Origin of the sequence: Pseudomonas sp. 18058, from assembly GCF_902706155.1 — a bacterium.
Taxonomy (GTDB): domain Bacteria; phylum Pseudomonadota; class Gammaproteobacteria; order Pseudomonadales; family Pseudomonadaceae; genus Aquipseudomonas; species Aquipseudomonas rustica.
The window spans coordinates 1-113,794 of the sequence record NZ_CACSJY010000017.1 but is presented as its reverse complement, the minus strand read 5'-3'; the positions used below and the strand labels follow the sequence as shown (position 1 = coordinate 113,794).

The following is a 113,794-nucleotide window of genomic DNA, read 5'->3' as shown; positions in this document are numbered from 1 at the left end:
GTGGGGCGCGCCGCTAGAGAGTTACCCGGTCAAGGGCTGGGAAAAGGTCATGCAGCTCAACGTGACGTCGGTGTTCACCTGCATCCAGCAGTTTCTACCGTTGTTGCGCAAGGCAGGCTCAGCGGCGAATCCGGCGCGGATTATCAATATTGGTTCGGTGGCGGGGATTTCTTCGTTTGGGGAGCAGGCGTATGCCTACGGGCCGAGTAAGGCTGCCCTGCACCAATTGTCACGGATTCTTGCGCGGGAGCTGGTGAGCCAGCACATCAATGTCAATGTGATCGCACCGGGAAGGTTTCCGAGCAAGATGACTCAGCATATTGGCAACGATGAGAAGGCGCTGGCGGAGGACACGGCGGTGATCCCGATGAAGCGTTGGGGGCGTGAGGAAGAGATGGCGGCGTTGGCGATCAGCCTGGCGAGTACCGCCGGGGCCTATATGACCGGGAATATTATTCCGCTGGATGGTGGTTTCAGTCTGTAGATCGGCGGCGCGGCCTTCGCGAGCAAGCTCGCTCCCACATTGGATCTATGGCGTGCACAAGATCCCTGTGGGAGCGAGCTTGCTCGCGAATAGGCCAGCCCTGCCACCACCAGACTTGAGGTTGGACGGGTTATCATGCCCACCCTGCCCCGCTTCGAATGCAAACCATGACTTACAGCGTCTCCCCCATCGGCTTCGTGCGCTCCTGCTTCAAGGAGAAATTCGCCATCCCGCGCCAGCCGCAACTGGCCCCCGCCGCCCGTGGCGTGCTGGAACTGGTGGCGCCGTTCGATCAGGGTGACGCCGTGCAAGGCCTGGAACAGGTCAGTCACGTCTGGTTGCTGTTCCTGTTCCACCAAGCACTCGAAGAAAAACCACGCCTGAAAGTCCGCCCACCCCGCTTGGGCGGCAACAAGTCCATGGGCGTGTTCGCCACCCGCGCGACTCACCGACCCAACGGCATCGGCCAATCTGTGGTGAAACTGGACAAGGTCGAAGCCAATCGCCTGTTCATCTCGGGCATCGACTTGCTCGACGGCACGCCGGTTCTCGACGTCAAACCCTACGTGCCCTATGCCGATATCATCCCCGAAGCCTCCAACAGCATCGCCAGTGCAGCACCGCAGCTGATTGACGTGCAGTGGACGGACTCAGCACTGAAACAAGCGCACACACACGCTCAGCGCCTTGATGAGCCGTTGGTTGCGTTGATTGAACAGTGTCTGGCCCAGGATCCGCGTCCGGCGTACCAAACCCCGGTACCTGAGCGCGAATACGGCGCGCAGTTCTGGGATCTGGACGTGCGCTGGCATTACCCGACGCCTGAGCAGATTCGCGTGCTCGAAGTCATTCCTGCCGAAGCGTAACCCCCGGAAACGAAAAAGCCCGCGCTGCCTTCTCAGGCAACGCGGGCTTTTACTGTCACACCTAAATCTTTGTAGGAGCAAAGCTTGCTCGCGATCAGCGGTCTCACATTCGAAATCAATGTTGAATGTCAGACCTACTTCGCGAGCAAGCTCGGCTCCTACAGGTATTGCGTTTTACTTCTCGACGAACGCACGCTCGATCAGGTAATCACCCGGCTCGCGCATCCGCGCCGAGATCTTCAGGCCGAAGCTGTCGAGCACTTCGCTGGTCTCGTCGAGCATGCTCGGGCTGCCGCAGATCATTGCACGGTCGTCCTGCGGGTTGATCGGTGGCAGGCCGATGTCGCTGAACAGTTTACCGCTGCGCATCAGGTCAGTCAGACGGCCCTGATTCTCGAACGGCTCGCGGGTCACGGTCGGGTAATAGATCAGCTTGTCACGCAGCGCTTCGCCGAAGAACTCGTTCTGCGGCAGGTGCTCGGTGATGAATTCGCGGTAGGCGACTTCGTTGACGTAGCGTACGCCGTGAACCAGGATCACTTTTTCAAAGCGCTCGTAGGTTTCCGGATCCTGAATCACGCTCATGAACGGCGCCAGACCGGTGCCGGTGCTCAGCAGGTACAGGTGCTTGCCCGGGTTCAGGTCATCGAGAACCAGGGTGCCGGTAGGCTTCTTCGAGATGATGATCTCGTCGCCTTCCTTCAAATGCTGCAGCTGCGAGGTCAGCGGGCCGTCCTGCACCTTGATGCTGAAGAACTCCAGATGCTCTTCCCAGTTCGGGCTGGCGATCGAGTAAGCGCGCATAAGCGGGCGGCCGTTAGGCTGTTGCAGGCCGATCATCACGAACTGACCGTTCTCGAAGCGCAGGCCCGGATCGCGGGTGCACTTGAAGCTGAACAGAGTGTCGTTCCAGTGATGAACACTGAGGACACGCTCGTGGTTCATGTTGCTCATGTACGTTTGACTCCTGGAGATTGGGTCTGCGCTGGCTTTTGAAGGCGACGGTGCGCAATTGCATCGCATTCTAATAGCGACGACAATATCTGTTAACTGGATTATTAAGATAAGGGTTATCGGTTATATCGATATGCGATTTACTCTCCGTCAACTGCAAGTCTTCGTCGCCGTCGCCCAGCAGGAAAGCGTATCCCGTGCTGCGGGTCTGCTCAACCTCTCGCAATCGGCCGCCAGCACCTCGATCACCGAGCTTGAGCGCCAGTCCAGCTGCCAGCTGTTCGACCGTGCCGGCAAACGGCTGAGCCTCAACGCCCTCGGCAAACAGCTGCTGCCGCAGGCGGTGGCCCTGCTCGATCAGGCCAAGGAAATCGAAGACCTGCTCAACGGCAAATCCGGTTTCGGCTCGCTGTCGGTCGGCGCCACGCTGACCATCGGCAATTACCTGGCGACCCTGTTGATCGGCAGTTTCATGCAGCGCCACCCGGAAAGTCAGGTGAAGCTGCACGTGCAGAACACTGCCAATATCGTGCAACAAGTTGCCCACTACGAAATTGATCTGGGTCTAATCGAAGGCGATTGCAGCCACCCGGACATCGAAGTGCAGAGTTGGGTTGAGGATGAGCTGGTAGTGTTTTGCGCGCCGCAGCATCCTTTGGCCAAACGCGGCACCGCAACCATGGAAGAGCTGACGCACGAGGCGTGGATTCTTCGCGAACAGGGTTCCGGCACGCGGCTGACCTTCGATCAGGCCATGCGTCATCATCGCAGCGCGCTGAATATCCGTCTGGAGCTGGAACACACCGAAGCGATCAAACGCGCGGTGGAATCAGGGCTGGGGATTGGCTGCATCTCGCGACTGGCGCTGCGTGATGCGTTCCGGCGCGGCAGTCTGGTGCCGGTGGAAACGCCGGATCTGGATCTGGCGCGGCAGTTCTACTTCATCTGGCACAAACAGAAATACCAGACCTCGGCGATGCGCGAGTTTCTGGAACTGTGCCGCGCTTTCACCGCCGGGGTTCAGCGCAGCGACGAGATCGTCTTGCCGACGATCGCTTAAAGCAGAATCACCGCCCACACCAGACCGATCATGCTCAGCGCGACGAATTGCGCGGCGCTGCCCATGTCCTTGGCGTTCTTCGAAAGTGGGTGCAGTTCCAGCGAGATGCGGTCGATGGCCGCTTCGACCGCCGAATTCAGCAGCTCGACGATCAGCGCCAGCAGGCACACCGCGATCAACAGCGCCTGCTCGACACGGCTGACATTCAGAAAGAACGTCACCGGAATCAGGATCACATTAAGCAGCACCAGTTGGCGGAACGCCGCTTCACCGGTGAAAGCTGCGCGCAGACCGTCCAGCGAGTAACCGGAGGCATTAAGGATGCGTTTCAGGCCGGTCTGGCCCTTGAAAGGTGACATAACGTTGAGACCAACCAAAAAGGAGTGAGAAAGCTAGATCAACAAAAGTCAAAAAAGCGTGAAGGCGCCAGGCTTTATTGGCTCGGAATTGACTCAAGTTGTTGCAGAAGCAACGCAGCCTGCGTGCGGGTGCGCACATTCAGCTTGCGGAAGATCGCCGTGACGTGGGCCTTGATGGTCGCTTCCGACACACTCAACTCATAGGCAATCTGCTTGTTCAACAGGCCTTCGCAGACCATGGTCAGCACGCGGAACTGCTGCGGCGTCAGGCTGGCGAGGCCATCGCTGGCGGCTTTGGCTTCGTCGGACACGGCAACTGCTTCGAACGCTTGCGGCGGCCAGAACACATCGCCATCAAGCACTTTGCGCACGGCTTGCTGAATCACGCTGAGGTCGCTGGACTTGGGAATAAAGCCACTGGCGCCGAATTCACGGGACTTGACCACCACCGAGGCTTCTTCCTGAGCCGAAACCATCACCACCGGAATCTGCGGATACTGCCCGCGCAGCATGACCAACCCGGAAAACCCGAAAGCGCCGGGCATGTTCAGATCCAGCAGCACCAGATCCCAGTCAGATTTTTCGGTCAGGCGCGCTTCCAGTTCGGCGATGCTCGCCACCTCCACCAGTCGCACATCCGGGCCGAGGCCCAGCGTCACCGCTTGATGCAGGGCGCTACGAAACAGGGGGTGATCATCGGCAATCAGGATGTCGTATGTGGCCATTTTTCAAATGATCCTGTTTTTGATGGCAGACCCGATGCATTCGGGTCTGGCCAAAGCAACTCAAGATGCCGCTTGCAAGCGGTATCCACAGGGGCACGTTCAACGCCAATAACCAGCAAAGACGGCGTTTCAAACCTTGGCCGCACCCTAATCGGCGCCAAGCATGCCCAGCGAAGACTGGGTGGTCAAGCAGCAAGGCCGCCGGTAGCTACAGTATGGGCCACTATTGCGCCAACTCCGGCTGCGGCTTTCGTATATAGGGCAGCAACTCGGCGTGCGCAGGGGTGGATTCGTTCATGTCCAGTTGTTGCTTGGCGCCGAGGTAATGCTGGCTGAACACATCGAAATAGGCGTCCAGCGCCGAGGCGGCATCCGAGTCGCCGGCCAGCTCCAGGCACAGCGCCGCGACTTCGGCGGTGCACAGGTGCTCGCTGCGGGTGGAACGGCGCAGGCGATAGCGCGAGAGTTTGTCGGGCAGCAGGCTCAGGATCGGCAAGCGATCGAAATACGGGCTCTTGCGGAAAATCTTTCGCGCTTCCGTCCACGTCGCATCCAGCAGAATAAACAGCGGGCGCTTGCTGCTATCGGGCGCGACCGTGTTGGTCACCCGCGACGGCTCGACGTATTCGCCGGGAAACACCAGATACGGCTGCCATTGCGGGTCGTTGAGCAGCGCCAGCATCTGCGGATCGGGCTCGGTGCGCGACCAGATGAACGCATGGTTATCGCGCACCACGTCGGCAATCAGCCAACCGGTGTTGCTTGGTTTGAACACTTCCTTGCCGGTCATGATCAGGCACACGCCTGAACGCGTGTCGACGCTGGGTCGCCAGGCGCACAGGCAATGGCTGATGATCACCCGGCAATCGCGGCAACGCTCGGAGCGAAAGCCGCGGGCCTGAATCGGCTTGATGCCTTCATCTTCGCGCTGGTCGCGCAAACGGGCGACGGCATTGGGGGGATGGTTCATCGCGGGCAACGCCGGCAGACAGGGAAACTCGACACGAACAGCACTCGGCAGGGCAATAAAGGCCGGCAGTTTACCAGAGCAACGGGGACAAGCCTGTACCCTCCCGACCGGCTCCCCTATAATTCGGCGCCACTGAACGCACAGCCCCGAGGCTGGTCGAACCACCAGTCACCGAATCAGGAGAGTTTCATGCTGCGCCTTATCGTTCCCACCGCTGCCATTCTGCTGGCGTCGTCCTTCACCGCTCAGGCTGCATCCTTGAGTGAGCAGAATCTGAACCGCGAGCTGCGCAACGTCGCCGCCCAGAGCAGCGTCGGCACGCCACGCGCCATCAGTGAAGACATTCTTGATCAGGGTTTCACCGTTGAAGGCACCACGCTGATCAACCACCTGAGCGTGCAGGCCAGTCATGCGCAGAAAATGCGTGCTGATCCCAAGGCTGTGTACTTTCAACTGGGCGCTTCGGTGTGCAACAACCCGGCCTTTCGCAAGCTGATGGCCAAAGGCGCGGTCATGCGCTACGACTTCACCGAAGTGAAAACCAACAAGGCGATCGGCTCCGCCAGCTATCAGGATTCGGATTGCCCGAAAACTGCCCCGGCGAAGAAGAAGTAATCATCGCGAATTAGCGCGCCGCTGTTCATCCTCGGCGCGCAATTCGGCCAGCAAGGCCTGAAGATACTGCGACGGATGCTCGCCACCCGCCAAACGCCGGCAGCATTCCTCTTCGAGACTGACCTGATGGGTCTCGGCAGATGCTTTCAACATTCGATACAACTGTGCATCGATCTCCAGAACCACTCTGGTCATGTCCCGCCTCCTGGCTACCCGCAAATCCTTCAAAAACGTGCACCTTGCGTACGGTTATTGCCGCAACGCTGTCGTACGGCGCCTGTAAGTTAGTTAATCAGAGGGTTTACCGCGCGTAGCACGTTCAGACGAGCGGTGTGCCGATACCTGAATATCAACAAGCGGTTGCCAGCCAGAACATTGCGGCGCAATGATCGGGTCAGCGCAATTGCACGCAAGGGTCTAAATTCAAAGTATTCCCGGTCATCTGTTAACGGCAGAAATGGAACTGCCGATCGTGTGTGTTTTTGCAGCGCGGCCCCGACGCCGCTCGTCAGGGCCACCCGCTCTGTGCAGAAGGAGACGTTGAATGCCTTACCAACCGAATGACCTGTTGAGTCGTCATTTTCAGGAAAGCGGCCCCGACCTCATCAGCCAGGTCGAAGCACAACTCAGCCGTGTTTCCCCCAACAGCCCGAACCTTCCCATTTACCGCGACATGATCCTGACCGTGCTGCGCATGGCTCAGGAAGACCACAACCGCTGGAACGCCAAGATCACCCTGCAAGCCCTGCGCGAACTGGAGCAAGCGTTTCGCGTGCTGGAGCAATTCAAGGGCCGACGTAAAGTCACTGTGTTCGGCTCGGCACGCACACCGGTCGAACATCCGCTGTATGCGCTGGCCCGAGAACTCGGCGCGCAATTGGCACGCTCCGACATGATGGTCATCACTGGTGCCGGTGGCGGCATCATGGCCGCCGCCCACGAAGGTGCCGGCCTCGATCACAGCCTCGGCTTCAATATCACCCTGCCCTTCGAACAGCATGCGAACCCGACTGTCGACGGCACCGGCAATTTGCTGCCGTTCCACTTCTTCTTCACCCGTAAATTGTTCTTCGTCAAAGAGGCCGATGCGCTGGTGCTGTGTCCGGGCGGGTTCGGTACGCTGGATGAAGCACTGGAAGTGCTGACGTTGATTCAGACCGGGAAAAGTCCGCTGGTGCCGGTGGTGTTGCTGGATGTGCCGGGCGGCACGTTCTGGCAGGGCGCGATGGATTTCATTCGCCAGCAACTGGAGGAAAATCACTACATCCTGCCGACCGACATGAAACTGATGCGTCTGGTGTACACGGTCGAAGAGGCGGTGGAGCAGATCAACCAGTTCTACAGCAACTTCCACTCCAGCCGCTGGCTCAAGCGGCAGTTCGTAATTCGCATGAATCACAAGCTCAGCGAACAAGCGCTTGAGCATATGCAGGAGGCGTTTGCTGATTTGTGCCTCAGCGACCAATTCCATCAACACGCTTACAGCGGCGAGGAACATGATGACGCGCAATACAGCCATTTGGCGCGATTGGCCTTTGCCTTCAATGCGCGTAATCAAGGGCGTTTGAGGGAACTAATCGACTACATCAATCTGCCGGAAAACTGGGCGCCGTCCAAACCGCAAGCGGCGCAACGTACGCGTGAGCCGTCAAAGGCAATTTAAAGGCAAAAAAAACGGCCCGCTATTTCCATAGCGGGCCGTTTTTATTGAGGCGTCTTAATCGTCCATCCCTCGACCGCTGAACAAGCGGTTGATCATCTCCATCGAGAAACCCCGATACGCAAGGAATCGGCCTTGCTTGGCCCGCTCTTTCGCATCTATCGGCAAATGCCCGGAGAACTTGCGCCGCCACGTTTCCTGAAGTTGCTCGTGCCAACTGATACCGCTTTCGCGTAGGGCAAGTTCGATATCAGCGCGTTGCAAGCCGCGCTGGCTTAGTTCTTCTCGAATCCGCAATGGGCCATAGCCGGAGCGGGCACGGTAGGAAACAAAGCTTTCAAGGTAACGGGCTTCGGAAAGCAGGCCCTCTTCCGTCAAACGGTCGAGGGCTGTTTCGATCATCTCCGCCTCAGCGCCGCGCTGACGCAGTTTGCGCGTCAGCTCGACTCGACCGTGCTCGCGACGTGCGAGCAGATCCATGGCGGTTCGCCGCACCGCGACGAGGGTTTCGAGTACGACGGTGCTCATCGTTGCGATCAGATATCAGCGTCGGCCAGGTCGTCTTCGGTCTCTTTGACCGGCGAAGCCTTGGTGTCGGCCGCTGGGGTCAGCAGCTTGTCACGCAGTTGCTTCTCAAGCTTTTTCGCGATTTCCGGGTTGTCCGCCAGGAACTTGGCCGAGTTGGCCTTGCCCTGACCGATCTTGGTGCCTTCGTAGGCGTACCAGGCGCCGGACTTCTCGACGAAACCGTGCAGCACGCCCAGGTCGATCATCTCGCCGTTGAGGTAGATGCCCTTGCCGTAAAGAATCTGGAACTCGGCCTGACGGAACGGCGAAGCCACCTTGTTCTTCACAACCTTGACGCGGGTTTCGCTACCGACCACTTCGTCGCCTTCTTTCACCGCGCCGGTACGGCGGATGTCGAGACGAACCGACGCATAGAACTTCAGCGCGTTACCACCGGTGGTGGTTTCCGGGCTACCGAACATCACGCCGATCTTCATACGGATCTGGTTGATGAAGATCACCAGGCAGTTGGCGTTCTTGATGTTACCGGTGATTTTACGCAGCGCCTGGGACATCAGACGGGCTTGCAGGCCCACATGCATGTCACCCATTTCGCCTTCGATTTCAGCCTTCGGTACCAGGGCTGCCACGGAGTCGACGATGATCACGTCAACGGCGTTGGAGCGCACCAGCATGTCGGTGATTTCCAGTGCCTGTTCACCGGTGTCCGGCTGGGACACCAGCAGGTCGTCGACGTTGACGCCCAGTTTGCCGGCGTACTCAGGGTCGAGGGCGTGTTCGGCGTCGACGAATGCGCAGGTCGCGCCGGCTTTTTGCGCCTGGGCGATCACGGACAGAGTCAGTGTGGTTTTACCGGAGGATTCAGGACCGTAGATTTCAACGATACGGCCTTTTGGCAGACCGCCAATGCCGAGCGCGATGTCCAGACCCAGAGAGCCAGTGGAGATAGCCGGGATCGCCTGACGGTCCTGATCGCCCATACGCATTACGGCACCCTTGCCGAATTGACGTTCGATCTGACCCAGGGCCGCAGCCAAGGCTTTCTTCTTGTTGTCGTCCATTAAAGTCCTCACGTAATCAATAAGGCCTGACGGCCAACACCTGTATAAGTAGCCAGTATTATTCCACAGCGTTCGCGGATCGCCTACCCCTGATTTTCGATTTCTCGTGCCGCTAGTCGCAGGAGCCCCTCTAGCGCGGCCTTCACCGTTTGTCGGCGGACTTCATCGCGGTTACCTGGGAAGTGTTGAACCTCACTGGTCACCGTTTCGCCAACCCCCCAGGCCAGCCACACGGTGCCGACCGGTTTGTTTGGTGAACCACCGTCCGGCCCCGCCACACCGCTGACCGCCACGGCAAATCGCGCCAGACTTTTGTCCTGCGCGCCACGCACCATCGCCTCAACCACCTCGGCACTGACCGCGCCTACCGTCTCGAACAACCCGGTCGGCACATTCAGTTGCTGGGTTTTCTGCCGGTTGGAATACGTCACGTAACCCGCTTCAAACCAGGCCGAGCTGCCGGGAATCCGCGTGATCGCTTCGGCGATGCCGCCACCGGTACACGACTCGGCAGTGGTGACATGGGCATTGAGCACTTGCAGGCGTCGGCCCAGTTCAGCAGCCAATTGGGTGATCTCTTTCACGGCGCACTCCGGATCGTGTGGAATGCCTCCACCGTACACGAGCCGGTTGCGCTTTCAAGACACAGAGTCATTCAAAATGTTCGGGCGCGAGCGCTCTGACATAGGCCTGACACGCCTGCAAGGCAATCAGTCCGCGGTCGCCGGTGTCGGTGATGGCGATAATTCGTTGAGCATGCGCCGGGTCAAGTCGGGCGCGAACGGCTGCATGATCCACGCCGCCGGGGCCGGCGGTGGCTGGCACGTTGCAGCCGTGGACAACATCGCCTGCGTCGAGGAGGACTGACAGGCGCACATCAGCAGTGGCAAGGCGATCGCGCAGGCGATCCTGATCACGTTGGGCATCGCTCAGTGCTCGATAGTGAGTTTGTTCACTGGTCGCGAGCCGTTGCTCGAGCGCCAGGCGTTTATCCTGCTCGGCCTGTTGCGCCGAGGCGGCGGCGAGATTCTGTTGATTGAGGGTTTCTGTGTTTAAACGCGATTGCTCGGCGAGTTGGCGGCCGTAGCGCCAGTCTTGAAACTGCCAGGCTGCCACAAAAGCGCCGACGGCCAATAAGAGTAAGCCAATCATTCGCCAGGGGATTGGCATAGCACCGCCCTCGCCCGCGCCCAGATTTCCAGGCGATCCTGCAAGCCGTTCAACCCGCCGTTTATTCGCCGGGTGATGGTGTTGAACTGGTCGCGATCAGCCAGTTCGTTGAGGCCGTTCTGCTCCCAGAACCAAGCGGCAGATTCGGCCGCCCATTGCGGTTGTTCGAGCAGTTCTGGCAGCGACAGCAGGCGTTCATCGCCAAACAGACCGAGGCTGCACTGGCGATAGTTGCTGCGCCCGGTGATCTGGATAAGCCCACGCCCCCGATATTTTTGCCCGTCGCCGTCAGCTTCGGGCGTGTTACCCAAGCGCAAGGCCAGGGTGCCGGTGTCGTATTTACTCAGGTATTGGTTTTTGCCCAGTTCGCGTACGTACTGCAATTGCCCGGATTCGTGACCGACTTGCGCAAGAAACGCGGCGATGCGTTTGGGGGTATTGATACGAAAGCGCTCCATGGCAGCATTGAGCGCAGAAACAAAAACGCCCGCTTGGGTGCGGGCGTTGGGGAGGATGTTGACCAGTTGGTCTTGGGTAACGGACATTTCAATCCAACCACTCTTTAGAAGAACCTTCATCAGCAAGAAACCGCAGACTGGCGGGAGCGTCATGAACCGACGCTCCCGCGCTTACATCAGCAATCAATCAGGTTGCTGCGGCCAATCGATCGTGCGAGGAAAAGCGGCCTGGGTTTCTACTCTTGAAAGCAATACCCGGTACTTTCTCCAAAGATCCAGCTGCGCCTGAACCACTGGCACCTGAGCGAGCTCTTCATCTGTCGCCATTTCCAGGGCGATTGAGTCCTGCAACGTACTCAAGTCGCCCTGCAACTTTGTGATCGTCGACGATGCCAACGCTGAAAGGCCTGAGCATTTCATGCGCTGTGTATTTTTCAAAGTCTCGTCGCTGGGCTCGGCGATGTCGCCGTACTCCAGTGCCGTCGCCCGTTCAAACAGTTCACGGCCGTGCGATTCCGGATCTTTCGGAGAGGCCGTAAATGGCATTTCCCCCAATGTATCTTTGGACTCTTCGAAGGTGACCAACAGGTTCAACGAGGTGTGTTCGACGTCATTCCAGCGTGGCTGACGTGCACTCAATACTTTCATCATGTTCAAGAAACCCTCAGGCATACGGTGGTGGAATCGGGACTGGCGCCGTCCGCATTACGAATAGCGCCCATCAATCGCCAGGTACCGGCAGGTGCGCCGCCCCAGGCAGAGCCATCGGTGGCGGTGAAGCGGCAATTGACGCCTGCAGCGAGCGCCCCCGGCCCCGTCGCGCCACCACCACCGACCACCAGCAAGGCATACGAGCCGACCATCCCGGTTTCTGCCGTTGACTGTGCGTAAATCGCTTTGACATTGCCGATGCCGTCGGTCCAGATACTGCCCAGATCCGTGGCATCGACTTGCGCCCGCAATGACGTTCCGTCCGCCGCCCAACCGATCATGACCATATTGTTGGATTGAAAATTACCACCGCCCTGACGAACCGGCACAAACCCAAGTCGGGGCTGTAGCAGCAGAAGAGTGCTGTCGGAGGCGCGACGAAAATAAGGCTGGGACAGATCGTTACTGGCGAAACCTGCGTAGGTAATTCCGTCACTCAACACACGAGCATTGATCGCGCTGTTGGCTTCAGCGCGGGGCATCGCATCGGTAATGCCATAGCCACCCAAGGTCGTCGCGGTTCTGGCCAGCACGACAACTTCGTTGTTGTTCCTGTTTCGCATGTACGGCGCAGCGGAGTTGCCGCTGGCGAAACCCGCGATAGCACAGGCATCGCCGCTGATCTTGTTGTCGAGAAAACTGTCCGTCGCGGTCTTTGAATAAACATCGGCGACGTTGGCCTTGGTGCCCGGGTCAAAGTTGGCAGAGCACCACAGGTTGCCAAAACTGGTGGCGTCCACCTGGATCAAGATGTTTTTACCATCCCAGCCAATCGACACCGAGTTGCCCAGCTGTCCGGCGCCACCGCCCTGCTTCACGAACGCATTGTTCGCTGCCACTTTTGTGTAGGCATCAGTTATGCCATAGCCATCAAGCGTGGTCGGGTTGGAGCCAGCGGTTACTTGCCCGCGCGCGTTGACCATGACCTTGCGGTATTCGCCAGACGCCACACCGGTGTAGCCGGCAAACATTTCGAAGGTCAGACCGGTAGTGCCGACCTTGATCGGGCCCGGAGTGGTCAACTGCCAAATGCGAGATTTGTTCACCACACCCTCATCGGTCGCGATGATGAAACTACTGGTTACTTGATAGTCCTGCGTTGCATCCACCGCTCGCGACCAGGCCCCCGCAGCCACCACGTACACACCGTTTTGCGATGCATTGGGTTGATCCTTCACCAGCACTCGATCAGCTGCAGCGAGCTGCACACCGTCGATTTTTTGCAAGCCGCTCAGGGCAATCGAGCCTGTTGTCGCAACGCGGGCCGAGTTCTTGAAATCGTGGGCAGCGAAACTCTGGATAGCCTCCAGCAATTGCGTGGAAGCATCTTCTTTGGGGACTAACCCGGCTGCTTTAATCACATTCAGAATTTCTTGCGTGACGGCGTTGCCCCACGTTGCCGGAATCAAAGAACCCGGAGTTCCAGCCACCGGATTTTCGTCCGCAAACTGTCCGTTCACCAGGCCGACGCCGGGCGTATTTTTTGGGAAATCCATTTTCTAACCTCTAGTCATAATTGATGTACACACGGGTATGCGCCGGCGCACTGCGATGGATAAGGCATTCCAGAGCACTGCCCGGATTCACGCCGAAACGCTCGCCCCAGTAACTGGCGCCAAAACGGCGGCCGGTGAACTGCCGCCCACCGGTATTGAGTGTCCACATGAACTGCGCCCGCCAACTGCCGAAGTGCGCACTGCCGAAGCGTGAGCGCCCCATTCGGGGTGCATGCATCTCGGTGACGGTGGCGTTGGGATAGCCTTGGGTCTGGGCGATTTCTATGAAGTAACCGATGGTTTGGCTGCCTACCGCGAGCAGGCGCCGACGTACCGCCAGGCGACGATCGTCAAACAATGGCTTCTGACCAAGGCAGGGGTCGGGCAAGTTCATGACCCGCTCCCAATCCGGTACAAGTTCACTGACGCCAGCCGGATCCATCTCGTTTTGCAGGTCAACCGCACGCGCGTCCAGACGCGATAACTCCTGCGAAATGCCTTCGAGAACTGCCTCCAGTTCCGGCACTCGTTCAGGATCCCAGGCAGGACCGCTCGGTAGCAGAGTGCGGAGCTGGGATTGATATTGAGCAGGCGTCCTTATGCCACCCATACACACCCCCCGTAGGTGAGCAACTGGTTGTCCGCAGCTTCAACATCGCCGATTGGCTCAATCAGACTGTGGTCGTATTCACCGGCTGCACTGCTGATCGCTTCGCGGATGTGACTGAGCAGCAACGTATCGCCCATGCCTGCCTCTCGGTTGTGCAGGTCGCGCAATTGCTCTTCGACCGCAGCTCGTACCGCACTGGTATCAGGGTTCAAACGTAGTTTGTAGGTAATCGAAACTTGTTGCGGCGCCAGCACGTGCAACTCGGCTGTGACCGGACGCAGGGGTTCGATATAGGCCTGGATTTCTGCCAGCCGTTCTGCGTTGGGAATAGGCTGCAAATCGTCATCGCGCATGACGAACAAATAGACAATTCCATAGCCGACATCGCTTGCACGGCACCACGCCCGCGTCACACCCGGCACTTCCAGCGCCCAGGTTTCATAATCACTGGCCGAGCCACCGTGAGGGATCACGCGATAGGAACGAATCACTCGCGAACGCAGCGACTCCAGACTCTCCCGCGCGACACCACCGCTGAGTCCCGGCGCCTGCACCACAAAACTACTACCGACAATGCCGGCAACCGGCTGCACCGGCGTCAACACGAGGCCCGCGTCAGCATTGCCGAGGCTGCCGGCATCGAGCGCGGCGATGGTGGTGCTGTTGACACCGTTGGCCGTGACCCGCGCAGTGGTGACTTTGTAAGTACGGCCATCGTTGGTTTGCAGCAACGTATCGACGTCCAGAATCGCACCGGCCGTAGCGCTGAAGCTGACGCTGCCCGTGGCCACTTGCGCGGGTTTGCGCGGCTGGTTCAGACGCAGTGCGGCGATGCGTTCCAGGGTCGACTCATCGGCTTTGTCGGGGAGGATCTGCTCGGCAATCCAGTCGAGATAACCGTACAGACCAAACGCGGCGCCGCCGAGGGTGCGGGCCAGCACTTGCGCATCGGACTGGCGCAGCGAATCGCCGGCCAGGTCGCTTTGGGTGCGCTTGATCAGCACCGGCAGCGAAGGGGTTTCAAACGGCATAGATCACCTGCCAACTGTTATCGGGGTTAATGTCCAGACGTTCGCCGTCGGCCAGGGTCAGCACCGTGCGCAGATTCAGACGCTGGGCATCGAGGCGTTCGCTGAGGATGGCGATGGCGCTGCAGTGGCCGTCGTCGATCAGCCATTGCAAGGCTTCGCGGGCATAGAACTCGGCGTCCATCTGGGTTTGTCGGGTCAGCTTGACCCGGCGCAACAGCCACAGCCGCGAGCCGATGCGATCGTCAGCGACGGTGGGAAAGCTGTCGCCCCACCAGCCGAAACGTTCTTCATCGTCGAGGGCGTCGTCATCGGCGGCGCGACGCCAGGTGAACAGGCTGATAAGCACGGCGCGGGTCAGTGCGGCGTGGAGGTTCTGGCTGATAAACATCACTGGCCTCCTGCCGGCACACCGGTCTGGCCGCTGCCGGCTTGTACGCCGACGTGGACGTGTTTGATCTGGCTGATACCGCCAGCGAGCTGGTCACCGGTGGAGACGATTTTTCCGCTCTGATTGATCACCGGCGTGTCGAAATTCACCGCGCTGCTGGCGCGGATGTTCAGCGTGGCGGTTTCGATGTCGATGATCCGTCCGCGCTTGAAGTGGATCTTGTCGCCCTCGTCGGTGTAGATCGCCACTTCGCCGGCGGCCAGCGCTTGCAGGCGATAGCGGCGGTCGGCGATGACTAAAGCGATGGCGTGGGAACGGTCGCCGCCGATGAAGGTGACGACGCCTTCGGCACCGGCCAGTGGATGGCTGGTGAAGCCGTAGGGTTCGAAGTGTTCGAGGTCGTCGTTGACTTCACCGGCGGTGAGGCGCATTTGCAGCGATTGCAGCTTGGCGGCCGAATTGGCGAGCACGACAGTGCCGCGCGCCAGCAGGCGTGTCATCAGGCTCATGTTGAATTCCTATGAGGCCCTAAAAGATCGCAGCCTTCGGCAGCTCCTACATTGGATCGGTGTGCATTTGTAGGAGCTGCCGAAGGCTGCGATCTTTTAAGGAACAGTCAGGTTTTGGGGGGACTGGGGTTGGCGTCAAAGGTATGCGGCGGGGCCACTTGCAGGGTGGTCACCGAGCCTTGTGCCGACAGCGAATACGTCACTTTCGAAATGAGCATGTCGCCGTCAAAACCAAGCACCGGATCTTTCACTCGCACCAGCGTGTTGTGACGCCACAAATCGCCATTGGCCTGACGCCAGCCCTGCACCTGATACGTGGTGGTTTGCGCGCGGCCCAGGCGGGTGGCGCTTTCCCATTGGGCACGCTGCTGCGCCAACTCAAAGGTCAGTTGCGTGCCCTCGTTGATCACCGTGGTGCGCCGACGTTTGAAGGTCAGATCAGCCGCCGTCGATTCAACTTCGCTGACCGCCGCCCCGCTCTGGGTGTCCGAGCCTTTTTGCTGACCGATCACCCGGTATTCGGAGAACACCTGGCTCTGATCCATCGCCGCATTGGCCGACAAAATATTCTTACCCAGCTCCAGCGCATCACTGGCGCGGCCGCCGCTGCCGGGCTTGGCCAGCACCAGCCGGCCCTGCTCGTCATCCGTGGAAAAAACCCGCAGTAGCGAGAGCAAACGGTCGATCGACTGAAACACCGTTTCACCCGGCACGATCGTGTGTTTGGCCAGCCGCGACGTCTCGGGAATTTCGTTGACCACCTTCAGCGAATACTCACTCGCCAACGCCTCGACGATACTCAGCAAGGGTTGATCCTGCCATTGATTCGGCCGGTTGGCGGCTGCGCAATCGACCAGATCCTGTGTCTTGGAACTGCCTTCGATGCTCAGGCTGATCTGACGTTCGTCATAACTGATCGGCGCTTTGAACACATAACCGGTGAGCACCAGATCCCTGCCGATTTTCACTTCGCAGGGGTCGCCGGGTTTGATCCGCTGATCCACGGTCTGGCCTGGCCATTGCCAGGTGATTTCCAGTTTGAAGGTGCGAAACTGACGCTCCAGATCGGCGCTGATTTCGACGCTTTTCCAGCCGCCGTATTCCATGTCATTAACCGTCAGCGTGACGCGATTATCCATCTCGCTCATGGCTTACTCCCTGGAAACTTTCACGTCGTTGGGCGGCAGGTACAACGGATGAACAGTACCGTTGCGTTGGATCACTTCGGTAACGCGAGTGGCATCAGCAAACTGTTTATAGGCCACCACCAGCGCCGGCAAACTTTCCTGAAACGACTTGCTGACCTGCCGCACACCGGACGATGCCACCGCTTTGAGGTGATTGATCAACGCCTCTTTCACATCGTTGATCGCCTGAAAATGTGCGGCACCGGCCTTGTCCAGCATCGGATCAATCGCCGCGCTCACCGCTTCGCGCAGGGCCTGCATGTCATCACTGACGGGCACTTCCTGACGGCTCACCGGCGTGGTCGCCTGTTGGCCCACCGACGGTGTCGATTGCAGCTTCACCGGCGTGGTCGCCACCGGCATCGACGCCACCCATTGCGCGACTTTGACCAGCAGCGTGTCCTGCACCAGATCGGCCATGGCTTGCGCCGCCGCGTTGGTGTCCTTGCCGGTGGTGATCTTCGGCGCATCGGCTTTGCGAATTGCTTCGAGTTGTTGGGAGACGTCGGCAATCACGCCACGGTAGCCCTCCTTCGCGAACGCTTTCAGCTCCTTGATATCGCCGAGCAAGCCTTTGAATTCCGCTGCCACTTCCTTGGGCAATTCCTTGACCGCTTTCACCAGCTCAGTGATCTGCTTGTACTGCGCGATCAGCGGTTTCAGCTGCTCTTTGATCACCTCGTAAACCCCGGTGAGGCTGTTGCGCAGATTGGCGATGCCGATCCGCGCAGCCTTGATCAGCGTCATCGCCTGTTCGAAACGCGCCACCGCAGAACCGAGCAGCGAGTCGGCTTTCACCAACAAGACTTTCTGCGTGCTGACGGTCGCCGTCGGGAACGGCAGCGGCTGATCGGGATAGAACTTCAGCGTGAACGTGACCATGCCGCCGTCCTGGCGGGTGTGGGTCATGTCGCATTCGCCGACCTTGACTTGCAGGCGTCCGAGCCACGGATGCACCAGCTCACCGCTGCCCGCCTCCAACGCCTTGAGCAACTTGTCACGCTGCTCCAGGCAATCGGCGCCGATGATGAATGCGGTGATGTCGTGGGTCTTGGCTTGTTGGCCGAGGTCTTCGAAAAACGGCAGGTCGCGCTGCGGGTATTCGTGCAACTGCCCCTTGCGACCGACCGGGGTTTTCGCCTGATCGATCCAGAAACCGACACCACGAAAGGATGCCGGCAATAAACGGTCACGCCAGTTCATTGGAACCTCCTGCCGACAGCGAGCGATAACCGATGCGCGACGACAGCGCCAGGCCTGGTTGATTGGTTTGTGGTTGATCGGTGCGCAGCCCCGGCGGCGCGTTGACGAAGCTGACGGTCAGGCCACCTTCGAGTTGCGTGCGGTTGTTGATTGCGCTTTGTTGGATCAGGGCGCTGGAGGATTGTGGCAACGAGCTGTTGAGGCCCGACGCGCTCGCCGTGCCTGCATCGTTGTTGCCGAAAAACGGCGCTGGCAGAGCGCTTTCGCCATCCGCACCGGGTTTGCCGGTGATCTTCGCGACGAACCCGGACAAGTTACCGCTGAGCAGTTCCCTGATCGGCCCGACGAGACTTTGCAACTTCGTCCAGAGTCCGGCGAACCAACCGAGCAGCGGTTCCCAGGCTTGCTGGATCGACTCCAGCGGCGACTGACTGAACAGGTTATTGAAAGCGTCCGTCACCGGTTGTGCATCTGAAGTCAACGATGCCCACAAGCCGGAAAAGTAACCTTTCAGACCTTCCCAATTAGCAGTCACCGCCGCCAGCGGCGAAAGGTTGAACATGTTTTGCAGATAGTTTTTCAACGTTTCCGCGCCCGCCCGCAGAACATCCCACAGCGCAGAAAAAACCGGCGCCAGTGGCTGCCAGACGCTTTCGATCATGGCGCTCGGCGACCAGGAGAAAACCGACTTCAATTGCTCCCACGCAGCGAGCGCGGTGCGGGTCAGATTGCCGATGGCCGTAGCGACGACGTTCTGCGCCGCATTCCAGATGCCCGACAGATGCCCGCTCAGCGTGCTGTCGAACGTCGACTTGATCGACGTCCAGCCTGTCACGGCTTTATCGCGCATATCGGCAACGGCTGTGGAAACGACGTTTTGCGCAGCATTCCAAACGCCAGCCAGTTGCCCACTCAGCCTGCCGTCGAATGTCGATTTGATCGATGTCCAACCGCTCACGGCGCTGTCGCGCATTTCACCGATGGCGGTGGAAACGACGTTTTGCGCAGCATTCCAAACGCCAGCCAGTTGCCCACTCAGCCTGCCGTCGAATGTTGATTTGATCGACGTCCAGCCAGTCACGGCTCGGTCGCGCATATCTGTAAGCGCCGAGGAAACAGCGCTTTGCGCAGAGCCCCATACGTCAGCCAGTCTCGCCGTTAATGAGCCGTCGAAACTCGACTTGATCGAGTTCCAACCGGACATCGTCGCCGCCGACGCACGATTCCAGTAGCCGACGACAACTTCATCGGCGGATTGCCAAAGGGCAGACATTTTTTCCAATGGCGAGGTATAGAGTTTGGCTTTGAGTGAAGCCAGACCGGTCGCCGTATCGGCAGCCGCACGATCCCAAAAGCCAATGACGGCGTTGCTGGCCGAATCCCAGGTTTCGCCCATTGATGCACCAAACGCCCGCAGACCTGCGGACGCGCCTGCCGCCAGACCACTGACACCCGCAATGGCGTCGGCGGTCATTTCATCCCACTTGGCGAGTGCATCGGCGCGTATCGCGGCATAACTTTGCTTCGCGTCGGTGACCATTTCGTCCCAACCCTTACGCACAGCTTCGACGCCGCGCCCGGTTGCATCGCTGATCGACTGCCAGGTTTTGCTGAAAAATCCAGAGATCGAAGCCCAGTTGTCAGTGATCAGTCGGGCACCGATTACGATGAGGGCCACCGCCCCCGCGATGAGGGCAGCAATCAGACCAATCGGTGAGGCCAGAATGCCCAGCACACCGACCAGTCCCATCGCCCCGACAGTGACCACAGTGAAAGCCACCGCAGCCGCCGCCAGCCCTTCGACCAGATACGGATTATTCGCGACGAACTCGCCGATCGAGGTAATCACCGGCGTCAGCGCGGTGACAATACTGTTGACCGCCGGCAACAACGCCTGGCCGATGTTCAGTGAAATCTTGTCCAGAGCTTCGTTGAATTTTGCCAGGTTGGCCGAGGTTTCCCCCTGCACCACCTTGGGCACTTTCAGGCCTTTGTTCGCCAGCACCTTTTTCGCCAGCGCATCCTGCGCCTCGATGGCTTTCTTGATGCCATCCTGAAACGGCTTGAGCAAGCCGCCCTCGGAAATGAATCCGGCGATGTCCAGCGGCGCAAGGCCGCTGTCTTCCATGCTTTTCTTGAATGCTGCGACCTTGCCGCGCAGCCCTTTCATTTCGGTCTCGACCTTCTCGGCGCCCTTGAGCACCACGAGCATATTGACCGTAACGGGGAAGGACTGCGGGATCAGGCTTAATTGTGTATTAGCCATCACTGCACCTGCTGCATCGCATTGATCCGTTGCGCGTGCTCCAGCGATTCGCGGAGCACATCCAGTGGCCTGGCCATCATCTGTTCGGGGTCAACCTTCCAGAACCAGGCCAGGTCATAGGCGACTGCGATCAGGTCGGTGATGGCGCCGACGCCGCACTCATGAAAAAACTCGCAACGGCCCAGCTCAGCGCGTTGAGGTCGGCCAGATCCAGCTGGTTGACCGACGACGGCGGAATGCCGGCGCACACGGCGATGTATTTGGCCGCCACGTCCATGTCGAGGCTGACTTCTTCGCTCTTGTCGATCTTGTACGGCAGCGCCTTGATCGCTCGCACTTCCTGCACCGTCGGGCGGCGCAGAACGAGTTCGGTCAGGGGCTCGCCGTGAGCTTCGATCGCGACTTGAAGCTTCACGGCGCCGCTCATTGCCAGGTTCCTTTGATGCCTTCGAATTTCAGTTCGATAGCGGCGTCATCGCCTTTGGAGACTGGCTCTTCAACCAGATACGCACCGGCTAGCACGTAGACTTTGCCGTTGCTGAATTCACAGGTGACGGTCATGTCGACGCCTTCGATCAGTTGCTTGAGCGGGAAGTCCGGGGTGTGCAGCGCGGTCACTTTGAACGACGCTGCCACGTCGGTTTCCTTGTAAAAACCCGGCACGATGGTTTCGCGTTTGGTGGACATCAGCGGGGCTTCGCAGCCGCCGTTGATCGTCAGTTGTGCGCCGTCGACTTTGACGTAGCAGGTGCCTGCAATCAGTTGACCCATGGTGTTACTCCCTTGAATAAAAAAGCCCACGCGAGGTGGGCTGAATGCTTGCCGTCAACGCGCGGATCAAGCCGCGTCGTCGTACTGCAGACGGAATTGGTTGAGCAGTGCGAACACGCGCAGACCGTTGATGTAATCCGGCGGGAACAACACGTTCACGCGGCTCGGATCCTGCACGTCGCGCTCGACGATCAGGTGCTCGGCGAACAGCTCGGCGTTCTCCACGTGGCCTTCCAGTTCGAGTTTGGCGTACTGCGCAATCAGCTCTCCGCGAATGGTGCTCGGCGTGACGATCGGCTGGCCGGCGCCGAAACGGGTGCCGTCGGAGGCCAGTTTGTGCCGACCGTATTTGCTGGTGATCACGCTTTGCAGACGGCGCACGATGAACGCCGACTGGTGCATGGTTTCGCTGTCCAGATAGGAGTTGTCGGCCTGGCCGTAAGCGTTTTTCTGGTAGGTGGTGATCGAACGCTGGATGCGCACGTAGCCGCCTTCGTAGTACGCGGTGGCGATGCCGTAGTTGAGCAGCGACTGACGCTCGGTCAGGGTGAAACGCTCACTCGCCGGCGCAGGGTCGACACCCGGCAGACTGCCGCTTTGCGTCGGACGGCTGGCGTCGGCGGAAATGAAAACTGCGGTGCGTGCAGCCAATGCAGCGGCTTGTACCCAGAACGGTTGCGGAACGCCCGGCTCCAGCGCCTGAATGGTCATGTGCTGATCGTTGCGCGCCTGGCCGGCGGCAACCAGAGTGCCGACGGTGCCGCGCTTGGCGCTGTAGACGTGACCGAACAATTGCTTGGCCCACGACCAGCGACCGGTGCTGTCATCCATGACCGCTTGCCAGGTGTTGAGCGTCGACAGATCCGACCATGGTAGTGCGATGAATTCGAACGGTTCATCACCCAGTGCGGCGATGGCTTCGACCTGATCCGGCACACCGGCGCCGCCGGTCATGGCGGTGATTGCGGCGGTCAGACCGGCCGGAGTTTCTTCGCCGTTGCTCTTGCCCAGACGATTGAATTGCAGGCTGATGTCGTTGCCGCTGTCGCCCGTCCATTTGGCGTTCAGGGTGACCACACCTTCGGCAGCGGCAGCGCTCACCGGCAGATCGGCCGTGGCGTTGATTTTCTGCGCCAGCGCGGTGGCGGCCTGAGCGGCGGTAGCACCGTTGACCACGGTGGCTTGCACTCGCACACCGCCGACATACAGATTCAGCACGCCAGCCTGAGTGGCGGCGCCGGTCAGGGTCAGCACGCCTTTGGCGACCGCGCCTTCAGCGTTGTGCAGCGGCAGGCACCAGATCTCGCCGATCGGGTCAGCCTTGCGGAAGGTCTCGTACATCGCGGCGAGCATCGAGCCCTGACCGCCGATGCTTTTGGCCAGCGCAACGCTGGAGACCAACACCAGTTTGCCGACCTCGGTCGGCGCAATGTTGTCGTTGACCTGAGCGACGATCAAACGACGCAGGGTCGAGCTCGCGCTATTGGCGGCCGAATTGTCCATTTCGGCATAGAACAGCGGTACACGAATGTCCGCGGGGATGTTGCTGAATCCGATCGCCATTATTTGGCTCCCTTTTGTTTAGCGGTTGCGGTTTTGAGGGTGATATCGCCGTCGGCCAGACGTCGGCGCCACCAGGCGCTGTCCAGCACTTCACGGCCTTCCAGCGGCAGCAGATCGCCCGCCTCCGGGTCAGGTACGACGCGGCCGGCGGCCGGCAGTACGGTGATGCGATTGCTCATGGGGTTACGTCTCCAGAGAAAGTCATTTCCACGCGCCCATCGGGGCCCGGGCGTTTCAGATTGGGGTCGGCCGGGTCGATCGCATCGACCCGCACGGTGGCCCCGGTGAAGGACGACAAACCGTCCAGTTCGCGTTCGTGCCAACTCTCCGCAGGCTGACTCGGCAGATTGCGGCCGAGCTGGAACTCGGCAAAAAAACGCAGCCGGTAAAACGCCCGGCTGCTGTTGATCGACAGCAGTTCACCGCCGTCATAGACGATGGCGCTGTAGTCGGTATCGGGCTTGAAACCCACCAGCGCACGCCACAGTTCGGCGCGCAGGTCGTGCAACAGATCCAGCGCTTTTGTGGGGTCGCTGGCGTCGAGCGCCAGAACGATTTCAAAGCGGTCGCGGATCGGTTGGGTGGTGAGGTTTTGTGCGGTGCTGTTGCTGGCCAGATCGGCGAGCGGCAGCACGTGGGCCGAAGGTGTCGGCAGAGCGGAATTGCCCTGCAACAACGCCAGATCGACCCCCACCGAAATGTGATCGGCCAGGCTGGGGCATTGCGCACGCAATTGCGTGAGGATCGGGGTGATCTTCATGGGGGTGTTCCGGATTATGAAACTGACCACAGGTCGCTGTAGGAGTGAGCCTGCTCGCGATTGCGGTGGATCAGTTAGATGAAGTTCGACTGTGGCACTGCTATCGCGAGCAGGCTCACTCCTACAAGGGATTTGCGGCGTTTTCAGGTCAGTCTTAAGCAGCGACTTCAGGACTGAGGCGCTGTAGAAAATGCAGAATTACTGCGGATCGCGCGGCGGAATTTCGCAGACGCCAATCCGCTTGGCCGCCCAGCGTTCATAAAGACCAATCGCCACATCGGCCCCCGCCATTGCGGTCAGGCAACCAAAAGCGCCAGCCGCCCAGATCGACATGCCAGCGGCATACAGCAGCATGATCGCCGAGACACCGCAGATCATGCAGGCGCCGGAGCGCAGCGCCAGGCGGCGCATCAGCGACCAGCCACGGGCGCCCTCTTTGTCAGCGCGCCACATTTCGCCGGACACCCCGCCCACCACGGCAAGGAGGATGACCAGCCAGATCGGCATGTCTGCCAATGCTTGTTGCTCGTTTGTCATGTCACGCCTCCTTGAGGATTTGATGAGTGAAAAGTGTTTGATTTAAGAGAGCGCTGGACTGGATAGAGCACGCGCAAAAAAGCTCGTCAGTTAATTTACTTCGAGCTTTTCTAATCTACGTGTTAAGGACATTCGGTTGTCAGCGCCTCATTGCAGAGGCGGGGAATTCTTTTTGCTCAATCGATGACCTATAACGACAGGTAAATGCCGAAAGAGCAAATACGTCGACAGCACCATCACATTCAGTAAAAACATAACACCGCATGAGAACAGAATGTAGGCGATCGGATTGCGACCAAATAAAGACAGGGGTGCGCGAGCATGAGCCAGATCAGTTTCGCGCATATAAAGCATCCAAAAAACCAAAATCATCAGAAGCACCCAACCCGCCAACAAACACATCATCTTGAAAAGAGAGCTCTCCTCATACTCGGTATCCTCGAACAATGAGTTCTTCACAACCAGACAAGTAAACAAAACAGAAAAAAATGGAGACAACCATCCTATATAATTAACCACAGCACTGGACAGCGTATAAAATCTTGAAGAAATAAAACCAGCCCCTGTCAGCCAATAGCCGTCGACTATTGACCGGGACATTGAAAACATTCCACTGCGTGCATCGTCAGAAATAAAGAACGCAAAAACAAACAAAGGCGCCCAGGACAGCAAGAGCAAGACCACCGGAATTTTCATTTTAATGAAGCGTTTACCTGAAACCCTCACGACTCCCCCTTATTATTGACCAGTGCCCTCGGCGCGAAAACACCGAGGGCAAATTCCGGTCTAACAGACTTCGCTAGTCCGGCTTAATGCTATTTAAAAAAATAGCCATTGATTTCATCAACTTTCGCCGCATCAATGTACGCAGAGATTAATGCCATCAGCACTGCAACTGCTGGAATGGAAACGATAGCAGGGATACCAAAGAGCGCCAAAACCACGGCCAACAATGCTCCCGCTGCAGACGCGGCGGCAGTGCCGACCGCCATCGATTCGATTTCGAGACCCAACGGTTTCCAGTCACCGGTCTCATAACCAGAAACTGCTTTCTGTCGAATAGCTTCTCCCTGAACAATCTTCCCAACCACGCCGAAGGCTTTACCCAGTCGCGTCAAATTGGCTGCAAAAGTGGCTTTATCCAGTGCCTTCAGAGCATCGGCGACGGCTTTGGAATCCTGGCCACTGAGCTTTGCCCGCGGATTGCTGCGAACCGTTTCAAATGTCGCCATGGCATCGTTGTAGCTGCGGATTTTCTTCCCGGAAATATTGCTCTGAAGATCACGGGCAACCTTACTCATACGCTCGCCGTATTTAGTCAGAATCTCCTCATTGGTGTCTGCCAGAAAGCTCAGACCATCCTTCAAAGACTCTGCCTCCAGATAGGCTTGCGCGGTATTAAGCGCAGGCAGTCTGCCCTCCAGGCTGTTTATTTCCCGCGTGATGACGTCGGCACGATACGCCGTACTGATCAATGAAAGTTCGTGCTCGAAAGCAGCATCGGAAGGCAGTTTTCCGTCCCTTGCCCGCTCGAGGAAACCCTTCAGATCGCTATTTTTGAAATCCACGCCGGGATACTGCGACAGCGCGAAATTCAAAGCCTTCAAGGAATCGTACTTGCGCTGCGACAGCACATTGACGACAGCCAATGCACGGCTGACCCACTCACCAGCCGTTTGCTGCGGGAGAGGTCCTATCCTTGCGTTTTCGGCATCAAGTTCGGACTGCACTTTGGGTTCGACAGCCGCGACATCAGCGTTGTATTGATTAACGATGGGATTGCGTCGCGCAGTCAGCTTTTCGCCCCAGGCACGAATCTCTGCCCACATGGTGGCTTCTTTTACGGCAGCCTGGTTCTCCGTCAGTTGCAAAGCATCAAGAAAACGAAGAACAGACGTGTATTGGGTATTCAACGCCGTGACCGTATCGGCATGCAACTTTGCTGAATAGGCTGCACGATAGGAGCGCTCCCATGCCTTCAACGAGTCGGCATACTGAATCTTGCCTTTTTCAAAATTATTAAACGCCTTCAGTGCGATTTCATTTTGCGTTTTTGGTAACGGGTCACTGCCGAAGAAACTATTCGCCGTAGCGGCATCCGCCTGATAGGCCGCTGCCTTACGTGTGACAAGTGTCTGGCGGACGGACATCTCGCGTTTTACCGCTTCGACGGGAGGTAGACTATTAGTTCCAAATTCCAGTCGCGTCGCCGCCAGTTGAGTTTCAATGGATGCTGCCAACGCCTGCGAGTCCGCGGCATACTGATCTTGCACTGGCTTCAGAATCGCATTGGTAAATGCAACCGTGTAGGAGATGGAGGTGTTGAGCCGTCCCATCACCGTGCTCATTTGATGCGAAGTAAATACCGGCATACCGACATAATTACCAGGAATGAAGTTGTAACCACCGCCATTGCCCCAGTCTCGAACAGGGTCATATTTGTTATCAGGGTATACAAAACTTGTATCAAGCAGAATTGGACCAGCCATGACAATCTCCGAATATCTTGTGCAAACATGCACTTGATGAAGTCGAGCATGTATTACTCAACTTCCGCTCTCTGGCGCTGTTCGAGACTCATCGGTCTTCATGTTATTCAAGGTTCCACAGCGTGGACACTTGATTTGTATTTCGCTATACCGTCCCGCCCGGGCCAGAAGCTTGTTGCACTTTCCACATCTGCACTCTGTTAGCATGTGCAAGTCCTTTTGTTTGTGCATGGTGTCATGCCAATCGCACCTGCCACCTGCGACCCGCCATCTCTCATGCTGTCCCATAGATGGAATTTCAACAGTCCGACCGGCTTGCGAGAGATAGGCATTCCAAAAAGCCCGGCAGTCACCCGCCAGGCGTTTCAGTAATGCGCTCCTTCGCCTTCCTTCAATTCCTGTAACCCGGAAGGAAGCTGACTTTTCGGCGCTACTGGCGCGGTACGAGTCCATTCAGATTGTTTTTCCGACCGCGGTCCCTGCCCGCCGGATAACTGCTTCTGGTGCTTTACGCTGCACACCCGGGTCAGTTGCCAACCCTCTGAACCGTTGAGGCCGGTTCATCGCTGCCTGTTCTTGTCGAACTAAAGAGCTTGTCTTGCCAGCCGCTTTGTCGAGCGGCTTGGTGGCAAGAATATGCATGGATGCATATACAGTCAATGCATAAATGCATTTATTTATGCACTGGAAATGCACGAACGCATTAAAAGCCGCGTGGTTAAAGGCCTTGGTGGCTTTTTCGAGGCGAAAAAAAACCCGCCGAGGGGCGGGTTTTATCTGACGGTGATCTGCTTATCGGGCGTACATGCCCCACCAGAAGACGTGACCAATGATGACGATCTGCTCTTCCTGGATTTCCTGGAAGCTGTAGTCCTCGTCCGGATGTTCGTCGCGATTGAAGCTGCGCAAACGGATACCGGTGGGCAGGCGATAGAGTTGCTTCACCCGCAATTGACCGTTGTGGTTGATTGCATAAAGGTCGCCATCGATGATGTCGCCGATGCCGCATTTGCCGGCGTTGACACCGACGGTGGCGCCGTCTCGCAGCACCGGCAACATACTGTTGCCGCGCACGGTCACGCATTTGGCCTGGTCGAATTGCACACCGTTATGGCGCAAGCTGCGCTTGCCGAAGCGCAGACTAGAGCGCTCGCTTTCTTCCACGATGAATCTTCCTGATCCAGCCGCCAATTCAACCTCGCGAAGAAACGGTACCGACACCTCGTCGTCATCGACCGGTGTGTCGTCGTCCCACAGGCTTATGTCCTTGAGTTCCGCGTGCACATCGTTGTTGCGCGCGCCAGCGCTCGCCGGCGGCGCATCCGCGCGCCCGCGCAACAAGTCGGTGCTCACGGCGAAGTACTCGGCGATCTTCGAGATATGTTTATCCGAGGGATCGACGATCTTCCCGCTGAGAATTCGCGAGAGAGTGGATTGCGGCACGCCGGTGCGACGATGAAGCTCCGTGGGGGAGATCCCGTGCTGATCAAGCAGTGCTCTTAAGACGGTTGCTACGTTGCGTTTTTGCATAACGCGCATAGTGCTTGAAGTTTTACCTCAAGACAAATGCCGAATTGCATAAAAAACGCATAAATCAATATTTAACGCGTCGAGCCGCCGCGTTGGCGCGTTTGATCCGATCATTGCGCGCCTTTTTGTCGTAATCGTCTTTGGCGCCCATGATGCCACCGGCGGCGTGTACCCAATCGGTGGCGGTGCAGCCGGTGAGCAAAATGGCTGAGGTAAAGATTGAAGCGAAGATCACTGCGGTTTTCATTGGAAGGTTTCCTGATGTCATTGACACATACGTCGTTCACAACGGCGGCTGTCACTCATCCACAAGCCGCTGCAATTTTTCCTCGGCGCGTTCGAGCCTGGCTTCATGCTTCTTGATGACTTTCACATCGCCGTACTGACGCGCTGCTTTCAGATGGTTTTGTCGGCGCCGCACTTCGGCTTCGGCCTTGCGAATCGCTCTTGAATGATCATCCTCGGCAGAAGGCTCTCGGCAATAACGCTCGACATTGGCCAGCGCCTGCTCAAGTCCGGCCTGGCGATAAACGTTATCCGCCGCTTCTGCACGGTCTATTTGGCGAATAAGTTCAGCGCGGCGCTCGGCGCAACTTTGTCGCGAGTCGGCGAATGAGTTTTCAATGATAAATACGCCGCTGACTGCGAGGGACAGACTGCAGAAAAGACTCAGTTTCATGAGGCATACCCCAAGTAACTTCTCTCGCCATAATGCCCACCGAAATAACTGACGCGAGACCAGGCATCGCGACAATTCAAGTTTCTTTGTATCGCAGTTAATGCTGCCATGACCATGTCACGACAACGTGCCTTGCACATCGGAAAGTGTTCAACCATCCACGCCATCGGCACATAAACATGATCAAAACACAGCAATACCGGGATCCGTTCTGACAGTGTGGAAATACTTACCTCTTTTTCTTTCCCACCCACCGCCGCCGCAACAAACACAGTGCCTTGTCTGTTTATCGCAATTGATCGTTTCCAGACTGGAGCCTGAACGCCATATGCACTGCGCACACAAAACCAGAGCATGTATAAAACCCCTCAACACTCTAAACATCGTCACATTCTTCAAGGCAATAAAAACAGCCGAACTGCGCGGACTCTCCGGTGCCTTCGCAGAGGCTGTTGGCTTGAATCGCTTCCTTTGTAGGAGCTGCCGAAGGCTGCGATCTGTTGATCCTGATCTTCTTAAAGCAAGATCAACAGATCGCAGCCTTCGGCAGCTCCTACGGGGAATGACATTAACAATGCGGGGCTGTCGTGGCCTTACTGGCGTCTTACTCAGTCTTACTTAGTCGCGCCGGGGGCTGAGTCAGCGAGGGACGTGGCAGACACCATTGATCAGGTTGTTGATGTTGTAGTAGTACTCGGCATCGGAGAAATAATTGAACGTGACCATGCCGCCTTGAAAGCCTCGCTCCATAAACGGCAGTTCATCTCCAGCGGTATCTGCATCGAACTTCACAACAGAACGTGTTTTGAACAGGAACCTTGAAGTGTCCAGATGCGTCAGGGCAATGTCGAACTTTCGATCATAGGTATAGACTTTTCCCTCTGGCGTTTTCACTACGTAATACACATAGAGAGCGCCTTCCTTTGGATCAATCGTCATATCACCGACACCATGCCAGCGGTCTTTGTGATCATGGGTATGAACGAAGTCAATAGAAGCAAAACACGGTGCACGTGGAATATCACGATTGATCACGTAGAAATATCTGACCACCAGTCCACCGAAAACCAACACAGAGGCGATTGCCATCAATGCGATTATTTTTTTCCAACGAGCTGGTAATTCACGCATATGGCCTCCCCTTTACTTTCAGGCTTGACGCACTTGATCAATAACTGGGAGAGCGGCTTTCTTACATAATAATTAATGTCGGATAACACAATGGGCGGTTCAAACTCGCCGAGTGCTTTTACAATCTCGTCCTTGGACATCTTTTCACTTTCTTCCACATACAACTGCGCATCACCGTCTTGCCAGATGAGTTTCCACTCTTCCAGGTCGGCTGGTTTTTTAAACATCAGGTAGGCGTAAAACAAAGGAAGCGCGATAGCCGGCACAACCAATGCAGGCAGCAGAAAACGCCAGTAGCGGCGCCGCGGCTTCGTCACCGAGATGACCGCCGGCGCTGCCGGTACGGACTCAGGCACCTCTGCGCTGATCAAACGGATCTCACACAACAGCACCACGCCCCGGCGCGGCAACGTCTTGAGGCTGTCACGCGGCAAACCGACATCAGCAAAATGCGTGCGCAGCATGTGCAGCGTCTTGTAATAACTGCTGTCGGAAATCACCAGCCCGCGCTCACCCCAGACCCGCGAAATCAGCTGCTCCTTGTCCGTCACCCCGGCAATCAGCGCCAGCAACAGATCACTCTCATTACTGCCCAGAATGACCGACTGCTGCGCCCGAGTGAGGGTCATTTTTTCTGCATCGTAGTAACAATCGCTCGATGACGATCCCGAGCCGATGCCTTCAGACTGTTCCACGCCGCTTCCTCAACTGACCTTCAACCCACCAACTCCAATGATTCGATAGCTTTTCGGCACTATAGGACACAATGCCAACCCGAGCGGCGGCGCGTTGCTGCATCCACCTCAAAAAAACTTCATACTCCGCCCACTGAATCAACTCAGGGGCCTGCACCTCTGCCCCGACACATTTTCTCGGTATAGCTAAACCTCTGATGAATAAAGCAATTTCAGATCTGTCCTCCCACACTCCGATGATGCAGCAATACTGGCGGCTGAAGAATCAGCACCCGGATCAGCTGATGTTCTACCGCATGGGCGACTTCTACGAGATCTTCTACGAAGACGCGAAGAAGGCTGCCAAGTTGCTCGACATCACCCTGACCGCGCGCGGGCAGTCGGCGGGGCAGGCGATTCCGATGTGTGGAATTCCTTACCACGCGGCGGAAGGTTATCTGGCGAAACTGGTCAAGCTCGGCGAATCCGTGGTGATTTGTGAGCAGGTCGGCGACCCGGCGACCAGCAAGGGTCCGGTTGATCGTCAGGTCGTGCGGATTCTCACGCCGGGTACGGTCAGCGACGAGGCGCTGCTCGATGAGCGCCGCGACAACCTGATCGCCGCGCTGTTGGGGGACGAGCGTCTGTTTGGTCTGGCCGTGCTGGATATCACCAGCGGCAACTTCAGCGTGCTGGAAATCAAAGGTTGGGAAAACCTGCTGGCGGAACTGGAGCGCGTCAACCCGGTTGAGTTGTTGATCCCGGATGACTGGCCACGCGACCTGCCAGCGGAAAAACGCCGTGGCGTCAGCCGCCGTGCGCCGTGGGATTTTGAGCGTGATTCGGCGCTGAAAAGTCTCTGCCAACAGTTTTCCACTCAGGATCTGAAAGGCTTCGGTTGCGAGAGCCTGACCCTGGCCATCGGCGCTGCCGGTTGCCTGCTGGCTTACGCCAAAGAAACCCAGCGCACCGCCCTGCCCCATTTGCGCAGCCTGCGTCACGAACGTCTTGATGACACCGTGGTGCTCGACGGCGCGAGCCGTCGCAACCTCGAGCTCGACACTAACCTGGCCGGTGGCCGCGACAACACTTTGCAATCGGTCGTCGATCGTTGCCAGACCGCGATGGGCAGCCGTCTGCTGACGCGTTGGTTGAACCGTCCGTTGCGCGACCTGACCGTGTTGCTGGCGCGCCAGACCTCGATCACTTGCCTGCTCGATCGCTACCGTTTCGAAAAGCTGCAGCCACAGCTCAAGGAAATTGGCGACATCGAGCGGATTCTTGCGCGAATCGGCCTGCGCAATGCCCGTCCTCGTGACCTGGCCCGCCTGCGCGACGCCCTCGGCGCCCTGCCTGAACTGCAAGTGGCGATGACCGATCTGGAAGCGCCGCACCTGCAAGGTCTGGCGACCACCACCAGCACTTACCCGGAACTCGCGGCGCTGCTGGCCAAAGCCATCATCGACAACCCACCGGCGGTAATCCGTGACGGCGGCGTGTTGAAAACCGGTTACGACAGCGAACTCGACGAGCTGCAATCGCTGAGCGAAAACGCCGGCCAGTTCCTTATCGATCTGGAAGCCCGCGAGAAGGCCCGTACCGGCCTGAGCCACCTGAAAGTCGGCTACAACCGCATTCACGGCTACTTCATCGAATTGCCGAGCAAGCAGGCCGAGTCGGCGCCAGCGGATTACATTCGCCGGCAAACCCTGAAAGGCGCCGAGCGTTTCATCACGCCGGAGCTGAAAGAGTTTGAAGACAAGGCGCTGTCGGCCAAGAGCCGCGCCCTCGCCCGCGAGAAAATGCTCTACGAAGCGTTGCTGGAAGACTTGATCAGCCAATTGCCACCGTTGCAGGACACCGCTGCGGCGCTGGCCGAACTAGACGTGCTGAGCAACCTCGCCGAGCGTGCGCTGAACCTCGATCTGAACTGCCCGCGTTTCGTCAGCGAGCCGTGCATGCGCATTACTCAGGGTCGTCACCCGGTGGTCGAGCAAGTGCTGACCACGCCGTTCGTGGCCAACGACCTGAGCCTGGATGACAACACGCGCATGCTGGTGATCACCGGCCCGAACATGGGCGGTAAATCCACTTACATGCGGCAAACCGCGTTGATCGTACTGTTGGCGCACATCGGCAGCTTCGTGCCAGCGGCCAGTTGTGAACTGTCGCTGGTCGACCGCATCTTCACCCGGATCGGTTCCAGCGATGACCTCGCTGGTGGTCGTTCGACTTTCATGGTCGAAATGAGCGAAACCGCCAACATTCTGCACAACGCCACCGAACGCAGTCTGGTGCTGATGGACGAAGTCGGTCGCGGCACCAGCACCTTCGACGGGCTGTCGCTGGCATGGGCAGCGGCCGAGCGTCTGGCGCATCTACGCGCGTACACGCTGTTCGCCACTCACTACTTTGAACTGACCGTGCTGCCGGAAGCTGAGCCGTTGGTGGCCAACGTTCACCTCAACGCGACCGAGCACAACGAACGCATCGTCTTCCTGCACCACGTGCTGCCGGGGCCTGCCAGCCAGAGCTACGGCCTGGCGGTGGCGCAATTGGCCGGCGTGCCAAGCGAAGTGATCGTGCGTGCCCGCGAGCACCTGAGCCGACTGGAAGAAACCGCGTTGCCCCATGAAGCGCCGAAACCGGCGGCCAAGGGCAAACCGGCGACGCCGCAGCAAAGCGATATGTTTGCCAGCCTGCCGCACCCGGTTCTCGATGAGCTGGCTAAACTGGATCTGGACGACCTGACACCACGCCGTGCGCTCGAAATGCTCTATGCCCTGAAGAACCGGATATAAGCACTGAAGAAGCGGATATAACGCAAACGGCTTCAAGCTGTTAGAATCTCGCGCGGTTTGGGATGCTGCTGGCTAATAGCCTGGCCAGCAGGTATCGCTCCCGAACCTGGCGACCCCAACCGTGAAGGGGCAACGCTGCCGCCGCCTGAGGAGAAAATTAGAAATGACCTTCGTCGTCACCGACAACTGCATCAAGTGCAAGTACACCGACTGCGTAGAAGTCTGTCCGGTGGACTGCTTTTACGAAGGCCCGAACTTCCTGGTGATTCACCCGGATGAGTGCATCGACTGCGCCCTGTGCGAACCAGAATGCCCGGCCGTGGCCATTTTCTCCGAGGACGAAGTTCCGGAAGAGATGCAGGAATTCATCCAGCTCAACGTTGATCTGGCTGAAATCTGGCCAAACATCACCGAGAAGAAAGAATCGCTGCCGGATGCCGAAGAGTGGGATGGCGTCAAAGGCAAGATCAAAGACCTCGAACGCTGATCTGTCACGCGCTCGAATAAAAGGCCCCTTGCGGGCCTTTTTGTTTTTCCGGGTTTTACTTTTCTGCGGACAAAAAAAGGGGCGGTTTGACCCGCCCACATTTTTTCCCTAATCCCTGTATTCCTTTTCATCGTCCTGATGAATCGCATCCTGCGATGTCCATTCCCTTCTTCCTTGAAGGGCGTGTCTGTCCGTCGACACAACCTGAATACTAGAGGGTTCTGCGGCGGGGGCAATCGGCCTTCGGTGCTGAAAGCGTTTGTCATAATCGCTTCATATTTCAAAATAAGCTTACCAGTCAGTAGGTTACTGATTGTTGACTGACTGAATGGGCGTCTGCCGAAGTGTAAAAATAACGAACACCTACGAAAGAGTAAGCCAAGGCTTACAGCAGCAAACTACAAACCCTCCCCCTGTAGGAGCTGCCGAAGGCTGCGATCTTTTGACCTTGATTTTAAAAAGCAGAATCAAAAGATCGCAGCCTTCGGCAGCTCCTACAAAAGCAGCAGCAACAGCAACAACATCAAAGCTGCAGGCAACAAAAAGCCCCGAACCAGTCGGGGCTTTTTGCGGGCGGTCGTGTGAGGCGCTTACTGGAACAGCGACTCGCTCGACAGGCCATTCTTCTCAAGGATTTCGCGAAGGCGCTTAAGGCCCTCTACCTGGATCTGCCGCACCCGCTCGCGCGTCAGGCCGATCTCCAGGCCTACATCTTCCAGCGTACTGCTCTCGTGGCCGCGCAGGCCGAAGCGGCGAATCACCACCTCGCGCTGCTTGTCGGTCAGTTCCGAGAGCCATTGATCGATGCTCTGCGACAGGTCGTCATCCTGCAGCAGTTCACATGGATCGGTCGGACGATCATCCGTCAGGGTGTCCAGCAGGGTTTTATCCGAATCCGGACCCAGCGAGACGTCGACCGAAGAAACCCGTTCGTTGAGGCCGAGCATGCGCTTGACCTCGCCCACCGGTTTTTCCAGCAGGTTGGCGATTTCTTCGGGTGAAGGTTCGTGGTCGAGTTTTTGCGTCAGCTCGCGTGCAGCCCGCAGGTACACGTTGAGCTCCTTGACCACATGAATCGGCAACCGGATGGTCCGGGTCTGATTCATGATGGCGCGCTCGATGGTTTGACGAATCCACCAGGTGGCGTAGGTCGAGAAGCGGAAGCCGCGCTCGGGGTCGAACTTTTCCACCGCGCGGATCAGTCCGAGGTTGCCCTCTTCGATCAGATCCAGCAGCGACAGCCCCCGATTGACGTAACGCCGGGCGATTTTAACCACCAGCCGCAGGTTACTTTCGATCATGCGCTTGCGTCCGGCAGGGTCGCCACTTTGCGACAAGCGCGCAAAATGAACTTCTTCTTCCGGAGAGAGCAATGGGGAAAAGCCGATTTCGTTGAGATACAACTGCGTGGCATCGAGTGCCCGCGTGTAGTCGATGTACTTATGCTGTTTGAGTGTCGCAGATTGTCTGGATTTGGAACGAACGGAAGGCGGTGCAGCCCCTTCATCATTCGACATCGAAGAATCCGAATCGATGCCGGCCTCCATAAGGAGAACCTCATCGTCGATGTCAAACTCCGGCACTTCTTTACTGAGAGCCATTGTTATAGTCCTTTGGTGAGTTCGACCCCAAGCTCAAGCGACGCCTTTATCCTTGGCAACGCTGGAGCCTGTCCCCTCTACGCGACGGAACAGGCTGGATGACAAATCAACGTCGTGGCAGGAACTGCAGTGGATCTACAGGTTTACCTTGGCGGCGAATCTCAAAATGCAGTTTCACCCGGTCTGTACCCGTTGACCCCATTTCGGCAATTGTCTGTCCGACCTTGACCTGCTGACCCTCCCGAACCAACAGCCTGCGGTTGTGACCGTAAGCACTGACGTAGGTTTCGCTGTGTTTGATGATGACTAATTCGCCGTAGCCCCTTAAGCCACTCCCGGCGTAAACCACCGTCCCATCAGACGCAGCTAAAACAGGCTGTCCCAAATCCCCGGCGATATCAATTCCTTTATTCAAACTACCGTTTGAAGAGAATTTTCCAATGAGAATGCCATTAGATGGCCATCCCCAGCCGGTCGGGGCTGGACCTGCAGGAGGCATCGGAGCGGGGGTTTGCTTATTCGCGACGGACGGTGCAGCGCCCGTAGAACCGGTGGTTGTGGTGGTCGTCGTGCCATTCGCCTGGCGCCGGATTACCGTGGTTTTGCTCGATGAAGAAGGCGAAGAACTCGAGTTGCTTACCACCGCGCTCGACGTTGAACCAGTGCGTCCGTCAAAGCGAATTGTCTGACCCGGATGGATCGTATACGGCGTAGGAATATTGTTCCGGGCCGCGAGGGCTTTGTAGTCCCAGCCGTAGCGAAAAGCGATCGAAAACATCGTATCGCCCGGACGGACTACGTACTGCCCGGTCGTCACTGTCGGACGCTGGGCGACCGCCTTGTTGCGATCGACGACACTCACGTTGCTCGATTTGGTGCTGGAGCAACCGACCAGCAAGGTGCTCAAGACAAGGCCAGTCACCAGGCGCTGAAAGCTCGTGTTACCCATACGCTGCGCAATGACTGTGAGACTCACCCGCCGCTCCCTTTGTGGTGGCTGAAAAATTTGGAATGCCGGATTTCGGCATGAACTGTCGCAAGTATAACGGGCAGATTCGGCTTTACCCTTAATGAAGCGAAATCGCTTCACGCACACGTTTGCCAGCTGGCAATACGCTACGTTTAATCCGCTATCGCCGGTGTAAGACCGGAGCCGTTGAAAGGAATTCAACAGCGGCGAACAAATGCTCAGGCCAACGGCCCGTTGAGCAATGGAACGAAGCGCACCGCCCCCAGAACGTGACGGGAAAAACCGTTTTCTTCACGCACGATCAACAACAACTGCTGAACTTCGCCGGAGCCGACCGGAATCACCATGCGCCCGCCCGGGGCCAATTGATCCAGCAAGGCTTGCGGCACATCGGTGGCCACGGCGGTTACGATGATGCCGTTGTACGGCGCCAGCGCCGGCCAGCCTTCCCAGCCATCGCCCCAACGAAAAACCACGTTGCGCAGGTTCAGCTCGACCAGACGTTCCTTGGCCCGATCCTGCAAAACCTTGATCCGCTCAACCGAAAAAACTCGCTCGACCAGTTGCGACAACACCGCCGTCTGGTAACCGGAACCGGTGCCGATCTCCATCACTTTATCCAGCGGCCCGGCCTCGAGCAGCAGCTCGCTCATGCGCGCCACCATATAAGGCTGGGAAATGGTCTGGTTGTGGCCGATCGGCAGTGCCGTGTCTTCGTATGCGCGATGCGCCAGCGCTTCATCGACGAACAGATGGCGCGGCGTGCGGCGAATCACTTCGAGTACCTTGGCGTTCGACACGCCTTCTTCATACAGACGCTGGATCAGGCGCTCCCGCGTGCGCTGGGAGGTCATGCCGATGCCGCTGCGCAGTCTGTCGTCGTGTTCGCGAGCCATCAGCGCAGTCCCTCCAGCCAGCCGTCGAGACTTCTGAAGGCATCGTTGAAGGTGCGATCAAGCTGCAACGGGGTGATGGAAACGTAGCCCTGCATCACCGCATGGAAATCGGTGCCCGGGCCGCCGTCTTCAGCGTCGCCGGCGGCAGCAATCCAGTAACCGGCCTTGCCACGCGGATCGACCACTTTCATCGGCGCCGCCGCCCGGGCGCGATGGCCGAGACGGGTCAACTGAATGCCGCGAATATGGTCGATCGGCAGATTCGGAATGTTCACGTTGAGCACCGTGCGCGGCGGCAGATCGAGCCCTGCGTGGGCCTCGACCAGTTTGCGCGCGAAGTACGCCGCTGTCGGCAGATTGTCCACCTGACGCGAGACCAGCGAAAAAGCGAACGACGGACGTTCGAGGAAGCGCCCTTCGAGGGCCGCTGCCACGGTTCCGGAATACAGCACATCGTCGCCCAGATTGGCGCCGAGATTGATGCCCGACACGACCATGTCCGGCTGGCGTTCCAGCAAGCCATTGAGGCCCAGGTGCACGCAGTCGGTCGGGGTGCCGTTGAGGCTGATAAAGCCGTTGGCCAGGTATTGCGGGTGCAACGGACGGTCGAGCGTCAGCGAACTGCTGGCGCCGCTTTTGTCCTGCTCCGGGGCGATAACCACGCATTCGGTGTAATCCGCCAGCGCAGCATAAAGCGCGGCGAGACCGGGTGCGGTTACCCCATCGTCGTTAGAAATCAGAATACGCATGGGCTGTCCGTCTGCCCCACCGGCACCAGATCAACGAGCTCGCGCACCAATACGGTGGCAAAGCATCCGGCCGGGAGGACGAATTCCAGTTGCAGAATGTCAGGCTGGGGATAATGCCACGTCAACCCGCCAATGGGCAGCCGCAGGATGCGACGCTCGTGGCTCATGCCGGCGTGAATCAACCAATCGCGCAGCTCCGCTTCGCGCGCGGCAATCCCCTGCTCCAGTTCATGGACAACGCCTGCGGTCGGCGAGTCACCTTCGCCCCACTGCGGGCCGGTCGGATGCAGATCGAGAATCGCCAGACGCGGGTCGCTGCATTCAGCTTCACCGGCGGGGAAAAAGCTGCGACTGTCGGTGAACGCGAGCAGATCACCGACTTGCGCTTGCTGCCAGGTGCCATCGGCCACACGCGCCGCCAGCACCTTATTGAAGAGAAAACTGCGTGCCGTCGATAGCAGGCGCGAACGCACATTGCGCTGCTCCGGCAAGGCTTTGCGCGCCGCCCACGCACGCGCATCAACGACGTTGCCGCCGTCATGGCCGAAACGCTGGGCGCCGAAATAATTGGGAATGCCTTGCTTAGCGATCAGTTGCAGACGCTGTTCAATCGCGTCTTTGTCGCCAGCGAACTGGGTCAGGCGCAAGGTGAAACCATTGGCCGAGTGTGCGCCGCGTTGCAGCTTGCGCTTGTGGCGCGTGGTCTTGAGGATCTTCAGCGTGTCGTTTTCCGCCGCCGACAGATCCGGATCAGCCTTTCCCGGCAATTGCACGCTGAACCACTGACGGGTCAGCGCCTGCCGATCCTTGAGACCGGCATAGCTGACGGTGCGCAACGGCACGCCGGCAGCCTTGGCAATACGCCGTGCAGCTTCTTCAGTGTTGAGGCCACGCTTTTCGACCCAGATCCACAGGTGTTCACCGTCGCCGCTGAACGGGATGTCGAGGACTTCATCGACCTGAAAATCTTCAGCGATGGCTTTCAGTACCGCCGTGCCGAGGGGTTCGCCATAGGCACGCGGGCCGAGCAGTTGCAGTTCATTCATGCGCGCAGCAACAAGGCAACGGAGTGCACGGCGATGCCTTCTTCGCGACCGACAAAGCCAAGCTTTTCGGTGGTGGTAGCTTTCACGTTCACTTGATCCAACTCAACTTGAAGATCCGCCGCGATTAGCGCGCGCATCGATTCGATATGCGGGGCCATTTTCGGTGCCTGCGCAACGATGGTGTTGTCGACGTTGCCGACCTTCCAGCCTTTGGCGTGGATCAGCGCGACCACATGCCGCAGCAGCGCACGGCTGTCGGCGCCCTTGAATTGCGGGTCGGTGTCCGGGAAGTGTTTGCCGATATCACCCAGCGCCGCAGCACCGAGCAAGGCATCGCTCAAGGCGTGCAGCAGGACGTCACCGTCGGAATGAGCGAGCAGCCCGAAGCTGTGTGCAATGCGCACGCCGCCCAGAGTAATGAAATCGCCGTCAGCGAAACGATGCACATCATAGCCGTGGCCAATACGCATAAAAAAAACGCCCCGATTTTTGTCAGGGCGTGATTCTACCCGCATTAGCCCTTGAGGGCGCGTGCATGATGTTGCAAGTGGTCGTCAATGAAGCTGGCGATGAAGAAATAGCTGTGGTCGTAGCCCGGTTGCAGACGCAATGTCAGCGGATGGCCCGCTTGTTTTGCCGCTTGTTGCAGGGCTTCGGGTTTCAGCTGTTTTTCAAGGAAGTCGTCGCGATCACCTTGATCAACCAGCAGCGGCAATTGTTCATCCGCTTCAGCGATCAGTGCGCAGGCATCCCACTCTTTCCATTTCGAACGATCCTCGCCCAGATAACGCGAGAATGCTTTCTGCCCCCACGGGCAATCCATCGGGTTGTTGATCGGCGAAAAGGCTGACACCGATTGGTAACGTCCCGGGTTGCGCAACGCACAAATCAACGCACCGTGGCCGCCCATGGAGTGGCCGCTGATGCTGCGCTTGTCCGACGCGGGGAAATGCGCTTCAACCAGTGAAGGCAATTCCTGCACGACGTAGTCATGCATCCGATAGTGACGCGACCAAGGTTCCTGCGTGGCATTCAGATAGAAGCCGGCACCGAGACCGAAATCCCAGGCGCCATCCGGATCGCCCGGCACATCCGGGCCACGCGGACTGGTGTCGGGCGCGACGATGATCAAACCAAGTTCGGCGGCCATGCGCAGGGCGCCAGCCTTGTGCATAAAGTTCTCGTCGGTGCAGGTCAGGCCGGACAGCCAGTACAGCACCGGCAGTTTGCCGCCCTGCTCCGCTTGCGGCGGCAGGTACACGGCGAACACCATGTCGCAACCGAGCACATCGGAGCGATGGCGGTAACGCTTGTGCCAGCCGCCAAAACTTTTCTGACAGGAGATGTTTTCCAGGCTCATAGGGATTCTCCCAGCTGCAAGCAGCAAGCTCCGAGCTTCAAGAACAGGCAAAAGCGCAGTTACTTGCAGCTTGAAGCTTGTAACTTGCCGCTGCTTTTAGAAATGAATGACGGTACGGATGCTCTTGCCTTCGTGCATCAGGTCGAACGCTTTGTTGATGTCTTCCAGGCCCATGGTGTGGGTGATGAAAGTATCCAGCGGGATCTCGCCGCTTTGCGCCATGTCGACATAGCTTGGCAACTCGGTACGGCCGCGCACGCCGCCGAATGCCGAACCGCGCCAGACGCGACCGGTGACTAACTGGAATGGACGGGTGGCGATTTCCTGGCCGGCACCGGCCACGCCGATGATGACGGATTCGCCCCAACCTTTGTGGCAGCACTCAAGGGCTGCGCGCATCAATTGCACGTTGCCGATGCATTCGAAGGAGAAGTCGACGCCGCCATCGGTCATGTCGACGATCACTTCCTGAATCGGACGATCAAAATCTTTCGGGTTCACGCAATCGGTGGCACCGAGTTGCTTGGCAATCTCGAACTTGGCCGGGTTGATGTCGATGGCGATGATGCGCGCAGCCTTGGCTTTCACAGCGCCGATCACCGCAGACAGACCAATACCGCCCAGACCGAAGATGGCCACGGTGTCACCCGGTTTGACTTTGGCGGTGTTGAGCACTGCGCCAATGCCGGTGGTAACGCCGCAACCGAGCAGGCAAACCTTTTCCAGCGGTGCATCTTTAGAAATTTTTGCTACAGAGATTTCCGGCAGCACGGTGTATTCCGAGAATGTCGAAGTACCCATGTAGTGGAAAATCGTTTCGCCCTTGTAGGAAAAACGCGAGGTGCCGTCCGGCATCAGACCTTTGCCCTGAGTCGCGCGAATCGCCTGACACAGGTTGGTCTTGCCCGACTTACAGAATTTGCACTGGCCGCATTCCGGGGTGTACAGCGGAATCACGTGATCGCCAACGGCAACCGAGGTCACGCCTTCGCCGATGGCTTCAACGATGGCGCCACCTTCGTGGCCAAGGATCGACGGGAAGATGCCTTCCGGGTCAGCGCCGGACAAGGTGTAGGCGTCAGTGTGGCAAACGCCAGAAGCGACGACGCGCAGCAATACTTCACCGGCCTTGGGCATGGCGACATCGACTTCTACGATTTCCAGCGGCTTTTTGGCCTCGAAGGCAACGGCGGCGCGCGACTTGATCATGCTGACTCTCCAGTGAATCCAATGAATAAAAAAACCAGACAGCGAGTGTAGTTCAGCGCTGGCTGATGAATAATCCGGACAAATGCAAAATATTATTGCCGTACAGGGATAATCCAATGTCCGAAAACCGCTGGGAAGGCATCGACGAGTTCGTCGCCGTCGCCGAGTGCAGCCAATTCACCGCTGCGGCCGAACGCCTTGGGGTTTCTTCCTCCCACGTCAGTCGACAAATCGTACGACTGGAAGAGCGTTTGCAGACGCGTCTGCTCTATCGCAGTACCCGCCGGGTGACGCTGACCGAGGCCGGTCAGACTTTTCTCCAGCATTGCCAACGTTTGCAGGATGGTCGCGAGGAAGCATTGCGCGCGGTCGGCGACCTGACCAGCGAACCGAAAGGCATGCTGCGCATGACCTGCGCGGTGGCATACGGCGAACGCTTTATCGTGCCGCTGGTGACGCGGTTTATGGGGCTGTATCCGCAGTTGCGCATTGATATCGAGCTGAGCAACCGCCAACTTGATCTGGTGCATGAAGGGCTGGATCTGGCGATTCGGTTGGGTCGGTTACAGGACTCGCGATTGGTCGCAGCACGGCTGGCGCCACGGCGCATGTACCTGTGCGCATCACCGTCCTACCTGGCACGGTATGGGCGCCCACACAGTTTGTCGGAATTGAGTCGGCATAATTGCCTGATCGGCAGCTCGGACATTTGGCAACTGGAACAGAACGGGCGGGAATTTTCTCAGCGGGTGCAGGGAAACTGGCGCTGCAACAGTGGGCAAGCGGTGCTGGACGCGGCGTTGCAGGGCGTCGGGTTGTGTCAGTTGCCGGATTATTACGTGCTGGAACACCTGCACAGTGGCGCGTTGATTTCGCTGCTGGAGGCGCATCAGCCGCCGAATACGGCGGTGTGGGCGTTGTATCCGCAGCAGCGGCATTTGTCGCCGAAGGTGCGCAAGTTGGTGGATTTTTTGAAGGAGGGATTGGCTGAGCGGCCGGAGTATCGAGGTTGAAAGCAAAAGATCGCAGCCTTCGGCAGCTCCTACAAAAGCATGCGATCCATGTAGGAGCTGCCGAAGGCTGCGATCTTTTGATCTTTTAGCGGCGATTCGCCCAACGCTGCCGCAACCACTCTAGATCTTCCGGCCGCGTCACCTTGAGGTTATCCGCGCGCCCTTCGATCAGTCGCGGCTTCAGCCCCGCCCACTCCATCGCTGACGCTTCGTCAGTGATCACGGCATCCGCGACCAGGCTGTCCGCCAGCGCCCGATGCAACGCACCGAGGCGAAACATCTGCGGCGTATACGCTTGCCAAATCACGCTGCGATCGACGGTTTCAAGCACACGACCGTGCTTGTCGACCCGCTTCAACGTGTCGCGTGCCGGCACGGCGAGTAAACCGCCGACCGGGTCATCCATCAGTTCAGCAAGTAACTTGTCGAGATCATCGCGACTCAGATTCGGCCGCGCCGCATCGTGCACCAGCACCCAATCGTCATCATCGGCACCCTGCGCATGCAAGTGCAGCAAGGCATTGAGCACCGAAGCCGATCGCTCGGCCCCGCCGTCAACCCGCTGAATTCGCGAGTCGCTTGCGCACGCCAGGTTCGGCCAGTAAGGATCATCAACAGCAAGACTGACCACCAACCCTTGCAGGCTTGGGTGATCGAGGAAACAGCCGAGGCTGTGTTCGAGAATTGTGCGTCCGCCCAGTTGCAGGTATTGCTTGGGACGATCCGCGGCCATTCGGGCACCGACGCCCGCGGCAGGAATCACGGCCCAGAAGGCCGGCAGGGAATTGATCATTGGGCCAACTGGTAAAGGGTTTCGCCGTCCTTGACCATGCCCAACTCATGGCGAGCGCGTTCTTCAACGGTCTCCATGCCTTTCTTCAGCTCGCTGACTTCAGCGTCCATCACCCGATTGCGCTCCAGCAGGGCTTCGTTCTCGGCGTGTTGATCAGCAATCTGCTGATTCAGCTCGGCAACTTGCGCCAGACTGCCATTGCCCACCCACAGGCGGTACTGCAGACCGGCCAGCAGCAAGAGCAAAACGAGAAACAACCAGTAGGGACTGCGCATCGAATATCAGGTATCCAGTGAAAAAAGACAGCCATGCCAAAACTTTGAAGCATCTGATAGCACGAAGCCTGGAAGATCCAGGCTTGTGCATATAAGGCATCAGATTAGTGGCAAATCCATCGCTGTCACGACTTTTCCGACACAATCCGGTGTCTTTTTACCATCTACGGCTTAACCGCGAAACTCGGAGCGACCGTTGTACTTGGCTTTGCCATTCAACTGCTCTTCGATACGCAGCAGTTGGTTGTACTTGGAAACACGGTCGGAACGGCACAGCGAACCGGTTTTGATCTGGCCAGCCGAGGTGCCCACAGCCAGATCGGCGATGGTCGAATCTTCGGTTTCGCCCGAACGGTGCGAGATCACTGCAGTGTAACCGGCAGCCTTGGCCATCTGGATGGCTTCCAGCGTTTCGGTCAGAGTGCCGATCTGGTTGAACTTGATCAGGATCGAGTTGGCGATGTTTTTATCGATGCCCTCTTTCAGGATCTTGGTGTTGGTCACGAACAGGTCGTCGCCTACCAGTTGCACCTTCTCGCCGATCTTGTCGGTGAGGATTTTCCAGCCAGCCCAGTCGGACTCGTCCAGACCGTCTTCGATCGAGATGATCGGATAACGTTCGGTCAGACCTTTCAGGTAATCAGCGAAACCTTCAGCGGTGAACACCTGGCCTTCGCCGGACAGGTTGTACTTGCCGTCTTCATAGAATTCGCTCGCCGCGCAGTCCAGCGCCAGTGTCACGTCAGTGCCCAGCTTGTAACCGGCGTTGGCCACCGCTTCGGAGATCACTTTCAGCGCGTCTTCGTTCGAAGCCAGGTTCGGTGCGAAACCGCCTTCGTCGCCAACGGCAGTGCTCAGGCCACGGGCCTTCAGCACAGCTTTCAAGTGATGGAAAATCTCGGTGCCCATGCGCAGACCTTCCGAGAAAGACTTGGCGCCAACCGGCTGCACCATGAATTCCTGGATGTCGACGTTGTTATCGGCGTGCTCGCCACCGTTGATGATGTTCATCATCGGCACCGGCATCGAGTAAACACCCGGAGTGCCGTTGAGGTTGGCGATGTGTGCGTACAACGGCAGATCCTGATCCTGTGCAGCAGCCTTGGCCGCAGCCAGGGATACGGCGAGGATGGCGTTGGCGCCCAGGGTCGCTTTGTTTTCGGTACCGTCGAGCTTGATCATCGCGTGATCCAGCGCTTTCTGGTCGCTTGGGTCGGTGCCCAGCAGCAGATCGCGGATCGGGCCGTTGATGTTGGCGACTGCTTTCAGTACGCCTTTGCCCAGATAACGGCTCTTGTCGCCATCACGCAGCTCGAGCGCTTCACGCGAGCCAGTGGATGCACCGGACGGCGCGCAAGCGCTGCCGATGATGCCGTTGTCGAGAAGCACATCCGCTTCCACGGTGGGATTGCCACGGGAGTCGAGAACTTCACGACCTTTGATGTCGACGATTTTTGCCATTGTTGTAAACACTCCAAAGTTGACGAAAACGACGCAGCTAGAGGAAATCTTTTTACCGTCGGCAAGTGGTGTGCAGCGGGCAGCTTGCAGACGACAACGCACATGCCCGAGGGCATGTGCGACAAATCGTGCGGTACTTTACCGGAGAATTGAGTGTTACGCGGTTTCTACCGTCGGAAAACTCTTCACCAGTTCGTCCAAAGCTTTGAGCTGGGCCAGAAATGGCTCCAGTTTGTCCAGACGCAAGGCGCAAGGGCCGTCGCATTTGGCGTTGTCCGGATCCGGATGCGCTTCGAGGAACAGACCCGCCAGCGACTGGCTCATGCCCGCCTTGGCCAGATCCAGCACCTGCGCACGGCGACCGCCAGCGGAGTCGGAACGACCGCCAGGCATTTGCAGCGCGTGGGTCACGTCGAAGAAAACCGGGTACTCGAACTGCTTCATGATGCCGAAGCCGAGCATGTCGACCACGAGGTTGTTGTAGCCGAAGCTCGAACCACGCTCGCAGAGGATCAGTTGGTCGTTACCCGCTTCCACGCACTTGCTCAGGATGTGTTTCATTTCCTGAGGCGCGAGGAACTGGGCTTTCTTGATATTGATCACTGCTTTGGTCTTGGCCATCGCGACGACCAGATCGGTCTGGCGCGACAGGAAGGCCGGCAGTTGAATGATGTCGCAGACCTCAGCGACGACCGCAGCCTGATCAGGCTCGTGGACGTCGGTGATGATCGGTACGCCGAAGGCTTGTTTGATGTCCTGGAAGATGCGCATGCCCTCTTCCAGGCCAGGGCCACGATACGAATGCACAGAAGACCGGTTGGCCTTGTCGAAACTGGCCTTGAACACGTAAGGGATACCGAGTTTTTCGGTGACCTTTACGTACTCTTCGCAAACCTGCATGGCCATGTCACGGCTTTCCAGCACGTTCATGCCGCCGAACAGCACCATGGGTTTGTCGTTGGCAATCTCGATGTCGCCGACGCGGATGATCTTCTGTGCCATCGGGGTTACGCCTTCTTCTGGTGTTGAGCCAACGCTGCTTTGACGAAACCGCTGAACAGCGGGTGGCCATCGCGTGGTGTCGAGGTGAACTCTGGGTGGAACTGGCAAGCAACGAACCATGGGTGATCGGCCGCTTCTACCACTTCAACCAGCGCTGCGTCAGCCGAGCGACCGGAGATTTTCAGGCCGGCTTCGATCAGTTGTGGCAGCAGCTTGTTGTTCACTTCGTAACGGTGACGGTGACGCTCGACAATCACATCCTTGGCGTAGCAGTCGTGCACCTTGGAGCCGGCTTCGAGCAGGCATTCCTGAGCGCCGAGGCGCATGGTGCCGCCCAGATCGGACGTTTCGGTACGCACTTCAACGGCGCCGGTCGCGTCTTCCCATTCGGTGATCAGACCCACAACCGGGTGGCCGCTGGCGCGGTCGAACTCGGTGGAGTTGGCGTCTTTCCAGCCCATCACGTTACGGGCGAACTCGATGACCGCCACTTGCATGCCGAGGCAGATGCCTAGGTACGGAACCTTGTTCTCACGAGCGTACTGAACGGCGGTGATCTTGCCTTCCACGCCGCGCAGACCGAAGCCGCCCGGTACGAGGATCGCGTCGACACCTTCGAGCAGCGCGGTGCCCTGGTTTTCGATGTCTTCGGAATCGATGTAACGCAGATTGACCTTGGTGCGGTTACTGATGCCGGCATGACTCATCGCTTCGATCAGCGACTTGTAGGCGTCCAGCAGCTCCATGTACTTGCCGACCATGGCGATGGTCACTTCGTGTTCCGGGTTCAGCTTGGCGTCAACCACCGCTTCCCACTCGGACAGATCAGCGCTGCCGCACTGCAGACCGAAACGCTCAACGACGAAATCGTCCAGACCCTGCGAGTGCAGGATGCCAGGGATCTTGTAGATGGTATCGGCGTCTTCCAGCGCGATCACCGCACGTTCTTCAACGTTGGTGAACTGAGCGATCTTGCGACGCGACGAGATGTCGATCGGGTGATCGGAACGGCACACCAGTACGTCTGGCTGCAGGCCGATCGAACGCAGTTCTTTCACCGAGTGCTGGGTTGGCTTGGTTTTGGTCTCGCCGGCAGTGGCGATGTACGGCACCAAAGTCAGGTGCATCAGCATCGCGCGCTTGGCGCCGACTTCGAAACGCAGTTGGCGGATCGCTTCGAGGAACGGTTGCGACTCGATGTCACCGACAGTGCCACCGATTTCAACCATCGCCACGTCAGCGTCGCCAGCACCCTTGATGATGCGGCGCTTGATTTCGTCGGTGATGTGCGGAATCACCTGGATGGTTGCACCCAGGTAATCACCACGGCGCTCTTTGCGCAGCACGTGTTCGTAAACACGGCCAGTGGTGAAGTTGTTGTTCTGGGTCATGGTCGTGCGGATGAACCGCTCGTAGTGGCCCAGGTCCAGGTCGGTCTCGGCGCCGTCGTGGGTGACGAACACTTCGCCGTGCTGGAACGGGCTCATGGTGCCCGGGTCAACGTTGATGTACGGATCCAGCTTCAGCATGGTGACCTTAAGTCCCCGCGCCTCCAGGATGGCTGCCAATGAAGCCGATGCAATGCCTTTCCCCAAAGAAGAAACAACACCGCCCGTGACGAATATGTAGCGCGTCATGAAAAACCCTAGAAGTCTGCGTTAAAGCGGTCCGAGCCGCCGGGGGAAGCGAAGGAAGGCCGAAGCCCCCGATCACCTGCATTAATCACAGTGCACCTTTCAAAAAAACCGCCGCGTTGGGACAGACCGGCAGATGAAACACCGGTACGTTGCTCGCTACACATTTTTTGGAATCGCCCAGCAAAGACTGCTTGGTAATCGGCAACTCCTGCAATTCAGGCGAATCCACAGAAGTTGTATCAAGAAGGGAGCGTAGTCTACCGGAATGCTCCTTTCAGCTCAAACCCAGATCTTCGCCTGTTGGCTGCCAATGCAATTTCCAGCCGTCCTGCCCATTGCCATCAAGCCCCGGCAGGTTCGCCACCGCGAGCAATTCGTCACCGCGAAACAGCAGCGGCAATCTGCCACGCACAAAACCCGGCACCGCGCGCTCATTGAGCAGGCGTTTGAGATCGCGATGACCGCGATCCGCCAAATGCATCACTTCGCCGCCCTGACGATAGGCGATACGCAACGGGCCGCAAGGATTTTGCCCGTCGAACATGACACGACCATTATCGGCCAAGCGTAGCGGTGAAGACGGCACTTGCCAGTCGGCGCCGATCATCGGCGTGCGCAACCAGTGGCCGCTGAGCCACCACACACGTCCGGCGCTGCGATGCAGTTCGCCATTGGCCAGACGCCAGATAGGGGAAGCATCGGAAGCCGCTTCGCAGAGATCCGTCCAACCCGACCAATGGTCGCTATCCGGCAGTTGGGTGAAGGCTTCGAGCCAATGACTGATCGCGTTGCGTTGACGGGCGGCGGACAGTGCGGCGAGTGGCGCCAGTTCCAGCGACGGCAAACCCAGCCATTCGAAATCGTGCGGGGTGTTCGCCTGCGCCAGATCGATCTGCGCCAGTTCATCGAGCAGCCCCTGCGCCTCACGCAGATGCGCCGCGCTGCGGGCCATGCTCGCCTGCGCTTGCGGCCAGCGCCCGGTCAGCAGCGGCATGACCTGATGGCGCAGATAGTTGCGCGAGAATTGCCGATCCTGATTGGACGGGTCTTCGATCCAGGTTAATTGATGAGCCTGTGCGTACGTTCCCAGTTCGGCGCGGGAGATGTCCAGCAGCGGCCGAACCAGCGTGCCCTGCCCCACCGGCCGCTGCGCCGGCATCGCGGACAATCCGCGCGCACCGGCGCCGCGCAACAGGCGAAATAACAGCGTCTCCGCCTGATCATCGCGATGCTGCCCGGTCAGCAACAGATCATTGGTCTGCGTCAGCGAACTGAACACCGCGTAACGCGCATCCCGTGCTGCTCGCTCCAGACTCGCGCCCGGTTGCACCGTAACCCGCTCGATCAGCAACGAAACACCCAGCGCATCGCAAACGGCTTGGCAATGTTGCGGCCACGCATCAGCCGCAGCCTGAAGGCCGTGATGGATATGGACAGCGCTTAGCGGCGGGAGGGAATCGGATTTTGCCAGAGAGGCCAGCAGATGCAGCAGGACGGTGGAGTCGAGACCACCAGAGAAGGCGATACGCCAATGAGCGGCATTGCGCCAGGGCTCAAGGTTCAGCAGAAGCCGGGAAGGCAAATCACTCTTCGAAGAATTCATAGAGAGGGTCGCTTCTCAAGGATCCTGTAGGAGCTGCCGAAGGCTGCGATCTTTTGATCTTGAAAGATCGCAGCCTTCGGCAGCTCCTACAGGGGTATTGCGTTCGACTTAGAGGCCGTAGCTCATCAGTCGATCATAACGGCGCTTCAACAGCGCTTCGTTATCGAACTTCTTCAGCATCGCCAGTTGCGAACTCAGCTCGGCACGGATCGAAGCAGCGGCAGTCGCCGGATCACGGTGGGCGCCGCCCAGAGGCTCGCCAATCACCTTGTCGACAATGCCCAGGCCTTTCAGACGCTCAGCGGTGATGCCCATCGCTTCAGCAGCATCCGGCGCTTTTTCGGCGGTTTTCCACAGAATCGATGCACAACCTTCCGGCGAGATCACCGCGTAGGTCGAGTACTGCAGCATGTTCAACTGATCGCAAACGCCAATCGCCAGTGCACCGCCGGAACCACCTTCACCGATAACGGTGGCGATAATCGGGGTTTTCAGGCGCGACATCACACGCAGGTTCCAGGCGATCGCTTCGCTCTGGTTGCGCTCTTCAGCGTCGATCCCAGGGTAGGCACCCGGGGTGTCGATGAAGGTCAGGATCGGCATTTTGAAACGCTCGGCCATTTCCATCAGTCGGCACGCCTTGCGGTAGCCTTCCGGACGCGGCATGCCGAAGTTGCGGCGAACCTTCTCGCGCACTTCGCGGCCTTTCTGGTGACCGATGATCATCACCGGCTGGTCTTCCAGACGGGCGATACCGCCAACGATCGCAGCGTCGTCAGAGAAGTGACGGTCGCCGTGCAGCTCGTCGAACTCGGTGAAGATGTGCTCGATGTAATCGAGGGTGTACGGGCGTTTCGGGTGACGCGCCAGGCGTGCGATCTGCCAGCTGGTCAGCTTGCCGAAAATGTCTTCGGTCAGCGTTTTGCTCTTGTCCTGCAGGCGGGAGATCTCATCGCCGATATTCAGCGAATTGTCATTACCGACCAAGCGCAACTCTTCGATCTTGGCTTGCAGGTCGGCGATCGGCTGTTCGAAATCTAGAAAATTCGGGTTCATAGGCGTCCGTCTTGGGTCGAGTCCCAAATAAGCTTGGGCCGGCCGGTTGTCTATTCGCGCCCTACCTTAAGGGAGAGGCGCGCTGAGGTCGAGATTAAAAATTCAGGTTTCGGGCAAGTGCAATCATGGCACTCGCCGGTCAACGGTATTGGAGGAAGACGTTGTCTCGCCCGAACTGGTCACGCAGAGCCTGAATCAAGGCATCCGCCGGGTCGATCCGCCACGTCTCGCCAAACTGCAGCAAGGTCTTCGCATCGGGGCTGGTGTACTCCATGGTCACCGGGCACGCGCCGCGATGGCGCTTGAGCAAATCACCCAACCAGCGTAGCTGATCGCCTTTCAGATCCTGGGTTTGCAGCTTCAGGCGCAGGCTCTCGGCAAGGTTGGTGCGCGCATCTTCCATGCTCATCACACGCTTGACCCGCAGGCGCAGGCCACCGGAGAAGTCATCGTTGCTGACCTCGCCTTCAACCACCACCATCGCGTCGGTCTGCAACAGCGACTGCGCGGAGTGGAACGCATCGGCGAACAGCGACGCCTCGATCCGCCCGGAGCGGTCGTCGAGGGTGATAAAGCCCATCTTGTCGCCCTTTTTGTTCTTCATCACCCGCAGGGCAATGATCATTCCGGCCACGGTCTGCGTATCGCGGGCCGGTTTCAGGTCGATGATGCGCTGACGGGCAAAACGGCGGATCTCGCCTTCGTATTCGTCGATCGGGTGACCGGTCAGGTACAGGCCCAGGGTGTCTTTTTCACCCTTGAGGCGTTCTTTGAGGGTCAGTTCTTTGGCCTTGCGATGCACCGCGTAAACGTCGGCGTCTTCCTCGACGAACAAGCCGCCAAACAGGTCGGCGTGACCGCTGTCGTGGGTGCGCGCCGTCTGCTCGGCGGATTTGATCGCTTCTTCCATTGCCGCCAGCAGCACCGCGCGGTTGCGGTCGATGTTGGCCTGATAAGCCTTTTGCTCTTCATGGAAGAACGGGCCGAGACGATCCAGCGCCCCGCTGCGGATCAAACCGTCGAGGGTGCGCTTGTTGATGCGTTTGAGGTCGACGCGGGCGCAGAAATCGAACAGATCCTTGAACGGCCCGTCCGCGCGCGCCTCAGTGATCGCCTCGACCGGCCCCTCGCCCACACCCTTGATCGCGCCGAGGCCATAAATGATGCGGCCTTCGTCGTTCACCGTGAACTTGAATTCCGAAGTATTCACATCCGGCGCGTCGAGACGCAGCTTCATGGTGCGAATTTCTTCGATCAAGGTCACGACCTTGTCGGTGTTGTGCATGTCCGCCGACAGTACCGCGGCCATGAACGGCGCCGGGTAGTGGGTCTTCAGCCAGGCCGTCTGGTACGAAACCAGACCGTATGCAGCGGAGTGAGACTTGTTGAAGCCGTAACCGGCGAATTTTTCCACCAGGTCGAAAATGTTACCGGCAAGGTCGGCTTCGATATTGTTGGTCTTGCAACCTTCAATAAAACCGCCGCGCTGCTTGGCCATTTCTTCGGGCTTTTTCTTACCCATCGCCCGACGGAGCATGTCCGCACCGCCGAGGGTGTAACCGGCCATGACCTGGGCAATCTGCATCACCTGTTCTTGATACAGGATGATGCCGTACGTCGGCGCCAATACCGGCTTGAGGCCTTCGTATTGATAGTCGGAGTGCGGATACGCCAGCTCGGCGCGACCGTGCTTACGGTTGATAAAGTCATCAACCATGCCGGACTGCAGCGGGCCCGGACGGAACAGGGCCACCAGTGCGATCAAGTCTTCCAGGCAGTCGGGCTTGAGCTTTTTGATCAGCTCTTTCATGCCTCGCGACTCAAGCTGGAACACCGCGGTGGTTTCAGCTTTTTGCAACAGCGTGTAAGTCGGTTTATCGTCGAGCGGGATGAACGCGATGTCCAGCGGCGGCTCGTCGACCTTGGCGCGGTCGCGGTTGATGGTCTTCAGCGCCCAGTCGATGACCGTCAGCGTCCGCAGACCGAGGAAGTCGAACTTCACCAGACCGGCGGCTTCAACGTCGTCCTTGTCGAACTGGGTTACCAGACCGTCACCGGCCTCGTCGCAATAGATCGGCGAGAAGTCAGTCAGCTTGGTCGGCGCGATAACCACACCACCGGCGTGTTTACCGACGTTACGCACCACGCCTTCGAGCTTGCGCGCCATCTCCCAGATTTCGGCGGCCTCTTCATCGACCTTGATGAAGTCACGGAGGATTTCTTCCTGCTCGTAGGCTTTTTCCAGGGTCATGCCGACTTCAAAAGGAATCATCTTCGACAGACGATCCGCCAAACCGTAGGACTTGCCCTGCACCCGCGCCACGTCGCGCACCACAGCCTTGGCGGCCATGGAACCGAAAGTGATGATCTGGCTTACCGCGTTGCGCCCGTATTTCTCGGCCACATAGTCGATCACGCGGTCACGACCGTCCATGCAGAAGTCGACGTCGAAGTCGGGCATCGATACCCGTTCCGGGTTAAGGAAACGTTCGAACAGCAGGTCGTATTCCAGCGGGTCGAGGTCGGTGATCTTCTGCACGTAGGCCACCAGCGAACCGGCACCCGAACCACGGCCAGGGCCTACCGGCACGCCGTTGCTTTTGGCCCACTGGATAAAGTCCATAACGATCAGGAAGTAACCGGGGAAGCCCATCTGGATGATGATATCCAGCTCGAAATTCAAGCGATCGACATAGACCTGACGCTTGGCTTCGTAGTCTTCGGTGGTGTCCTTGGGCAGCAGCACCGCCAATCGCTCTTCGAGACCGTCGAAGGAGACTTTGCGGAAATATTCGTCGATGGTCATGCCATCGGGGATCGGGAAGTTGGGCAGGAAGTGCGTGCCCAGTTTCACGTCGATGTTGCAGCGCTTGGCGATCTCGACGGTGTTTTCAATCGCGTCGGGAATATCGCTGAACAGCTCGATCATCTCCTCGGCGCTTTTCAGGTATTGCTGATCGCTGTAATTCTTCGAACGACGCGGATCGTCGAGGGCGCGGCCCTCACCGATGCAGACGCGGGTTTCGTGGGCGGCGAAGTCTTCCTGTTTGATGAAGCGCACATCGTTGCTCGCCACCAGCGGCGCGCCGAGTTTGTCGGCCAGCGCCACGGCGCCGTGCAGTTGTTCTTCATCGTTGGGACGGTTGGTGCGCTGGATTTCCAGATAGAAGCGATCCGGGAACACCGTCATCCACTCGCGCGTCAGGGCCTCGGCTTCAGCCGGGTTGCCACTGATCAGGGCCATGCCGATCTCGCCTTCTTTGGCGGCGGACAACATGATCAGGCCTTCGTTGGCTTCAGCGACCCACTCACGCTCGATGATGATCATGCCGTTGCGCTGGCCTTCAATGAAGCCGCGCGAGATCAACTCGGTGAGGTTGCGATAGCCCTTGGCGTTCATCACCAACAGGCTGAGACGGCTCAGCGGAGCGTCCGGATCTTTGTTCGACAGCCACAGGTCGGCGCCGCAGATCGGCTTGATGCCGGCGCCCATGGTGTTTTTATAGAATTTGACCAGGGAGCACATGTTGTTCTGGTCGGTGACCGCGACCGCCGGCATGTTCATGGCGGTCAGCGCCTTGACCAGCGGCTTGATCCGCACCAGCCCGTCGACCAGCGAGTATTCAGTGTGCAGGCGTAGATGAACGAATGAAGCCGGCATAGTGATCCTGTCCAGTTACATAGAGACAACAAGGCCCGGATTGTACCGGGCCTCGAACAAAACATCAGCCTTGCGACTAAACCTGCGTCAGGCCTTCCAGCGCTTCGTAAGCCAGACGCACCGGGGCGAACGAGCGCCGGTGAATCGGTGTCGGGCCCAGACGTACCAAGGCTTCCAGATGAACGGGCGTCGGGTAGCCTTTATGGCCGCCGATGCCGTAACCCGGGTAGATCAATTCAAACGCAGCCATTTCACGGTCACGACTGACCTTGGCCAGAATCGACGCGGCAGCGATGGCTGGCACCTTACCGTCGCCCTGCACCACCGCTTCCGCGCGCATCGGCAAGTGTGGGCAGCGGTTGCCGTCGATCATCGCCAGTTTCGGCTGAATATGCAGGCCGGCGACCGCGCGCTGCATGGCGAGCATGGTCGCGTGAAGGATGTTCAGTTCGTCGATTTCTTCGACTTCTGCGCGGGCTATGCACCAGCTCAGGGATTTCTCGATGATCTCGTCGTAGAGCTTTTCACGCTTGGCTTCGGTGAGTTTCTTCGAGTCGTTGAGACCGAGGATCGGCCGGTTTGGGTCGAGAATCACCGCCGCCGTCACCACTGCACCGCACAACGGGCCGCGACCGACTTCATCGACACCGGCCACCAGTTCTTCGACTTCGGCGACCAGGGTGAAATCCAGGCCCATCTGCATGCTTGTCTTGCTCATTGTTTTTGACCGATCAGGTTAAGGACGGCGTCCGCCGCCTGATTGGAGGCATCCCGGCGCAGGGTGCGGTGGATCTCGTCGAAACCGCGCGTCTGTTCTTCACCGCCCTCGATCAGCGGCGACAGGGTCTGGGCCAGCGCTTCGACCGTCGCATCATCCTGCAACAATTCTGGCACCAGCAGACGCTGGGCGAGCAGGTTCGGCAAGGACACGTAAGGGCTCTTGACCATGCGCTTGAGAATCCAGAACGTCAGCGGTGCCAAGCGATAGGCGACCACCATCGGCCGCTTGTACAACAGCGCTTCAAGGGTCGCGGTACCGGAGGCGATCAACACGGCGTTGCACGCGGCCAGAGCCAGATGGGATTTGCCGTCGAGCAGGGTCACCGGCAGATCGCGGCCGGCGAGCAGCTCTTCAAGCTGCGCGCGGCGCTCGGCATTGGCGCAAGGAATGACGAAACGCACACCCGGGCGCATGCTGCGCAGGCGCTCGGCGGTATCGAGGAACAGCGCGCCGAGTCGCGACACTTCGCCACCACGGCTGCCGGGCATCAACGCCACCAGCGGGGCGTCAGGCAGGCCCAACTCGGCACGCGCGGCGGCACGATTAGCCTCCAACGGAATGGCATCGGCCAGCGTGTGGCCGACGAACCGCACCGGTACGCCCTTCTCTTCGTAGAATTTCGCTTCGAACGGCAACAACGTGAGCATCAAATCGCAGCCTTCGCGAATCTTCAACACGCGCTTCTGCCGCCACGCCCACACCGACGGGCTGACGTAATGCACGGTTTTGATCCCGGCCTGACGCAGCTTGAGTTCGATATTGAGGTTGAAATCCGGGGCATCGATGCCGATGAACACATCGGGTTTCTCGGCGATCAGCGTGGCGATCAGCTCCTTGCGGCGCTTGAGCAACTCACGCAGACGCCCGAGCACTTCTACCAGGCCCATGACCGACAAGCGTTCCATGGGAAAGTAGGAAGTCAGGCCTTCGGCCTGCATCAACGGGCCACCCACACCGATGAACTCGACCGCCGGATGCTGTGCCTTGAGGGCGCGCATCAGACCGGCGCCGAGAATGTCGCCGGAAGCCTCACCCGCCACCAGCGCAATACGCAGATTGGCCATGATCAGCGAGTGATGCCGCGAGTCGACGACTGGATCGAGTCGCGGAAAATCGCAACTTCCGGGAATTGCGCCGCCGGTTCTGCCAGCTCAGCCAGTGCCTGCTCGACCGTCAGGCCTTGGCGGTACACGGTTTTGTAGGCGCGACGCAGGGTGTGGATCGCGTCTTCGCTGAACCCACGACGGCGCATGCCTTCGAAGTTCATGCTGCGTGCTTCCGCCGGGTTGCCGAATACCGTCACGAACGCCGGAACGTCCTTGCCGATCGCCGTGCCCATGCCGGAAAAGCTGTGGGCGCCGATGTGGCAATACTGATGTACGAGGGTGAAACCGGAGAGGATCGCCCAGTCATCAACGTGTACATGGCCGGCCAACGCGGTGTTGTTGACCAGAATGCAGTTGTTGCCGATGACGCTGTCGTGACCGATGTGGGCATAGGCCATGATCAGGTTGTGGTCGCCCAGCGTCGTTTCCGAACGATCCTGAACGGTGCCACGGTGAATGGTCACGCCTTCGCGGATGACGTTATGGTCACCAATCACCAGACGGGTTTCTTCACCTTTGTATTTCAGATCGGGCGTGTCCTCGCCTACCGAGGAAAACTGATAGATGCGATTGTGCTTACCGATGCGGGTCGGGCCTTTAAGAATTACATGGGGCCCGATCACGGTACCCTCGCCGATTTCCACACCGGCGCCGACGATCGACCACGGGCCGACCTCGACACCGTCAGCCAGAACGGCCGACGGATCGATGATTGCGCGAGGGTCAATCAAACTCATAGCTTGCGTTCCGCGCAGATGATTTCAGCCGAGCAGACCGGCTTGCCATCGACCGAAGCCTGGCATTCGAATTTCCAGATCTGACGCTTGCAGCTGAGGAACTTGGCTTCAAGGATCAACTGGTCGCCTGGCAACACAGGCTGGCGGAAGCGCAGCTTGTCGGAACCGACGAAGTAGTAAAGCGTGCCGTCGGCAGGCTTCACATCAAGCATTTTGAAACCGAGGATCCCGGCAGCCTGAGCCATTGCTTCGATGATCAGTACGCCCGGCATGATTGGATGCGCAGGGAAGTGACCATTGAAGAACGGTTCATTGATGCTGACATTCTTGTAGGCGCGAATGCGCTTGCCTTCAGTGTCCAGTTCCACCACTCGGTCCACCAGCAGGAACGGGTAACGGTGAGGCAGGTATTCGCGAATCTCGTTGATGTCCATCATTTCGGGGGGAAGCCTATGTAAAGATTGGGAGCGCGACTGACGCGCACTCCTCTAGCAAATCAAGGAGGCAGTCTAGAGGCTGTGCACACTTGATATGGAAATGGTATCAGCCATCTGATGAAGCATTGCCGTCAGGGGTCACTTCCCCTACGCGCTTTTCCAGCTGTTTCAAACGTCGCGCGATGTCATCGAGCTGACGAATACGGGCCGCGCTTTTGCGCCATTCGGCCGCCGGTTGCATGGCTGTACCGGATGAGTAGGCGCCTGGCTCGGTAATCGAGTGGGTCACCATGGTCATCCCGGTGAGGAAAACGTTGTCGCAAATATCAATGTGCCCAACCAGACCGACACCGCCGGCGAGCATGCAATGCTTGCCGATCTTGGTGCTGCCGGAGATCCCGACACACGCGGCCATGGCGGTGTGATCACCGACCTGAACGTTGTGCGCGATCTGAATCTGGTTATCGAGTTTCACGCCATTGCCGATCACGGTATCGGCCAGTGCGCCGCGGTCGATAGCGGTATTCACGCCAATCTCTACGTCGTCGCCGATGGTCACGCCACCGATCTGGGCGATTTTCTGCCAGATGCCCTTCTCGTTGGCAAAGCCGAAGCCCTCACCACCGAGCACAGCACCGGACTGAATCACCACACGTTTGCCGATGCGCACGTCGTGATACAGGGTCACGCGGGGCGCGAGCCAGCCGCCTTCACCAATTTCACTGCGCGCACCGACAAAGCAGTGGGCGCCCAAGGTCACTTGAGCAGCGATACGCGCACCGGCTTCGATCACTACAAACGGGCCGATGCTGGCGGTTGGATCAACCACCGCGTCGTCCGCAATCACTGCCGACGGGTGGATACCCGCCGCAGCTTTTGGTTTGGGATCGAACAAGTGCGAGATACGTGCGTAGGCCAGATAAGGATCCGGCACCACCAGCGCATTTCCGGCAAAACCTTCGGCGTCAGCTTCTTTGAGCAACAGCGCTGCTGCCTGCGAGCCTGCCAGGAATTTGCGGTATTGAGGGTTTGCCAGAAAGCTCAACTGAGCTGGGCCAGCCTCTTGCAAAGTGGCTAGCCCAGTAATTTGCTTCTCCGGGTCGCCACGCAGGGTGGCGCCGAGGAACTCGGCCAACTGGCCGAGCTTGATGGTCACGGTCATGGGTTACTTCAGCTGATTCATGCGCTCGATAACCTGGCGCGTGATGTCGTACTGAGGTTTGACATCGATCACTGCGCCACGCTCGAACACCAGGTCAAAACCACCTTTCTTGATGACTTCTTCCACTGCGCCATCCAGCTTCGGCTTCAGTTGCTTGAGCATTTCGCGGTCAGCAACAGCTTTGGCTTCGTTCAGTTCTTTGGACTGGAACTGGAAGTCACGGGCCTTTTGCTTGAATTCAAGCTCCAGACGCTCGCGCTCGCCCTGCTGCATTTTGTCACCACCGGCCATCAGACGATCCTGAATGCCTTTGGCGCTGCTTTCCAGAGTCTTCAGTTTGGTCAGTTGCGGACCGAACTTCTTCTCGGCATCAACGGCGTACTTCTTGGCCGCGTCCGATTCCAGCAAAGCCATCTGATAGTTCAGAACAGCGATTTTCATGTCGGCGAAAGCCGGGCCTGCCACCAGTACGGAGGCCAGGAGAACCAATTGAGTCAACTTACGCACGATGCACTCCTACAAAATCCATTGTCGTTATCTTGGGTCAGACGCTTAGAACGTCTGGCCGAGGGAGAATTGGAACACTTGAGTTTCAGCGTCATCCGGTTTCTTGATCGGCATGGCCAACGCGAAGCTCAGAGGACCCAGTGCGGTGACCCAGGTCACGCCTACACCAACGGAACTCGCCATGTTGCTCAGGCTAATATCGTTGCACTGCGTGCTGGAAGAAGAACCAGCTGCAGCGTTGGAAGTCTTGTCGCACTTGGAGTCGAATACGTTACCGACGTCCCAGAATACCGAGGTACGCAGGGAGCGCTGATCTTTAACAAACGGCAGCGGGAACAGAACTTCAACACCACCCTGGATCAACACGTTACCACCGAACGGCAGCGGATCCTGATCCGGGTCACGGAGTGTGCCAGCGTTGCCTGTTTCATCAGCACCACGGCTCGGCGTACTGCGAGGCCCCAGAGTGCTGTCCTTGAAGCCACGAACCGAGTTGAAACCACCAGCATAGTAGTTTTCATAGAACGGCAAGCCGTCAGTCGAACCGTAACCGTCGCCATAACCCAATTCGGTGTGCAGACGCAGGGTGTAGTTTTCAGTGATCGGCTGGAACAACTGACCACGGTAATCAAGCTTGAAAAACGACAGGTCACTACCAGGAATCGTCGATTCCAGCGTCAGGCTCTGCGAACGACCACGGGTTGGCAAGACGCCTTTGTTCAAGGTCGATTCGGACCAACCGGCCGAAGCCTTGAAGTTCAGGTACTTGTCGCCTTCCTGGTTAACGAAGTCGAAAATCTCGTCAACGGTGTACTGACCGGTCTTGATCTCATCCTGTTGAACGGAGAGACCGAAGGTCAGACGCGAAGTCTCGCTGATCGGGTAGCCGACGTTTACGCCAGCACCCAGGCTGTCTACCGCATAGCTTGCAACGTCGACATCGAGGTCATCGTAGTCAGTGGTGCGATAGAACGCGTTGTAACCCAGGCTCACGCCATCGGCGGTCCAGTACGGGTCAACGTAGCCGAAGTTGTAGCGGCTCTGGTATTCGCTTCGGGTCAGGCCGACGCTGACGCGGTTACCGGTACCGAGGAAGTTGTTCTGGGTGATCGAACCACCGAGGATCAGACCGGCGCTCTGCGCGAAACCGACGCTGGCGGTGATCGAACCGGAAGCCTGCTCTTCAACGCTGTAGTTCACGTCAACCTGGTCGTCGACACCTGGCACAGCCGGGGTTTCAACGTTGACTTCTTTAAAGAAGCCCAGACGCTCAAGACGGGTCTTGGACTGGTCGATCAGGTAGGTCGAAGCCCAGCCGCCTTCCATCTGACGCATTTCACGACGCAGCACTTCGTCTTCCGACTTGGTGTTGCCACGGAAGTTGATACGGTTAACGTAAGCACGCTTGCCCGGATCGACAGCAAACAGGATGTCGACAGTGTGGTCGTCATCGTGTGGCTGCGGAACACCGTTGACGTTGGCGAAGGTGTAACCCTCGTTACCCAGACGACGGGTGATCAGTTCGGAGGTGGTGGTCATCAGCTTGCGCGAGAACACCTGGCCTTTCTGCACCAGCAACAGCGATTTGACCTGATCTTCAGGGACTTTCAGGTCACCGCTGAGTTTGACGTCACGAACGGTGTACTTCTCGCCTTCGGTGACGTTAACGGTGATGTAGACGTGTTTCTTGTCCGGGGTGATGGACACCTGGGTCGAAGCGATATCCATGTTGATATAGCCGCGGTCCAGGTAGTAGGAGCGCAGACGCTCCAGGTCACCGGAAAGCTTTTCACGGGCGTACTTGTCATCGTTCTTGAAGAACGACAGCCAGTTGGTGGTTTTCAGTTCGAAAAGGTCGGTCAGGTCATCCTCAGGGAAAACCGTGTTGCCAACGACGTTGATGTGCTGAATGGCCGCAACGGTGCCTTCGTTGATCTTCACTTTCAGACCAACACGGTTACGTGGCTGCGAGACCACTTCGGTATCAACGGTGGCGGAGTAGCGACCCTGAGCAACGTACTGACGCTGCAGTTCGTTACGCACACCTTCGAGGGTGGCACGCTGGAAGATCTCGCCTTCGGACAGACCGGATTGCTTTAGGCCTTTCATCAAGTCTTCGGTGGAGATCGCCTTGTTGCCTTCGATCTCGATACTGGCGACCGACGGACGTTCAACGACCGTGATTACCAGTACGTTGCCTTCGCGGCCCAGCTGGATATCTTGAAAGAAACCGGTTTTGAACAACGCACGAGTGGATTCCACCAGGCGACGATCATCCGCCTGCTCGCCGACGTTCAACGGCAAGGCACCAAAGACACTACCCGCGGAGACCCGCTGGAGGCCATTGACGCGAATATCAGAGATAGTGAAGGACTCGGCGTGAACTTCGGCGATCATCAATACGGTGAGAACCGCAGTTAGCAGCAGACGTTTCATGAAGTCCTTTCTTATTCCAACTGGCAATAAACAAACTGCCGCAAAATGCGGCAGATTCGCAATTCAGCGAAGCGTTACAGTCGACCCAGATCGTTGACCAGAGCTAACAACATCACTCCGACCACCAAACTGATACCGATCTGTATCCCCCAACCTTGCACCCGATCCGACAAGGGACGACCACGCGCCCACTCGATCAGATAAAACAACAAATGCCCCCCATCCAGTACAGGAATGGGCAGCAAATTCAGAACCCCCAGGCTAATACTCAGATAAGCAAGGAAATTCAGGAAATCAGCGACGCCCGACTGGGCAGAAGCGCCCGCCACTTTAGCAATGGTTATCGGTCCACTCAAGTTTTTTACCGAGAGCTCGCCGAACAGCATTTTCTTTAGCGAATCGAGGGTCAGAACGCTCATGGTCCAAGTGCGACGAGCGCCCTCGCCAATCGCGGCCAAAGGCCCGTAACTGACCTCGCGGATCATTTCCGGTGGCCAGTCGATCGCTTTGACGCCAGCGCCCAGATAACCGCTCGGCGCCTTGCTTTCGCCACGCGCCGCCAGCGTCACCGGGACGTCGATTTGAGCACCATCACGCTCGACACGCAGCATAATTTTGGTATCAGGACGCGTACGAACGGTATCGACTACTTGCTGCCAGTCGCTCAGCGCCACGCCGTCGAGCGAGACCAGACGGTCGCTGGTTTTCAGGCCAGCAGCTTGCGCCGGGCCTTTTGGATCAAGTTCTGCGAGCACCGGTGGCAATGCCGGACGCCATGGACGGATACCCAACGAGCGAATCGGATCCGGCTCATCAGCCCCTTTCAGCCAATGATCCAGCGCCAGCTCACGCGGCGAATCAGCCGTAGAGCCCTGCTCACGCACCAACAACTGCAGCGAACCGCTCTCACCCAGTCGACGTACCAACTGCAAATTGACCGCCGCCCAACCGGAAGTCGGCTCGCCATCAATTGCGACAATTTCCTGACCCGCCGTCAAACCAGCCTTGGCCGCGATACTGCCGGACTCGACACCACCGATGACCGGGCGTATTTGCTGACTGCCAAGCATCGCCAGCACCCAGAAAAACACCAGAGCCAGCAGGAAGTTGGCGATCGGGCCGGCAGCCACGATGGCAATACGCTGGCGTACAGATTTGCGATTGAACGACTGATCGAGCTGATCCAGCGGCACTTCGCCTTCACGCTCGTCGAGCATCTTGACGTAACCACCCAGCGGAATCGCGGCGATCACGAACTCGGTGCCTTTCTTGTCGTGCCAGCGCAGCAACGGCATACCAAAGCCTACGGAAAAACGCAGAACCTTGACGCCACAGCGACGCGCGACCCAGAAATGGCCGAATTCATGAAAGGTGACCAGTACACCCAAAGCGATCAGGGTGCCGGCAATCATATAGAGCGCGCTCATCTACTTTCTCCGCAATCCTGTTCAGTGCTGCGTAAAGCCATTGTGTTGCAAAACTTATCGGTCGTGACGTTTCAACCATTGTTCGGCCAAAACTCGTGCCTTGGCGTCGGCGGTAAACACCGCATCGAGATCATCCAGCGCAACCACGGACTCGAGATTCAAGACTTCCTCGATGATACTCGCGATTTCCAGGTAACGAACCCGCCCATCGAGAAACGCTGCCACAGCCACTTCATTGGCCGCGTTGAGCATCGCCGGTGCGCTGTCACCCGCCTCGGCCGCTTGGCGGGCCAGACGCAGGCACGGGAAACGTTCTTCATCAGGCGCTTCGAAATCCAGGCGCGCGATGGCAAACAGATCCAGCGGTGCCACACCGGAATCAATACGTTCTGGCCAAGCCAACGCATTGGCAATCGGCGTGCGCATGTCAGGGTTACCCAACTGCGCCAGCACCGAGCCGTCGACGTAATCGACCAGCGAGTGAATCACGCTTTGCGGATGGATCACCACCTCGACCTGCGACGGCTTGGCATCGAACAACCAGCAGGCTTCGATCAGCTCAAGGCCTTTGTTCATCATGCTGGCCGAATCCACGGAAATCTTGCGCCCCATGGACCAGTTCGGATGCGCACACGCTTGGTCAGGTGAAACATGCACCAGTTCAGCCATCGGTGTCTGTCGGAACGGGCCACCAGAGGCTGTCAGTAAAATCCTTCGCACGCCGACCGAGCTCAAACCACGAGCAAAATCCTGCGGCATGCACTGGAAAATCGCGTTGTGTTCGCTGTCGATCGGCAACAGCACCGAACCGCTTTTGCGCACGGCCTGCATGAACAAAGCACCGGACATCACCAGCGCTTCTTTATTAGCCAGGAGAATCTTTTTGCCAGCCTCGACGGCGGCCAATGTAGGACGCAAACCCGCAGCACCCACAATCGCCGCCATCACCGCATCGACTTCCGGCGCGGAGGCGACCTGACACAAGCCCTCCTCCCCCACCAGCACCCGCGTTGGCAAACCCGCGGCACGCAGATCATCCTGCAAGCCACGGGCAGCGGCGACTTCAGGCACCACGGCAAATTGCGGCACGTGACGCACACACAAGGCCAGCAGTTCGCTCAGACGAGTGAAACCGCTCAGGGCGAATACTTGATAACGCTCAGGGTGACGCGCGATGACATCCAGGGTGCTCAGGCCAATCGAACCGGTCGCCCCCAGGACGGTAATCTGTTGGGCTCGGCTCACGGTGCGGCCATCCACAACAGCACGGCAAACACCGGAATCGCTGCGGTCAGGCTGTCGATGCGGTCAAGCACACCGCCATGCCCGGGCAGCAGATTGCTGCTGTCCTTGATGCCGGATTGACGCTTGAACATGCTTTCGGTGAGGTCGCCGACCACCGAGATAAAGACGATCAGCGCAGCGCCGATCAAGCCCTTGAGCAGTTCGGCCACTGTCCAGTCGCGCACCAGACCAACGATGGCGGTGATCACCAGGCTCAATGCCAGACCACCGTAAACGCCTTCCCAGCTTTTGCCCGGGCTGACCTGCGGGGCCAGTTTGCGCTTGCCGAAAGCACGGCCGGAGAAGTAGGCGCCGATATCAGCGCCCCACACCAACACCATCACCGCCATGATCAGCCAGTTACCCAACGGGTACTGTTTGATCTGCACCAGACCTTGCCAGGCCGGCAACAGAATCAGCAGACCGATCACCAGTTTGGTTGCCGCACTGGACCAATGAGCACTGGAGGCCGGGTAAGTAAGCACCAGATAAGTCGCCACTGCCCACCACAACACCGAAGCACCGAGCACCCATGGCGCAAGGCCGGGCAAGATGTACATGATGAAGAGCATGAACGCGACCACGGCGGCAAAACCCACACGGAACGCTTGCCCGGTGAAACCTGCCAGACGCGCCCATTCCCAGGCGCCCAAAGTCACGACCAGACCGATGAACAAGGCAAACCCGGAACCTTCGAGCAGGAAAAACCCGCACAAGGCAATCGGCAGCAGGATCAGTGCAGTGATGATTCGTTGTTTAAGCATTAAACCCGGGCTCCAGCTTCGACCTGTTCGCTCGTTTTACCGAAGCGACGTTGACGTGAAGCGAAATCGGCCAGCGCAGTGCGCATGGCATCGTGTTTGAAGTCCGGCCAGAACAGGTCGGAGAAGTACAACTCGGCGTACGCCAGTTGCCACAGCAGGAAGTTGCTGATGCGGTGCTCACCACCGGTGCGGATGCACAAATCCGGCAACGGCAGATCGCCGGTGACCAGACAGGTTTGCAACAGATCCGGAGTGATGTCTTCCGGACGCAGATGCCCGGCCTGAACTTCGCGTGCCAGGCGCTGTGCAGCCTGCGCGATATCCCACTGACCGCCGTAGTTGGCGGCGATCTGCAGAACAAAACGGTTGGCACCGGCAGTCATTGCTTCGGCTTCGCGCATCGCCGCCTGAAGTTCAGGGTGGAAGCGCGTGCGATCGCCAATGATGCGCAGGCAGATGTTGTTGTCGTTGAGGCGCTTGGCCTCACGACGCAATGCCTTGAAGAACAGATCCATCAAGGCGCTGACTTCATCGGCCGGGCGCTGCCAGTTTTCACTGGAGAAGGCGAACAAGGTCAACACTTCGACCTTGGCCTCAGCGCACACCTCGATGACGGCTCGCACAGCATCCACGCCCGCTTTATGCCCGGCGACACCCGGCATAAAGCGTTTTTTAGCCCAGCGATTGTTACCATCCATGATGATCGCGACATGGCGCGGCACCGCGGACGGCGCAGTCTGCTTGGTCTTGTCCATTAAAAGCTCGACCCTTATACGGCCATCAGGTCTTTTTCTTTCTCTTCCGTGGCCTTGGTGATCATGGCTTCGGAATCCTTGGTCAGCTTATCGATATCGGCGATTGCACGACGCTCTTCGTCTTCGCTGATTTCTTTATCCTTGACCAGCTTCTTCAGCTCGCCCAACGCGTCACGACGGATGTTGCGCACGGCAACACGAGCGTCTTCAGCAGCGCTGCGCGCCTGCTTGGTGAAGCCCTTACGGGTTTCTTCAGTCAGGGCAGGCATGGAGATCAGCAACAACTCGCCGAGGTTGGTCGGGTTGAGGTTCAGGCCAGCGCTCTGGATTGCCTTGTCGACGGCGGCGAGCATGTTGCGCTCGAAGGCCACGACTTGCAGGGTGCGCGAGTCTTTAACAGTGATGTTGGCAACCTGGGTGATGGAGGTGTCAGCGCCGTAGTACGGCACCATCACGCTGCCCAGAATGCTTGGGTGAGCCTTACCGGTACGGATCTGGCCAAAGGCGTGAGCCAGAGAGTCCAGGGATTTTTGCATGCGCTCTTGAGCGTCTTTTTTGATTTCGTTGATCATTGTTGACCTTCCTCGATCAGGGTGCCTTCAGCGCCGCCATGGACGATGTTCAGCAGGGCACCAGGTTTGTTCATGTTGAATACGCGCAGCGGCATCTTGTGATCGCGGCACAGGCAGATAGCGGTCAGATCCATTACACCCAGCTTGCGATCCAGTACTTCATCATAAGTCAGATGATCGAACTTCTCGGCATGCGGGTCTTTGAACGGGTCTGCGGTGTAAACACCATCGACCTTGGTCGCTTTCAGCACGACGTCGGCATCGATTTCGATGGCACGCAGGCAGGCTGCCGAATCCGTGGTGAAGAACGGGTTGCCGGTACCGGCTGCGAAAATCACGACGTCCTTGGAGTTCAGGTGACGCATGGCTTTGCGGCGATCGTAGTGATCGGTTACGCCAACCATGGAAATCGCCGACATCACGATGGCCGAGATATTGGCACGTTCCAGCGCATCGCGCATGGCCAGGGCGTTCATCACAGTGGCCAGCATGCCCATGTGGTCGCCTGTGACCCGATCCATACCGGCTTTGCTCAGGGCTTCGCCACGAAACAGGTTACCGCCACCGATCACCAGACCGACCTGGACACCGATGCCGACCAGTTGGCCGACTTCCAGCGCCATGCGATCGAGTACTTTCGGATCGATCCCGAACTCTTCCGAGCCCATCAGGGCCTCGCCGCTAAGCTTGAGTAGAATGCGTTTATAGCGAGCCTGATAACCACTGCCCTGCTGAGCCATTGCGAATCTCTCCTGCGGCGTATTAAAAAATTCTGTGCGAGCTGTTTACAGCTGGCGTTCACTCTAGCTTGGCGCTGCTTCAGCGCCATCGGAACATGGCTTTGTAAGTCAGTTCCAAGTGGAAACCAATAAAAAATTGGCTACCCCATCTGAAAAGAGGCTGCGCGCGTAAGCGGGCAGCCTCTTTCGGGCGACAGTTGAAAACTGTCTTATTGCTTGGCGGCAGCCAGCTGGGCAGCAACTTCTTCAGCGAAGTTGTCGACCGGCTTCTCGATGCCTTCGCCTACTTTGAAGTAGGTGAAGGAAACGATTTCAGCACCGGCTTTCTTGGCCAGTTCGCCAACCTTGATTTCAGGGTTCTTGACGAACGCCTGCTCAACCAGGCTTGCTTCTGCCAGGAACTTGCTGATACGGCCTTTGACCATATTTTCAACAATGTTTTCTGGCTTGCCTTTGATCTTCTCTTCGTTCAGCTGCAGGAACACAGCTTTTTCGCGCTCGATCGCTTCAGCCGAAACTTCCGATGGCAGCAGGAACTCAGGGTTGCTGGCCGCTACGTGCATAGCGATGTCTTTGGCCAGTTCAACGTTGCCGCCTTTCAGAACAACTGCAACACCGATCTTGTTGCCGTGCAGGTAGCCACCAACAACGTCGCCTTCTACGCGAACCAGACGACGGATGTTGACGTTTTCGCCAACCTTGCCGACCAGTACCAGACGAGCAGCTTCTTGCGCTTCGATCAGCGGAGCAACATCGGTCAGCTTGTCAGCGAAGGCTTTTTCAATGCTTTCAGCAACGAATGCCTTGAAGTCGTCCTGCAGAGCCAGGAAGTCGGTCTGCGAGTTCACTTCCAGCAGAACAGCAGATTTGCCGTCTTCTTTCAGAGCGATCGCGCCTTCAGCAGCTACGTTGCCTGCTTTTTTGGCAGCCTTGATTGCGCCCGAAGCACGCATGTCATCAATGGCTTTTTCGATGTCGCCGTCAGCCTTTTCCAGGGCTTTCTTGCAATCCATCATGCCTTCGCCGGTACGCTCACGCAGTTCTTTAACCAACGCTGCAGTAATTGCTGCCATTTTCAAATTCCTCTTGGATAGGTTTTCAACCATTCCACCCGATCGAACGGGCGTTCAATTCTTCCCGAAGCCGTTTGTAGCCGCTGCACGTTACAGATGCTGTAGCTGCGCTGCCGACAAATGGTTTTCGAGGTGGCAAAAAGGGGGCCAAGCCCCCTTTTTGCTTACTGAGTCAACGCCAGGGCGTTAATTACTCAGCTGCAGCTGCCGGAGCTTCTTCAGCTGCGAATTCTACAGTGCCGCCGCCAACATTGTTGCGACCACGGATAACTGCGTCAGCCATCGAACCCATGTACAGCTGGATAGCGCGGATTGCGTCATCGTTGCCTGGGATGATGTAGTCAACGCCTTCCGGGCTGCTGTTGGTATCGACAACGCCGATAACCGGGATGCCCAGCTTGTTGGCTTCGGTGATTGCGATGCGCTCGTGGTCAACGTCGATCACGAACAGTGCGTCTGGCAGACCGCCCATGTCCTTGATGCCGCCCAGCGAACGATCCAGCTTCTCAAGATCACGAGTGCGCATCAGCGCTTCTTTCTTGGTCAGCTTGGCGAAAGTACCGTCTTCGGCTTGAACTTCAAGGTCACGCAGACGCTTGATGGAAGCACGAATGGTTTTGAAGTTGGTCAGCATGCCGCCCAACCAGCGGTGATCGACGTACGGCGAACCGCAACGTGCTGCTTCTTCAGCAACGATCTTGCCAGCGGAACGCTTGGTGCCGACGAACAGAATCTTGTTTTTGCCCTGGGCCAGACGCTCTACGAAAGTCAGAGCTTCGTTGAACATTGGCAGGGTTTTTTCAAGGTTGATGATGTGAATCTTGTTACGCGCGCCGAAAATGTACTTACCCATTTTCGGATTCCAGTAACGGGTTTGGTGACCGAAGTGCACACCGGCCTTCAGCATATCGCGCATATTGACTTGGGACATGATAGTTCCTTAATAAGTCGGGTTTGGCCTCCACGTATCCCAATGACCAACCAGTGGCATAAAGCCAAAAGCACCCAGGTCATCGTGTCGACACGTGTGTGGATTTAAGCTTTTCGGGGTATCCCCGGAAAGCGGCGCATTTTATACCACAGGGTGCGCAGAAACGGAACACGAAATCTGTATTCGCACCAAGGACATGGGCGCAGCCCCCTTGGAATCGGCTTCAGGGGCACCATTGTATAGAGAGAAGCGATGCACGCAGGCACTGAATTGCGCCGTGCGTCTGTTAGAATCGCGTTTTTCAGGGTCGCAAAACGCACACCTGCCACCCTATTCGTATCAGCAAGCGCCGCCGAGCGCAGAGAGAGCCTGTATGACCGTCAACCTCAAAACCCCCGAGGACATCGCTGGCATGCGTGTCGCCGGCAAACTGGCCGCCGATGTGCTGGAAATGATTGCCGAACATGTCAAACCGGGCGTCACCACCGACGAGCTGAACCAGATCTGCCACGATTACATCGTCAACGTGCAGCAAGCCATCCCTGCCCCGCTCAACTACAAGGGCTACCCGAAATCGATCTGCACCTCGATCAACCACGTGGTGTGCCACGGCATCCCGAACGACAAGCCGCTGAAAAACGGCGACACCCTGAACATCGACGTGACCGTGATCAAAGACGGCTACCACGGCGACACCAGCCGCATGTTCCACGTCGGCGAAGTGCCGGTCTGGGCCGAGCGTCTGTCGCAGATCACTCAGGAATGCATGTACAAGGCGATCGAAATCGTCAAACCCGGTTGCCGCCTCGGCGACATCGGTGAAGTGATTCAGAAGCACGCGGAAAAGAACGGTTTCTCCGTCGTTCGCGAGTTCTGCGGCCACGGCATCGGCAAGGTGTTCCACGAAGAGCCGCAGATTCTCCACTACGGCCGCGCCGGCACTGGTATGGAACTGAAGGCCGGCATGACCTTCACCATCGAACCGATGATCAACCAGGGCAAGGCCGACACCAAAGTATTGGGCGACGGCTGGACCGCGATCACCAAAGACCGCAAGCTGTCGGCACAGTGGGAACACACCCTGCTGGTCACCGACACCGGCTACGAGATCTTCACCCTGCGCGCCGACGACACCATCCCGCGCATCTCGGCCTGATCCAGCAAACGCTCCCAGCCTTATAGAAGGAAAGCCAATCAATGCCGCAGGTGGATCCCGAACTCTTCGACCGCGGCCAGTTCCAGGCTGAACTGGCCCTCAAAGCGAGTCCTATCGCGGCGTTCAAGAAGGCGATCCGCCAGGCTCGCGAGGTACTCGACACGCGTTTTCGCAATGGCCGCGACATCCGCCGCCTGATCGAAGACCGTGCCTGGTTCGTCGACAACATCCTGCAAAAGGCCTGGGAGCAGTTCAACTGGAGCGAAGACGCCGACATCGCGCTGGTCGCGGTCGGCGGCTATGGTCGTGGTGAGTTGCACCCGTATTCCGACATCGATTTGCTGATCCTGCTGGACAGCGCTGACCACGAAGTCTTCCGCGATTCCATCGAGCGTTTTCTCACTTTGCTGTGGGACATCGGCCTGGAAGTCGGTCAGAGCGTTCGCTCAGTCGACGAATGTGCCCAAGAGGCGCGCGCCGACCTGACCGTGGTCACCAACCTGATGGAAAGCCGCACCATTTGCGGCCCCGAGCGTCTGCGTCAGCGCATGCTCGACGTCACCAGCACCGCACACATGTGGCCGGCCAAGGAATTCTTCCTGGCCAAACGCGCCGAGCAAAAGGCCCGCCACCACAAATACAACGACACCGAGTACAACCTGGAACCCAACGTCAAAGGCTCGCCCGGCGGACTACGGGATATTCAGACGATTCTCTGGGTGGCCCGGCGTCAGTACGGCACCCTCAACCTGCGCGCCCTCGCCGGCGAGGGCTTTCTGGTCGAAAGCGAAAACGCCCTGCTCGCCTCCTCCCAGGAATTCCTCTGGAAAGTGCGTTACGCCCTGCACATGCTCGCCGGACGTTCCGAAGACCGCTTGCTGTTCGATCACCAGCGCACCATTGCCGGCCTGTTGGGTTTTGAAGGTGACGACGCCAAACAGGCCGTCGAAAACTTCATGCAACAGTATTTCCGCGTAGTGATGAGCATCGCCCAGCTCAGCGACCTGATCATCCAGCACTTCGAGGAAGTCATCCTCGCGCCGGAAGACGAAGCGCCGCCGCAACCGATCAACGCACGTTTCCAGTTGCATGACGGCTACATCGAAGCGCGTAACGACAACGTGTTCCGCCGTACGCCATTCGCCATGCTGGAAATCTTCGTGCTGATGGCCCAGCAGCCGGAAATCAAAGGCGTACGTGCCGATACCATTCGCTTGCTGCGTGAGCACCGTCACCTGATCGACGACAATTTCCGTAACGATATTCGCAACACCAGCCTGTTCATCGAGCTGTTCAAGTGCAAGATCGGCATCCACCGCAACCTGCGCCGGATGAACCGCTACGGCATTCTCGGGCGTTATCTGCCGGAGTTCGGTTTTATCGTCGGGCAGATGCAGCACGACCTGTTCCACATCTATACGGTCGACGCGCACACGCTGAACCTGATCAAGCACCTGCGCAAATTGCAGTACACCCAGGTGTCGGAAAAATTCCCGCTGGCCGCCAAGCTCATGGCGAAACTGCCCAAGCCCGAACTGATCTACATGGCCGGTCTGTACCACGACATCGGCAAGGGTCGGCATGGCGACCACTCGGAGATCGGCGCGGTCGATGCCGAGGCGTTCTGCCAGCGCCACCAGTTGCCGGTGTGGGACAGCCGTCTGATTGTCTGGCTGGTGCAGAACCATCTGGTGATGTCGACCACCGCGCAGCGCAAGGACTTGTCCGACCCACAGGTGATCCACGATTTCGCGCAGGCAGTCGGCGACGAAACCCGCCTCGACTACCTGTACGTGCTGACCGTGGCCGACATCAACGCGACCAACCCGACACTGTGGAATTCGTGGCGAGCGAGCCTGTTGCGTCAGCTCTACACCGAGACCAAACGCGCCTTGCGTCGCGGCCTGGAAAACCCGGTCGATCGCGAAGAGCAGATCCGCCAGACCCAGAGCGCTGCACTGGACATTCTGGTGCGCGGCGGCACCGATCCGGACGACGTCGAGCAGTTGTGGGCACAGTTAGGCGATGACTATTTCCTGCGCCACACCGCCGGCGACGTGGCCTGGCACAGCGATGCGATCCTGCAGCAACCGGTCGATGGCGGGCCGCTGGTGTTGATCAAGGAAACCACCCAGCGCGAGTTCGAGGGCGGCACGCAGATCTTCATTTATGCACCGGATCAGCACGACTTCTTCGCGGTGACCGTGGCGGCGATGGATCAGCTCAACCTGAACATTCATGACGCGCGGGTTATCACCTCGAGCAGTCAGTTCACCCTCGACACCTACATCGTGCTCGACAACGAAGGCGAATCGATCGGCGACAACCCGACGCGGGTCAAACAGATCCGCGAAGGCCTGACCGAAGCGCTGCGCAACCCGGATGACTACCCGACGATCATTCAGCGTCGGGTGCCGCGTCAGCTCAAGCATTTTGCCTTCGCGCCGCAGGTGACGATCCACAACGACGCCCAGCGCCCGGTGACCGTGCTGGAGTTGACCGCACCGGATCGGCCAGGGCTGCTGGCGCGTATTGGCGGAATTTTCCTTGAGTTCGACCTGTCGCTGCAGAACGCCAAGATTGCGACCTTGGGCGAGCGGGTGGAAGACGTGTTCTTTATCACCGACGCGCACAACCAGCCGCTGTCCGACCCGCTGCTGTGCAGCCGTTTGCAGGATGCGATTGTTGAGCAGTTGAGCGTCAATCAGGAACCGGATATCAAGCTTTCGCGTATCAGTATTTGAATCAATGAATTTCCCCTGTGGCGAGGGGATTTATCCCCGTTGGGCTGCGTAGCGGCCCTAAAACCATTCACTGCGATTTGACTGAAAGTCCGCGCGCACAGGTTTTACGACTGCTTCGCAGCCGAACGGGGATAAATCCCCTCGCCACAATGGCTCCCCTTTCACACTTAAAGAGGCCCCAATGAACAACGCTCTGAACCAGCTCCAGCCCTACCCGTTCGAAAAGCTCCGCGCCCTGCTCGGCACCGTCACGCCGAACCCGGACAAGCGTCCGATCGCCCTGTCGATCGGCGAGCCGAAACATCGCTCGCCAAGCTTTGTCGCCGAAGCGCTGGCGAACAGTCTGGATCAGATGGCGGTGTACCCGACCACCCTGGGCATCCCGGCCCTGCGCGAAGCCATCGCCGGCTGGTGCGAGCGTCGTTTCGGCGTGCCGAGCGGCTGGATCGATCCGGCGCGCAACGTGCTGCCGGTCAACGGCACCCGTGAAGCGCTGTTCGCCTTCACTCAGACCGTGGTCAATCGCGGCGACGATGCGCTGGTGGTCAGCCCGAACCCGTTTTATCAAATCTACGAAGGCGCCGCGTTCCTCGCCGGAGCCAAGCCGCACTACCTGCCGTGCCTCGACGAGAACGGCTTCAACCCGGATTTCGACGCGGTGTCGCCGGACATCTGGAAGCGTTGCCAGATCCTGTTTCTGTGCTCGCCGGGCAACCCGACCGGCGCACTGATCCCGGTCGATGTGTTGAAAAAACTCATCGCCCTGGCCGACGAATACGACTTCGTGATCGCCGCCGACGAGTGCTACAGCGAACTGTACTTCGACGAGCAAACACCGCCGTCGGGCCTGCTCACCGCTTGCGTCGAACTGGGTCGCAAGGATTTCAAACGTTGCGTGGTCTTCCACAGTCTGTCCAAGCGTTCCAATCTGCCGGGCCTGCGTTCCGGTTTCGTTGCTGGCAATGCCGACATCCTCAAGGGCTTCCTGCTCTATCGCACCTACCACGGCTGCGCGATGCCGGTGCAAACGCAACTGGCCAGCGTTGCCGCGTGGAACGACGAAGAACACGTGCGCGCCAACCGTGCGCTGTACCGCGAGAAGTTCGACGCAGTACTGGAAATCCTCAGCCCGGTGATGGACGTGCAGCGTCCGGATGGCAGCTTCTATCTGTGGCCGAATGTGAACGGTGATGACGCGGCGTTCTGCCGTGATTTGTTCGAACAAGAGCATGTCACTGTGGTACCGGGTTCTTATCTGTCCCGTGATGTCGATGGCGTTAATCCGGGTGCCGGCCGTGTGCGTATGGCGCTGGTTGCGCCGTTGGCTGAATGTGTTGAAGCGGCAGAACGTATTCGCGCGTTTATTACCCGTCAGAAATAAATAGCTGAATACCGTGCCAGGCAATCTGGCACGGTAACTTGCGCTTGCAAGTTACACTTCAAAACAACTAATCACTCCCTCTTTCGTCCCTCACGACTTACTCTTGATTCGCGAATTTCATCGCATAAAATTAAACATCAATTACAACTTCAGGGAAGAAGATAAATATGAATAATCTCCAGGATTGCAAACTCCTACAGTGGCCGGATGATCTCGCTGCTTATGAGATGGCCATTAAAGAGAATCCGGCGAACGCAACTTTCGCCAGCGGCGGTCGACGCAAACGCTCGCTGATCAACTATTCAAAACTGTGGGCCAATGGTCGAACGCTGACCATCGCCTTCATCGACGACGTCGATCCTGATCACAAACGCAAAATCATGGAGGCAGCTGTTCGCTGGATTCCATACGTTAATCTGAGTTTCGAGTTTGTCGATGACCTGCAAGGTGATATTCGCATCGCCACAAAGAATAATTACAACAGTTCCATGCTCGGCACAGACGCGCTGCTGATTCATCCGGATTGGCCAACGATGAACCTGGGCGTCAAACCCGATCATGAAGACTTTGAAACCATTGTCACCCACGAATTTGGCCATGCACTGGGCGCCATGCACGAACACCAGCACCCGCAGGCCGACATCCCTTGGGACAAACCGAAAGTGTACGACTATTACCAGAACCGCGAGATGGGGCCGCTGACCCCGGAGCAAGTGGACTTCAACCTGTTCACGCCATTCAACACCCTCGAAGCGATTTACACCGAGTACGACCGTAAATCGATCATGCATCATCCGGTATCTAACGATTTGACTTTAGGCGACTGGGAGAACCCGATCAATCGCGAGATCAGCAAGAAAGACATCAAGATGATGAGCTTGCTCTATCCCCAATAAGCAATCTCGCAAAAAACAAGGAAGTTAAACTATGTTATCCAATTCAACTTACGCCCCCGCCCTGTCCCAGCCAAATGCTTGTGGAGTGCATTACTGATGTGGGCTAAAAAAAATCCATCGAAACTGTGGACTCCCGGCCGCATTCTTCGTATCGCCTTCCTCAATGGCACCCAAGAGTTCAAAGACGCGACCATCGCGGCAGCCAGCAATTGGTTGCCGCACATCAACTTGAAGTTTGATTTCGTTGAGGGTGTCGAGGGGGATATCCGCATACTTAGCAACGATGGCGTTTTCTCGTCCAATATTGGCACTGACGCCTTACTCAATACCCATACAGCGACGATGCAGCTCTGGCCTCACCCGGCCATTCACGCGCGTTATTTCGCCGCGAATGTGATGCATGAGTTCGGCCATATGCTGGGTGCGGAACACGAACAGATCCACCCGGCAGCCGCAATTCCATGGAACGTGCCCGCCATCTACGAAAAACACGGCATTACCGATAATCCTGATGAGGATAACTACGAGGCGAACAGGAAGCGCCAATGGTTACACCGTGAGTATCTTGATCGGGCAGCCACCGAAGACAGCATTTGCTCGGACTACGACCGCAAGTCGATCATGCACTACGTCATCTACCAATCCTGGACCACAGGCGATTTTCAGAACTTTCTTAATCTGGAGCTCAGCGAAAAAGATAAAGCCTTCATGGCGAAGGCTTACCCCTGCCCGGTGTAAACCCGGGCTTGGTTATTTCACCTGTCCCAGATTTGCCTCGCTCAAATCGAGCTCTCCCAACACTTCACGTAATACGTCATCACCAATCTGGTGATGACGGCTAAGGCTATAGAGTTCCAGGCGCTGCGCTCGCAGCGCCTTCAAACGTAAACGCCGCTCAAGCAGATCCATCTGAAACGCCATCGCCTGCGCTTCGGCGGAGTCGTTGAACACGTCGAGTTGATGGCGATATTCAGACATGATCCGCGCCTTGAGCTCTGCCGCCAGCGCCGCTTGAGCGGCATCCTGCGGTGGGAGCTCCTCGGTTTCCAGTGAGTGAATCGCTGCTTCGGCGGTTTTGCGCCAGGCATCGCGTACTTCTTGGCGACGCTTGTCGTCCGGGCTCTTTTCGATGCCGCGCAGTAACAGCGGCAGCGCGATACACGCCGAAATCAGTGAGAGCAGAATCACCCCGGCGGCGATGAAGATCAGCAAGTCGCGCTCGGGAAATGCCTCAGAGCCCATCAGCATCGGCACCGACATCACACCTGCCAGCGTCACCGCCCCGCGCACGCCGCCGACGGTCAGCAACCAGCAGGAGCGCGCGGTCGGCACTTGAGTCAGCTCGCCTTTACCGCGCAAACGCCGCAGCAACACCGACAAACGCCAGATGCTCTGCACCCAGATAAATCGCAGCAGCACCAACGCGAGGAAAATCGCCACGACGTCGAGGCCGCGATACAGCAGGGTCGGCCACAACGTCGGTTCGTGGCTGACCACGGCTTTGATGATGTCCGGCAATTGCAGACCGAGCAGCAGGAAGATCAAGCCGTTGAAAGCAAATTCCAGCAGCGACCAGACGCTGCGGTTGAGCAAGCGGGTGCTGGTCTGCCGGGGCAACAGGTCGAGCCAGCTCTGCATCATCCCCGCCGCTACCGCCGACAGAATGCCCGACACGCCGAGGCGTTCAGCCAAGACATACGCGGCGAACGGCAGCAGCAACATAAATACAACGTGCGTCGCTGGATCATCCCAGCCGCGCGCGATCATCCACGAGCGCAGGCGCCCGACCAGCCAGCTCAGCGCCACGCCGACGGCCAGACCACCGAGCGCCACCACGACAAAGGTCAGGCTGGCGTTGGTCAGCGAGAACACGCCAGTGATGGCTGCGGCCAAGGCGAACTTGAACGTCACCAGGCCAGAGGCATCGTTCATCAGCGCCTCGCCCTGCAGGATGTGCATCAGCGGGGTCGGCAAGCGGTTCTGCGAAATAGCCGAGACGGCCACGGCGTCGGTCGGCGACAACACGGCCGCCAAGGCGAAAGCCACGGGCAACGGAATCGTCGGCAATAACCAGTGAATGAAGTAACCGGCGCCGACCACGGTGAACAGCACCAGCCCAACGGCCAGCGTCAGAATCGGCCCGCGCAAATGCCAGAATTCGCGTTTGGGCATGCGCCAGCCATCGGAAAACAGCAGCGGCGGCAGGAACAGAAACAGGAACAGTTCGGGATCGAGGGCCACGTGCAAACCGAGCGTCGGCAAGGCCAGCAAGGCACCGGCGGCGATTTGCACCAAAGGCAGCGGCAGCGGGATGACCCGTCCGACCAGACGCGAAACGCTGACCAGCATCAGCAGGATCAGGACGGTGTAAGCGGTTTGCATAAAGCGGAAATCTCAGACAATCGACAGCGTTGAACTGCCATATTAGCCGCTTAGGATGCGTCTGGCGTTTGCACCTATGTCGCACACGCCCCAAATGATGTCCGCACAACAATGTGTAGGAGCTGCGGCACGCTGCGATCTTTTGATCTTTAAAGACACAATCAAAAGATCGCAGCCTCGTTTCACTCGACAGCTCCTACAGGGTTTTGCGTATTCGCCGAAGGGTCATGGCATAATCCGTCACCATTTTTCTCCAGCACCTGTAAAGGGGGCAATTCCTTGACCGTTTCAAGTAAAACGTTGCACCTTTTCGGCATCAAAGCCTGCGACACCATGAAAAAGGCGCGCACCTGGCTTGATGAGCACGCTGTCAGCTACGACTTTCACGATTACAAAAGCGCCGGCATCGACCGTGAGCACCTGACCCAATGGTGTGACGAGCACGGCTGGCAAACGGTGTTGAACCGCGCAGGCACGACCTTTCGCAAACTCGACGACGAACGCAAAGCCGATCTCGACCAATCGAAAGCCATCGAACTGATGCTCGCTCAACCCTCGATGATCAAGCGCCCGGTGCTCGATCTCGGTGACCGAACCCTGATTGGCTTCAAGCCAGATATCTACGCGGCCGCTCTGAAGTAAGCAGCCCGTCACTCTTTGTAGAGGTGTATTTACATGTCCAATTCCCTGTTCAGCATCGCCTTTGGTGTCGGCACTCAGAACCGTCAAGGCGCGTGGCTGGAAGTGTTTTACGCCCAGCCATTGCTCAATCCTTCGGCCGAACTGGTCGCTGCCGTGGCGCCAATCCTCGGTTACACCGAAGGCAACCAGGCCATCACCTTCACCACCGCTCAGGCGGCGCAACTGGCTGAAGCCGTGAAAGGCATCGACGCCGTGCAAGGCAAACTGCTGACCCGTCTGGCCGAAAGCCACAAGCCGCTGGTCGCCACTCTGCTGGCCGAAGATGCACAGCTGACCTCGACCCCTGAGGCTTACCTGAAGCTGCACCTGCTGTCACACCGTCTGGTCAAGCCGCACGGCGTGAGCCTGGCCGGCATCTTCCCGCTGCTGCCGAACGTGGCCTGGACCAGCCAGGGCGCGATCGACCTGAGCGAACTGACCGAAATGCAACTGGAAGCCCGTCTGCGTGGCGAGCTGCTGGAAGTGTTCTCGGTGGACAAGTTCCCGAAAATGACCGACTACGTGGTTCCGGCCGGCGTGCGTATCGCTGACGCGGCACGTCTGCGTCTGGGCGCTTACGTCGGCGAAGGCACCACCGTGATGCACGAAGGTTTCATCAACTTCAACGCCGGCACCGAAGGCCCGGGCATGATCGAAGGCCGCGTTTCCGCTGGCGTCTTCGTCGGCAAGGGCTCCGATCTGGGCGGCGGTTGCTCGACCATGGGCACTCTGTCGGGCGGCGGCAACATCGTGATCAAGGTTGGCGAAGGCTGCCTGATCGGCGCCAACGCCGGTATCGGTATTCCATTGGGCGACCGCAACACTGTTGAGTCGGGCCTGTACGTGACCGCCGGCACCAAGGTTGCGCTGCTCGACGAAAACAACAACCTGGTTAAAGTTGTGAAGGCGCGCGAGCTGGCCGGTCAGGCTGACCTGCTGTTCCGTCGCAATTCGGAAACCGGTGCTGTGGAATGCAAAACCCACAAATCGGCGATCGAACTGAACGAAGCGCTGCACGCTCACAACTAAGTGCCGCTATGACCTTCTGTGGGAGCGGGCTTGCTCGCGAAGACGGTGTGTCAGTCACCCTTGATGTCGACTGACACGACGCTTTCGCGAGCAAGCCCGCTCCCACAAGGTTCGGTGTACATCCCGCCCAAGTTCACAGGGCTGAACAGATGATGATTCCCTCCCCCTGGCGTGCCGATTTCCCGGCCATCGCCGCGCTGCAACGGCAAGACCAGACCTATCTGGACAACGCCGCCACCACGCAAAAACCCCAGGCCCTGCTCGACGCTCTGACGCATTACTACGCCAACGGCGCGGCCAATGTGCACCGTGCGCAACACCTGCCCGGCGCTCACGCGACGCAGGCGTTCGAGGACAGTCGGCGCAAGGTTGCGCAATGGCTGAATGCCGGAGACAGCGGGCAGATCATCTTTACCCACGGCGCCACCAGTGCGCTGAACCTCCTGGCTTATGGCCTGGAACATCTTTTCCACCTGGGCGATGAAATTGTCATCAGCGCCCTGGAGCATCACGCCAATCTGCTGCCGTGGCAACAACTGGCGCAACGGCGCAACCTGAAACTGGTGATTCTGCCGCTGGATGCTGACGGTTTGATTGACCTCGCGGCTGCCGTGCATTTGATTGGCCCGCGTACACGCTTGCTGGCGGTCAGTCAGTTGTCCAACGTGCTCGGCGCCTGGCAGCCATTGCCAGCGCTATTGGGCATGGCCAAGGCGCAGAACGCGCTGACCGTGGTCGATGGCGCGCAAGGCGTAGTGCATGGCCGACATGACGTGCAGGCGCTGGGTTGCGACTTCTACGTGTTTTCCAGCCACAAGCTGTATGGGCCGGATGGTTTGGGCGTTCTGTTCGGGCGCAATGCTGCGCTTGAACAACTGAAGCCTTGGCAGTTTGGCGGCGAAATGGTGCTGGAAGCCAACTACCACGACGCGCGCTTCCGCCCTGCTCCGCTGGGTTTTGAAGCGGGCACACCGCCGATTGCCAGTGTGATCGGCCTAGGTGCGACGCTGGATTATCTGGCCGGGCTCGATCAGGACGCAGTGTCGGCCCACGAAGCGGCGCTGCATGACTATCTGCTGCGTGGCCTCGCTGCTCGTAATGGCATTCGTTTGTTGGGCAAGCCGCAATTGGCGCTGGCGAGTTTTGTCGTTGAAGGTGTGCATAACGCTGATTTGGCGCATTTGCTGACAGAACAAGGCATTGCCGTGCGCGCCGGACATCACTGCGCGATGCCGTTGCTGAAAAGCTTCGAGCTGGCCGGGGCGATTCGCGTGTCGCTGGCGTTGTACAACGATTCGGAGGATCTGGAACGGTTCTTTGAAGCGCTGGATCAGGCGCTGGAGATGTTGCGATGAGCTTGCCGGTCGAGGCTGCCGAGGCGCTGAAAACGTTTCAAAACGCGGCGGGTTGGGAACAGCGCGCGCGGTTGTTGATGCAGTTTGGTGATCGGTTGCCACCGCTAAGTGACGCCGACAAGTGCGAAGTCAATCGGGTGCATGGCTGTGAGAGTCAGGTGTGGCTGGTTGGGCAATTGCGTGACGGTCATTGGCAGTTCGCGGCGAGCAGCGATGCGCGGATGATTCGCGGGTTGGTGGCGTTGTTGCTGTTGCGAGTGAACGGACTGTCAGCGGCGGAGTTGCAGCAAATTGATCTGCCGGACTGGTTCAATCAGCTAGGCCTTTCGCGCCAGCTATCGCCCTCGCGCAGCAATGGCCTTAACGCCGTGCTCAAGCGAATGAATGAGTTGGCCGGTTAATCGCCTTCGCGAGCAAGCCCGCTCCCACAGGGGATTTGTGAACACCACAGATCCAATGTGGGAGCGGGCTTGCTCGCGAAGGGGCCAGCAGCCACAACATCAAGCCTGAGGTTTAACTCGCTCCGCCGGGCGCCGAACACCCGCGACAATCTTGTCCACAGCCTTGGTCGCCGCAACCATGCCAAACGTCGCCGTGACCATCATCACCGCGCCAAACCCACCCGCGCAGTCCAGCTTCACCCCATCGCCAACGAAACTCTTCTGCAAACAAATGCTGCCATCCGGCTTCGGATAGCGCAGTTGCTCGGTAGAAAACACACACGGCACGCTGTAATGCCGGGTCACGGTGCGCGAAAAGCCATAATCACGACGCAACGTGGAACGCACTTTCGAGGCCAACGGGTCGTTGAACGTACGGTTGAGATCGCACACCTGAATCAGCGTCGGATCAATCTGCCCGCCCGCGCCGCCGGTGGTGATGATCTGAATCTTGCGGCGTTTGCACCAGGCAATCAGCGCAGCTTTGGCGTTGACCGCGTCGATGCAGTCGATCACGCAATCGATGTTCGGCGTGATGTATTCGGCCATGGTCTCGCGGGTGACGAAATCAGCCACCGCGTGCACGGTGCAATCCGGGTTGATCCCGCGCAGACGCTCGGCCATCACTTCGACCTTGGGTTTGCCGACGGTGCTGTCCAGCGCGTGCAACTGGCGGTTGGCGTTGCTGACGCAGACGTCATCGAGGTCGAACAGCGAAATCTCGCCGACGCCACAGCGGGCCATGGCTTCCGCCGCCCAGGAACCGACGCCACCGACGCCGACGATCGCCACGTGGGCCGCGCGCAAACGCGCCAGACCTTCGATGCCATACAAACGGGCGATGCCTGCAAACCGCGGATCTTCTGTACTCATGACCATTACCCCAAAAACCGGCGCGCATTATAGGGCTACACAGCGACAAGTTTTAAGCTTCGAGCTACAAGTGTAAGAACTTAAGTCAAAGTCGGCTGCCCAATGTCGGGCATTTCCCTGTCAGATGTACGACTGGCGGACTGCCGGTGTAGGATGCGCGCCCTTTTGCAATAAGAAAGGCGCAACGCCAACCGACTCCTTCGTTCCACAGCCTTTGGAACCCGAAATAGCTATGTCATCGCGTAAATTTGGACTCAACCTGGTGGTGGTTCTGGCAATCGCTGCCCTGTTCACCGGTTTCTGGGCACTGATCAATCGCCCGGTTTCCGCGCCGAACTGGCCGGAGCAGATCTCCGGTTTCTCCTATTCGCCGTTCCAGCAGGGACAATATCCGCAGAAGGATCAGTATCCGTCTGACGAAGAAATGCGCCGCGACCTGGAGATCATGAGCAAGCTGACGGACAACATCCGCATCTACTCAGTCGACGGTTCGTTGCAAGACATCCCGAAACTGGCTGAAGAATTCGGCCTGCGCGTGACGCTGGGGATCTGGATCAGCCCCGATCAGGAACGCAACGAACGGGAAATCCAGCGCGCCATCGAACTGGCCAACACTTCGCGCAGCGTGGTTCGCGTGGTGGTCGGGAACGAAGCGATCTTCCGTAAGGAAATCACTGCGCAAGAGCTGAGCGTGTTGCTCGATCGGGTGCGCGCGGCGGTGAAAGTGCCGGTGACCACCTCCGAGCAATGGCACGTCTGGGAAGAACACCCGGAGCTGGCCAAGCACGTGGATCTGATCGCCGCCCACGTTCTGCCTTACTGGGAATTCATCCCTGTCGATAAGGCCGGGCAATTCGTTTTCGACCGTGCCCGCGACCTGAAAAAGATGTTCCCGAAAAAGCCATTGCTGCTGTCCGAAATCGGCTGGCCGAGCAACGGTCGCATGCGCGGTGGCGCCGATGCATCGCCGGCGGATCAAGCGATTTACCTGCGTACGCTGGTCAACAAGCTTAACCGCCAAGGCTTCAACTACTTCGTGATCGAAGCGTTTGACCAGCCGTGGAAAGCTAGCGACGAAGGTTCGGTCGGCGCGTACTGGGGCGTGTTCAACGCCGCGCGTCAGCAGAAATTCAACTTCGAAGGCCCGGTGGTCGCGATCCCGCAGTGGCGCGTGCTGGCGATCGGCTCGGTGGTGCTGGCGCTGTTGTCGCTGACTTTGCTGATGATCGACGGTTCGGCCCTGCGTCAGCGTGGGCGGATCTTCCTGACCTTTATCGCCTTCCTTTGCGGTTCGGTGCTGGTGTGGATCGGTTACGACTACAGCCTGCAATACAGCACGTGGTTCAGTTTGACGGTCGGCTTCCTCTTGGCACTCGGTGCGCTAGGGGTGTTTATCGTGCTGCTTACCGAGGCGCATGAACTGGCCGAAGCGGTGTGGATTCACAAACGCCGGCGCGAATTCCTGCCGGTCGAGGGCGACTCCAACTACCGCCCGAAAGTCTCGATTCATGTGCCTTGCTACAACGAGCCGCCGGAGATGGTCAAACAGACCCTCGACGCCCTCGCCGCGCTGGATTATCCGGACTATGAAGTCCTGATCATCGACAACAACACCAAGGATCCGGCGGTGTGGGAACCGGTGCGTGACTACTGCGCAACCCTCGGCCCGCGCTTCAAGTTCTTCCACGTTTCGCCCCTGGCCGGTTTCAAGGGCGGCGCGCTGAACTACCTGATTCCGCACACCGCAAAAGACGCCGAAGTGATCGCCGTGATCGACTCCGATTACTGCGTGCACCCGAAATGGCTGAAGCACATGGTGCCGCACTTCGCCGACCCGAAAATCGCCGTGGTGCAGTCGCCGCAGGATTATCGCGACCAGAACGAAAGCACCTTCAAGAAGCTCTGCTATGCGGAATACAAAGGCTTCTTCCACATCGGCATGGTCACCCGTAACGACCGTGACGCGATCATCCAGCACGGCACCATGACCATGACCCGTCGTTCGGTGCTGGAAGAGTTGGGTTGGGCCGACTGGTGCATCTGCGAAGACGCCGAACTCGGTCTGCGCGTGTTCGAAAAAGGCCTGTCGGCGGCGTATTACCACGACAGCTACGGCAAGGGTCTGATGCCGGATACGTTTATCGACTTCAAGAAACAGCGTTTCCGCTGGGCTTACGGTGCGATTCAGATCATCAAGCGCCACACCCGCAGCCTGCTGCGCGGCAAGGACACCGAACTGACGCGCGGCCAGCGTTACCACTTCCTCGCGGGCTGGTTGCCGTGGGTCGCGGACGGGATGAACATCTTCTTCACCGTCGGCGCGTTGTTGTGGTCGGCGGCGATGATCATCGTGCCGCAACGGGTCGATCCGCCGCTGCTGATCTTCGCAATCCCGCCGTTGGCGTTGTTCGTGTTCAAGGTCGGCAAGATCATCTTCCTCTACCGTCGCGCCGTCGGCGTGAACCTGAAAGATGCCTTCTGCGCGGCGCTGGCCGGGCTGGCGTTGTCGCACACCATCGCCAAAGCGGTGCTGTACGGCTTCTTCACCACCAGCATTCCGTTCTTCCGCACACCGAAAAACGCCGACAACCATGGTTTCTGGGTGGCGATTTCCGAAGCGCGGGAAGAGCTGTTCATCATGCTGCTGTTGTGGGGCGCGGCGCTGGGGATCTACCTCGTCAACGGCATCCCGAGCAACGACATGCGTTTCTGGGTGGTTATGTTGCTGGTGCAATCGCTGCCGTATCTGGCGGCGCTGATCATGGCGTTCCTGTCGTCGCTGCCGAAACCTGCGGCCAAGCCTGAGCCGGCGCCGGTCGTCTAAATCCTCATCGATGCACTAAACGGCGGCCAATGGTCGCCGTTTTGCTTTAAGATAACCGCCATTTTGCGGGGCTTGGCGCTAAGCCCTGTGGGAGCGGGCTTGCTCGCGAATGCGGTGTGTCATTAAACATTGATGTCGACTGACACACTGCTTTCGCGAGCAAGCCCGCTCCCACATTTAGTCCGTGCCCACATTCATGATCTCCGGAGTTTTCCATGACGGCCCACGCCGACCTTTCGCCGACCCTCCAACTCGCCATCGACCTGATCCGCCGTCCATCCGTGACGCCGGTCGACGCCGATTGCCAGAAGCAGATGATGCAGCGCCTGGGCGATGCCGGTTTTACCCTCGAGCCGATGCGCATCGAAGATGTGGATAACTTCTGGGCCACCCACGGCAACAACGACGGCCCGGTGCTGTGCTTCGCCGGTCACACCGACGTGGTGCCGACCGGCCCGGTCACCGCGTGGCAGATCGATCCGTTCAATGCGCTGATCGATGAACACGGCATGCTTTGCGGCCGTGGCGCGGCGGACATGAAAGGCAGCCTGGCGTCGATGACCGTGGCCGCCGAGCGTTTCGTCGCCGATTACCCGAACCACAAGGGCAAGGTCGCGTTTCTGATTACCAGCGACGAAGAAGGCCCGGCGCACCACGGCACTAAAGCGGTGGTCGAGCGTTTGTCCGCGCGTAACGAGCGTCTGGACTGGTGCATCGTCGGCGAACCGTCGAGCACCACGCTGGTGGGCGATGTGGTGAAAAACGGCCGTCGCGGCTCGCTGGGCGCCAAGCTCACCGTCAAAGGCATTCAGGGTCACGTCGCTTACCCGCATCTGGCGAAGAACCCGATCCACCTCGCCGCTCCGGCACTGGCCGAACTGGCCGCCGAGCATTGGGATCACGGCAACGATTTCTTCCCGCCGACCAGTTTCCAGATCTCCAACGTCAACTCCGGCACCGGCGCGACCAACGTGATTCCGGGCGATCTGGTGGCGGTGTTCAACTTCCGTTTCTCCACCGAATCGACCGTCGAAGGCCTGCAGAAACGCGTGGCCGATATTCTCGACAAACACGATCTGGACTGGCACATCGACTGGGCGCTGTCCGGTCTGCCGTTCCTCACCGAACCGGGCGCACTGCTCGACGCGGTGTCGGCGAGCATCAAGGACATCACCGGTCGCGAAACCAAGGCGTCGACCAGCGGCGGTACGTCCGATGGCCGCTTCATCGCGACCATGGGCACGCAAGTGGTTGAACTGGGCCCGGTCAACGCGACCATCCACCAGGTCAACGAACGCGTATTGGCGGCGGATCTCGACGTACTGACCGAGATCTACTACCAAACCATGATCAAGTTGCTCGCCTGATGCTCGCGTGTCCGATCTGCAGTGAGCCGCTGAATGCGGTGGATAACGGCGTGGTCTGCCCCGCCGGCCACCGCTTTGACCGTGCGCGCCAGGGTTATCTGAACCTGCTGCCGGTGCAGCACAAAAACAGCCGCGATCCTGGCGATAACCAGGCCATGGTCGAGGCGCGCCGCGACTTTTTGAATGCTGGCCATTACGCGCCGGTGGCCAAGCGTCTGGCCGAGCTGGCGGCGAGTTATGCGCCGGGGCGATGGGTCGACATCGGTTGTGGCGAGGGTTATTACACCGCGCAAATTGCCGAGGCCTTGCCGAACGCCGATGGCTACGCCCTGGACATCTCCCGCGAAGCGGTCAAACGCGCCTGCAAACGCAACCCGGCGATTAGCTGGTTGATCGCCAGCATGGCTCGCGTGCCGTTGGCGTCGGGCAGTTGCCAGTTTCTCGCCAGCGTGTTCAGTCCATTGGATTGGGAAGAAGCCAAGCGTCTACTCAGCGTTGGCGGCGGCCTGATGAAAGTCGGCCCGACCAGCGGCCACCTGATGGAACTGCGCGAACGCCTGTACGACGAAGTGCGCGAGTACACCGACGACAAGCATCTGGCCCTCGTGCCGCAAGGCATGGCGCTGGCGCACAGCGAAACCCTGGAATTCAAGCTGACGCTGGACAAGCCCGAGGATCGCGCCAACCTGTTGGCGATGACGCCCCACGGCTGGCGCGCCAGTGCCGAGCGTCGCGCGGCGGTGATCGAACAGGCCGAGCCGTTCGAGACCACCGTGTCGATGCGCTACGATTATTTCGTTCTTCTATAAACTTTTGGTCTCGGGCGAGTGCCCGGGGCCGGCTAAATCCGCGAGTGGATTTTTCAGACCGCAGTGAGGACATCCATGCGCCAACCGGATATCGAGATTTACCTGAAAGACGCCGACGTCGACCATAAGGCCATTTCCGCCTGGCTGGGCGCCGCGCTGGGCCCGTGCACCGACTGGGTTCAGAAAGGCCAGACCTACAAGTGCAAGGCCGGCAACGTGCCGGTCACCTGGCTGCCGAAAGCCGTGGGCAAGTGGAATAGCCTGTACCTGGAAAGCGACCAGACGCCGTGGGACGACGACATCGCCTGCGCCCGTGCAGCGTTTGCTGCGCTGAACGTCGAAGTGCGTTGCGCGCCGGGCACATGGGTCGAGGAAGAAGGTGAAGAGACGGCTGATCGCTGGATGCGCATCAGCGCAGACGGTGAAGAAGAGATCACCTGGAAAACCGCTTAACAACAGGCAACGCAGATCCAAATGTGGGAGCGGGCTTGCTCGCGAATGCGGTGTATCAGTCGATATGAATGTTGACTGATACACCGCATTCGCGAGCAAGCCCGCTCCCACATTGGTTTCGCGGCGTTTTGGAGGTTTGTATTACAGGCCTACAACGTCTTCCGCCTGCAAACCCTTCTCGCCAGTAATCACCGCGTACTCAACCTGCTGACCTTCAGCCAGCGATCGGTGCCCTTCGCCGCGGATCGCGCGGTAGTGCACGAACACGTCCACCCCGTCTTCGCGCTGGATAAAGCCGTAGCCTTTGGCGTCGTTGAACCACTTCACGTTGCCGGTTTCACGTGTTGCCATCTGTTCATACTCCTTTTTTATTATTGAACAGGCTTTTCGCAGGAAAGCCTTTGAGGAACGTCAGCCTGCATCCGACGTCCATAAAAGGGCCCCGGCGACAGACCGCCGAGTATATGACAGGCGCGAAAAGTCTCAACAGGAGATTACTTCGCCGCTTTTTTGCCGATTTTCGTCCAATACGGCACACTATCGACCGCCCGAGCAAACGCTCGGTTTTATTCACTCACGCAGAAGCCGTATGACCCGTTCCCCGTTCCGCCGTCTTGTGTTTGGCACCCTGCGCCGACTGTTGTATCTCTGGGTTCGCTCGGAGACGATCAACCAGTCGTCGTTCACCCTCAACCTCGACCGCAGTCGTCCGGTGTTCTACGTCCTGCAAAACCCTTCGCTGACCGATCTGGCCGTGCTCGACACCGAGTGCACCAAGGCCGGCCTGCCGCGTCCGGTACTGCCGGTGTCGGTGGGTTCGCTGATTGAACCGGCGGCGTTTTTCTACCTGACGCCGGATCCGGACTGGCTCGGTCGTCAGGACAAACGCGGTGCGCCGCCGACCCTGACCCGACTGGTCAGCGCGCTGACGCAGAACGCTGCTGAAGATGCGCAGATCATTCCGGTCAGCGTGTTCTGGGGCCAGTCGCCGGACAGCGAAAACAGTCCGTGGAAACTGTTGTTCGCCGACAGCTGGGCGGTCACCGGACGTCTGCGTCGCTTGCTGAGCATCATCGTCCTCGGCCGTAAAACCCGTGTGCAATTCTCCGCACCGATTCACCTGCGCGAGCTGATCGAGCACAACAAGGGTCACGAACGCACCGTGCGCATGGCCCAGCGAATCCTGCGCGTGCACTTCCGCAATCTGAAAGCAGCGGTGATCGGCCCGGACATTTCCCACCGTCGCAACCTGGTCAAAGGCCTGCTCAATCAGCCGCTGGTCAAGCAAGCGATCCTCGACGAAGCCGAGCGCGAAAACATCTCCCCGGAGAAAGCCAAGGCTCAGGCCCTGCGCTACGGCAACGAGATCGCCTCGGACTACACCTACACCGCGATCCGTTTCCTTGAAGTGGTGCTGAGCTGGTTCTGGAACAAGATTTACGACGGCATCAAGGTCAACCACATCGAAGGCGTGCAGAAGGTCGCGCAGGGTCACGAAGTGATCTACGTGCCGTGCCATCGCAGCCACATCGACTATCTGCTGCTCTCGTACTTACTGTTCCGCAACGGCCTGACCCCGCCGCACATCGCCGCCGGGATCAACCTCAACATGCCGGTGATCGGCAGCCTGCTGCGGCGTGGCGGCGCGTTCTTCATGCGCCGCACGTTCAAGGGTAATCCGCTGTACACCTCGGTGTTCAACGAATACCTGCACACGCTGTTCACCAAAGGTTTCCCGGTCGAGTACTTCGTCGAGGGCGGCCGCTCGCGCACCGGACGCATGCTGCAACCGAAAACCGGCATGCTCGCCATTACGATGCGCAGCTTCCTGCGTTCGTCGCGCATGCCGATCGTGTTTGTACCGGTGTACATCGGCTACGAGCGCGTGTTGGAGGGGCGTACCTACCTCGGCGAACTGCGTGGCGCGAGCAAGAAGAAAGAATCGATCTTCGACATCTTCAAAGTCATCGGTGCGCTCAAGCAGCGCTTCGGTCAGGTCGCCGTCAACTTCGGTGAGCCGATCAAACTCGCCGAATTCCTCGACGCCGAGCAACCGGACTGGCGCCAACAGGAACTCGGCCCACAGTTCAAACCGGCGTGGCTCAACGAGACCACTAATCGCCTCGGCGAGAAAGTCGCGCAGCATCTGAACGAAGCGGCGGCGATCAACCCGGTCAACCTGGTGGCGCTGGCGCTGCTGTCGACCACGCGGCTGGCGCTGGACGATCGCGCCATGGCTCGCGTGCTGGATCTGTATCTGGCGCTGCTGCGCAAAGTCCCGTACTCGCCGCACACCACGCTGCCGGAAGGCGATGGCCGTGCCTTGATCGAGCACGTGAAGGACATGGATCTGCTGTCCGAGCAGAACGATGCGCTGGGCAAGATTCTCTATCTCGACGAGCAGAACGCCGTCCTGATGACCTACTACCGCAACAACGTGTTGCACATCTTCGCCCTGCCGGCGCTGCTCGCGAGCTTCTTCCAGAGTGCTTCGCGCATGAGCCGCGAACAGATCCTGCGCTACACCCGCGCGCTGTATCCGTACCTGCAATCGGAGCTGTTCATCCGCTGGTCGCTGGACGAACTGGATGCCGTGGTCGATCAGTGGCTGGAAGCATTCGTCGAGCAAGGTCTGCTGCGTTTCGAGAAAGACGTCTACCTGCGTCCGGCGCCAAGTTCGCGGCATTTTGTGTTGCTGACATTGCTGTCGAAAAGCATCGCGCAGACCTTGCAGCGTTTCTACATGACCGTGTCCTTGCTGCTCAACAGCGGCCAGAACAGCATCAGCGCCGAAGAACTGGAAGACCTCTGCACCGTCATGGCCCAGCGCCTGTCGATCCTCCACGGCCTCAACGCCCCGGAGTTTTTCGACAAGAGCCTGTTCCGTCATTTCATCCAGACCTTGCTCGACCTCGACGTGCTGCGTCGCGACGAGGCCGGCAAGCTCAGCTACCACGAACTGCTCGGCGAATTGGCCGAAGGTGCGGCCAAGCGCGTACTGCCAGCGGACATTCGTTTGTCGATCCGCCAGGTTGCGCTGCATCGCAGTGAAGATGCGGCTGAAAGCGCGGTAACCGCCGAAGGCTGAAACTTGCCGATAACTAACGGAGAGCCCGCCGGGTTCTCCCGTTAGTTGATTCGTGGATAAATAGGCTCACTTTAAAAATCGCGATAAGGATATCGAGATGAGCCTGCTGCACGAACCAACTCCCATCGTCACCGTCGACTTCCGTCTGCCCCCAGACTTCCGCGCTCCTGAGGGCGGTGAGAATGAAACGGTGGTCAGCGTCAAAGTGGTTAACTCCACTTCGCCGATCAACATTAAAGACTGGCGGCACTCGTCAGTCTTTGATGTCGACTGGAAGTTCTCATTTCCGCATCAGTACAGCGATGTCGGCGTGAAGTATCAGATCAACGTTCAGATGTTCCATGACCAACAGCCCTTGCTGGTGGCGCTGGACTACTTCGTTATCGTCAACACAGCCCCGCACCGGCAGACGCTGCATCTAAGTCCGATCGGCTTTCTGTATGTGGAAGCTCAGGAGCCCAGTGTCGTTGCTGAACATGAAGCCGTGACGATCAGTCTGCACGATGCTGATGACCCGAATACCCAACTTACCCGCGTCACTCAAGATGAACGAAGCGCCGTTTCGTTTTATCTGCAATACGATCCAGACAGCGTCATACCCGGCAAGCGCTATGCGTTAAGCGGTGTGGAAAACCGCTATCACCAATCCATTGCAGTCACGCCGTGGCATGTCGAACTTGCGCCGGTTTCGCCTACGTTGAGTTCGCGGCTATCGCAGTGGATCTCGCAGTGGCTGGAGAAACCATTACGTTTGTTCACTGACGTTGATGGCAAAATCCGCTAGATTTCTCTTCGGCGCCGGGATTCTTCCGGCGCAAAAGTATTAGAGGTTCCGATGAAAAAACTCACCCTTCTCGCCGCCGCCACGCTGTTGAGCGCCTGCCAATCGACCACCCCCGCCGGCAAGGCCAGCCTCGATGGCGAAGTGTTCTACCTGCAACGCATCGCCCTGCCACCGAGCGCGACCCTGAGCGTGAGCCTGCAAGACGTTTCCCTCGCCGACGCCCCGGCGGTCGTGATCGACGAGCAGAAAGGCCCGATCAAAGGCCAGGTGCCGCTGCCGTTCCACTTGAGCTACGATCCGGCACAGGTCAAACCCGGCCACCGTTATTCGGTCAGCGCGCGTATCGAAGTCAACGGCGAGCTGATGTTCATCACCACCGAAAACCACGCCGTGCAACTCGACGGCAACGACCCGCAGCCGCTGAAAATCCGCGTCGACGCGATTCGTTAATTCATTCTCCGCCACTCATTTCCACAACAAGGAAGCCGCCATGCTCCGCCCTACCCTTCGCTTCGCCGGCCTGTGCGCCGGCCTGATGATCAGCGCCAACGCTCTGGCCCTGTCACTCAGCGACCTGTCGCAACAAGACGCCACCGGCGGCCTCAAGGATGCCCTGACCCAAGGCGCGCAAATCGCCGTCAAACAACTGGGCACCCCGGGCGGCTTCAGCAACAACCCCGAGGTGAAAATCGAACTTCCGGGCAAACTCGGCAAAGCCGCCAGCAAAATGAAAGCCTTCGGCATGGGCGCCCAGGTTGAAGAACTCGAAACCGCGATGAACAAAGCGGCGGAAAGTGCCGTGACCCAAGCCCAGCCAATCCTCGTCGACGCCGTGAAAAAAATGAGCGTCGCTGACGCCAAAGGCATCCTCAGCGGCGGCCAGGATTCAGCCACGCAATACCTCGACAAATCCAGCCGCGAACAAATCCGCGCCAAGTTCCTGCCGATCGTCAAACAGGCGACCGACAAAGTCGGCGTGGCGCAGAAGTACAACTCGTTCGCCGGCCAGGCTGCGGCGTTCGGTGTGGTCGATGCGAAAAGCGCGAATGTCGAAAACTACGTCACCGAACAAGCGCTGAATGGCTTGTTCGAAATGATCGGCAAACAAGAAGAAACCATCCGCCAAAACCCGGCCGCTGCGGCGACGAGTCTGGCGAAAAAAGTCTTCGGCACGCTGTAACGTCCCGTGTAGGAGCTGCCGAAGGCTGCGATCTTTTGATCTTGTCTTTGCTGTCGAGCATTGAGGATCAAAAGATCGCAGCCTTCGGCAGCTCCTACAGGGTTTTCTGTCAGGCTGCATGGGTCTTGTAGACCACGCTCTTGCGGTATACATCGGTGAACCGGCTTACCGCTCGCTGAATCACCGAACACTGAAACTCGATGAAGTACGTCAGATCCAGCTCATCCGCTTCGCTATGCAAATAAGAGCGCCCATACTTCACCGGCGCATTGCGCAACAGCAAACTGATCGCAATGTAACGAAACGCCGCAAACTCATGCTTGAACATGAACCAGTAAAACAACGCCCGCGCAACCCGCCCGTTACCGTCGCGAAAGGGATGCTCGTAACCCAAGGCAAAATGCAGCGTGATCGCCTTGATCAGCGGATGCACATAACCCTTCTCCTGAGGTGATCCCTCAGGGAAATTGATCCAGTCCGACAACCTCCCCAGCCGCGAAATCAATCCGGCAGCAGGCGGAGGACGATGCACTGTATTGCCCGCGCCGTCCTGAACAACCACCTCATCATTCGCCCGGAAAACGCCCGGAGAATAGTCCTCGTCAGCAATCCCCTCCACCCCCACCCGATGCATCGCTGCGATCAAATCCACACTCATGGGCTCATCGCGTTTTTCCCACGCGAAATTCATCATCCGGTAGTTGCCCATCACCATCCGCTCATCCGGCGTACGCGGCTGACGCCGGTGCCTGAGCATGTCCTTGGCCACACGAGTAGTCGTCGCCGCGCCCTCTAACTGACTACTGGCGATGGCCTCATCCTCGATCAAATCATTAAGCAAATAACTGCAATGCGCCTGCTCTCCAATTTGCCGAGTCATGTAATCCAGAGCGGCAAAAGTCGTCTGCCGATCCACCAACGACAACGTGATCTGCGCCAACGGCGTCAACACATACTTGCCCCACTGCACCGGCTCGCCCAACGGCAACAGATTGACGTACTGCGCCACCCGCGCCTTCTTGACCAACGCCCAACACACCTTCACATCCAACCCGGACGCCCAGCGATAACGCAACGCCTCGAAAGGCAGATAACGGCCCTGATCATCCAGCGGCTTGAGCAACGCCAGATAATCCGCCAGACGCTGCTTGTGTGGCGAGCGCAGCAGAAGATTGAACACGGGATCGGATCGGCCTTTGAAGACGGGTGGGTTTTTCATGAAAGGGTGAACTCGAGGCGGTTGAAAACAGACGCTGGAGTACAACACCCGAGTGGGGAAAGGCTCAATATCGGAGGTTTCTGAAAAAGATGTAGGAAGGAAATAGAGGCAACTCAGGCAGAGATTGCTCGGCTGGCAGGCCGCCTTCGCGAGCAAGCCCGCTCCCACAGTTGGATCGTGTTGAATCAGACAGAGCATGGTTGGCTGGCAGGCCGTTATCGCGAGCAGGCTCACTCCTACAATTGGATGGTGTTGAATCAGACAGAGCATGGTTGGCTGGCAGGCCGTTATCGCGAGCAGGCTCATTCCTTCAATTGGATCGTGTACATCCGGGCAGAAACAGGTCGGCTGTCAGGCCGCCTTCCCGAGCAAGCTCTGCTCCTACAAAAGCAGGATCAAAAGATCGCAGCCTTCGGCAGCTCCTACATGAAATCAAACCCGCGCCACCACTAGGCCGAGTGTCAGCTCGCCTGCTTTTGATTTTGATCTTAGAGCCCGTCGGGAGGCTGAGTGGAGGGATTCATACGGGGAAAGCATCGAGAGGAGGTGCAGCGAAGCAAACCGTAGGCGATGCCCCCGGATGAACCCGGAACGAAGGAACCCGAGCCTTAGCGAGGGCCGGACGTCAGGGCACAGACCTTTGGTTCCTTTGGGGCGTTTGCCAAAGGGACTCGCCGTAAGGGCGAAACCGCCAGCCGCAACCCCCGCAGAAACGGATATTCACCCAAAACCCCAAGAGCATGGTCGGCCCAAAGGCCGCCAAGCTCAAACGGCCTCCCGCCGAACCCTGAACCAAGCCGCATACAACGCCGGCAAAAACAACAGCGTCAAAGCCGTAGCCACAATCAACCCGCCCATAATCGCCACCGCCATCGGCCCAAAAAACACACTGCGCGACAACGGAATCATCGCCAACACCGCCGCCAGCGCCGTCAACACAATCGGCCGAAACCGCCGCACCGTCGCCTCGATAATCGCCTGCCAAGGCCCAAGCCCCGACTTGATATCCTGCTCAATCTGATCCACCAGAATCACCGAATTGCGCATGATCATCCCCGACAACGCAATCGTCCCCAACATCGCCACAAACCCGAACGGCTGACGGAACACCATCAAAAACAGCACCACCCCGATCAACCCCAACGGCGCCGTCAAAAACACCATCGCCGTGCGCGAAAAACTGCGCAACTGCACCATCAACAGCGTCAGCACCACCACGATAAACATCGGCACCCCGGCATTCACCGACTTCTGCCCACGCTCGGAATCCTCCACCGTGCCGCCGACATCCAGCAAATACCCATCCGGCAACTCCGCCCGAATCGGATCGAGCGTCGGCATGATCTGCTTGATCAACGTCGCCGGCTGCTCCTTGCCATAAATGTCCGCGCGCACCGTCACCGTCGGCAACCGATTGCGGTGCCAGATAATCCCTTCTTCAAAACCATATTCCAGCGTCGCGACCTGCGACAACGCGACACTGCGGCCGTTATCCGTCGGCACCGCCAGACTCGGCAACAACGACAACTCGGTGCGCTCATGCACCGTGCCGCGCAGCAGAATCTCGATCAACTCGTTGTCTTCGCGGTACTGACTGACACTCGCGCCGGTCAGCGAACTCTGCAGAAACTTCGCCAGATTGGCCGTGCTCACACCGAGCGCCCGGGCACGATCCTGATCGATGTTCAGGTACACGACTTTGCTCGGTTCCTCCCAATCCAGATGCACATTGACCACATACGGATTCTCGCGAACCTTGGTCGCGACTTTGCGCGCCAGCGCACGGACTTCTTCGATGTGTTCGCCGGTGACGCGGAACTGCACGGGGTAACCTACCGGCGGGCCATTCTCCAGACGCGTGACCCGCGAGCGCATCGCCGGGAATTGCTCGTTCAATGTGCTGATCAACCAGTTGCGCAGCGCCTCACGTTCCTCGATGGTTTTCGCCAACACCACAAACTGCGCGAAGCTCGCCGCCGGCAACTGCTGATCCAGCGGCAGATAGAAACGCGGCGAACCGGTGCCGATATACGCCACGTAATTATCGATGCCGGCGTGATCCTTGAGCATCGCCTCCAGGCGTTTGACCTCACCGGTGGTATTGGCCAGCGATGCGCCTTCGGCCAGTTTCAGATCGACCATCAATTCCAGTCGATTGGAGGCCGGGAAGAACTGCTGCGGAACGTAACGGAACAACATTACCGAAGCGATAAACAGCCCCACCGTCAGCACGATCACGGTTTTACGGTGCACCACACACCACTCGACCAGCCGCCGAACACGCTGATAAAACGGCGTGCCATACGGATCCGGCTGACCATCCCCCGTGCCGTGTTTGGCGGCGTGAATTTTCGCCAGATCCGGCAGGAGTTTTTCCCCCAGATACGGCACGAACATCACCGCCGCCACCCACGAAGCGAGCAGCGCGATGGTCACCACCTGAAAGATTGATCGGGTGTATTCGCCGGTGCCCGACTGCGCAGTGGCAATCGGCAGGAACCCGGCAGCGGTGATCAACGTACCGGTGAGCATCGGGAACGCGGTGCTGGTCCAGGCATAACTTGCCGCGCGGATGCGGTCGAAACCCTGCTCCATTTTGATCGCCATCATTTCCACGGCGATGATCGCGTCGTCCACCAACAGGCCCAGCGCCAATACCAACGCGCCGAGGGAAATCTTGTGCAGACCGATGTTCAGGTAATACATGCAGGCGAAGGTCATCGCCAACACCAGCGGAATGGTCAGCGCCACGACCATGCCGGTACGCACGCCGAGGGAGAAGAAGCTCACCAGCAAGACAATCGCCAGCGCTTCGACCAACACCTGGACGAACTCGCCGACCCCGGTTTTCACTGCCGCTGGCTGGTCGGAAACCTTGCGCAATTGCATGCCGGCCGGAAGGTTTTTCTGGATCCGCGAGAACTCGACTTCCAGCGCTTTACCGAGCACCAGAATGTCGCCGCCGTCCTTCATCGCCACGGCCAGACCGATCGCATCCTCGCCCATAAAGCGCATGCGCGGTGCCGGTGGATCGTTGAAACCACGGCGCACATCGGCGACATCGGAGATGCGGAACGTACGATCACCGACACGGATCGGGAAGTTTCTTATCTCATCGACTGTCTGAAAATTCCCCGACACCCGTAGCTGCAATCGCTCGCTGCCGGTTTCGAAGAACCCGGCGGTCGATACGGCGTTCTGCTCTTGCAGCGCCTGTTGCACCGCCGCCAACGGCAAACCGAGGGTCGCCAGTTTGACGTTGGATAACTCGACCCAGATTTTTTCGTCCTGCAAACCGAGCAAGTCGACCTTGCCGACATCCTTGACCCGTTGCAGCTGGATCTGGATGCGGTCGGCGTAATCCTTGAGCACCGCGTAGTCGAAACCGTCGCCGGTCAGCGCATAGATATTGCCGAACGTGGTGCCGAATTCATCGTTGAAAAACGGCCCCTGAATATCCGGCGGCAACGTGTGGCGGATGTCGGCGACCTTCTTGCGCACCTGATACCAGAGGTCGGGGATTTCCTTGGAATGCATCGAGTCGCGGGCGATAAACGTGACCTGCGATTCACCGGGGCGTGAGAACGAGACGATGCGCTCGTACTCACCGGTTTCCATCAGTTTCTTTTCAATGCGTTCGGTGACCTGGCGCGAGACCTCCTGCGCGGTCGCACCCGGCCAGCGGGTCTGAATGACCATGGCTTTGAAGGTGAACGGCGGGTCTTCACTCTGGCCGAGTTTGGTGTAGGACAACGCGCCGACGATGGCCAGCAAAAGCATCAGGAACAGTACGATCTGGCGATTACGCAGCGCCCATTCGGAAAGGTTGAAGCGCATCGGGACTTACTCCTTATCCGCCAGATTGACCACACGGTTGGAGCGATCCACCGGACGCACCTGCTGACCTTCCAAAAGCACATGTACGCCGGCCGCCACCACCCAGTCGTTGGCGTTCAAGCCTTCAAGCACCGGCACGGCTTTTTCGCCGAACGGGCCAACGCGCACCGGGGTTTTCTTCAACGTGTTGTTGCCGTTGACCACCCAGACGTAGGTCGCACCGTTTTCAGCGGTGAGTGCCGAGAGCGGCACCGCCAGCGACACGGCATCGGCCGATTGCACAAAGACGCGAGCGCTCTGGCCCAGCTCGGCCGGGACTTTGCCGGCGGTGAACGAAATGCGCGCGGCAAAGGTGCGCGAGCGTGGATCGGCGGCGGGCGACAGTTCGCGGATCTGCCCGGCGAAGCGCTGGTTCTGCTGCGTCCACAATTCGACGGACACTGGCTGACCGACCTTGAAGCGGCCGAAGCTCTGCTCGGGCAGGCTGATCAACACCTCACGCTCGCCATCGGTGGCGAGGGTGTACACGGTCTGTCCGGCGGCAACCACTTGCCCGACTTCCACCGAACGCTTGGCCACCACGCCGTCCTGCGGCGCACGCAGCACCGCGTAACTGGCCTGATTGGTCGAGACGTTGAATTCAGCTTTGATTTGTTTGAGACGGGCTTCACCTGAGCGGTAAAGGTTTTCGGCATTGTCGTAAGCCGAGCGGCTGACCATCTGCCGATCCATAAGGGTCTTGTAGCGATCGCGCTCGGCGCGCACCAGATTGAGATTGGCTTCGGCGGCAGCGACTTGCGCACGGGTGGCTTCCAGTTGCAGGCGCACGTCTTGCGGATCGAGCTCGGCGAGCGGTTGATCGGCCTTCACGCGCTGACCTTCATCGACCAGTCGTCGGCTGACTTTGCCACCAATGCGGAATGCCAGATCAGGTTCGTAGCGGGCGCGCACCTCGCCCGGATAACTTTCCATCGCCTGCGCCGAAGGCTCTGGCTGCACCACCATGGCCGGTCGCACGGTGACTTGCGTCACTTCTTCCTGACCGCACGCTGACAAAAGGAACGCCAGACTCGCTGGCAACGCACAGGACAACGCATGGCGGAACATGGTGACGGACCTTTCGCTAATGGTGCTTGGAATAATTATACTGGCGGGTATGTTATTAATAGCAAACTCACCAGTCCAGTATTAAAAGCGAAGAATGTCGAACAATCTTTCAGCTCCAAACGGCCCGGGCCGCCCCAAGGATCTGGCCAAACGCCAGGCGATCCTCGACGCGGCGAAAATTCTGTTTCTGAGTCATGGCTATGCCAACACCAGCATGGACGCGGTCGCCAGCGAGGCTGGCGTGTCGAAGCTGACGGTTTACAGCCATTTCAACGACAAGGAGACGCTGTTCTCCGCCGCCGTGATGGCCAAATGCGAGGAGCAATTACCCACACTGATCTTCGAATTGCCGGAAGGCATCGCCGTGGAAAATGTGTTGCTGAACATTGCCCGAGGCTTTCATCACCTGATCAACAGCGATGAATCGGTGAATTTGCACCGTTTAATCATGGCGCTGGGGGTGCAGGATCCGAAGCTTTCACTGATCTTCTTCGAAGCCGGCCCACAGCGCATGGTGCAAGGGATGGAGCGCTTGCTGACGCGCATCCATGAGACGGGCGCGCTGAACATTGATCTACCGCGCAATGCCGCCGAGCATTTCTTTTGCCTGATCAAAGGCGCCGGGAATTTCCGGCTGATGTTTGGTTGCGGGGAGCCGTTGAGCGAAGAGGCTGCGGAAAGCCATATTGAGGAAGTGGTGGGGTTGTTTATGCGCGCTTACAAACCTTAGCTTTTGCGGTGCTTGGATCGACGCCTTCGCGAGCAAGCCCGCTCCCACATTGGAATGCATTCCAATGTGGGAGCGGGCTTGCTCGCGAATGGCAGCAACTCGGTCTCAAGGCTTGAGCGCTTTCTTCGGGTAGATGTCGTATCGGCTCGATTTACCATCCAGCGCATGGCTCGGTTTCGGCCCGTCAATGCACGGCGCCTTGCGCGGTCGCTTGACCACCACCCGGTGCGTCGCCAGTGCCAGCGCAGCCTGCAACAGCGCCGGCGCATCCGGATCATCGCCCACCAGCGGCCGGAACAAACGCATTTCCTTCTTCACCAGCGCGGTCTTCTCGCGGTGCGGAAACATCGGGTCGAGATAAATCACCTGCGGCGCCTCGCCTTCCCAGTTCTGCATGACCTCGATGGAATTGCCCTTGAGCAATTTCATCCGCGCCACGATCGGCGCTACTTCGAAATCTTCCGCACCACGCGCCAGCCCATCCTCCAACAGCGCGCCGATCAGCGGCTGGCGCTCGATCAGGCTCATCTCGCAACCCAGACTGGCCAGCACAAACGCATCCTTGCCCAGCCCCGCCGTCGCATCCAGCACGCGCGGGCGCACGCCTTGAGCGACGCCGACAGCCTTGGCGATCATCTGCCCGCTGCCGCCACCGTATAAACGCCGATGCGCCGCGCCGCCCTCAACGAAGTCGACGCGCACCGGCCCCGGTGCGTCCGGGCCGAGCTGTTGCAGCTGCAACCCCTGCTCGCCGACCTGCAAGGCGAACTCGCCGTCAGCCACCTCGCGCGGCAGACCGAGACGCTCGGCCCACTGCGCAGCTTGCGCTTCAAACGTCGCGCCGAGGGCTTCGACATGGATGCGGCAGGCCGCGGGTTGCTCAATCATGGAAAACACGCTCAAAAATTCAAGGAGCGGCAAAAACCGCCGATAACTCATTCAACGCACATTTTGCCAGAGCTGAGCGTCAACCGAAAAAAATGTCAGGCATTCTTCCCACATCGATTGGCTACATTTCGCCCCATGGCGACTTTAGCCGTCAAAACACTCAAGCACTGAGCGGCGTCAGTCACCTGTGGCAGGATTTTTTTGCCCAGGCGCTGGCCGAGCAGACGAGTGATGTGGTGCCGGCCTGCGGCACGTTTCCACCGGTTGACCTGAGCAGCAGCGAAGAGCCGACCGTCGGCAGCGACCTGCACGCGCACATCGTCAGCCAGCGCGAATGCGATGTGGTGGAAACTCAAGTGCGTCCGCCGGAGCCGCTGTTCCTGCCGATTGCCGAATTCGAAACCGAGTTGCTCGACAAGCCGTTCCCACCGTTCCCGGCAGAAGAACTGAAAGCGCAGCAAGAGCAGCAGGATTTTGACAGCAGCTGGGTTCGCCCTGTGGTTATCAACAACGGCCAGCCAATGCCAGAACCGGGCCCGGCGCCGCAGAAAAAGCCGCTGTACCTGCCGATTGCCGAGTTCGACCTCGACCTGATGCAGAAGCCTTATCCGCCATTCCCGCCGGAAGAAATCGTCGAGCAACAGAAGGCGCTGGACTTCGATAACGGCTGGGCACGCCCGATCGTTCTGCAGAACCTGCGCCTCGCCGCGTAACCTCTAGCGACACACGCTCCAGCGCCCGACATCGACATGAAAGTGATTGCGATGGGCAGCGTTGTAATCCGGACTCAACACCACACTGAACGCTTCGCAGGCGCCGTCGCGCACCTGCCGTAGAAATTGCGCGTCCTGATTTTGCTTCGGCCAGTCCTTGAGCACGCTGATGCTGCGCCCGTCAGCCAGACGAAACCCGGCGATGTCCAGCGCATCGGCACTGGCATGACGACTGAGTGCGCCGCTCTCGCGGTTGTAGACATTGCGGCAAGCGAAACTGCCGAGGTGGTCGAGGCGCGTGACCTTCTGGCCATAGATCGATTGAGCTGCCGGTTGCAACGTGTGGTGTTCAAACATCGCGTAGGCGACCGCCAGCGGACAACTGGCGAGGAAACTGCTGCTCAGCGCCACCTCACCGCCCTGCACGCGCAAGGCGCCGATCAGCGGGCACTTGGCGTCGGGGCTGTCGGATTGCCGGGTGACGCGCAGATCTGAACTGCTCAATGCCTGTGCACAAAGTTCTGGATCACTGCGCAAGCGCATCAGCTTGTAACCGGTGAGCCAATTGGGCGCGGCTTTCACGTCCAGCGGCGCCCACGGATTCCACTGCGGCGGCACCGCCAGCCAGCCGCGCCAGACACTGAACGCGGCACCGCCGATCATCAACAGCACCAGGCAAAATATCCATCGCCCCATGTTCAGCCTTTGAAGAGCTGATTGGCTTTGGCATACGGCATCGATTGCGAGGTGAAGCCGAACGTGCCGGATTGCTGGATTTCTTCAGCGGCGCGGAAGAACTCGCCGAACGCCGCCAGCGCCAGTGCCGAACCGGTGCTGATGCGGCGTACGCCCATGTCCTGCAATTCCTGCACGGTCAGTTTCAAACCGCCGGACATCAACACGTTGACCGGTTTCGGCGCCACCGCACGTACCACCGCCAGCACTTCTTCGGCGTTGCGTAAACCCGGCGCGTACAGCACGTCGGCGCCAGCGTCGGCGAAGGCTTTCAAGCGGCGAATGGTGTCATCGAGGTCAGGATTGCCGTGCAGATAGTTCTCCGCACGCGCGGTGAGAATGAAAGGAAATGGCAGCGTGCGCACGGCAGCGACAGCGGCTTCGATGTGCGCCACGGCATGTTCGAAACAATAGATCGGCGCATCCGGGCGGCCCGTCGCGTCTTCGATCGAACCACCGACCGCGCCCGCTTCGGCGGCACGCAACAAGCTTTTCGCGGACTCGGTCGGGTCATCAGAAAAGCCGTTTTCCAGATCCACCGCCACCGGTAAATCGGTCGCAGCGACAATCGCGCGGACGTTGGCCAAGGTCTCATCAAGACTCAACGCACCATCGGCCTTGCCCTGGGAAAACGCATAACCGGCACTGGTCGTGGCCAAGGCCTGATAGCCGAGACTGGCGAGCATCTTCGCCGAGCCGGCATCCCACGGATTGGCAATGACGAAGACTTGCGCACGCTCATGCAGCGCTTTGAAAGCGTGGGCTTTACGGGTTTGTGCTTGAAGGTCTGAGGCGTCCATCGGCTGGCTCCCGGGCAGGAAAACGAATCCGCCTCAGAGCAGGCCAAGTTGCTCGGCGGCGGGTTCTCTGTATAGCTCAGGCAGCGGTGGCAGGCCAGGCAAACGTTGCATCAATTGTGCGTGAAAACGTTGCGCCAGCTTCGCCGCCAACAGGTTGTCGGCGGTGTGCAGGAAGATGTACGGCGTGCGCCCCTCTTCGATCCACTCGGCGATTTTCGCCACCCACGGCACGAGGAAGGTGTCGTTGGCCTCAAGCTCGGGATGGCCGATGAAGCGCACCTGCGGGAATTGCGTGAACGCCGCCGGGCGCGTCGGCACGCGGGGCTTTTTTGATTGCGCGTGGATCACCGAGGATTCGGTCGACAGGCAACTGAACAGCGCACGCGGATCAAGGCAGATGCGCTCGACGCCACGGTCGAGCAGCAAGCGATTGAGCAGGCGTTCGCTCTCACCCTTGGCGAAGAACTGTTCATGGCGCACTTCCACCGCCAGCGGGCAATCCAGCGCATCGATGAACGCCGCCAGTTCCGGCAGCCGATGCGGCGTGAAGCTTTTCGATAATTGCAGCCACAACGGCGAAACACGCTGACCGAGGGGTTTGAGTAATTGCAGGAAGGTTTCGGCGGCGGTCAGTTGCTCGCGCAAGTCGCCGCTGTGGCTGATGTCGCCGGGGAATTTAGCGGTAAATCGAAAGTGTTCGGGCATGACTTCGGCCCATCGCTGCACAGTGGCCGGCGACGGGCTGGCGTAGAAGGTCGTATTGCCTTCGACGGCGTTGAACACTTGAGAATAGAGACCGAGGAATTCAGAGGTTTTTGCGTCTACCGGGTAGAGATACTCGCGCCAGGCGTTTTCGCTCCAGGACGGGCAACCGAGGTAGTAAGGCAAATCCATCAGATGTACAGATCGAGGCCCAGCACGTCTGCATCCCAATCGACAAAACCGGCGGTGCTCAGGTAGCTGGCGAGGGCCATCGCTACGCTTTTGCTCATGGCGCGGTGGTAAATCATGTCTTGTTGGCGGGCGGGCAGATTGCTCAGGCGTTGCGCGGTGGCTTTGGCGGCAGCACGTGCGGCCAGTTGCTCTTCAGTCGGGAATTCCAGCTCGCCGTCGATATCGTCGACGGATTCATCCACCGTCACATTGCCTTTGCGAGGCTTGCGCTTGATGGGATAGGACTGAGAGGAGAGGCCGTCTATACGCATAAATTCATGCTCGGTATCGATGATGGCAATTTAGCGGCACCGGGCCGACTTAGCAAACTGCCGAGTGATAACTAGAACACATAAAGCGCAAAAGGTTTAAAGCGAGGGGGTGGAAACTGACGATTGGTGTTTTTAAAATCAAAAGATCGCAGCCTTCGGCAGCTCCTACAGTTGGAATCTGATCCCTGTAGGAGCTGCCGAAGGCTGCGATCTTTTAAAGGCTCAGCGGGCCTTGGGGGTGGCGACTTTGTCGCGCAGGTAAACCGGTTGCGCGTCATCTGCCGGGATCGACTCGCCGCGCTCAAAAGCGAAGCGCGCCAGCGTCAGCAAGTCTTCAGCGTGAGGCAGCATGCCCGCATCCGAGCCCGTCAGATTGACGGCGATGCGCTCGGCATAGCCCCAACCGGTGCCGGCACCAAACCAGTCGCCACTGGCATCCGCCGGCAGCGCGACCACTTCCGGCGGCAGCACCGCTTCGGCGCCGACCAGACGCATCTCCCCCGCCGTCTCGCGGTAGCAACCCCAATACACTTCATCCATGCGCGCATCAATGGCCGCCGCGACCTGGCTCACGCCATGTTCACGCAACGCCCGCTGCGCCAGCACCGCCAGATTGGACACCGGCAACACCGGGCGATCCAGCGCAAACGCCAGGCCCTGCACCACACCAATGGCAATCCGCACCCCGGTAAACGCGCCCGGCCCGCGACCGAAGGCAATCGCATCGACCGCTTGCAACGTGGTGCCGGCGTCGGCCAGCAGTTGCTGAATCATCGGCAGCAGCTTCTGCGCGTGCAGGCGCGGGATCACCTCGTAATGGCTCGTGACCTTGCCGTCATGCAGCAAGGCAACGGAGCAAGCTTCAGTCGCGGTGTCCAGGGCCAGCAAGGTGCTCATCGATGTTTCCAAAACAGGGGTGGGAAAAAGTGCGTCAGTATAAACAACTACGGCCCGCAAGCGGGCCGTGGATGATGCTGCGATTCAGACTTTTCAGCTCAGCGCTGCCAGCACCTTGGCGGTGATTGCATCAACCGAACCTACGCCTGGAATGTGGCTGTACTTCGGTTTGCCAGCATTTTTGGCGGACAGGTTCTGATAGAACTCCACCAGCGGCTTGGTCTGCGAGTGGTAAACCGACAGGCGATGACGCACGGTTTCTTCAGTGTCGTCCTTGCGCTGTACCAGCTCTTCGCCGGTGATGTCGTCTTTGCCAGCGATTTTCGGCGGGTTGTAGACGATGTGGTAAACGCGGCCGCTGGCTTCGTGAACACGACGACCGGCGATGCGTTGAACGATTTCCTCGTCTTCAACAGCGATTTCAACCACAGCGTCCAGCTCGACGCCGGCGGTAACCAGTGCTTCCGCCTGCGGAATGGTGCGCGGGAAGCCGTCGAACAGGAAGCCGTTGGCGCAATCAGGCTGAGCGATACGATCTTTGACCAGTGCGATGATCAGGTCATCCGACACCAGGCCGCCGGCATCCATGATGCTCTTGGCTTGCACGCCCAGCGGAGTACCGGCCTTGACCGCTGCACGCAGCATGTCACCGGTGGAAATTTGTGGAATGCCGAATTTTTCGGTGATGAACTTTGCCTGAGTACCTTTACCGGCCCCGGGAGCTCCCAGCAGAATGACGCGCATTAGATGTGCTCCTCAATTTTTTTATAAAAAGCTTTTACAAAACAAAGGATTCGCCTCTTGGGACGAATCCTGAAAATACGGGACGTGGCCGCAGAAACGGCCAAAGGCTGATCAAGATACACAGCAGGCTGCGCCCACACAAGACGCCAAAAGTCGGAGAAACCTTCGCCCGCCGAGACCCTGCGACGCGGTGACCCAAGTCGCAACCCCATCATTAACTGTCGCCTGGCGGCACTTTCACCCGTCAGGCAAAGCGCCAACCGGCGCCTGTTGCCGGTGCCGCATGCCACGCCAAAACTGTTAGCCGGTGTTGCGCAAACCGGCGGCGATCCCCGCCACAGACACCAGCAACGCCTGTTCCACCGGGCTGCCCTGCTCGACATTCTGCTGCCGTGAACGGGCCAGTAACTCGGCCTGCAATAGATGTAGCGGGTCGAGGTAAGTATTGCGCAGACGGATGAATTCGAGGGTGTCCGGGCTATGCGCCAGCAGCTGCGACTGACCGGTCAGACCAAGCACCACCGCGCACGCCTGCGACAATAGGTCGCGTAACTGCGCGCCCAACGGCAGCAAATCCGCCTCGACCAAGCGCTCGTCGTAGGACAACGCGATGTCCGCGTCGGCCTTGGCCAGCACCATTTCGAGCATGTCGATGCGCGTGCGGAAGAACGGCCATTGCTCGCGCATCTGCCCGAGCAACTCGCCTTCGCCGCGCTCCAGCGCTTTGCTCAACGCCGATTCCCATCCGAGCCACGCCGGCAGCATCAGCCGCGTTTGCGTCCAGCCGAAGATCCACGGGATCGCCCGCAGACTTTCGATGCCGCCCGCGCGGCGTTTCGCCGGACGACTGCCGAGCGGCAAGCGGCCCAACTCCTGCTCCGGTGTGGACTGACGGAAATACTCAACGAACTGCGGATTCTCTCGCACCACCTGACGGTAAGCACTGACGCCATCAGCCGCCAATTCGTCCATCAGATGGCGCCATTCCGGCGTCGGTGGCGGCGGTGGCAGCAACGTCGCTTCAAGCACCGCTGCCAGGTACAGATTGAGGTTTTGCTCGGCGATGTCCGGCAGGCCGAATTTGAATCGAATCATTTCCCCCTGCTCAGTGGTACGGAAACGCCCCGCCACCGACCCCGGTGGCTGCGACAGAATCGCCGCGTGCGCCGGGCCACCGCCACGGCCGACGGTGCCGCCGCGACCGTGGAACAGCAGCAATTCAACTTGCTGCTCACGGCAGATTTCCACCAAGCGTTCCTGCGCGCGATATTGCGCCCAGGCCGCTGCGGTGGTGCCGGCGTCCTTGGCCGAGTCGGAGTAACCGATCATGACTTCCTGCGGGCCTTGCAGCCGTGCGCGGTAGCCCGGCAACAGCAACAGTCGCTCCATCACCGGCCCGGCGTTGTCGAGGTCGGCGAGGGTTTCGAACAGCGGCACCACACGCATCGGCCGCAACACGCCGGACTCTTTGAGCAGCAGTTGCACGGCGAGCACATCGGAAGCGGCGCCAGCCATGGAGATCACGTAGGAACCGAGCGATGCACCCGGTGCGGCGGCGATTTCCTTGCAGGTGTTGAGCACTTCGGCGGTGTCGGCTGACGGTTTAAAGTGCGCCGGCAGCAATGGCCGGCGATTAGTCAGCTCTTGCGTGAGGAAGCGGATGCGCTGTTCTTCATCCCAATCTTCATAGCGACCGAGGCCGAGATAATCGGTGATTTCGGTCATCGCCGAGCTGTGCCGCGACGAGTCCTGACGAACATCAAGGCGCACGAGGAACAGGCCAAACGTCACCGCGCGACGCAGGCAATCGAGCAACGGGCCGTCGGCAATCACGCCCATGCCGCATTCGTGCAGCGAGTTGAAACACAGCTTCAACGGATCGAGCAGATCGCGATTGTTGCTCAGCACATCGGCTGGCGCAGGCGTTGGCGCGGTCAGTGCGGCGTGTGCCCAGTTGCGCGTGGCACGCAGGCGTTCGCGCAGTTGCTTAAGGACTGCGCGGTACGGTTCGGCGCTGTCGCCCGCCTTGGCTTTGAGCGCATCGCTGGCCTGCTGCATCGACAGTTCGGCCGCCAGATGATCGACATCGCGCAGGTACAAATCGGCGGCCATCCAGCGCGCCAGCAGCAACACTTCGCGGGTCACTGCGGCGGTGACGTTGGGGTTGCCGTCACGGTCGCCGCCCATCCACGACGCGAAGCGAATCGGCGCCGCCTCCAGCGGCAAACGCAGGCCGGTCGCTTCAAACAAGGCCTTGTCAGCCTTGCGCATATGGTTGGGAATCGCCTGCCACAGCGAATGTTCGATCACCGCAAAACCCCACTTGGCTTCGTCGACCGGCGTCGGTCGCGTGCGGCGAATTTCTTCAGTGTGCCAGGCTTCGGCGATCAGCCGTTGCAGGGTGTTTTGAATTTGCTCGCGTTCGGCGCTGGTCAGGTCGCGATGATCCTGCGCGGCGAGTTGCGCGGCGATTGCGTCGTACTTCTGGATCAGCGTGCGCCGCGCCACTTCGGTCGGGTGCGCGGTCAGCACCAGTTCGATTTCCAGTCGCGACAGCTGGCGGGCCAGCGATTCGGCGCTGTGGCCTTCGTTGCGCAAACGTGCGAGCAACTCGGGCAACACGCGGGATTCGAACGGCGCCGGCTGCGACTCTTCGCGCCGATGGATCAACTGATACTGCTCGGCGATGTTCGCCAGATTGAGAAACTGGTTGAACGCGCGCGCCACCGGGAGCAATTCGTCCTCGCTCAATTGATTGAGGCTGGCGCTCAGTTCAGCGTCCATCGAGCCTCGGCGGTCGGCCTTGGCGCCTTTGCGAATCTGCTCGATCTTGTCGAGGAAGGCCTCGCCGTACTGGTCTCGAATGGTATTGCCCAACAGCTCTCCGAGCAGGTGAACGTCTTCGCGCAAGCGTGCATCAATATCGGTCATCAGCAATTCCCCAGCAGTAATCCGGACGGCTTAGAAACGAGTGCATGACCTAGAGAGTGCCGCTCTGCGCCGCTTCTTACAAGCATCCGACCAAGGGACTTTAAACCTTGTGGCCGAAAGCTAGTCTCAACAGTAAGCCGTACAACGGCTTGCCGCCGGCCCCGGCGGACACTCAACCAGACCTGCCATGAGCAGGTGCGAAATGAGGTCATCATGAAAATTCGTGAACTCGCCCAGCATTGGGAAGAAAACGCCAAAGGTCGCCTGACCGACACTGGCTACACGATTCATCTGGACGTTGAGGCGGCTGCGCGACTGGCCGCGATTGCCGAGATGTACCCCAAACGGCATGCCGAAGAATTGCTCGGCGAACTGATTGGCGCAGCGCTTGAAGAGTTCGAAGCGAGCCTGCCGTATGTGAAAGGTTCGACGGTAGTGGCGACGGATGAGGAAGGTGATCCGCTGTACGAGGACGTCGGACCTACGCCGCGTTTTCTGGCGTTGTCGCGGCGGCATTTGCATGACCTCTCGGCTGTTGAAGGCAAGCAAAAACACTGACACAACACACATCAAACTGTAGGAGTGAGCCTGCTCGCGATAGCGGTGTATCAGTCAAAATTGATGGTGACTGGCACACCACTTTCGCGAGCAGGCTCACTCCTACAGGGTTCGTATTTCAATTTGAAAATCGTGCGTTACCTGACTTTTAAAACCCCGCGCGTACCGCTCTATCCCGCCAAAGTTCCCGCTTTAGAGCCTTGTCCATTCAGTCAAAAATTATTTTGGCGATTAGCCATCTTTTCTGAACTTTTGAAAAATCACTCCGGTCGGAACCTGTAACCACGCCTGGAACGAGCGTTTCAAAAACGCCTTTCACACGACGCTTTTCGGCTCCTCGACCAGGATGGATTTAGATGTTTTCAGGAGATGCCTAATGGAGTTGAAGACCATGAAAAACCAAACCTCGTTTACCCACCTGCGCGGTCTGAAACTGGCTGCTCTGGCGATCGGCACCAGCTTCGTTCTGGCCGGTTGCGCCGGTAATCCACCGACCGAGCAATACGCCGTGACGCAATCGGCCGTGAACAGCGCCGTCAGCGCTGGCGGTACCGAGTTCGCAGCAGTCGAGATGAAGCAAGCGCAGGACAAACTGAAACAAGCCGAAATCGCCATGCACGACAAGAAGTATGACGAGGCGCGCACCCTGTCCGAGCAAGCCGAGTGGGACGCTCGCGTAGCCGAACGCAAAGCTCAGGCAGCCAAGGCTGAACAAGCCGTGAAGGATTCCCAGAAAGGTGTTCAGGAACTGCGTCAGGAAAGTCAGCGCACCGTGCAATAAGCGCGCATCCCGACCGCAAAGCTGAAACTTTTATCGATAGAAAGGACGACAAATTATGCGTAAGCAACTGATGATCCCAGCTCTTCTGGCCGCAAGCGTTGCCCTGGCTGCCTGCTCCACTCCGCCTAACCCGAATCTGGAAAACGCGCGCACCAACTACGCCGGCCTGCAAGCCAACCCGCAGGCGAGCAAAGTCGCAGCGCTGGAAACCAAAGACGCCAGTGATTACCTGGACAAAGCCGACAAGGCTTATCTGGACAAGCAAGACGCGGCCAAGGTTGACCAACTGGCTTACCTGACCAATCAGCGCGTAGAAGTGGCCAAGCAGACCATCGCCCTGCGCACCGCTGAAAACAACCTGAAAAACGCCGCCGCCCAACGTGCTCAAGCGCGTCTGGATGCCCGTGATCAGCAGATCAAACAGCTGCAGGACAGCCTGAACGCCAAGCAGACCGATCGCGGTACGCTGGTGACTTTCGGTGACGTACTGTTCGCTACCGACCGTGCTGACCTGAAATCCAGCGGTCTGGTCAACATCAACAAACTGGCGCAGTTCCTTCAGGAAAACCCGGATCGCAAAGTGATCGTCGAGGGTTACACCGACAGCACCGGTACTGCCAGCCACAACCAGACCCTGTCTGAGCGTCGCGCCAACTCCGTGCGTACCGCACTGGTGAAAATGGGCGTTGATCCAGCGCGCATCGTCGCTCAGGGTTATGGCAAGGAATACCCGGTTGCCGAGAACAGCAACGCTTCGGGCCGTGCGCAAAACCGTCGTGTGGAAGTGACCATTTCCAACGACAACCAGCCGGTTGTGCCACGTTCGGCTGTTAGCTCGAACTAAGCTGTAGGCTGTAACGTAAAAGCCCCGCCTGAGTGATCAGGCGGGGCTTTTTTGTACGGGCTGAAATGGCGGCCCCTCACCCCAGCCCTCTCCCGAGGGAGAGGGAGCCGATTTGCGTCGCCTTCAGAATTTGTGTTCGACGCGATGGATCAGGTCGGCGTATAGCGAAAGAACGCATCGATCAGTCCCCTCTCCCTCTGGGAGAGGGTTAGGGTGGGTGAGGGCTGAACCTGCAGAATCACTCTTGCAGCTTCTGCGGGGTCTCTTCACCCATGCAGCGCACGGTTTTTTTCTGTGCGTTGATCAGCACACCGGTCAGGCCTTTCTGCTCGGTATCAAACAACACCAGCACGCCATCAATGCACTGCGCCACTTGCGCTGCCGGCTCCAGCGAGACTTTGTAGTCTTCACCGGGAACGGTCTTGAGCATGGTGAATTCGTTGAGCAGCAACGCATCCTCGGGCTTGGCGAAGTGCAGGTAACCGTAGTACCACAGCGCCCCGACGGTGCCGAGGATGCTGCAGATACCGGTGATGATCAGCGGGATGGCGTTGCGTTCTTCAGTCATTGCGGACTCTCATCTTCAGAATTCGGGGGTGTCGGGTAATTGGGGATTTCGCCGAGACGGCGCAGGCCGTTGAAATGTTCGGGATCGTCGAGGTAGCGCAGCATGACCTGACGCCACACCGGGTCGCCGAAGGTTTGCACATGGCCGCCGCGAGTCAGTTGCAGCACGCGCGGTGGCGGCGCAGCTTGATACAGACGGATGCCGTTGGAAAGCGGTACCAGCGGATCGTCGATGCTGTGGAAGATCAGCTTCGGCACGCCATTCAGCTGCGGCATCGAGTTGATCGCACTGTCGCCATCCGGCACCAGCCACGACAGCGGTACTTGGAATGGCCAGGTCAGCCACGACGTGCTCAGCGCGTATTGGCCGACGCTGCGGTAACTGGCGGGCACGCCATCGAGCACCAGCGCTTTCAGCTGCTTCTGCCGCTCCGGATGCTGCACCAGCCAATGCACGGCCATCGATCCGCCAAGGCTCTGGCCGAGCAGCACCAGCGGTTTGCCTTTGACCTCGGGTGCCTTGTCCAGCCAGGCGAACGCGGCGTCGATGTCCTGATAGATCGCCGGCAAACTCGGCTCGCCCTCGGACAAGCCATAACCGCGATAGTCGACCAGCAGCACTTGATAGCCGTTCTTCGGCAACCACCAACTGCCGCCCAAATGCATCGGCAAATTGCCGCCGTTGCCGTGCAGGTGCAGTACGGTGCCTTTGACCTCGACGCCGGGCTTGGCCGGTAGCCACCAGGCGTTGAGCTTCAAGCCATCGGCGGTGACCAGCGTGACGGTGCGGTATTCGAGCTTGGCTTTTTCCGGGGTGAAGATCTGGCCCGGTTCGGGGTAGAACAATAACGAGCTGCAACCGCTGAGGGTCAGGAGCAGGCAGAAAATGCCGAGGATTCTCATCCGGTGAAACCTCGCAAAATTAGGGAAACAAACACCAATTCAGATCGTTCCCACGCTCTGCGTGGGAATGCATCCCGTGACGCTCTGCGTCACAGTGGACGCGGAGCGTCCATGGTGGCATTCCCACGCGGAGCGTGGGAACGATCGGTCTGTAGTGGGTTAGAGGATGTTGGAGTAATCCGCTTCGATCCGGTCCAGGCTCAGGTGATTGAGGAAGTTGGAGAAGCACATCCACGCCGACAACGCGTTCAAATCGCGGAACTGATCCGGCAAGTATTTCGGCGCTACTACCAGCCCTTCATCCACCAACTGACGCAAGGTACGCATGTCTTCCAGCGTGGTCTTGCCGCAGAACAACAGCGGGATCTGCTCGAGCTTGCCCTTGCGCACGGCCAACTGAATGTAGTTGTAAACCATGATAAAGCCCTTGAGATAGGACAAGTCTTTGGTAAATGGCAGCCCCGTCGGCGTCGAGCCACGGAACACGCGACTGGCGTTGCCGTAGCTTTCCGCCATCTCGAAGCCCTGCTCGCGGAAGAACTCGAACACCTGCAAAAAGTCCGCGCCCTCCTCGACCATGTGAATCGCGCGGGTGCGGTTGGTCAGTTTGCGCAGGCGGCTCGGGTAGGAGGCGAAGGTGATGATCTCCATCAGGATCGCCAGGCCTTCCTGGGTGACCGTCGACGACGGCGGGCCTTTGGACAGGAACGTGCAAATCGGCTGATTCAAACCGTTGAGCGTGGTGCCGACATGCACCAGCCCTTCGTGAACTTCCAGCGCGCGCACGTCGCGACCGTTGAACATCGCGTCGGTGCGGATCTTGATGTAATCCGCGCCCGCCGCTGCGTCAGCGACGATGCCGTCGGACTCGAACACGCGAATGGTTTCCTCGGCCTCACCGAAGACTTTGTTCAGACGGGTCTGCAACAGGTGCACGGCGTCTTTGGCGGTGAGGGTTTTCGGCTCATCCTTCAGGTCGCCACGGCCGTCGATGTTGTTGAGGTAGTCGGACATCATCAGGCCAAGGTCGGCCAGGGTCGGGTCGCCGGCGTGGAACGCATCGGACGCGGCGCCATACAGCTCTTGCGAGATCAGACCGAAATCCTCGGTGCCGCGCGCTTCGAGCATGCGCACGACCATGCGGTATTCCTTGCACATGCGCCGCATGATCTGCCCGACCGGGTTGAACTGGCCGAGCTGACGGGTGATGTCGCGCTCGATGTTCTGGAATTCCAGTTTGACCTTGCTCGAATCGAAACTCAGTGGCCGATTGAGGTAGTAGTCGCGGTCGATCGCCGGCATTTCCTTGCCTTTGGCCTTGAGAAAACCCTTGCGGATGTTCTCGTCCCACTTGACCGCGTCGAGGACACGGATCGGCGTTTGCGCCAGCACAATGCGGTCGGACAACATGCGTATCGTCTGCTGGTAATCGTCCACCCGAAACTCCTGTAGATACGTGACGTACTGAATTTATTTGGCGCGGGCCTGGCGCTGGTAGCGCACGGCCTCGACGAAAACATCGGAATTGGCCGGATCATCGAGGTAAGCAAAGACCTTGTCGAGGCTGCTGTCGACCTGCACGCCGTCGCCATCGTCGGTCTGGAATGGCTGACCGTCGAGGGCTTTTTGCTTGATCGCTTGATTGATCTGCTCGAGATCGAGGTTGTAGACCACCAATTCGTGTTTATCGGTGAGTTCGAAACCGGCGATGGTGAAGTGGCCGCCATACCGCGCCGGGACTTTTGCCGACAAGTACCAGCGGTTGCCGTGGCGCGAGACGGTGAACGGATAGGCTTCGCGTTCGCGGGGTTTGGCTTTGAAATACGTGACCGCCTGATAGCGATCATTGCCCAGGCGCGTCAGCTCAAGGTTCATCGGCTCGCCCCAGGCATTGGTGCTCGACCATTTGCCGAGCAGGCCTTTGGGCGCCGGCTCACTGGCGGTCAGCGGCTCCTTGAACGTCACCAGACAACCACTTAGCAGCAGGAACGACAAGGCGATCAGCACGCTACGCCAGGCTTTCATTCGATACTCCCTATGAATCTGAAACACCTTTCCCATGTGGGAGCGGGCTTGCTCGCGAATGCGGTAGTTCAGCCACCTAAACCGTTGAATG

The 113,794-nt window shown here is 58.7% G+C and carries 112 protein-coding genes and 1 pseudogene (1 of these 113 cut by a window edge); 30 read left to right on the top strand and 83 right to left on the bottom strand.

Features of this window, described 5'->3' with window-relative positions:
• Both GVL50_RS12085 and tsaA read left to right on the top strand, forming a co-directional pair.
• A protein-coding gene (locus tag GVL50_RS12085; protein ID WP_159813158.1) for an SDR family oxidoreductase crosses the window boundary here: on the top strand, window positions 1-484 show its 3' portion. It extends 287 nt beyond the left edge of the window; only the last 484 of its 771 coding nucleotides appear in the window; the start codon falls outside the window, past its left edge; its stop codon occupies window positions 482-484.
• Window positions 485-651: 167 nt separating this feature from the next.
• Window positions 652-1,350, top strand: coding sequence for a tRNA (N6-threonylcarbamoyladenosine(37)-N6)-methyltransferase TrmO (tsaA, locus tag GVL50_RS12080; RefSeq protein ID WP_178124181.1), 699 nt, complete (start codon window positions 652-654; stop codon window positions 1,348-1,350).
• A gap of 174 nt (window positions 1,351-1,524) precedes the next feature.
• Here the strand turns inward: tsaA and fpr are convergent, their stop codons facing one another.
• Complete coding sequence (gene fpr, locus GVL50_RS12075) at window positions 1,525-2,304, bottom strand: ferredoxin-NADP reductase (protein WP_007908723.1); 780 nt, start codon at window positions 2,302-2,304, stop codon at window positions 1,525-1,527.
• 133 nt (window positions 2,305-2,437) lie between these two features.
• Here fpr and GVL50_RS12070 point away from each other — a divergent pair, with 133 nt between their 5' ends.
• The gene (locus GVL50_RS12070) at window positions 2,438-3,364 is read left to right on the top strand and encodes a LysR family transcriptional regulator (protein ID WP_053117737.1); all 927 of its coding nucleotides are present in this window, start codon (window positions 2,438-2,440) and stop codon (window positions 3,362-3,364) included.
• Here the strand turns inward: GVL50_RS12070 and GVL50_RS12065 are convergent.
• The 3 genes from GVL50_RS12065 to GVL50_RS12055 form a co-directional block, all read right to left on the bottom strand.
• A complete protein-coding gene (locus tag GVL50_RS12065) occupies window positions 3,361-3,723 on the bottom strand; it encodes a diacylglycerol kinase (RefSeq protein ID WP_053117735.1) in 363 nt (120 codons plus the stop codon). The two genes, GVL50_RS12070 and GVL50_RS12065, sit on opposite strands and share 4 nt — an antisense overlap.
• A gap of 74 nt (window positions 3,724-3,797) precedes the next feature.
• Window positions 3,798-4,448, bottom strand: coding sequence for a response regulator transcription factor ErdR (gene erdR, locus GVL50_RS12060; RefSeq protein WP_053117733.1), 651 nt, complete (start codon window positions 4,446-4,448; stop codon window positions 3,798-3,800).
• 223 nt (window positions 4,449-4,671) lie between these two features.
• Window positions 4,672-5,418, bottom strand: coding sequence for a tRNA-uridine aminocarboxypropyltransferase (locus tag GVL50_RS12055; protein ID WP_159813154.1), 747 nt, complete (start codon window positions 5,416-5,418; stop codon window positions 4,672-4,674).
• A 189-nt stretch (window positions 5,419-5,607) separates the two neighbouring features.
• On the opposite strand from GVL50_RS12055, the gene GVL50_RS12050 reads away from it, so the two are divergent.
• Window positions 5,608-6,033 (top strand): PA3611 family quorum-sensing-regulated virulence factor, encoded by a 426-nt coding sequence (locus GVL50_RS12050; protein ID WP_053117728.1) that lies wholly within the window; start codon window positions 5,608-5,610, stop codon window positions 6,031-6,033.
• Here the strand turns inward: GVL50_RS12050 and GVL50_RS12045 are convergent, their stop codons facing one another.
• Window positions 6,034-6,228, bottom strand: coding sequence for a hypothetical protein (locus GVL50_RS12045; RefSeq protein WP_053117727.1), 195 nt, complete (start codon window positions 6,226-6,228; stop codon window positions 6,034-6,036).
• Between the two features lie 349 nt (window positions 6,229-6,577).
• Between GVL50_RS12045 and GVL50_RS12040 the strand changes: the two genes are divergently transcribed.
• The gene (locus GVL50_RS12040; RefSeq protein ID WP_159813152.1) at window positions 6,578-7,696 is read left to right on the top strand and encodes a TIGR00730 family Rossman fold protein; all 1,119 of its coding nucleotides are present in this window, start codon (window positions 6,578-6,580) and stop codon (window positions 7,694-7,696) included.
• Between the two features lie 54 nt (window positions 7,697-7,750).
• Here the strand turns inward: GVL50_RS12040 and recX are convergent, their stop codons facing one another.
• The 29 genes from recX to GVL50_RS11890 all read right to left on the bottom strand — a co-directional run bounded on the left by recX (window position 7,751) and on the right by GVL50_RS11890 (window position 30,466).
• Window positions 7,751-8,221 carry a recombination regulator RecX gene (recX, locus tag GVL50_RS12035; RefSeq protein WP_159813150.1) on the bottom strand — a complete coding sequence of 157 codons (471 nt, stop codon included), beginning with the start codon at window positions 8,219-8,221 and terminating at the stop codon, window positions 7,751-7,753.
• Window positions 8,222-8,229: 8 nt separating this feature from the next.
• The gene (recA, locus tag GVL50_RS12030) at window positions 8,230-9,282 is read right to left on the bottom strand and encodes a recombinase RecA (protein WP_159813148.1); all 1,053 of its coding nucleotides are present in this window, start codon (window positions 9,280-9,282) and stop codon (window positions 8,230-8,232) included.
• 83 nt (window positions 9,283-9,365) lie between these two features.
• On the bottom strand, window positions 9,366-9,866 hold the full coding sequence (locus tag GVL50_RS12025; RefSeq protein ID WP_053117718.1) for a CinA family protein: 501 nt from the start codon (window positions 9,864-9,866) through the stop codon (window positions 9,366-9,368).
• A 67-nt stretch (window positions 9,867-9,933) separates the two neighbouring features.
• Complete coding sequence (locus tag GVL50_RS12020) at window positions 9,934-10,452, bottom strand: lysis system i-spanin subunit Rz (RefSeq protein ID WP_159813146.1); 519 nt, start codon at window positions 10,450-10,452, stop codon at window positions 9,934-9,936.
• Entirely contained in the window at window positions 10,431-10,997 is a 567-nt protein-coding gene (locus GVL50_RS12015) for a glycoside hydrolase family 19 protein (RefSeq protein WP_159813144.1), read from the bottom strand. Before GVL50_RS12015 ends, GVL50_RS12020 begins: the two co-directional genes overlap by 22 nt.
• A gap of 96 nt (window positions 10,998-11,093) precedes the next feature.
• On the bottom strand, window positions 11,094-11,561 hold the full coding sequence (locus GVL50_RS12010; RefSeq protein ID WP_256671857.1) for a tail fiber assembly protein: 468 nt from the start codon (window positions 11,559-11,561) through the stop codon (window positions 11,094-11,096).
• A 2-nt stretch (window positions 11,562-11,563) separates the two neighbouring features.
• Window positions 11,564-13,117 (bottom strand): phage tail protein, encoded by a 1,554-nt coding sequence (locus GVL50_RS12005; protein ID WP_159813142.1) that lies wholly within the window; start codon window positions 13,115-13,117, stop codon window positions 11,564-11,566.
• Window positions 13,118-13,127: 10 nt separating this feature from the next.
• Window positions 13,128-13,727 carry a YmfQ family protein gene (locus GVL50_RS12000; RefSeq protein ID WP_159813141.1) on the bottom strand — a complete coding sequence of 200 codons (600 nt, stop codon included), beginning with the start codon at window positions 13,725-13,727 and terminating at the stop codon, window positions 13,128-13,130.
• Complete coding sequence (locus GVL50_RS11995) at window positions 13,715-14,758, bottom strand: baseplate J/gp47 family protein (RefSeq protein WP_159813140.1); 1,044 nt, start codon at window positions 14,756-14,758, stop codon at window positions 13,715-13,717. Before GVL50_RS11995 ends, GVL50_RS12000 begins: the two co-directional genes overlap by 13 nt.
• Entirely contained in the window at window positions 14,748-15,146 is a 399-nt protein-coding gene (locus tag GVL50_RS11990; RefSeq protein WP_159813139.1) for a phage GP46 family protein, read from the bottom strand. Before GVL50_RS11990 ends, GVL50_RS11995 begins: the two co-directional genes overlap by 11 nt.
• Window positions 15,146-15,655, bottom strand: a complete 510-nt coding sequence (locus tag GVL50_RS11985; protein WP_053117691.1) for a phage baseplate assembly protein V — start codon at window positions 15,653-15,655, stop codon at window positions 15,146-15,148. The genes GVL50_RS11990 and GVL50_RS11985 overlap by 1 nt, the downstream gene beginning before the upstream one ends.
• A 107-nt stretch (window positions 15,656-15,762) precedes the next feature.
• Window positions 15,763-16,803: a phage baseplate assembly protein gene (locus GVL50_RS11980; protein ID WP_159813138.1), complete on the bottom strand. Its 1,041-nt coding sequence runs from the start codon at window positions 16,801-16,803 to the stop codon at window positions 15,763-15,765.
• Between the two features lie 3 nt (window positions 16,804-16,806).
• Window positions 16,807-18,045 (bottom strand): DNA circularization protein, encoded by a 1,239-nt coding sequence (locus tag GVL50_RS11975; RefSeq protein ID WP_159813137.1) that lies wholly within the window; start codon window positions 18,043-18,045, stop codon window positions 16,807-16,809.
• A complete protein-coding gene (locus GVL50_RS11970; RefSeq protein ID WP_159813135.1) occupies window positions 18,032-20,311 on the bottom strand; it encodes a hypothetical protein in 2,280 nt (759 codons plus the stop codon). The genes GVL50_RS11975 and GVL50_RS11970 overlap by 14 nt, the downstream gene beginning before the upstream one ends.
• Before the next feature lie 130 nt (window positions 20,312-20,441).
• Entirely contained in the window at window positions 20,442-20,738 is a 297-nt protein-coding gene (locus tag GVL50_RS11960; protein WP_007908778.1) for a phage tail assembly protein, read from the bottom strand.
• Entirely contained in the window at window positions 20,735-21,082 is a 348-nt protein-coding gene (locus tag GVL50_RS11955; protein ID WP_053117683.1) for a phage tail tube protein, read from the bottom strand. Before GVL50_RS11955 ends, GVL50_RS11960 begins: the two co-directional genes overlap by 4 nt.
• Window positions 21,083-21,148: 66 nt before the next feature.
• Window positions 21,149-22,645, bottom strand: coding sequence for a phage tail sheath subtilisin-like domain-containing protein (locus tag GVL50_RS11950; protein WP_053117681.1), 1,497 nt, complete (start codon window positions 22,643-22,645; stop codon window positions 21,149-21,151).
• A complete protein-coding gene (locus GVL50_RS11945) occupies window positions 22,645-22,824 on the bottom strand; it encodes a DUF2635 domain-containing protein (protein WP_053117680.1) in 180 nt (59 codons plus the stop codon). The genes GVL50_RS11950 and GVL50_RS11945 overlap by 1 nt, the downstream gene beginning before the upstream one ends.
• Entirely contained in the window at window positions 22,821-23,405 is a 585-nt protein-coding gene (locus GVL50_RS11940) for a hypothetical protein (protein ID WP_159813133.1), read from the bottom strand. Before GVL50_RS11940 ends, GVL50_RS11945 begins: the two co-directional genes overlap by 4 nt.
• Window positions 23,406-23,603: 198 nt before the next feature.
• Window positions 23,604-23,942, bottom strand: coding sequence for a phage holin family protein (locus GVL50_RS11935; RefSeq protein WP_053117676.1), 339 nt, complete (start codon window positions 23,940-23,942; stop codon window positions 23,604-23,606).
• A 147-nt stretch (window positions 23,943-24,089) separates the two neighbouring features.
• Window positions 24,090-24,638: a hypothetical protein gene (locus GVL50_RS11930; RefSeq protein WP_159813131.1), complete on the bottom strand. Its 549-nt coding sequence runs from the start codon at window positions 24,636-24,638 to the stop codon at window positions 24,090-24,092.
• 119 nt (window positions 24,639-24,757) lie between these two features.
• Window positions 24,758-26,431, bottom strand: a complete 1,674-nt coding sequence (locus GVL50_RS11925) for a colicin-like pore-forming protein (protein WP_159813129.1) — start codon at window positions 26,429-26,431, stop codon at window positions 24,758-24,760.
• Window positions 26,432-26,488: 57 nt separating this feature from the next.
• On the bottom strand, window positions 26,489-26,644 hold the full coding sequence (locus GVL50_RS11920) for a Com family DNA-binding transcriptional regulator (RefSeq protein ID WP_371925983.1): 156 nt from the start codon (window positions 26,642-26,644) through the stop codon (window positions 26,489-26,491).
• A gap of 579 nt (window positions 26,645-27,223) precedes the next feature.
• The gene (locus GVL50_RS11915; RefSeq protein ID WP_053117672.1) at window positions 27,224-27,961 is read right to left on the bottom strand and encodes an XRE family transcriptional regulator; all 738 of its coding nucleotides are present in this window, start codon (window positions 27,959-27,961) and stop codon (window positions 27,224-27,226) included.
• Between the two features lie 64 nt (window positions 27,962-28,025).
• Entirely contained in the window at window positions 28,026-28,208 is a 183-nt protein-coding gene (locus GVL50_RS11910; RefSeq protein WP_159813127.1) for a hypothetical protein, read from the bottom strand.
• A 51-nt stretch (window positions 28,209-28,259) separates the two neighbouring features.
• A complete protein-coding gene (locus GVL50_RS11905) occupies window positions 28,260-28,640 on the bottom strand; it encodes a DUF1090 domain-containing protein (RefSeq protein WP_159813125.1) in 381 nt (126 codons plus the stop codon).
• A complete protein-coding gene (locus GVL50_RS11900) occupies window positions 28,637-28,996 on the bottom strand; it encodes a hypothetical protein (protein ID WP_159813123.1) in 360 nt (119 codons plus the stop codon). The genes GVL50_RS11905 and GVL50_RS11900 overlap by 4 nt, the downstream gene beginning before the upstream one ends.
• Window positions 28,997-29,279: 283 nt before the next feature.
• Window positions 29,280-29,771 (bottom strand): hypothetical protein, encoded by a 492-nt coding sequence (locus GVL50_RS11895; protein WP_159813121.1) that lies wholly within the window; start codon window positions 29,769-29,771, stop codon window positions 29,280-29,282.
• A complete protein-coding gene (locus GVL50_RS11890) occupies window positions 29,738-30,466 on the bottom strand; it encodes a DNA-binding protein (RefSeq protein WP_159813119.1) in 729 nt (242 codons plus the stop codon). The genes GVL50_RS11895 and GVL50_RS11890 overlap by 34 nt, the downstream gene beginning before the upstream one ends.
• Window positions 30,467-30,675: 209 nt before the next feature.
• Here GVL50_RS11890 and mutS point away from each other — a divergent pair, with 209 nt between their 5' ends.
• Complete coding sequence (mutS, locus tag GVL50_RS11885) at window positions 30,676-33,246, top strand: DNA mismatch repair protein MutS (protein WP_178124185.1); 2,571 nt, start codon at window positions 30,676-30,678, stop codon at window positions 33,244-33,246.
• Window positions 33,247-33,409: 163 nt separating this feature from the next.
• Entirely contained in the window at window positions 33,410-33,733 is a 324-nt protein-coding gene (fdxA, locus tag GVL50_RS11880) for a ferredoxin FdxA (protein ID WP_008077096.1), read from the top strand.
• Between the two features lie 590 nt (window positions 33,734-34,323).
• Here the strand turns inward: fdxA and rpoS are convergent.
• The 8 genes from rpoS to GVL50_RS11840 all read right to left on the bottom strand — a co-directional run bounded on the left by rpoS (window position 34,324) and on the right by GVL50_RS11840 (window position 41,564).
• A complete protein-coding gene (gene rpoS / locus GVL50_RS11875; RefSeq protein ID WP_371925982.1) occupies window positions 34,324-35,250 on the bottom strand; it encodes an RNA polymerase sigma factor RpoS in 927 nt (308 codons plus the stop codon).
• Between the two features lie 190 nt (window positions 35,251-35,440).
• Complete coding sequence (locus tag GVL50_RS11870; RefSeq protein WP_053117660.1) at window positions 35,441-36,310, bottom strand: peptidoglycan DD-metalloendopeptidase family protein; 870 nt, start codon at window positions 36,308-36,310, stop codon at window positions 35,441-35,443.
• A 212-nt stretch (window positions 36,311-36,522) separates the two neighbouring features.
• On the bottom strand, window positions 36,523-37,158 hold the full coding sequence (locus GVL50_RS11865; RefSeq protein WP_172680082.1) for a protein-L-isoaspartate(D-aspartate) O-methyltransferase: 636 nt from the start codon (window positions 37,156-37,158) through the stop codon (window positions 36,523-36,525).
• Window positions 37,159-37,199: 41 nt separating this feature from the next.
• Window positions 37,200-37,949 (bottom strand): 5'/3'-nucleotidase SurE, encoded by a 750-nt coding sequence (surE, locus tag GVL50_RS11860; RefSeq protein WP_008081730.1) that lies wholly within the window; start codon window positions 37,947-37,949, stop codon window positions 37,200-37,202.
• Window positions 37,937-38,995 carry a tRNA pseudouridine(13) synthase TruD gene (truD, locus tag GVL50_RS11855; RefSeq protein ID WP_159813113.1) on the bottom strand — a complete coding sequence of 353 codons (1,059 nt, stop codon included), beginning with the start codon at window positions 38,993-38,995 and terminating at the stop codon, window positions 37,937-37,939. Before truD ends, surE begins: the two co-directional genes overlap by 13 nt.
• Complete coding sequence (gene ispF, locus GVL50_RS11850; protein ID WP_159813111.1) at window positions 38,992-39,465, bottom strand: 2-C-methyl-D-erythritol 2,4-cyclodiphosphate synthase; 474 nt, start codon at window positions 39,463-39,465, stop codon at window positions 38,992-38,994. The genes truD and ispF overlap by 4 nt, the downstream gene beginning before the upstream one ends.
• A gap of 44 nt (window positions 39,466-39,509) precedes the next feature.
• Window positions 39,510-40,361 (bottom strand): S-formylglutathione hydrolase, encoded by an 852-nt coding sequence (fghA, locus tag GVL50_RS11845; protein WP_178124184.1) that lies wholly within the window; start codon window positions 40,359-40,361, stop codon window positions 39,510-39,512.
• 90 nt (window positions 40,362-40,451) lie between these two features.
• Window positions 40,452-41,564: an S-(hydroxymethyl)glutathione dehydrogenase/class III alcohol dehydrogenase gene (locus GVL50_RS11840; RefSeq protein ID WP_007908835.1), complete on the bottom strand. Its 1,113-nt coding sequence runs from the start codon at window positions 41,562-41,564 to the stop codon at window positions 40,452-40,454.
• A gap of 116 nt (window positions 41,565-41,680) precedes the next feature.
• Between GVL50_RS11840 and GVL50_RS11835 the strand changes: the two genes are divergently transcribed.
• A complete protein-coding gene (locus tag GVL50_RS11835; RefSeq protein WP_159813107.1) occupies window positions 41,681-42,577 on the top strand; it encodes a LysR substrate-binding domain-containing protein in 897 nt (298 codons plus the stop codon).
• Window positions 42,578-42,662: 85 nt separating this feature from the next.
• On the opposite strand, the gene ispD is transcribed toward GVL50_RS11835, so the two are convergent.
• The 23 genes from ispD to rpsB all read right to left on the bottom strand — a co-directional run bounded on the left by ispD (window position 42,663) and on the right by rpsB (window position 68,777).
• Window positions 42,663-43,370, bottom strand: a complete 708-nt coding sequence (gene ispD / locus GVL50_RS11830) for a 2-C-methyl-D-erythritol 4-phosphate cytidylyltransferase (RefSeq protein WP_053117650.1) — start codon at window positions 43,368-43,370, stop codon at window positions 42,663-42,665.
• The gene (gene ftsB, locus GVL50_RS11825) at window positions 43,367-43,645 is read right to left on the bottom strand and encodes a cell division protein FtsB (protein WP_003222158.1); all 279 of its coding nucleotides are present in this window, start codon (window positions 43,643-43,645) and stop codon (window positions 43,367-43,369) included. The genes ispD and ftsB overlap by 4 nt, the downstream gene beginning before the upstream one ends.
• A 171-nt stretch (window positions 43,646-43,816) precedes the next feature.
• Window positions 43,817-45,106, bottom strand: a complete 1,290-nt coding sequence (eno, locus tag GVL50_RS11820; RefSeq protein WP_007908839.1) for a phosphopyruvate hydratase — start codon at window positions 45,104-45,106, stop codon at window positions 43,817-43,819.
• A gap of 156 nt (window positions 45,107-45,262) precedes the next feature.
• Window positions 45,263-46,108: a 3-deoxy-8-phosphooctulonate synthase gene (gene kdsA, locus GVL50_RS11815; protein ID WP_159813105.1), complete on the bottom strand. Its 846-nt coding sequence runs from the start codon at window positions 46,106-46,108 to the stop codon at window positions 45,263-45,265.
• 5 nt (window positions 46,109-46,113) lie between these two features.
• On the bottom strand, window positions 46,114-47,745 hold the full coding sequence (locus tag GVL50_RS11810; protein ID WP_159813103.1) for a CTP synthase: 1,632 nt from the start codon (window positions 47,743-47,745) through the stop codon (window positions 46,114-46,116).
• 274 nt (window positions 47,746-48,019) lie between these two features.
• Window positions 48,020-49,348, bottom strand: coding sequence for a tRNA lysidine(34) synthetase TilS (gene tilS, locus GVL50_RS11805; RefSeq protein WP_159813101.1), 1,329 nt, complete (start codon window positions 49,346-49,348; stop codon window positions 48,020-48,022).
• Between the two features lie 108 nt (window positions 49,349-49,456).
• Complete coding sequence (locus GVL50_RS11800; RefSeq protein ID WP_053117644.1) at window positions 49,457-50,404, bottom strand: acetyl-CoA carboxylase carboxyltransferase subunit alpha; 948 nt, start codon at window positions 50,402-50,404, stop codon at window positions 49,457-49,459.
• A gap of 139 nt (window positions 50,405-50,543) precedes the next feature.
• Entirely contained in the window at window positions 50,544-54,065 is a 3,522-nt protein-coding gene (dnaE, locus tag GVL50_RS11795; RefSeq protein ID WP_159813099.1) for a DNA polymerase III subunit alpha, read from the bottom strand.
• Between the two features lie 76 nt (window positions 54,066-54,141).
• Window positions 54,142-54,768, bottom strand: coding sequence for a ribonuclease HII (rnhB, locus tag GVL50_RS11790; protein WP_159813170.1), 627 nt, complete (start codon window positions 54,766-54,768; stop codon window positions 54,142-54,144).
• A gap of 11 nt (window positions 54,769-54,779) precedes the next feature.
• Window positions 54,780-55,910 (bottom strand): lipid-A-disaccharide synthase, encoded by a 1,131-nt coding sequence (gene lpxB / locus GVL50_RS11785; RefSeq protein ID WP_159813097.1) that lies wholly within the window; start codon window positions 55,908-55,910, stop codon window positions 54,780-54,782.
• Between the two features lie 2 nt (window positions 55,911-55,912).
• On the bottom strand, window positions 55,913-56,689 hold the full coding sequence (gene lpxA, locus GVL50_RS11780) for an acyl-ACP--UDP-N-acetylglucosamine O-acyltransferase (protein ID WP_159813095.1): 777 nt from the start codon (window positions 56,687-56,689) through the stop codon (window positions 55,913-55,915).
• Window positions 56,686-57,126, bottom strand: a complete 441-nt coding sequence (gene fabZ / locus GVL50_RS11775) for a 3-hydroxyacyl-ACP dehydratase FabZ (protein ID WP_053117635.1) — start codon at window positions 57,124-57,126, stop codon at window positions 56,686-56,688. Before fabZ ends, lpxA begins: the two co-directional genes overlap by 4 nt.
• 106 nt (window positions 57,127-57,232) lie before the next feature.
• Window positions 57,233-58,288: a UDP-3-O-(3-hydroxymyristoyl)glucosamine N-acyltransferase gene (gene lpxD / locus GVL50_RS11770; RefSeq protein ID WP_159813093.1), complete on the bottom strand. Its 1,056-nt coding sequence runs from the start codon at window positions 58,286-58,288 to the stop codon at window positions 57,233-57,235.
• Between the two features lie 3 nt (window positions 58,289-58,291).
• Window positions 58,292-58,795 (bottom strand): OmpH family outer membrane protein, encoded by a 504-nt coding sequence (locus GVL50_RS11765; protein WP_042557882.1) that lies wholly within the window; start codon window positions 58,793-58,795, stop codon window positions 58,292-58,294.
• A gap of 45 nt (window positions 58,796-58,840) precedes the next feature.
• Window positions 58,841-61,231 carry an outer membrane protein assembly factor BamA gene (bamA, locus tag GVL50_RS11760; protein WP_159813091.1) on the bottom strand — a complete coding sequence of 797 codons (2,391 nt, stop codon included), beginning with the start codon at window positions 61,229-61,231 and terminating at the stop codon, window positions 58,841-58,843.
• A 74-nt stretch (window positions 61,232-61,305) separates the two neighbouring features.
• Complete coding sequence (gene rseP, locus GVL50_RS11755; protein ID WP_159813089.1) at window positions 61,306-62,658, bottom strand: sigma E protease regulator RseP; 1,353 nt, start codon at window positions 62,656-62,658, stop codon at window positions 61,306-61,308.
• A gap of 54 nt (window positions 62,659-62,712) precedes the next feature.
• A complete protein-coding gene (ispC, locus tag GVL50_RS11750; protein ID WP_159813087.1) occupies window positions 62,713-63,903 on the bottom strand; it encodes a 1-deoxy-D-xylulose-5-phosphate reductoisomerase in 1,191 nt (396 codons plus the stop codon).
• Window positions 63,900-64,706, bottom strand: a complete 807-nt coding sequence (locus GVL50_RS11745) for a phosphatidate cytidylyltransferase (RefSeq protein WP_053117625.1) — start codon at window positions 64,704-64,706, stop codon at window positions 63,900-63,902. The genes ispC and GVL50_RS11745 overlap by 4 nt, the downstream gene beginning before the upstream one ends.
• Complete coding sequence (gene uppS, locus GVL50_RS11740) at window positions 64,706-65,461, bottom strand: polyprenyl diphosphate synthase (protein ID WP_053117623.1); 756 nt, start codon at window positions 65,459-65,461, stop codon at window positions 64,706-64,708. Before uppS ends, GVL50_RS11745 begins: the two co-directional genes overlap by 1 nt.
• A gap of 14 nt (window positions 65,462-65,475) precedes the next feature.
• A complete protein-coding gene (frr, locus tag GVL50_RS11735; protein ID WP_053117621.1) occupies window positions 65,476-66,033 on the bottom strand; it encodes a ribosome recycling factor in 558 nt (185 codons plus the stop codon).
• On the bottom strand, window positions 66,030-66,773 hold the full coding sequence (pyrH, locus tag GVL50_RS11730) for a UMP kinase (protein WP_003222124.1): 744 nt from the start codon (window positions 66,771-66,773) through the stop codon (window positions 66,030-66,032). Before pyrH ends, frr begins: the two co-directional genes overlap by 4 nt.
• A 209-nt stretch (window positions 66,774-66,982) precedes the next feature.
• Entirely contained in the window at window positions 66,983-67,846 is an 864-nt protein-coding gene (gene tsf / locus GVL50_RS11725) for a translation elongation factor Ts (RefSeq protein WP_007908856.1), read from the bottom strand.
• A 190-nt stretch (window positions 67,847-68,036) separates the two neighbouring features.
• Window positions 68,037-68,777, bottom strand: coding sequence for a 30S ribosomal protein S2 (rpsB, locus tag GVL50_RS11720; protein WP_053117619.1), 741 nt, complete (start codon window positions 68,775-68,777; stop codon window positions 68,037-68,039).
• A 373-nt stretch (window positions 68,778-69,150) separates the two neighbouring features.
• Here rpsB and map point away from each other — a divergent pair, with 373 nt between their 5' ends.
• From map to GVL50_RS11695, 5 genes are all read left to right on the top strand, one after another.
• Window positions 69,151-69,933, top strand: a complete 783-nt coding sequence (gene map, locus GVL50_RS11715) for a type I methionyl aminopeptidase (RefSeq protein WP_016985097.1) — start codon at window positions 69,151-69,153, stop codon at window positions 69,931-69,933.
• A 41-nt stretch (window positions 69,934-69,974) separates the two neighbouring features.
• The gene (locus GVL50_RS11710) at window positions 69,975-72,677 is read left to right on the top strand and encodes a [protein-PII] uridylyltransferase (RefSeq protein ID WP_053117617.1); all 2,703 of its coding nucleotides are present in this window, start codon (window positions 69,975-69,977) and stop codon (window positions 72,675-72,677) included.
• A gap of 181 nt (window positions 72,678-72,858) precedes the next feature.
• On the top strand, window positions 72,859-74,058 hold the full coding sequence (gene dapC, locus GVL50_RS11705) for a succinyldiaminopimelate transaminase (protein ID WP_159813085.1): 1,200 nt from the start codon (window positions 72,859-72,861) through the stop codon (window positions 74,056-74,058).
• A gap of 167 nt (window positions 74,059-74,225) precedes the next feature.
• Window positions 74,226-74,954: a M12 family metallopeptidase gene (locus GVL50_RS11700; RefSeq protein ID WP_159813083.1), complete on the top strand. Its 729-nt coding sequence runs from the start codon at window positions 74,226-74,228 to the stop codon at window positions 74,952-74,954.
• A gap of 96 nt (window positions 74,955-75,050) precedes the next feature.
• On the top strand, window positions 75,051-75,692 hold the full coding sequence (locus GVL50_RS11695) for a hypothetical protein (protein ID WP_159813081.1): 642 nt from the start codon (window positions 75,051-75,053) through the stop codon (window positions 75,690-75,692).
• Between the two features lie 12 nt (window positions 75,693-75,704).
• Here GVL50_RS11695 and GVL50_RS11690 read toward each other — a convergent pair whose 3' ends face one another.
• Window positions 75,705-77,336 carry a Na+/H+ antiporter gene (locus GVL50_RS11690; protein ID WP_159813078.1) on the bottom strand — a complete coding sequence of 544 codons (1,632 nt, stop codon included), beginning with the start codon at window positions 77,334-77,336 and terminating at the stop codon, window positions 75,705-75,707.
• Between the two features lie 279 nt (window positions 77,337-77,615).
• Here GVL50_RS11690 and GVL50_RS11685 point away from each other — a divergent pair, with 279 nt between their 5' ends.
• The 4 genes from GVL50_RS11685 to GVL50_RS11670 all read left to right on the top strand — a co-directional run bounded on the left by GVL50_RS11685 (window position 77,616) and on the right by GVL50_RS11670 (window position 80,802).
• On the top strand, window positions 77,616-77,978 hold the full coding sequence (locus tag GVL50_RS11685; protein ID WP_016985102.1) for an ArsC family reductase: 363 nt from the start codon (window positions 77,616-77,618) through the stop codon (window positions 77,976-77,978).
• Window positions 77,979-78,011: 33 nt separating this feature from the next.
• A complete protein-coding gene (gene dapD, locus GVL50_RS11680; RefSeq protein WP_053117606.1) occupies window positions 78,012-79,046 on the top strand; it encodes a 2,3,4,5-tetrahydropyridine-2,6-dicarboxylate N-succinyltransferase in 1,035 nt (344 codons plus the stop codon).
• A gap of 149 nt (window positions 79,047-79,195) precedes the next feature.
• On the top strand, window positions 79,196-80,401 hold the full coding sequence (locus GVL50_RS11675; protein ID WP_159813076.1) for an aminotransferase class V-fold PLP-dependent enzyme: 1,206 nt from the start codon (window positions 79,196-79,198) through the stop codon (window positions 80,399-80,401).
• Window positions 80,398-80,802: a SufE family protein gene (locus GVL50_RS11670; protein ID WP_159813074.1), complete on the top strand. Its 405-nt coding sequence runs from the start codon at window positions 80,398-80,400 to the stop codon at window positions 80,800-80,802. The genes GVL50_RS11675 and GVL50_RS11670 overlap by 4 nt, the downstream gene beginning before the upstream one ends.
• A 99-nt stretch (window positions 80,803-80,901) precedes the next feature.
• On the opposite strand, the gene tcdA is transcribed toward GVL50_RS11670, so the two are convergent.
• Window positions 80,902-81,720: a tRNA cyclic N6-threonylcarbamoyladenosine(37) synthase TcdA gene (gene tcdA, locus GVL50_RS11665; protein WP_159813072.1), complete on the bottom strand. Its 819-nt coding sequence runs from the start codon at window positions 81,718-81,720 to the stop codon at window positions 80,902-80,904.
• A 226-nt stretch (window positions 81,721-81,946) separates the two neighbouring features.
• Here tcdA and GVL50_RS11660 point away from each other — a divergent pair, with 226 nt between their 5' ends.
• The 4 genes from GVL50_RS11660 (at window position 81,947) to GVL50_RS11645 (ending at window position 87,167) form a co-directional block, all read left to right on the top strand.
• On the top strand, window positions 81,947-84,538 hold the full coding sequence (locus GVL50_RS11660; RefSeq protein WP_159813070.1) for a glycosyltransferase: 2,592 nt from the start codon (window positions 81,947-81,949) through the stop codon (window positions 84,536-84,538).
• A gap of 215 nt (window positions 84,539-84,753) precedes the next feature.
• Window positions 84,754-85,905 carry a succinyl-diaminopimelate desuccinylase gene (gene dapE / locus GVL50_RS11655; protein WP_159813068.1) on the top strand — a complete coding sequence of 384 codons (1,152 nt, stop codon included), beginning with the start codon at window positions 84,754-84,756 and terminating at the stop codon, window positions 85,903-85,905.
• Window positions 85,905-86,714: a putative RNA methyltransferase gene (locus GVL50_RS11650; RefSeq protein ID WP_159813066.1), complete on the top strand. Its 810-nt coding sequence runs from the start codon at window positions 85,905-85,907 to the stop codon at window positions 86,712-86,714. Before dapE ends, GVL50_RS11650 begins: the two co-directional genes overlap by 1 nt.
• Before the next feature lie 75 nt (window positions 86,715-86,789).
• Window positions 86,790-87,167 (top strand): hypothetical protein, encoded by a 378-nt coding sequence (locus GVL50_RS11645; RefSeq protein ID WP_053117591.1) that lies wholly within the window; start codon window positions 86,790-86,792, stop codon window positions 87,165-87,167.
• Between the two features lie 141 nt (window positions 87,168-87,308).
• Here GVL50_RS11645 and GVL50_RS11640 read toward each other — a convergent pair whose 3' ends face one another.
• Window positions 87,309-87,518 (bottom strand): cold-shock protein, encoded by a 210-nt coding sequence (locus GVL50_RS11640; protein ID WP_053117589.1) that lies wholly within the window; start codon window positions 87,516-87,518, stop codon window positions 87,309-87,311.
• A 238-nt stretch (window positions 87,519-87,756) separates the two neighbouring features.
• Here GVL50_RS11640 and plsB point away from each other — a divergent pair, with 238 nt between their 5' ends.
• The 4 genes from plsB (at window position 87,757) to GVL50_RS11620 (ending at window position 92,219) form a co-directional block, all read left to right on the top strand.
• Window positions 87,757-90,255, top strand: a complete 2,499-nt coding sequence (gene plsB / locus GVL50_RS11635; RefSeq protein WP_159813064.1) for a glycerol-3-phosphate 1-O-acyltransferase PlsB — start codon at window positions 87,757-87,759, stop codon at window positions 90,253-90,255.
• Window positions 90,256-90,352: 97 nt separating this feature from the next.
• Window positions 90,353-91,039 carry a hypothetical protein gene (locus GVL50_RS11630; RefSeq protein WP_159813062.1) on the top strand — a complete coding sequence of 229 codons (687 nt, stop codon included), beginning with the start codon at window positions 90,353-90,355 and terminating at the stop codon, window positions 91,037-91,039.
• Window positions 91,040-91,090: 51 nt separating this feature from the next.
• Window positions 91,091-91,489 (top strand): YbaY family lipoprotein, encoded by a 399-nt coding sequence (locus GVL50_RS11625; protein WP_159813060.1) that lies wholly within the window; start codon window positions 91,091-91,093, stop codon window positions 91,487-91,489.
• Window positions 91,490-91,529: 40 nt separating this feature from the next.
• Entirely contained in the window at window positions 91,530-92,219 is a 690-nt protein-coding gene (locus GVL50_RS11620) for a DUF4197 domain-containing protein (protein ID WP_053117582.1), read from the top strand.
• Window positions 92,220-92,346: 127 nt separating this feature from the next.
• Here GVL50_RS11620 and GVL50_RS11615 read toward each other — a convergent pair.
• The 3 genes and pseudogenes from GVL50_RS11615 to GVL50_RS11605 all read right to left on the bottom strand — a co-directional run.
• Window positions 92,347-93,438, bottom strand: a pseudogene (locus tag GVL50_RS11615) (Fic family protein); the annotation flags it as partial.
• A gap of 765 nt (window positions 93,439-94,203) precedes the next feature.
• Window positions 94,204-97,275, bottom strand: a complete 3,072-nt coding sequence (locus GVL50_RS11610) for an efflux RND transporter permease subunit (protein ID WP_159813058.1) — start codon at window positions 97,273-97,275, stop codon at window positions 94,204-94,206.
• A 6-nt stretch (window positions 97,276-97,281) separates the two neighbouring features.
• A complete protein-coding gene (locus GVL50_RS11605) occupies window positions 97,282-98,382 on the bottom strand; it encodes an efflux RND transporter periplasmic adaptor subunit (protein ID WP_159813056.1) in 1,101 nt (366 codons plus the stop codon).
• A 94-nt stretch (window positions 98,383-98,476) separates the two neighbouring features.
• Here GVL50_RS11605 and GVL50_RS11600 point away from each other — a divergent pair, with 94 nt between their 5' ends.
• Window positions 98,477-99,112 carry a TetR/AcrR family transcriptional regulator gene (locus GVL50_RS11600; protein ID WP_159813054.1) on the top strand — a complete coding sequence of 212 codons (636 nt, stop codon included), beginning with the start codon at window positions 98,477-98,479 and terminating at the stop codon, window positions 99,110-99,112.
• Window positions 99,113-99,217: 105 nt separating this feature from the next.
• On the opposite strand, the gene GVL50_RS11595 is transcribed toward GVL50_RS11600, so the two are convergent.
• Window positions 99,218-100,000 carry a class I SAM-dependent methyltransferase gene (locus GVL50_RS11595; RefSeq protein WP_159813052.1) on the bottom strand — a complete coding sequence of 261 codons (783 nt, stop codon included), beginning with the start codon at window positions 99,998-100,000 and terminating at the stop codon, window positions 99,218-99,220.
• Between the two features lie 92 nt (window positions 100,001-100,092).
• Here GVL50_RS11595 and GVL50_RS11590 point away from each other — a divergent pair, with 92 nt between their 5' ends.
• Window positions 100,093-100,713 (top strand): energy transducer TonB, encoded by a 621-nt coding sequence (locus GVL50_RS11590; RefSeq protein ID WP_159813050.1) that lies wholly within the window; start codon window positions 100,093-100,095, stop codon window positions 100,711-100,713.
• A 3-nt stretch (window positions 100,714-100,716) separates the two neighbouring features.
• On the opposite strand, the gene GVL50_RS11585 is transcribed toward GVL50_RS11590, so the two are convergent.
• From GVL50_RS11585 to ppc, 7 genes are all read right to left on the bottom strand, one after another.
• The gene (locus GVL50_RS11585; RefSeq protein ID WP_159813048.1) at window positions 100,717-101,409 is read right to left on the bottom strand and encodes an extensin family protein; all 693 of its coding nucleotides are present in this window, start codon (window positions 101,407-101,409) and stop codon (window positions 100,717-100,719) included.
• A 2-nt stretch (window positions 101,410-101,411) separates the two neighbouring features.
• Window positions 101,412-102,248, bottom strand: coding sequence for an isocitrate lyase/phosphoenolpyruvate mutase family protein (locus GVL50_RS11580; protein ID WP_159813046.1), 837 nt, complete (start codon window positions 102,246-102,248; stop codon window positions 101,412-101,414).
• 33 nt (window positions 102,249-102,281) lie between these two features.
• Complete coding sequence (locus GVL50_RS11575; protein ID WP_159813044.1) at window positions 102,282-103,142, bottom strand: DUF72 domain-containing protein; 861 nt, start codon at window positions 103,140-103,142, stop codon at window positions 102,282-102,284.
• The gene (locus GVL50_RS11570) at window positions 103,142-103,453 is read right to left on the bottom strand and encodes a hypothetical protein (RefSeq protein WP_159813042.1); all 312 of its coding nucleotides are present in this window, start codon (window positions 103,451-103,453) and stop codon (window positions 103,142-103,144) included. Before GVL50_RS11570 ends, GVL50_RS11575 begins: the two co-directional genes overlap by 1 nt.
• A gap of 222 nt (window positions 103,454-103,675) precedes the next feature.
• Window positions 103,676-104,350, bottom strand: coding sequence for a tRNA (adenosine(37)-N6)-threonylcarbamoyltransferase complex dimerization subunit type 1 TsaB (gene tsaB, locus GVL50_RS11565; RefSeq protein ID WP_159813040.1), 675 nt, complete (start codon window positions 104,348-104,350; stop codon window positions 103,676-103,678).
• A 93-nt stretch (window positions 104,351-104,443) separates the two neighbouring features.
• The gene (adk, locus tag GVL50_RS11560) at window positions 104,444-105,094 is read right to left on the bottom strand and encodes an adenylate kinase (RefSeq protein ID WP_053117556.1); all 651 of its coding nucleotides are present in this window, start codon (window positions 105,092-105,094) and stop codon (window positions 104,444-104,446) included.
• A 300-nt stretch (window positions 105,095-105,394) separates the two neighbouring features.
• Window positions 105,395-108,025 carry a phosphoenolpyruvate carboxylase gene (gene ppc / locus GVL50_RS11555; RefSeq protein ID WP_159813038.1) on the bottom strand — a complete coding sequence of 877 codons (2,631 nt, stop codon included), beginning with the start codon at window positions 108,023-108,025 and terminating at the stop codon, window positions 105,395-105,397.
• Window positions 108,026-108,238: 213 nt separating this feature from the next.
• Between ppc and GVL50_RS11550 the strand changes: the two genes are divergently transcribed.
• From GVL50_RS11550 to GVL50_RS11540, 3 genes are all read left to right on the top strand, one after another.
• Window positions 108,239-108,583 carry a hypothetical protein gene (locus GVL50_RS11550; protein ID WP_016983304.1) on the top strand — a complete coding sequence of 115 codons (345 nt, stop codon included), beginning with the start codon at window positions 108,239-108,241 and terminating at the stop codon, window positions 108,581-108,583.
• A gap of 376 nt (window positions 108,584-108,959) precedes the next feature.
• Complete coding sequence (locus tag GVL50_RS11545; RefSeq protein WP_034154861.1) at window positions 108,960-109,364, top strand: DUF4398 domain-containing protein; 405 nt, start codon at window positions 108,960-108,962, stop codon at window positions 109,362-109,364.
• A gap of 55 nt (window positions 109,365-109,419) precedes the next feature.
• Window positions 109,420-110,208 carry an OmpA family protein gene (locus GVL50_RS11540; protein ID WP_053117547.1) on the top strand — a complete coding sequence of 263 codons (789 nt, stop codon included), beginning with the start codon at window positions 109,420-109,422 and terminating at the stop codon, window positions 110,206-110,208.
• 238 nt (window positions 110,209-110,446) lie between these two features.
• Here GVL50_RS11540 and GVL50_RS11535 read toward each other — a convergent pair whose 3' ends face one another.
• From GVL50_RS11535 to GVL50_RS11520, 4 genes are all read right to left on the bottom strand, one after another.
• Window positions 110,447-110,776 (bottom strand): hypothetical protein, encoded by a 330-nt coding sequence (locus tag GVL50_RS11535; RefSeq protein WP_159813036.1) that lies wholly within the window; start codon window positions 110,774-110,776, stop codon window positions 110,447-110,449.
• Entirely contained in the window at window positions 110,773-111,678 is a 906-nt protein-coding gene (locus tag GVL50_RS11530) for an alpha/beta hydrolase (protein WP_159813034.1), read from the bottom strand. Before GVL50_RS11530 ends, GVL50_RS11535 begins: the two co-directional genes overlap by 4 nt.
• Before the next feature lie 159 nt (window positions 111,679-111,837).
• On the bottom strand, window positions 111,838-113,088 hold the full coding sequence (locus tag GVL50_RS11525) for a flavohemoglobin expression-modulating QEGLA motif protein (RefSeq protein ID WP_178124182.1): 1,251 nt from the start codon (window positions 113,086-113,088) through the stop codon (window positions 111,838-111,840).
• A 60-nt stretch (window positions 113,089-113,148) separates the two neighbouring features.
• Window positions 113,149-113,703, bottom strand: coding sequence for a hypothetical protein (locus tag GVL50_RS11520; RefSeq protein ID WP_159813030.1), 555 nt, complete (start codon window positions 113,701-113,703; stop codon window positions 113,149-113,151).
• Between the last annotated feature and the right edge of the window lie 91 nt (window positions 113,704-113,794).

Bases quoted from the DNA above. Each gene is read 5' to 3' on its own strand.
- tsaA (WP_178124181.1), top strand. From the start codon at position 652: ATGACTTACAGCGTCTCCCCCATCGGCTTCGTGCGCTCCTGCTTCAAG.
- fpr (WP_007908723.1), bottom strand. From the start codon at position 2,304: ATGAGCAACATGAACCACGAGCGTGTCCTCAGTGTTCATCACTGGAAC.
- GVL50_RS12070 (WP_053117737.1), top strand. From the start codon at position 2,438: ATGCGATTTACTCTCCGTCAACTGCAAGTCTTCGTCGCCGTCGCCCAG.
- GVL50_RS12065 (WP_053117735.1), bottom strand. From the start codon at position 3,723: ATGTCACCTTTCAAGGGCCAGACCGGCCTGAAACGCATCCTTAATGCC.
- erdR (WP_053117733.1), bottom strand. From the start codon at position 4,448: ATGGCCACATACGACATCCTGATTGCCGATGATCACCCCCTGTTTCGT.
- GVL50_RS12055 (WP_159813154.1), bottom strand. From the start codon at position 5,418: ATGAACCATCCCCCCAATGCCGTCGCCCGTTTGCGCGACCAGCGCGAA.
- GVL50_RS12050 (WP_053117728.1), top strand. From the start codon at position 5,608: ATGCTGCGCCTTATCGTTCCCACCGCTGCCATTCTGCTGGCGTCGTCC.
- GVL50_RS12045 (WP_053117727.1), bottom strand. From the start codon at position 6,228: ATGACCAGAGTGGTTCTGGAGATCGATGCACAGTTGTATCGAATGTTG.
- GVL50_RS12040 (WP_159813152.1), top strand. From the start codon at position 6,578: ATGCCTTACCAACCGAATGACCTGTTGAGTCGTCATTTTCAGGAAAGC.
- recX (WP_159813150.1), bottom strand. From the start codon at position 8,221: ATGAGCACCGTCGTACTCGAAACCCTCGTCGCGGTGCGGCGAACCGCC.
- recA (WP_159813148.1), bottom strand. From the start codon at position 9,282: ATGGACGACAACAAGAAGAAAGCCTTGGCTGCGGCCCTGGGTCAGATC.
- GVL50_RS12020 (WP_159813146.1), bottom strand. From the start codon at position 10,452: ATGCCAATCCCCTGGCGAATGATTGGCTTACTCTTATTGGCCGTCGGC.
- GVL50_RS12015 (WP_159813144.1), bottom strand. From the start codon at position 10,997: ATGTCCGTTACCCAAGACCAACTGGTCAACATCCTCCCCAACGCCCGC.
- GVL50_RS12010 (WP_256671857.1), bottom strand. From the start codon at position 11,561: ATGATGAAAGTATTGAGTGCACGTCAGCCACGCTGGAATGACGTCGAA.
- GVL50_RS12005 (WP_159813142.1), bottom strand. From the start codon at position 13,117: ATGGATTTCCCAAAAAATACGCCCGGCGTCGGCCTGGTGAACGGACAG.
- GVL50_RS12000 (WP_159813141.1), bottom strand. From the start codon at position 13,727: ATGGGTGGCATAAGGACGCCTGCTCAATATCAATCCCAGCTCCGCACT.
- GVL50_RS11995 (WP_159813140.1), bottom strand. From the start codon at position 14,758: ATGCCGTTTGAAACCCCTTCGCTGCCGGTGCTGATCAAGCGCACCCAA.
- GVL50_RS11990 (WP_159813139.1), bottom strand. From the start codon at position 15,146: ATGTTTATCAGCCAGAACCTCCACGCCGCACTGACCCGCGCCGTGCTT.
- GVL50_RS11985 (WP_053117691.1), bottom strand. From the start codon at position 15,655: ATGAGCCTGATGACACGCCTGCTGGCGCGCGGCACTGTCGTGCTCGCC.
- GVL50_RS11980 (WP_159813138.1), bottom strand. From the start codon at position 16,803: ATGAGCGAGATGGATAATCGCGTCACGCTGACGGTTAATGACATGGAA.
- GVL50_RS11975 (WP_159813137.1), bottom strand. From the start codon at position 18,045: ATGAACTGGCGTGACCGTTTATTGCCGGCATCCTTTCGTGGTGTCGGT.
- GVL50_RS11970 (WP_159813135.1), bottom strand. From the start codon at position 20,311: ATGGCTAATACACAATTAAGCCTGATCCCGCAGTCCTTCCCCGTTACG.
- GVL50_RS11960 (WP_007908778.1), bottom strand. From the start codon at position 20,738: ATGAGCGGCGCCGTGAAGCTTCAAGTCGCGATCGAAGCTCACGGCGAG.
- GVL50_RS11955 (WP_053117683.1), bottom strand. From the start codon at position 21,082: ATGGGTCAACTGATTGCAGGCACCTGCTACGTCAAAGTCGACGGCGCA.
- GVL50_RS11950 (WP_053117681.1), bottom strand. From the start codon at position 22,645: ATGGCGATCGGATTCAGCAACATCCCCGCGGACATTCGTGTACCGCTG.
- GVL50_RS11945 (WP_053117680.1), bottom strand. From the start codon at position 22,824: ATGAGCAATCGCATCACCGTACTGCCGGCCGCCGGCCGCGTCGTACCT.
- GVL50_RS11940 (WP_159813133.1), bottom strand. From the start codon at position 23,405: ATGAAGATCACCCCGATCCTCACGCAATTGCGTGCGCAATGCCCCAGC.
- GVL50_RS11935 (WP_053117676.1), bottom strand. From the start codon at position 23,942: ATGACAAACGAGCAACAAGCATTGGCAGACATGCCGATCTGGCTGGTC.
- GVL50_RS11930 (WP_159813131.1), bottom strand. From the start codon at position 24,638: ATGAAAATTCCGGTGGTCTTGCTCTTGCTGTCCTGGGCGCCTTTGTTT.
- GVL50_RS11925 (WP_159813129.1), bottom strand. From the start codon at position 26,431: ATGGCTGGTCCAATTCTGCTTGATACAAGTTTTGTATACCCTGATAAC.
- GVL50_RS11915 (WP_053117672.1), bottom strand. From the start codon at position 27,961: ATGCAAAAACGCAACGTAGCAACCGTCTTAAGAGCACTGCTTGATCAG.
- GVL50_RS11910 (WP_159813127.1), bottom strand. From the start codon at position 28,208: ATGAAAACCGCAGTGATCTTCGCTTCAATCTTTACCTCAGCCATTTTG.
- GVL50_RS11905 (WP_159813125.1), bottom strand. From the start codon at position 28,640: ATGAAACTGAGTCTTTTCTGCAGTCTGTCCCTCGCAGTCAGCGGCGTA.
- GVL50_RS11900 (WP_159813123.1), bottom strand. From the start codon at position 28,996: ATGCTCTGGTTTTGTGTGCGCAGTGCATATGGCGTTCAGGCTCCAGTC.
- GVL50_RS11895 (WP_159813121.1), bottom strand. From the start codon at position 29,771: ATGCGTGAATTACCAGCTCGTTGGAAAAAAATAATCGCATTGATGGCA.
- fdxA (WP_008077096.1), top strand. From the start codon at position 33,410: ATGACCTTCGTCGTCACCGACAACTGCATCAAGTGCAAGTACACCGAC.
- rpoS (WP_371925982.1), bottom strand. From the start codon at position 35,250: ATGTCGAATGATGAAGGGGCTGCACCGCCTTCCGTTCGTTCCAAATCC.
- GVL50_RS11865 (WP_172680082.1), bottom strand. From the start codon at position 37,158: ATGACCTCCCAGCGCACGCGGGAGCGCCTGATCCAGCGTCTGTATGAA.
- surE (WP_008081730.1), bottom strand. From the start codon at position 37,949: ATGCGTATTCTGATTTCTAACGACGATGGGGTAACCGCACCCGGTCTC.
- truD (WP_159813113.1), bottom strand. From the start codon at position 38,995: ATGAATGAACTGCAACTGCTCGGCCCGCGTGCCTATGGCGAACCCCTC.
- ispF (WP_159813111.1), bottom strand. From the start codon at position 39,465: ATGCGTATTGGCCACGGCTATGATGTGCATCGTTTCGCTGACGGCGAT.
- GVL50_RS11840 (WP_007908835.1), bottom strand. From the start codon at position 41,564: ATGATCAAGTCGCGCGCCGCCGTTGCCTTCGAGGCCAAAAAGCCGCTG.
- GVL50_RS11835 (WP_159813107.1), top strand. From the start codon at position 41,681: ATGTCCGAAAACCGCTGGGAAGGCATCGACGAGTTCGTCGCCGTCGCC.
- ispD (WP_053117650.1), bottom strand. From the start codon at position 43,370: ATGATCAATTCCCTGCCGGCCTTCTGGGCCGTGATTCCTGCCGCGGGC.
- ftsB (WP_003222158.1), bottom strand. From the start codon at position 43,645: ATGCGCAGTCCCTACTGGTTGTTTCTCGTTTTGCTCTTGCTGCTGGCC.
- eno (WP_007908839.1), bottom strand. From the start codon at position 45,106: ATGGCAAAAATCGTCGACATCAAAGGTCGTGAAGTTCTCGACTCCCGT.
- kdsA (WP_159813105.1), bottom strand. From the start codon at position 46,108: ATGGCACAGAAGATCATCCGCGTCGGCGACATCGAGATTGCCAACGAC.
- GVL50_RS11810 (WP_159813103.1), bottom strand. From the start codon at position 47,745: ATGACGCGCTACATATTCGTCACGGGCGGTGTTGTTTCTTCTTTGGGG.
- tilS (WP_159813101.1), bottom strand. From the start codon at position 49,348: ATGAATTCTTCGAAGAGTGATTTGCCTTCCCGGCTTCTGCTGAACCTT.
- GVL50_RS11800 (WP_053117644.1), bottom strand. From the start codon at position 50,404: ATGAACCCGAATTTTCTAGATTTCGAACAGCCGATCGCCGACCTGCAA.
- dnaE (WP_159813099.1), bottom strand. From the start codon at position 54,065: ATGCCGGCTTCATTCGTTCATCTACGCCTGCACACTGAATACTCGCTG.
- rnhB (WP_159813170.1), bottom strand. From the start codon at position 54,768: ATGCAGATGGGCCTGGATTTCACCCTGGTCGCCGAAGTCGAAGAACTG.
- lpxB (WP_159813097.1), bottom strand. From the start codon at position 55,910: ATGGCCAATCTGCGTATTGCGCTGGTGGCGGGTGAGGCTTCCGGCGAC.
- lpxA (WP_159813095.1), bottom strand. From the start codon at position 56,689: ATGAGTTTGATTGACCCTCGCGCAATCATCGATCCGTCGGCCGTTCTG.
- fabZ (WP_053117635.1), bottom strand. From the start codon at position 57,126: ATGATGGACATCAACGAGATTCGCGAATACCTGCCTCACCGTTACCCG.
- lpxD (WP_159813093.1), bottom strand. From the start codon at position 58,288: ATGACCGTGACCATCAAGCTCGGCCAGTTGGCCGAGTTCCTCGGCGCC.
- bamA (WP_159813091.1), bottom strand. From the start codon at position 61,231: ATGAAACGTCTGCTGCTAACTGCGGTTCTCACCGTATTGATGATCGCC.
- rseP (WP_159813089.1), bottom strand. From the start codon at position 62,658: ATGAGCGCGCTCTATATGATTGCCGGCACCCTGATCGCTTTGGGTGTA.
- GVL50_RS11745 (WP_053117625.1), bottom strand. From the start codon at position 64,706: ATGCTTAAACAACGAATCATCACTGCACTGATCCTGCTGCCGATTGCC.
- uppS (WP_053117623.1), bottom strand. From the start codon at position 65,461: ATGGACAAGACCAAGCAGACTGCGCCGTCCGCGGTGCCGCGCCATGTC.
- frr (WP_053117621.1), bottom strand. From the start codon at position 66,033: ATGATCAACGAAATCAAAAAAGACGCTCAAGAGCGCATGCAAAAATCC.
- pyrH (WP_003222124.1), bottom strand. From the start codon at position 66,773: ATGGCTCAGCAGGGCAGTGGTTATCAGGCTCGCTATAAACGCATTCTA.
- tsf (WP_007908856.1), bottom strand. From the start codon at position 67,846: ATGGCAGCAATTACTGCAGCGTTGGTTAAAGAACTGCGTGAGCGTACC.
- rpsB (WP_053117619.1), bottom strand. From the start codon at position 68,777: ATGTCCCAAGTCAATATGCGCGATATGCTGAAGGCCGGTGTGCACTTC.
- map (WP_016985097.1), top strand. From the start codon at position 69,151: ATGACCGTCAACCTCAAAACCCCCGAGGACATCGCTGGCATGCGTGTC.
- GVL50_RS11710 (WP_053117617.1), top strand. From the start codon at position 69,975: ATGCCGCAGGTGGATCCCGAACTCTTCGACCGCGGCCAGTTCCAGGCT.
- dapC (WP_159813085.1), top strand. From the start codon at position 72,859: ATGAACAACGCTCTGAACCAGCTCCAGCCCTACCCGTTCGAAAAGCTC.
- GVL50_RS11700 (WP_159813083.1), top strand. From the start codon at position 74,226: ATGAATAATCTCCAGGATTGCAAACTCCTACAGTGGCCGGATGATCTC.
- GVL50_RS11695 (WP_159813081.1), top strand. From the start codon at position 75,051: ATGTGGGCTAAAAAAAATCCATCGAAACTGTGGACTCCCGGCCGCATT.
- GVL50_RS11690 (WP_159813078.1), bottom strand. From the start codon at position 77,336: ATGCAAACCGCTTACACCGTCCTGATCCTGCTGATGCTGGTCAGCGTT.
- dapD (WP_053117606.1), top strand. From the start codon at position 78,012: ATGTCCAATTCCCTGTTCAGCATCGCCTTTGGTGTCGGCACTCAGAAC.
- GVL50_RS11675 (WP_159813076.1), top strand. From the start codon at position 79,196: ATGATGATTCCCTCCCCCTGGCGTGCCGATTTCCCGGCCATCGCCGCG.
- GVL50_RS11670 (WP_159813074.1), top strand. From the start codon at position 80,398: ATGAGCTTGCCGGTCGAGGCTGCCGAGGCGCTGAAAACGTTTCAAAAC.
- tcdA (WP_159813072.1), bottom strand. From the start codon at position 81,720: ATGGTCATGAGTACAGAAGATCCGCGGTTTGCAGGCATCGCCCGTTTG.
- GVL50_RS11660 (WP_159813070.1), top strand. From the start codon at position 81,947: ATGTCATCGCGTAAATTTGGACTCAACCTGGTGGTGGTTCTGGCAATC.
- dapE (WP_159813068.1), top strand. From the start codon at position 84,754: ATGACGGCCCACGCCGACCTTTCGCCGACCCTCCAACTCGCCATCGAC.
- GVL50_RS11650 (WP_159813066.1), top strand. From the start codon at position 85,905: ATGCTCGCGTGTCCGATCTGCAGTGAGCCGCTGAATGCGGTGGATAAC.
- GVL50_RS11645 (WP_053117591.1), top strand. From the start codon at position 86,790: ATGCGCCAACCGGATATCGAGATTTACCTGAAAGACGCCGACGTCGAC.
- GVL50_RS11640 (WP_053117589.1), bottom strand. From the start codon at position 87,518: ATGGCAACACGTGAAACCGGCAACGTGAAGTGGTTCAACGACGCCAAA.
- plsB (WP_159813064.1), top strand. From the start codon at position 87,757: ATGACCCGTTCCCCGTTCCGCCGTCTTGTGTTTGGCACCCTGCGCCGA.
- GVL50_RS11630 (WP_159813062.1), top strand. From the start codon at position 90,353: ATGAGCCTGCTGCACGAACCAACTCCCATCGTCACCGTCGACTTCCGT.
- GVL50_RS11625 (WP_159813060.1), top strand. From the start codon at position 91,091: ATGAAAAAACTCACCCTTCTCGCCGCCGCCACGCTGTTGAGCGCCTGC.
- GVL50_RS11620 (WP_053117582.1), top strand. From the start codon at position 91,530: ATGCTCCGCCCTACCCTTCGCTTCGCCGGCCTGTGCGCCGGCCTGATG.
- GVL50_RS11610 (WP_159813058.1), bottom strand. From the start codon at position 97,275: ATGCGCTTCAACCTTTCCGAATGGGCGCTGCGTAATCGCCAGATCGTA.
- GVL50_RS11605 (WP_159813056.1), bottom strand. From the start codon at position 98,382: ATGTTCCGCCATGCGTTGTCCTGTGCGTTGCCAGCGAGTCTGGCGTTC.
- GVL50_RS11600 (WP_159813054.1), top strand. From the start codon at position 98,477: ATGTCGAACAATCTTTCAGCTCCAAACGGCCCGGGCCGCCCCAAGGAT.
- GVL50_RS11595 (WP_159813052.1), bottom strand. From the start codon at position 100,000: ATGATTGAGCAACCCGCGGCCTGCCGCATCCATGTCGAAGCCCTCGGC.
- GVL50_RS11590 (WP_159813050.1), top strand. From the start codon at position 100,093: ATGTCAGGCATTCTTCCCACATCGATTGGCTACATTTCGCCCCATGGC.
- GVL50_RS11585 (WP_159813048.1), bottom strand. From the start codon at position 101,409: ATGGGGCGATGGATATTTTGCCTGGTGCTGTTGATGATCGGCGGTGCC.
- GVL50_RS11580 (WP_159813046.1), bottom strand. From the start codon at position 102,248: ATGGACGCCTCAGACCTTCAAGCACAAACCCGTAAAGCCCACGCTTTC.
- GVL50_RS11575 (WP_159813044.1), bottom strand. From the start codon at position 103,142: ATGGATTTGCCTTACTACCTCGGTTGCCCGTCCTGGAGCGAAAACGCC.
- GVL50_RS11570 (WP_159813042.1), bottom strand. From the start codon at position 103,453: ATGCGTATAGACGGCCTCTCCTCTCAGTCCTATCCCATCAAGCGCAAG.
- tsaB (WP_159813040.1), bottom strand. From the start codon at position 104,350: ATGAGCACCTTGCTGGCCCTGGACACCGCGACTGAAGCTTGCTCCGTT.
- adk (WP_053117556.1), bottom strand. From the start codon at position 105,094: ATGCGCGTCATTCTGCTGGGAGCTCCCGGGGCCGGTAAAGGTACTCAG.
- ppc (WP_159813038.1), bottom strand. From the start codon at position 108,025: ATGACCGATATTGATGCACGCTTGCGCGAAGACGTTCACCTGCTCGGA.
- GVL50_RS11550 (WP_016983304.1), top strand. From the start codon at position 108,239: ATGAAAATTCGTGAACTCGCCCAGCATTGGGAAGAAAACGCCAAAGGT.
- GVL50_RS11545 (WP_034154861.1), top strand. From the start codon at position 108,960: ATGGAGTTGAAGACCATGAAAAACCAAACCTCGTTTACCCACCTGCGC.
- GVL50_RS11540 (WP_053117547.1), top strand. From the start codon at position 109,420: ATGCGTAAGCAACTGATGATCCCAGCTCTTCTGGCCGCAAGCGTTGCC.
- GVL50_RS11535 (WP_159813036.1), bottom strand. From the start codon at position 110,776: ATGACTGAAGAACGCAACGCCATCCCGCTGATCATCACCGGTATCTGC.
- GVL50_RS11530 (WP_159813034.1), bottom strand. From the start codon at position 111,678: ATGAGAATCCTCGGCATTTTCTGCCTGCTCCTGACCCTCAGCGGTTGC.
- GVL50_RS11525 (WP_178124182.1), bottom strand. From the start codon at position 113,088: ATGTTGTCCGACCGCATTGTGCTGGCGCAAACGCCGATCCGTGTCCTC.
- GVL50_RS11520 (WP_159813030.1), bottom strand. From the start codon at position 113,703: ATGAAAGCCTGGCGTAGCGTGCTGATCGCCTTGTCGTTCCTGCTGCTA.